Origin of the sequence: Micromonospora sp. DT15, from assembly GCF_049841475.1 — a bacterium.
Taxonomy (GTDB): domain Bacteria; phylum Actinomycetota; class Actinomycetes; order Mycobacteriales; family Micromonosporaceae; genus Micromonospora.
This window is the reverse complement of the sequence record NZ_JBNCKJ010000008.1, coordinates 1-113,260: the sequence shown is the minus strand read 5'-3', so window position 1 is coordinate 113,260 and position 113,260 is coordinate 1. Positions and strand designations below refer to the sequence as shown.

108 protein-coding genes, 1 tRNA gene, 1 pseudogene and 1 riboswitch (1 of these 111 cut by a window edge) are annotated in these 113,260 nt (G+C 71.1%); of the genes and pseudogenes, 56 read left to right on the top strand and 54 right to left on the bottom strand.

Translation table 11 applies throughout. The features are described from left to right. The 3 genes in view from purL to purS are tightly spaced (at most 46 nt apart) and all read right to left on the bottom strand, a layout consistent with a single transcriptional unit that may run on beyond the window. Positions 1-249, bottom strand: partial view of a phosphoribosylformylglycinamidine synthase subunit PurL gene (purL, locus tag ACLQ3F_RS18980; RefSeq protein ID WP_357257547.1) — the 5' portion only. Its footprint begins 2,421 nt before the window's first position; 249 of the gene's 2,670 nt are visible here — the first part of the coding sequence; its start codon is at positions 247-249; its stop codon lies off the left edge, out of view. A 46-nt stretch (positions 250-295) separates the two neighbouring features. Beyond that, positions 296-979: a phosphoribosylformylglycinamidine synthase subunit PurQ gene (gene purQ / locus ACLQ3F_RS18975; protein WP_357203691.1), complete on the bottom strand. Its 684-nt coding sequence runs from the start codon at positions 977-979 to the stop codon at positions 296-298. Beyond that, the gene (purS, locus tag ACLQ3F_RS18970; protein ID WP_350854676.1) at positions 976-1,239 is read right to left on the bottom strand and encodes a phosphoribosylformylglycinamidine synthase subunit PurS; all 264 of its coding nucleotides are present in this window, start codon (positions 1,237-1,239) and stop codon (positions 976-978) included. The genes purQ and purS overlap by 4 nt, the downstream gene beginning before the upstream one ends. 380 nt (positions 1,240-1,619) lie before the next feature. Here purS and ACLQ3F_RS18965 point away from each other — a divergent pair, with 380 nt between their 5' ends. Both ACLQ3F_RS18965 and ACLQ3F_RS18960 read left to right on the top strand, forming a co-directional pair. Next, entirely contained in the window at positions 1,620-2,303 is a 684-nt protein-coding gene (locus tag ACLQ3F_RS18965) for a S1 family peptidase (RefSeq protein WP_355004709.1), read from the top strand. Positions 2,304-2,327: 24 nt separating this feature from the next. Then, positions 2,328-2,891, top strand: coding sequence for a YbjQ family protein (locus ACLQ3F_RS18960; RefSeq protein WP_357203695.1), 564 nt, complete (start codon positions 2,328-2,330; stop codon positions 2,889-2,891). A gap of 134 nt (positions 2,892-3,025) precedes the next feature. On the opposite strand, the gene purB is transcribed toward ACLQ3F_RS18960, so the two are convergent. After that, complete coding sequence (purB, locus tag ACLQ3F_RS18955) at positions 3,026-4,450, bottom strand: adenylosuccinate lyase (RefSeq protein WP_425850469.1); 1,425 nt, start codon at positions 4,448-4,450, stop codon at positions 3,026-3,028. A 175-nt stretch (positions 4,451-4,625) separates the two neighbouring features. Between purB and ACLQ3F_RS18950 the strand changes: the two genes are divergently transcribed. From ACLQ3F_RS18950 to ACLQ3F_RS18940, 3 genes are all read left to right on the top strand, one after another. Then, positions 4,626-6,947 carry a right-handed parallel beta-helix repeat-containing protein gene (locus tag ACLQ3F_RS18950; protein WP_425850466.1) on the top strand — a complete coding sequence of 774 codons (2,322 nt, stop codon included), beginning with the start codon at positions 4,626-4,628 and terminating at the stop codon, positions 6,945-6,947. A gap of 269 nt (positions 6,948-7,216) precedes the next feature. Further along, on the top strand, positions 7,217-9,544 hold the full coding sequence (locus tag ACLQ3F_RS18945; protein ID WP_425850464.1) for a PKD domain-containing protein: 2,328 nt from the start codon (positions 7,217-7,219) through the stop codon (positions 9,542-9,544). A 177-nt stretch (positions 9,545-9,721) separates the two neighbouring features. Continuing rightward, on the top strand, positions 9,722-12,049 hold the full coding sequence (locus tag ACLQ3F_RS18940) for a right-handed parallel beta-helix repeat-containing protein (RefSeq protein ID WP_425850462.1): 2,328 nt from the start codon (positions 9,722-9,724) through the stop codon (positions 12,047-12,049). Positions 12,050-12,115: 66 nt separating this feature from the next. On the opposite strand, the gene ACLQ3F_RS18935 is transcribed toward ACLQ3F_RS18940, so the two are convergent. Beyond that, the gene (locus tag ACLQ3F_RS18935) at positions 12,116-13,408 is read right to left on the bottom strand and encodes an acetyl-CoA C-acetyltransferase (protein ID WP_425850460.1); all 1,293 of its coding nucleotides are present in this window, start codon (positions 13,406-13,408) and stop codon (positions 12,116-12,118) included. Positions 13,409-13,463: 55 nt separating this feature from the next. Here ACLQ3F_RS18935 and ACLQ3F_RS18930 point away from each other — a divergent pair, with 55 nt between their 5' ends. The 7 genes from ACLQ3F_RS18930 (at position 13,464) to ACLQ3F_RS18900 (ending at position 20,483) form a co-directional block, all read left to right on the top strand. Beyond that, a complete protein-coding gene (locus ACLQ3F_RS18930) occupies positions 13,464-14,819 on the top strand; it encodes a 3-oxoacyl-ACP reductase (protein WP_425850457.1) in 1,356 nt (451 codons plus the stop codon). Further along, positions 14,819-15,685 (top strand): MaoC/PaaZ C-terminal domain-containing protein, encoded by an 867-nt coding sequence (locus ACLQ3F_RS18925; RefSeq protein ID WP_425850456.1) that lies wholly within the window; start codon positions 14,819-14,821, stop codon positions 15,683-15,685. The genes ACLQ3F_RS18930 and ACLQ3F_RS18925 overlap by 1 nt, the downstream gene beginning before the upstream one ends. A gap of 159 nt (positions 15,686-15,844) precedes the next feature. After that, positions 15,845-16,597 (top strand): NUDIX hydrolase, encoded by a 753-nt coding sequence (locus ACLQ3F_RS18920; RefSeq protein ID WP_425850454.1) that lies wholly within the window; start codon positions 15,845-15,847, stop codon positions 16,595-16,597. Next, the gene (locus tag ACLQ3F_RS18915) at positions 16,594-17,562 is read left to right on the top strand and encodes a serine/threonine protein kinase (protein ID WP_425850452.1); all 969 of its coding nucleotides are present in this window, start codon (positions 16,594-16,596) and stop codon (positions 17,560-17,562) included. The genes ACLQ3F_RS18920 and ACLQ3F_RS18915 overlap by 4 nt, the downstream gene beginning before the upstream one ends. 9 nt (positions 17,563-17,571) lie before the next feature. Beyond that, complete coding sequence (locus ACLQ3F_RS18910; protein ID WP_425850450.1) at positions 17,572-18,531, top strand: hypothetical protein; 960 nt, start codon at positions 17,572-17,574, stop codon at positions 18,529-18,531. Next, entirely contained in the window at positions 18,528-19,790 is a 1,263-nt protein-coding gene (locus ACLQ3F_RS18905; protein ID WP_425850447.1) for an adenylosuccinate synthetase, read from the top strand. Before ACLQ3F_RS18910 ends, ACLQ3F_RS18905 begins: the two co-directional genes overlap by 4 nt. Before the next feature lie 72 nt (positions 19,791-19,862). Next, entirely contained in the window at positions 19,863-20,483 is a 621-nt protein-coding gene (locus ACLQ3F_RS18900) for a DedA family protein (RefSeq protein ID WP_425850445.1), read from the top strand. Between the two features lie 12 nt (positions 20,484-20,495). Here ACLQ3F_RS18900 and ACLQ3F_RS18895 read toward each other — a convergent pair whose 3' ends face one another. Further along, a complete protein-coding gene (locus ACLQ3F_RS18895) occupies positions 20,496-21,137 on the bottom strand; it encodes a response regulator transcription factor (RefSeq protein ID WP_355004696.1) in 642 nt (213 codons plus the stop codon). Then, positions 21,134-22,285 (bottom strand): sensor histidine kinase, encoded by a 1,152-nt coding sequence (locus ACLQ3F_RS18890; protein WP_425850442.1) that lies wholly within the window; start codon positions 22,283-22,285, stop codon positions 21,134-21,136. Before ACLQ3F_RS18890 ends, ACLQ3F_RS18895 begins: the two co-directional genes overlap by 4 nt. A 170-nt stretch (positions 22,286-22,455) precedes the next feature. Here ACLQ3F_RS18890 and ACLQ3F_RS18885 point away from each other — a divergent pair, with 170 nt between their 5' ends. Further along, positions 22,456-23,121, top strand: coding sequence for a DedA family protein (locus ACLQ3F_RS18885; RefSeq protein WP_425850439.1), 666 nt, complete (start codon positions 22,456-22,458; stop codon positions 23,119-23,121). Here ACLQ3F_RS18885 and ACLQ3F_RS18880 read toward each other — a convergent pair. Further along, on the bottom strand, positions 23,096-23,734 hold the full coding sequence (locus tag ACLQ3F_RS18880; RefSeq protein ID WP_355004694.1) for a TetR/AcrR family transcriptional regulator: 639 nt from the start codon (positions 23,732-23,734) through the stop codon (positions 23,096-23,098). The genes ACLQ3F_RS18885 and ACLQ3F_RS18880 overlap by 26 nt on opposite strands. A gap of 67 nt (positions 23,735-23,801) precedes the next feature. On the opposite strand from ACLQ3F_RS18880, the gene ACLQ3F_RS18875 reads away from it, so the two are divergent. The 3 genes from ACLQ3F_RS18875 (at position 23,802) to ACLQ3F_RS18865 (ending at position 27,226) form a co-directional block, all read left to right on the top strand. Continuing rightward, a complete protein-coding gene (locus tag ACLQ3F_RS18875) occupies positions 23,802-24,254 on the top strand; it encodes an SCP2 sterol-binding domain-containing protein (RefSeq protein WP_357198303.1) in 453 nt (150 codons plus the stop codon). Between the two features lies 1 nt (position 24,255). Then, positions 24,256-25,470: an acyl-CoA dehydrogenase family protein gene (locus ACLQ3F_RS18870; RefSeq protein ID WP_355004692.1), complete on the top strand. Its 1,215-nt coding sequence runs from the start codon at positions 24,256-24,258 to the stop codon at positions 25,468-25,470. A 193-nt stretch (positions 25,471-25,663) separates the two neighbouring features. Further along, positions 25,664-27,226 carry an AMP-binding protein gene (locus tag ACLQ3F_RS18865; RefSeq protein WP_425850435.1) on the top strand — a complete coding sequence of 521 codons (1,563 nt, stop codon included), beginning with the start codon at positions 25,664-25,666 and terminating at the stop codon, positions 27,224-27,226. Positions 27,227-27,278: 52 nt separating this feature from the next. Here ACLQ3F_RS18865 and purD read toward each other — a convergent pair whose 3' ends face one another. The 3 genes from purD to ACLQ3F_RS18850 form a co-directional block, all read right to left on the bottom strand. Then, on the bottom strand, positions 27,279-28,529 hold the full coding sequence (gene purD, locus ACLQ3F_RS18860; protein WP_425850433.1) for a phosphoribosylamine--glycine ligase: 1,251 nt from the start codon (positions 28,527-28,529) through the stop codon (positions 27,279-27,281). A gap of 83 nt (positions 28,530-28,612) precedes the next feature. Beyond that, a complete protein-coding gene (locus tag ACLQ3F_RS18855; protein WP_425850432.1) occupies positions 28,613-29,548 on the bottom strand; it encodes a type IV toxin-antitoxin system AbiEi family antitoxin domain-containing protein in 936 nt (311 codons plus the stop codon). Positions 29,549-29,714: 166 nt separating this feature from the next. Further along, the gene (locus ACLQ3F_RS18850; protein ID WP_355004689.1) at positions 29,715-31,004 is read right to left on the bottom strand and encodes an adenylosuccinate synthase; all 1,290 of its coding nucleotides are present in this window, start codon (positions 31,002-31,004) and stop codon (positions 29,715-29,717) included. A gap of 127 nt (positions 31,005-31,131) precedes the next feature. On the opposite strand from ACLQ3F_RS18850, the gene ACLQ3F_RS18845 reads away from it, so the two are divergent. After that, complete coding sequence (locus ACLQ3F_RS18845; protein ID WP_425850428.1) at positions 31,132-32,262, top strand: diacylglycerol kinase family protein; 1,131 nt, start codon at positions 31,132-31,134, stop codon at positions 32,260-32,262. An 89-nt stretch (positions 32,263-32,351) separates the two neighbouring features. Next, positions 32,352-34,676 carry a chromosome partitioning protein gene (locus ACLQ3F_RS18840; protein WP_425850426.1) on the top strand — a complete coding sequence of 775 codons (2,325 nt, stop codon included), beginning with the start codon at positions 32,352-32,354 and terminating at the stop codon, positions 34,674-34,676. A gap of 46 nt (positions 34,677-34,722) precedes the next feature. On the opposite strand, the gene ACLQ3F_RS18835 is transcribed toward ACLQ3F_RS18840, so the two are convergent. Continuing rightward, the gene (locus ACLQ3F_RS18835; RefSeq protein WP_355004687.1) at positions 34,723-35,151 is read right to left on the bottom strand and encodes a DUF3151 domain-containing protein; all 429 of its coding nucleotides are present in this window, start codon (positions 35,149-35,151) and stop codon (positions 34,723-34,725) included. A gap of 249 nt (positions 35,152-35,400) precedes the next feature. On the opposite strand from ACLQ3F_RS18835, the gene ACLQ3F_RS18830 reads away from it, so the two are divergent. Further along, a complete protein-coding gene (locus ACLQ3F_RS18830; protein ID WP_355004686.1) occupies positions 35,401-36,594 on the top strand; it encodes an LOG family protein in 1,194 nt (397 codons plus the stop codon). 59 nt (positions 36,595-36,653) lie between these two features. On the opposite strand, the gene fbaA is transcribed toward ACLQ3F_RS18830, so the two are convergent. Then, the gene (gene fbaA / locus ACLQ3F_RS18825) at positions 36,654-37,679 is read right to left on the bottom strand and encodes a class II fructose-bisphosphate aldolase (protein WP_355004685.1); all 1,026 of its coding nucleotides are present in this window, start codon (positions 37,677-37,679) and stop codon (positions 36,654-36,656) included. Between the two features lie 135 nt (positions 37,680-37,814). Next, a complete protein-coding gene (locus ACLQ3F_RS18820) occupies positions 37,815-38,198 on the bottom strand; it encodes a phage holin family protein (protein ID WP_030491363.1) in 384 nt (127 codons plus the stop codon). Between the two features lie 124 nt (positions 38,199-38,322). On the opposite strand from ACLQ3F_RS18820, the gene ACLQ3F_RS18815 reads away from it, so the two are divergent. Together ACLQ3F_RS18815 and ACLQ3F_RS18810 are read left to right on the top strand one after the other, a co-directional pair. Beyond that, a complete protein-coding gene (locus ACLQ3F_RS18815; RefSeq protein ID WP_425850422.1) occupies positions 38,323-38,535 on the top strand; it encodes a hypothetical protein in 213 nt (70 codons plus the stop codon). Between the two features lie 146 nt (positions 38,536-38,681). Continuing rightward, positions 38,682-40,250 carry an LPXTG cell wall anchor domain-containing protein gene (locus tag ACLQ3F_RS18810; protein WP_425850419.1) on the top strand — a complete coding sequence of 523 codons (1,569 nt, stop codon included), beginning with the start codon at positions 38,682-38,684 and terminating at the stop codon, positions 40,248-40,250. A 73-nt stretch (positions 40,251-40,323) separates the two neighbouring features. Here the strand turns inward: ACLQ3F_RS18810 and ACLQ3F_RS18805 are convergent, their stop codons facing one another. Continuing rightward, entirely contained in the window at positions 40,324-41,385 is a 1,062-nt protein-coding gene (locus tag ACLQ3F_RS18805) for an LCP family protein (RefSeq protein ID WP_425850416.1), read from the bottom strand. A gap of 2 nt (positions 41,386-41,387) precedes the next feature. Further along, positions 41,388-41,867 (bottom strand): SigE family RNA polymerase sigma factor, encoded by a 480-nt coding sequence (locus ACLQ3F_RS18800; protein WP_425850415.1) that lies wholly within the window; start codon positions 41,865-41,867, stop codon positions 41,388-41,390. Positions 41,868-42,047: 180 nt separating this feature from the next. Here ACLQ3F_RS18800 and ACLQ3F_RS18795 point away from each other — a divergent pair, with 180 nt between their 5' ends. Beyond that, on the top strand, positions 42,048-43,619 hold the full coding sequence (locus ACLQ3F_RS18795; protein WP_425850412.1) for an LPXTG cell wall anchor domain-containing protein: 1,572 nt from the start codon (positions 42,048-42,050) through the stop codon (positions 43,617-43,619). Between the two features lie 130 nt (positions 43,620-43,749). Then, positions 43,750-44,571, top strand: coding sequence for a DedA family protein (locus tag ACLQ3F_RS18790; RefSeq protein WP_355004680.1), 822 nt, complete (start codon positions 43,750-43,752; stop codon positions 44,569-44,571). A gap of 164 nt (positions 44,572-44,735) precedes the next feature. Here ACLQ3F_RS18790 and ACLQ3F_RS18785 read toward each other — a convergent pair whose 3' ends face one another. From ACLQ3F_RS18785 to ACLQ3F_RS18720, 14 genes are all read right to left on the bottom strand, one after another. Further along, positions 44,736-45,113 carry an ArsR/SmtB family transcription factor gene (locus ACLQ3F_RS18785; protein WP_030332125.1) on the bottom strand — a complete coding sequence of 126 codons (378 nt, stop codon included), beginning with the start codon at positions 45,111-45,113 and terminating at the stop codon, positions 44,736-44,738. Between the two features lie 57 nt (positions 45,114-45,170). Then, on the bottom strand, positions 45,171-45,710 hold the full coding sequence (gene pyrE / locus ACLQ3F_RS18780) for an orotate phosphoribosyltransferase (RefSeq protein WP_112586136.1): 540 nt from the start codon (positions 45,708-45,710) through the stop codon (positions 45,171-45,173). A gap of 169 nt (positions 45,711-45,879) precedes the next feature. Continuing rightward, positions 45,880-46,689 (bottom strand): SDR family NAD(P)-dependent oxidoreductase, encoded by an 810-nt coding sequence (locus ACLQ3F_RS18775; RefSeq protein ID WP_357198264.1) that lies wholly within the window; start codon positions 46,687-46,689, stop codon positions 45,880-45,882. 10 nt (positions 46,690-46,699) lie between these two features. Continuing rightward, complete coding sequence (locus tag ACLQ3F_RS18770) at positions 46,700-47,356, bottom strand: hypothetical protein (protein WP_425850411.1); 657 nt, start codon at positions 47,354-47,356, stop codon at positions 46,700-46,702. 72 nt (positions 47,357-47,428) lie between these two features. After that, the gene (locus tag ACLQ3F_RS18765; RefSeq protein WP_355004676.1) at positions 47,429-48,223 is read right to left on the bottom strand and encodes a hypothetical protein; all 795 of its coding nucleotides are present in this window, start codon (positions 48,221-48,223) and stop codon (positions 47,429-47,431) included. 100 nt (positions 48,224-48,323) lie between these two features. Next, a complete protein-coding gene (locus tag ACLQ3F_RS18760; RefSeq protein WP_425850408.1) occupies positions 48,324-48,905 on the bottom strand; it encodes a DUF4178 domain-containing protein in 582 nt (193 codons plus the stop codon). A gap of 82 nt (positions 48,906-48,987) precedes the next feature. Beyond that, the gene (locus ACLQ3F_RS18755; protein ID WP_425850406.1) at positions 48,988-49,842 is read right to left on the bottom strand and encodes a hypothetical protein; all 855 of its coding nucleotides are present in this window, start codon (positions 49,840-49,842) and stop codon (positions 48,988-48,990) included. A gap of 69 nt (positions 49,843-49,911) precedes the next feature. After that, complete coding sequence (locus ACLQ3F_RS18750) at positions 49,912-50,292, bottom strand: hypothetical protein (RefSeq protein ID WP_425850404.1); 381 nt, start codon at positions 50,290-50,292, stop codon at positions 49,912-49,914. A gap of 113 nt (positions 50,293-50,405) precedes the next feature. After that, positions 50,406-51,977 (bottom strand): polyamine aminopropyltransferase, encoded by a 1,572-nt coding sequence (locus ACLQ3F_RS18745; RefSeq protein WP_425850401.1) that lies wholly within the window; start codon positions 51,975-51,977, stop codon positions 50,406-50,408. Between the two features lie 32 nt (positions 51,978-52,009). Continuing rightward, positions 52,010-52,435, bottom strand: coding sequence for a DUF4247 domain-containing protein (locus ACLQ3F_RS18740; protein ID WP_357198246.1), 426 nt, complete (start codon positions 52,433-52,435; stop codon positions 52,010-52,012). Then, positions 52,432-52,944: a DUF2617 family protein gene (locus ACLQ3F_RS18735; protein WP_425850399.1), complete on the bottom strand. Its 513-nt coding sequence runs from the start codon at positions 52,942-52,944 to the stop codon at positions 52,432-52,434. The genes ACLQ3F_RS18740 and ACLQ3F_RS18735 overlap by 4 nt, the downstream gene beginning before the upstream one ends. Before the next feature lies 1 nt (position 52,945). Continuing rightward, entirely contained in the window at positions 52,946-53,572 is a 627-nt protein-coding gene (locus tag ACLQ3F_RS18730; RefSeq protein WP_425850397.1) for a DUF4178 domain-containing protein, read from the bottom strand. A 178-nt stretch (positions 53,573-53,750) separates the two neighbouring features. Beyond that, complete coding sequence (gene clpB, locus ACLQ3F_RS18725) at positions 53,751-56,342, bottom strand: ATP-dependent chaperone ClpB (protein ID WP_425850394.1); 2,592 nt, start codon at positions 56,340-56,342, stop codon at positions 53,751-53,753. A gap of 85 nt (positions 56,343-56,427) precedes the next feature. After that, complete coding sequence (locus tag ACLQ3F_RS18720) at positions 56,428-57,072, bottom strand: TetR/AcrR family transcriptional regulator (protein WP_425850392.1); 645 nt, start codon at positions 57,070-57,072, stop codon at positions 56,428-56,430. Positions 57,073-57,157: 85 nt separating this feature from the next. On the opposite strand from ACLQ3F_RS18720, the gene ACLQ3F_RS18715 reads away from it, so the two are divergent. From ACLQ3F_RS18715 to ACLQ3F_RS18705, 3 genes are all read left to right on the top strand, one after another. Beyond that, positions 57,158-58,294 carry an epoxide hydrolase family protein gene (locus ACLQ3F_RS18715; protein WP_425850391.1) on the top strand — a complete coding sequence of 379 codons (1,137 nt, stop codon included), beginning with the start codon at positions 57,158-57,160 and terminating at the stop codon, positions 58,292-58,294. A 174-nt stretch (positions 58,295-58,468) separates the two neighbouring features. Beyond that, complete coding sequence (locus tag ACLQ3F_RS18710) at positions 58,469-58,969, top strand: cation:proton antiporter regulatory subunit (protein WP_357208344.1); 501 nt, start codon at positions 58,469-58,471, stop codon at positions 58,967-58,969. Positions 58,970-58,974: 5 nt separating this feature from the next. Further along, entirely contained in the window at positions 58,975-60,189 is a 1,215-nt protein-coding gene (locus ACLQ3F_RS18705; RefSeq protein ID WP_425850389.1) for a cation:proton antiporter, read from the top strand. Here ACLQ3F_RS18705 and ACLQ3F_RS18700 read toward each other — a convergent pair. Then, entirely contained in the window at positions 60,178-60,636 is a 459-nt protein-coding gene (locus tag ACLQ3F_RS18700; protein WP_425850387.1) for a GNAT family N-acetyltransferase, read from the bottom strand. The genes ACLQ3F_RS18705 and ACLQ3F_RS18700 overlap by 12 nt on opposite strands. A gap of 172 nt (positions 60,637-60,808) precedes the next feature. Between ACLQ3F_RS18700 and ACLQ3F_RS18695 the strand changes: the two genes are divergently transcribed. After that, positions 60,809-61,240: a hypothetical protein gene (locus ACLQ3F_RS18695; protein ID WP_355004660.1), complete on the top strand. Its 432-nt coding sequence runs from the start codon at positions 60,809-60,811 to the stop codon at positions 61,238-61,240. 196 nt (positions 61,241-61,436) lie between these two features. Here the strand turns inward: ACLQ3F_RS18695 and ACLQ3F_RS18690 are convergent, their stop codons facing one another. From ACLQ3F_RS18690 to dnaK, 5 genes are all read right to left on the bottom strand, one after another. After that, a complete protein-coding gene (locus ACLQ3F_RS18690) occupies positions 61,437-61,631 on the bottom strand; it encodes a hypothetical protein (RefSeq protein ID WP_425850385.1) in 195 nt (64 codons plus the stop codon). A gap of 136 nt (positions 61,632-61,767) precedes the next feature. Beyond that, positions 61,768-62,208, bottom strand: coding sequence for a heat shock protein transcriptional repressor HspR (locus ACLQ3F_RS18685; RefSeq protein ID WP_030332087.1), 441 nt, complete (start codon positions 62,206-62,208; stop codon positions 61,768-61,770). A 30-nt stretch (positions 62,209-62,238) separates the two neighbouring features. After that, positions 62,239-63,423 carry a molecular chaperone DnaJ gene (dnaJ, locus tag ACLQ3F_RS18680; protein ID WP_357208537.1) on the bottom strand — a complete coding sequence of 395 codons (1,185 nt, stop codon included), beginning with the start codon at positions 63,421-63,423 and terminating at the stop codon, positions 62,239-62,241. Between the two features lie 85 nt (positions 63,424-63,508). Continuing rightward, complete coding sequence (grpE, locus tag ACLQ3F_RS18675) at positions 63,509-64,264, bottom strand: nucleotide exchange factor GrpE (RefSeq protein WP_355004657.1); 756 nt, start codon at positions 64,262-64,264, stop codon at positions 63,509-63,511. Between the two features lie 48 nt (positions 64,265-64,312). Next, the gene (gene dnaK / locus ACLQ3F_RS18670) at positions 64,313-66,181 is read right to left on the bottom strand and encodes a molecular chaperone DnaK (protein ID WP_425850382.1); all 1,869 of its coding nucleotides are present in this window, start codon (positions 66,179-66,181) and stop codon (positions 64,313-64,315) included. Between the two features lie 220 nt (positions 66,182-66,401). Between dnaK and ACLQ3F_RS18665 the strand changes: the two genes are divergently transcribed. From ACLQ3F_RS18665 to ACLQ3F_RS18655, 3 genes are read left to right on the top strand one after another with little or no spacing between them, the layout of a single operon-like run. Then, positions 66,402-68,222: an ABC transporter gene (locus ACLQ3F_RS18665; RefSeq protein WP_425850381.1), complete on the top strand. Its 1,821-nt coding sequence runs from the start codon at positions 66,402-66,404 to the stop codon at positions 68,220-68,222. Then, positions 68,219-69,904 (top strand): GTPase, encoded by a 1,686-nt coding sequence (locus ACLQ3F_RS18660; protein ID WP_425850380.1) that lies wholly within the window; start codon positions 68,219-68,221, stop codon positions 69,902-69,904. The genes ACLQ3F_RS18665 and ACLQ3F_RS18660 overlap by 4 nt, the downstream gene beginning before the upstream one ends. 57 nt (positions 69,905-69,961) lie before the next feature. After that, a complete protein-coding gene (locus tag ACLQ3F_RS18655) occupies positions 69,962-71,185 on the top strand; it encodes a hypothetical protein (protein WP_357204877.1) in 1,224 nt (407 codons plus the stop codon). Positions 71,186-71,329: 144 nt separating this feature from the next. On the opposite strand, the gene ACLQ3F_RS18650 is transcribed toward ACLQ3F_RS18655, so the two are convergent. Next, positions 71,330-71,953 (bottom strand): phosphatase PAP2 family protein, encoded by a 624-nt coding sequence (locus ACLQ3F_RS18650; RefSeq protein WP_425850377.1) that lies wholly within the window; start codon positions 71,951-71,953, stop codon positions 71,330-71,332. A 543-nt stretch (positions 71,954-72,496) separates the two neighbouring features. Between ACLQ3F_RS18650 and ACLQ3F_RS18645 the strand changes: the two genes are divergently transcribed. The 7 genes from ACLQ3F_RS18645 to ACLQ3F_RS18615 all read left to right on the top strand — a co-directional run bounded on the left by ACLQ3F_RS18645 (position 72,497) and on the right by ACLQ3F_RS18615 (position 82,474). After that, a complete protein-coding gene (locus ACLQ3F_RS18645) occupies positions 72,497-72,817 on the top strand; it encodes a hypothetical protein (protein WP_425850375.1) in 321 nt (106 codons plus the stop codon). A 643-nt stretch (positions 72,818-73,460) separates the two neighbouring features. Next, entirely contained in the window at positions 73,461-74,636 is a 1,176-nt protein-coding gene (pdhA, locus tag ACLQ3F_RS18640) for a pyruvate dehydrogenase (acetyl-transferring) E1 component subunit alpha (RefSeq protein WP_355004650.1), read from the top strand. Continuing rightward, a complete protein-coding gene (locus ACLQ3F_RS18635) occupies positions 74,636-75,625 on the top strand; it encodes an alpha-ketoacid dehydrogenase subunit beta (protein ID WP_355004649.1) in 990 nt (329 codons plus the stop codon). The genes pdhA and ACLQ3F_RS18635 overlap by 1 nt, the downstream gene beginning before the upstream one ends. Further along, on the top strand, positions 75,622-77,100 hold the full coding sequence (locus tag ACLQ3F_RS18630; RefSeq protein WP_425850372.1) for a dihydrolipoamide acetyltransferase family protein: 1,479 nt from the start codon (positions 75,622-75,624) through the stop codon (positions 77,098-77,100). Before ACLQ3F_RS18635 ends, ACLQ3F_RS18630 begins: the two co-directional genes overlap by 4 nt. A gap of 219 nt (positions 77,101-77,319) precedes the next feature. Further along, on the top strand, positions 77,320-77,460 hold the full coding sequence (locus tag ACLQ3F_RS18625) for a hypothetical protein (RefSeq protein ID WP_355004647.1): 141 nt from the start codon (positions 77,320-77,322) through the stop codon (positions 77,458-77,460). A 343-nt stretch (positions 77,461-77,803) separates the two neighbouring features. Beyond that, positions 77,804-80,524, top strand: coding sequence for an LppU/SCO3897 family protein (locus ACLQ3F_RS18620; RefSeq protein WP_425850369.1), 2,721 nt, complete (start codon positions 77,804-77,806; stop codon positions 80,522-80,524). 117 nt (positions 80,525-80,641) lie between these two features. Beyond that, entirely contained in the window at positions 80,642-82,474 is a 1,833-nt protein-coding gene (locus ACLQ3F_RS18615) for an NHL domain-containing thioredoxin family protein (protein ID WP_425850368.1), read from the top strand. Positions 82,475-82,508: 34 nt separating this feature from the next. On the opposite strand, the gene ACLQ3F_RS18610 is transcribed toward ACLQ3F_RS18615, so the two are convergent. The 3 genes from ACLQ3F_RS18610 to ACLQ3F_RS18600 are packed head-to-tail and all read right to left on the bottom strand — an operon-like array spanning position 82,509 to position 84,797. After that, positions 82,509-83,258: a LamB/YcsF family protein gene (locus ACLQ3F_RS18610; protein WP_425850366.1), complete on the bottom strand. Its 750-nt coding sequence runs from the start codon at positions 83,256-83,258 to the stop codon at positions 82,509-82,511. Beyond that, positions 83,242-84,204, bottom strand: a complete 963-nt coding sequence (locus ACLQ3F_RS18605) for a biotin-dependent carboxyltransferase family protein (RefSeq protein ID WP_425850732.1) — start codon at positions 84,202-84,204, stop codon at positions 83,242-83,244. The genes ACLQ3F_RS18610 and ACLQ3F_RS18605 overlap by 17 nt, the downstream gene beginning before the upstream one ends. Further along, on the bottom strand, positions 84,102-84,797 hold the full coding sequence (locus ACLQ3F_RS18600; RefSeq protein WP_425850731.1) for a 5-oxoprolinase subunit B family protein: 696 nt from the start codon (positions 84,795-84,797) through the stop codon (positions 84,102-84,104). The genes ACLQ3F_RS18605 and ACLQ3F_RS18600 overlap by 103 nt, the downstream gene beginning before the upstream one ends. Before the next feature lie 368 nt (positions 84,798-85,165). Between ACLQ3F_RS18600 and trhA the strand changes: the two genes are divergently transcribed. Beyond that, entirely contained in the window at positions 85,166-85,843 is a 678-nt protein-coding gene (gene trhA / locus ACLQ3F_RS18595; RefSeq protein WP_355004642.1) for a PAQR family membrane homeostasis protein TrhA, read from the top strand. Between the two features lie 493 nt (positions 85,844-86,336). Here trhA and ACLQ3F_RS18590 read toward each other — a convergent pair whose 3' ends face one another. Beyond that, positions 86,337-86,624, bottom strand: coding sequence for a DUF6458 family protein (locus ACLQ3F_RS18590; protein ID WP_350854835.1), 288 nt, complete (start codon positions 86,622-86,624; stop codon positions 86,337-86,339). A gap of 112 nt (positions 86,625-86,736) precedes the next feature. Here ACLQ3F_RS18590 and ACLQ3F_RS18585 point away from each other — a divergent pair. Next, positions 86,737-87,270 (top strand): annotated as a pseudogene (locus ACLQ3F_RS18585) (SixA phosphatase family protein); the annotation flags it as partial. Positions 87,271-87,325: 55 nt separating this feature from the next. Here ACLQ3F_RS18585 and ACLQ3F_RS18580 read toward each other — a convergent pair. The 4 genes from ACLQ3F_RS18580 to ACLQ3F_RS18565 form a co-directional block, all read right to left on the bottom strand. Further along, positions 87,326-87,595, bottom strand: a complete 270-nt coding sequence (locus ACLQ3F_RS18580; RefSeq protein ID WP_030487564.1) for a DUF6458 family protein — start codon at positions 87,593-87,595, stop codon at positions 87,326-87,328. Between the two features lie 194 nt (positions 87,596-87,789). Then, on the bottom strand, positions 87,790-89,646 hold the full coding sequence (locus ACLQ3F_RS18575; RefSeq protein ID WP_357200698.1) for an acyl-CoA dehydrogenase: 1,857 nt from the start codon (positions 89,644-89,646) through the stop codon (positions 87,790-87,792). A 129-nt stretch (positions 89,647-89,775) separates the two neighbouring features. Further along, entirely contained in the window at positions 89,776-90,900 is a 1,125-nt protein-coding gene (locus ACLQ3F_RS18570; protein WP_357200720.1) for a PP2C family protein-serine/threonine phosphatase, read from the bottom strand. A gap of 104 nt (positions 90,901-91,004) precedes the next feature. Then, on the bottom strand, positions 91,005-91,643 hold the full coding sequence (locus ACLQ3F_RS18565; protein ID WP_425850363.1) for a septal ring lytic transglycosylase RlpA family protein: 639 nt from the start codon (positions 91,641-91,643) through the stop codon (positions 91,005-91,007). A 187-nt stretch (positions 91,644-91,830) separates the two neighbouring features. On the opposite strand from ACLQ3F_RS18565, the gene ACLQ3F_RS18560 reads away from it, so the two are divergent. Genes ACLQ3F_RS18560 through ACLQ3F_RS18550 form a run of 3 tightly spaced genes read left to right on the top strand, consistent with a single transcriptional unit; the run spans position 91,831 to position 93,951 of the window. Further along, complete coding sequence (locus tag ACLQ3F_RS18560; RefSeq protein ID WP_425850360.1) at positions 91,831-92,382, top strand: phosphoribosyltransferase family protein; 552 nt, start codon at positions 91,831-91,833, stop codon at positions 92,380-92,382. 33 nt (positions 92,383-92,415) lie between these two features. Next, the gene (locus ACLQ3F_RS18555; RefSeq protein WP_425850358.1) at positions 92,416-93,462 is read left to right on the top strand and encodes a questin oxidase family protein; all 1,047 of its coding nucleotides are present in this window, start codon (positions 92,416-92,418) and stop codon (positions 93,460-93,462) included. A gap of 57 nt (positions 93,463-93,519) precedes the next feature. Continuing rightward, complete coding sequence (locus ACLQ3F_RS18550; protein ID WP_357222475.1) at positions 93,520-93,951, top strand: ASCH domain-containing protein; 432 nt, start codon at positions 93,520-93,522, stop codon at positions 93,949-93,951. Between the two features lie 64 nt (positions 93,952-94,015). Here the strand turns inward: ACLQ3F_RS18550 and ACLQ3F_RS18545 are convergent, their stop codons facing one another. Beyond that, positions 94,016-94,897 carry an LLM class flavin-dependent oxidoreductase gene (locus tag ACLQ3F_RS18545; protein ID WP_425850355.1) on the bottom strand — a complete coding sequence of 294 codons (882 nt, stop codon included), beginning with the start codon at positions 94,895-94,897 and terminating at the stop codon, positions 94,016-94,018. Positions 94,898-94,944: 47 nt separating this feature from the next. Here ACLQ3F_RS18545 and ACLQ3F_RS18540 point away from each other — a divergent pair, with 47 nt between their 5' ends. The 5 genes from ACLQ3F_RS18540 (at position 94,945) to ACLQ3F_RS18520 (ending at position 97,596) form a co-directional block, all read left to right on the top strand. Then, positions 94,945-95,439: a GNAT family N-acetyltransferase gene (locus ACLQ3F_RS18540; protein WP_425850353.1), complete on the top strand. Its 495-nt coding sequence runs from the start codon at positions 94,945-94,947 to the stop codon at positions 95,437-95,439. Between the two features lie 55 nt (positions 95,440-95,494). Further along, on the top strand, positions 95,495-95,683 hold the full coding sequence (locus ACLQ3F_RS18535; RefSeq protein ID WP_425850352.1) for a hypothetical protein: 189 nt from the start codon (positions 95,495-95,497) through the stop codon (positions 95,681-95,683). Positions 95,684-95,717: 34 nt separating this feature from the next. After that, entirely contained in the window at positions 95,718-96,137 is a 420-nt protein-coding gene (locus tag ACLQ3F_RS18530; protein ID WP_425850351.1) for a hypothetical protein, read from the top strand. 77 nt (positions 96,138-96,214) lie between these two features. Further along, positions 96,215-96,919: a dihydrofolate reductase family protein gene (locus ACLQ3F_RS18525; protein WP_357200669.1), complete on the top strand. Its 705-nt coding sequence runs from the start codon at positions 96,215-96,217 to the stop codon at positions 96,917-96,919. A gap of 32 nt (positions 96,920-96,951) precedes the next feature. Then, positions 96,952-97,596 carry a dihydrofolate reductase family protein gene (locus ACLQ3F_RS18520; protein ID WP_425850348.1) on the top strand — a complete coding sequence of 215 codons (645 nt, stop codon included), beginning with the start codon at positions 96,952-96,954 and terminating at the stop codon, positions 97,594-97,596. Positions 97,597-97,620: 24 nt separating this feature from the next. Here ACLQ3F_RS18520 and ACLQ3F_RS18515 read toward each other — a convergent pair whose 3' ends face one another. After that, positions 97,621-97,962 (bottom strand): VOC family protein, encoded by a 342-nt coding sequence (locus tag ACLQ3F_RS18515; RefSeq protein ID WP_357200665.1) that lies wholly within the window; start codon positions 97,960-97,962, stop codon positions 97,621-97,623. Positions 97,963-98,147: 185 nt separating this feature from the next. Here ACLQ3F_RS18515 and ACLQ3F_RS18510 point away from each other — a divergent pair, with 185 nt between their 5' ends. Together ACLQ3F_RS18510 and ACLQ3F_RS18505 are read left to right on the top strand one after the other, a co-directional pair. Beyond that, positions 98,148-98,903 (top strand): hypothetical protein, encoded by a 756-nt coding sequence (locus tag ACLQ3F_RS18510; protein WP_425850345.1) that lies wholly within the window; start codon positions 98,148-98,150, stop codon positions 98,901-98,903. Next, positions 98,900-99,247, top strand: a complete 348-nt coding sequence (locus ACLQ3F_RS18505; RefSeq protein WP_425850342.1) for a transcriptional regulator — start codon at positions 98,900-98,902, stop codon at positions 99,245-99,247. The genes ACLQ3F_RS18510 and ACLQ3F_RS18505 overlap by 4 nt, the downstream gene beginning before the upstream one ends. A gap of 36 nt (positions 99,248-99,283) precedes the next feature. Here the strand turns inward: ACLQ3F_RS18505 and ACLQ3F_RS18500 are convergent, their stop codons facing one another. Next, on the bottom strand, positions 99,284-99,853 hold the full coding sequence (locus ACLQ3F_RS18500; protein ID WP_425850339.1) for a TetR/AcrR family transcriptional regulator: 570 nt from the start codon (positions 99,851-99,853) through the stop codon (positions 99,284-99,286). 85 nt (positions 99,854-99,938) lie between these two features. Here ACLQ3F_RS18500 and ACLQ3F_RS18495 point away from each other — a divergent pair, with 85 nt between their 5' ends. The 5 genes from ACLQ3F_RS18495 to ACLQ3F_RS18475 all read left to right on the top strand — a co-directional run bounded on the left by ACLQ3F_RS18495 (position 99,939) and on the right by ACLQ3F_RS18475 (position 104,286). Then, positions 99,939-100,886 (top strand): ketopantoate reductase family protein, encoded by a 948-nt coding sequence (locus ACLQ3F_RS18495; protein WP_425850336.1) that lies wholly within the window; start codon positions 99,939-99,941, stop codon positions 100,884-100,886. A 194-nt stretch (positions 100,887-101,080) separates the two neighbouring features. After that, entirely contained in the window at positions 101,081-102,019 is a 939-nt protein-coding gene (locus ACLQ3F_RS18490; protein ID WP_357200717.1) for an LD-carboxypeptidase, read from the top strand. 195 nt (positions 102,020-102,214) lie between these two features. Then, complete coding sequence (locus tag ACLQ3F_RS18485; RefSeq protein WP_425850333.1) at positions 102,215-102,382, top strand: hypothetical protein; 168 nt, start codon at positions 102,215-102,217, stop codon at positions 102,380-102,382. 115 nt (positions 102,383-102,497) lie between these two features. Then, a complete protein-coding gene (locus tag ACLQ3F_RS18480) occupies positions 102,498-103,088 on the top strand; it encodes a 2'-5' RNA ligase family protein (RefSeq protein ID WP_425850727.1) in 591 nt (196 codons plus the stop codon). A 700-nt stretch (positions 103,089-103,788) separates the two neighbouring features. Next, positions 103,789-104,286 (top strand): N-acetyltransferase, encoded by a 498-nt coding sequence (locus tag ACLQ3F_RS18475; RefSeq protein WP_425850332.1) that lies wholly within the window; start codon positions 103,789-103,791, stop codon positions 104,284-104,286. 259 nt (positions 104,287-104,545) lie between these two features. Here ACLQ3F_RS18475 and ACLQ3F_RS18470 read toward each other — a convergent pair. Together ACLQ3F_RS18470 and ACLQ3F_RS18465 are read right to left on the bottom strand one after the other, a co-directional pair. Then, positions 104,546-104,619: transfer RNA gene (locus ACLQ3F_RS18470), tRNA-Gly, on the bottom strand. Between the two features lie 269 nt (positions 104,620-104,888). Then, positions 104,889-105,446, bottom strand: a complete 558-nt coding sequence (locus ACLQ3F_RS18465; protein WP_355004623.1) for a pyridoxamine 5'-phosphate oxidase family protein — start codon at positions 105,444-105,446, stop codon at positions 104,889-104,891. Between the two features lie 97 nt (positions 105,447-105,543). On the opposite strand from ACLQ3F_RS18465, the gene dcd reads away from it, so the two are divergent. Beyond that, the gene (dcd, locus tag ACLQ3F_RS18460; RefSeq protein WP_030332009.1) at positions 105,544-106,122 is read left to right on the top strand and encodes a dCTP deaminase; all 579 of its coding nucleotides are present in this window, start codon (positions 105,544-105,546) and stop codon (positions 106,120-106,122) included. A gap of 61 nt (positions 106,123-106,183) precedes the next feature. On the opposite strand, the gene ACLQ3F_RS18455 is transcribed toward dcd, so the two are convergent. Next, positions 106,184-107,224, bottom strand: coding sequence for an NlpC/P60 family protein (locus tag ACLQ3F_RS18455; RefSeq protein ID WP_425850330.1), 1,041 nt, complete (start codon positions 107,222-107,224; stop codon positions 106,184-106,186). 13 nt (positions 107,225-107,237) lie between these two features. After that, a riboswitch (cyclic di-AMP (ydaO/yuaA leader) is annotated at positions 107,238-107,373 on the bottom strand. A 235-nt stretch (positions 107,374-107,608) separates the two neighbouring features. Between ACLQ3F_RS18455 and ACLQ3F_RS18450 the strand changes: the two genes are divergently transcribed. Further along, positions 107,609-109,591: an N-acetylmuramoyl-L-alanine amidase gene (locus tag ACLQ3F_RS18450; protein ID WP_425850328.1), complete on the top strand. Its 1,983-nt coding sequence runs from the start codon at positions 107,609-107,611 to the stop codon at positions 109,589-109,591. 55 nt (positions 109,592-109,646) lie between these two features. Here ACLQ3F_RS18450 and ACLQ3F_RS18445 read toward each other — a convergent pair whose 3' ends face one another. From ACLQ3F_RS18445 to ACLQ3F_RS18435, 3 genes are all read right to left on the bottom strand, one after another. After that, complete coding sequence (locus ACLQ3F_RS18445) at positions 109,647-110,660, bottom strand: NlpC/P60 family protein (protein WP_357200642.1); 1,014 nt, start codon at positions 110,658-110,660, stop codon at positions 109,647-109,649. 167 nt (positions 110,661-110,827) lie between these two features. After that, positions 110,828-111,829 carry a hemolysin family protein gene (locus tag ACLQ3F_RS18440; protein WP_355004619.1) on the bottom strand — a complete coding sequence of 334 codons (1,002 nt, stop codon included), beginning with the start codon at positions 111,827-111,829 and terminating at the stop codon, positions 110,828-110,830. Continuing rightward, positions 111,822-113,144: a hemolysin family protein gene (locus tag ACLQ3F_RS18435; protein WP_425850326.1), complete on the bottom strand. Its 1,323-nt coding sequence runs from the start codon at positions 113,142-113,144 to the stop codon at positions 111,822-111,824. Before ACLQ3F_RS18435 ends, ACLQ3F_RS18440 begins: the two co-directional genes overlap by 8 nt. Between the last annotated feature and the right edge of the window lie 116 nt (positions 113,145-113,260).

Genomic DNA, 113,260 nt, shown 5'->3' with positions numbered 1-113,260 from the left:
GCGACCGAGGATCTGCCGGATCCGGTCGTACTCGTCGTCGCGCAGACCAAGCTCGGTGTACGGCTGAAGCTCGCCCGGGGTGCCACCGGCGCGCGGCACGGTGTCCACGCCCTCGGCCCAGACGGCGGCGGCCGGCTGGGCGGGAGCGGTCGCCGGTGCGGCCGGCTGCGCGGGGCTCGGCTCGGACGGCTGCGCCGGGGCGGAGTACGCCTCCGGCGTGTCCCGTACCGGATCCGGATGGGTGGTCATGACCTCTCCTCGCTGCGCTCGTGCCCGCCGAAGCCGCTCCTCGCACTCATGCCGGCGCCCCGACCAGGTGCTTGAGGACCGACGTGAAGAAGCCGAGGCCGTCCAGCGAAGGGCCGGTGAGCGCCTCCACCGCGTGCTCGGGGTGCGGCATGATGCCGACCACGTTGCCGGCGGCGTTGGTGATCGCGGCGATGTCGCGCTGGGACCCGTTGGGGTTGCCGCCGACGTAGCGGGCGACCACCCGACCTTCGGCTTCGAGCTGGTCCAGCGTCGCGGTGTCCGCGACGTAGCAGCCCTCGCCGTTCTTGACCGGGATGAGCACCTCCTGGCCGGGCTGGAACGCGTTGGTCCACGCCGTCCCGGCCGACTCGATGCGGAGGACCTGGTCCCGGTTGCGGAAGTGCAGGTGCTGGTTGCGGGTGAGCGCGCCGGGCAGCAGGTGCGCCTCGCAGAGGATCTGGAAGCCGTTGCAGATGCCGAGCACCGGCAGGCCACTCCGAGCGGCGTCCACGATCGTCTCCATCACCGGGGCGAACCGGGCGATGGCGCCGCACCGCAGGTAGTCGCCGTAGGAGAAGCCGCCGGGCAGGACGACCGCGTCGACACCGTGCAGCTCCGGATCGCCGTGCCAGAGCCGGACCGGCTCAGCGCCGGCGATCCGGACGGCCCGGGCCGCGTCCCCGTCGTCGAGCGAGCCGGGGAAGGTGACCACACCGACCCGGGCGGTCACGAGCGGGCGTCCGCGGTCTCGTCGGCCTCGACCACGCGGACGGTGAAGTCCTCGATGACCGGGTTGGCGAGCAGCTTGTCGGCAATCTCCCGGGCGCGGTCCAGGTCCGGTTCACCGGTGAACTCGATCTCGATGCGCCTGCCGATCCGAACCGAGGCGACGTCACCGACGCCGAGCCGGGGCAGCGCGTTTGCGACGGCCTGGCCCTGCGGATCAAGGATCTCGGGCTTGAGCATGACGTCGACGACGACGCGAGGCACTGGGCACTCCTGACTGTGTACGCAGTTGGGTGCCGACCCACAAATGGGCGAGCGCAGCCAGCGTACCTGGCAGATATCGCCGCGGACGCACCGGCCGGGTGCGGTTCAGGCAGTGATCGACATTACTGACGCTCAGGGTGACACGTCAGGCGCTACAGGTGGCCCCAGCAGGACATATACGGCGCGGCGGGTGGCCGAATCGTTACATTGGGCAACCTCGATGGTCTCCTTGATAACGCTCGATGACCTCCTTGATAACGATCGCGTCGCGCCCTACTCTACATCGACGTAGGTCGATCTGCCGGCGCCGGGAACCCCCGCCGTCCGGTGCCGCCCGCGCCCGGCGACCCCGGGCCCGCCCCGTCCAAGGAGTCCACCCGATGCGCATCCGCCCCCTGCTCGCCGTACTCAGCACCGCGCTGGTCGGCGCCCTCGGCGTCACGTCCGCCGCGTCCGCCGCCCCCGCCGGCCCGCAACCCATCATCGGCGGCGGCACCGTCTCGTCCGCCCCCTGGGCCGCCGCGGTGCTCAGCAACGGCTCGTTCACCTGCTCCGGCAGCGTCATCGCCGCGCAGTGGGTGCTCACCGCCCGGCACTGCATCAGCGGCACCATGTCGGTGCGCGTCGGAAGCGTGAACCGCACCTCCGGCGGGGTCACCCGCACGGTCAGCGCCACCTACACCCGCAACGACCTCGCGCTCATGCGGCTCTCCAGCACCGTCAGCACCTCCGCGGTCAGCCTGGCCAGCAGCAACCCGCCGATCAACTCGACGAACTCGATCTACGGCTGGGGCATGACCTGCTACAGCGGCTGCTCGGCGTCCACCCAGCTCAAGACCGCTACCGTCCGGGTGACCAGCAACGGCGCCACCGACGCGTACGGCGGCCAGGCGATCCGCAGCACCCGGATCAACGGCAACGCCTGGCGCGGTGACTCCGGCGGCCCGCAGTTCTACAACGGTCAGCAGGTCGGCGTCGCCTCCACCGCCGACGGGTCGAGCATCCAGAACTACGGCAGCGTTGCGTACAACCGGGCGTGGATCACCTCGGTGGCCGGTGTCTGACGGTTAGCGCCCCGCTCGGCGCGGATGGTCGGCCACGTGCCGGCCGTCCGCGCCGCGTCGTTTTGCAGCATCCGATCAGGTGAACAATGCACCCGATCGGGTCGGGCCACTCCTGACAGCATCGGAACCGTGCTGGTCGTGACGACAGAGCAACTGCCCGGCTACGAGATCCGCCAGATTCTCGGTGAGGTGGTGTCATCGATGGCCAGGACGCGCAACCCGTACCGCGAGGGTGTGAAGAACCTGCGCGGTGGCGCGTACGACCCGATGGCCCCGGACAACCTGACCCGGTGGCGCACCGACTCGGTGACCCGCCTCGGCGAGGAGGCCCTCCGAATCGGCGCGAACGCGGTGATCGGCATGCGGTTCGACAGCCGGGACTGCGGCGAGATGTGGATGGAGATCTGCGCGTACGGGACGGCAGTGGTCGCCGTACCCAAGATGCCCGAGGTCATGCCGGCCGACCAGCCGGCGGTCGCAGCGGAGACCGCCACCGACCCGGCCTTCGCCGAATCTCTCGGCGGCATCGCCGAACCCGCCAGCGCCCCCAACCTCCGCACCGCAGCAGAAACCCCAACCGGCGAGTAACCCAACCCACCCACCGACCAACCGGGCCCGGACCCTCGGCCTCGTTGATCATGAAGTTATTGCCACCCCAATCGGCGTGTCGTGGCAATAACTTCATGATCAACAGCCCCGGGAGGGCCAGGGGTGGGGTGGGGTTAGAGGATGGGGGGTGGGCTGTAGGTGGCGGCGTTCGGGTGGGCGGTCACCACAGCGGTGATGCGGCTCGTCACCGCTGCCACCTGGGCCTGGGCGGCGCCCACGAAGGCGTTGCGGTCGGCGACCAGGGTGTCGATGTCGGCTCGGGAGAGGCCGAGTCGGCCGTCGGCGGCCAACCTGTCGAACAGGTCGTTTTCCGGGGAGCCCTGCTCGCGCATGGCCAGCGCCACCGCTACCGAGTGCTCCTTGATCACCTCGTGGGCGACCTCCCGGCCGACGCCTCGCCGGACCGCCGCGACCAGGATCTTCGTGGTGGCCAGGAACGGCAGGAACCGCTCCAGCTCCCGGTTGATCACTGCCGGGTACGAGCCGAACTCGTCGAGCACTGTGAGGAACGTCTGAAACAGCCCGTCGGCGGCGAAGAACGCGTCCGGCAGCGCCACCCGGCGGACCACCGAGCAGGACACGTCCCCCTCGTTCCACTGGTCACCGGCCAGCTCGCCGACCATCGACAGGTAACCCCGGATGATCACGGCGAAGCCGTTCACCCGCTCCGAGGAACGGGTGTTCATCTTGTGCGGCATCGCGCTGGAACCGACCTGACCCGGCTTGAAGCCCTCGGTCGCCAGCTCCTGGCCGACCATCAACCGGATCGTGGTGGCCAACGACGACGGCGCGGCTGCCGTCTGGGCCAGCGCGGCCAGCACGTCGAAGTCGAGCGAGCGTGGATAGACCTGCCCGACGCTGTCCAGTACCCGGGAGAAGCCCAGGTGCTCGGCGACCCGCCGCTCCAACTCGGCCACCTTGTCGGCGTCACCGTCGAAGAGGTCGAGCTGGTCGGCGGCCGTGCCGACCGGTCCCTTGATCCCCCGCAGCGGGTAGCGGGCGATCAACTCCTCCAGCCGCTCGTACGCGATCAGCAGTTCCTCGGCCGCCGACGCGAAGCGCTTGCCCAACGTGGTGGCCTGCGCCGCCACGTTGTGCGACCGGCCTGTCATGACCAGCTCGGAGTGCTCGTGGGCCAGCCAGGCCAACCGGGCCAGGGTGGCCACCACCCGGTCACGGATCAGCTCCAGCGAGGCGCGCACCTGGAGCTGCTCGACGTTCTCGGTGAGGTCCCGGGAGGTCATCCCCTTGTGCACGTGCTCGTGCCCGGCGAGCGCGCTGAACTCCTCGATCCGGGCCTTCACGTCGTGCCGGGTGACCCGCTCCCGCTCGGCGATCGAGGCGAGGTCGACCTGGTCGAGCACCCGCTCGTACGCCTCGACAACGCCGTCCGGCACCGGCACTCCCAGGTCGCGCTGAGCGCGGAGAACGGCGAGCCAGAGCCGCCGCTCCATCCGGACCTTCTCCTCCGGGGACCAGAGGGCGACCAGTTCGGGCGAGGCGTACCGGTTGGCCAGCACGTTGGGGATCGTCGTCACGTGCCTCATTCTCTCCTACCCGGCGGCCCGTGCGGCCGGCAGGCCGGGGCGGGTGTCGGTGGGGCCGAGTGGCCGTTTTGTCGCCCGGGGCGGCACAGCTACCAGCCGGTATCGGATCATGGTCTCCATCTGATCTCCGGCGAAGCCGAATCTCTTTTCACGACAGAGGGCATGCATGCGTAGAAGAACCCTCGCCGGCCTCACCGCGATCGCGGTGACCAGCGGCACCCTCCTGGCCACCGGCGCACCCGCCCAGGCAGACGACCCTGTGATGCTTCTGCACGTCAGGCAGGCCGACCCGAACTGCTCCGACCAGGGGCCCGGCTCCGACGACACGCCGTTCTGCACGATCGGTGCCGCAGCCGCCGTGGTGACCGCCCCCGGGGAGGTCTGGGTCGACGGCGGCACCTACGCCGAGCGCGTCACCATCACCAGCTCTGGCACACCAGAGGCGGGAATCGCCTTCATTGCCCGGAACCCCCGCACACCGGTGACGCTCGTCGGGCCGAACGCCGGCCTGGCCATCGACGGCCAGCACGACATCTACATCCAGGATTTCAATGTCAGCGGGTCAGCCGATGTGCCGGCAATCGATCTGCGCAACGCCTCGAACATCATGATCGCGGGCGGCAACTTCACGATGGCGAACGTCGCGACCGCGCCCGCCATCCGACTCGCCAACGTGAGGGGGGCGGCGCTGGAACAACTCACCGCCAGCGGGACGGCGCTTGCCGGCGGCCTGACCATGGATGCGTCCACCAGCGAGGTGCTCGTCGAGGACTCACTGGTGTCGACCGACCCGAAACACGTCGCCGCCGATGACGGCGTGGGCATTCGAGTCGAGGGGCCACAAAACACGATCATCGACGGCGACGTTGCCGGCTTCTCCGGAGCTGCCATCTCGGTGGGCCCGGCCGCCGCCGGGACGGTGATCGCCAACAACCGGATCAAGGGCGGGATCGGGTACGGCATCCACAACCGCGGAGCCGTGGGCACTGCCATCGCCAACAACGAGATCCAGGACCGCTGCCTGGGCGGCATCCAGGTTGACGGTGCATCGTCGCAGGTCTCGGTGCAGAACAACGTGCTCCGCAACAACGCCGCCTTCAACCAGGGCTACTGCGACCCGCAGGCTCCCGAAGGCGCTGAGATCGCGGTCCGCGACGCCGCGCTGAGCGGCACAGTGATCGATTACAACAACACCTGGCACCAGTCCACGTCCGCGACCGGCTACTCGTGGAACGGAACCAGGATGGGTCTCACCCAGTTCCGCACCGTCTCCGGGCAGGCCGCACACGACCGGTACACCTCGGATGTCCGGGAGAATGTCGACTCGGCGAACTCGACGGCACCCGGCTACCAGGAGCTCGACACCGAGGGCAAGCCACGCCGGGACGACCCGGCCGTGCCGAACACCGGCGCCGGCCCGATCGCGTACGCCGACCGTGGCGCTGCCGAATCCATCAAACACCCGGTGTCCTCCTTCGACGCCACAGTGGACCTCGCCACGAGCACGGTTAGGGTGGATGCCTCGGCCTCGACGCCGGGCTTCGTCCCGATCCGTGATTACGAGTTCAGTTGGGGCGACGGAACCTCCGCCACCCGCCAGTCCAGTCCGATCGCCACGCACAAGTACGCCACGCCGGGCACCTACAACGTCACCGTCACCCCCTATGGGACCGACGGCCTGACCGGCAGCAGCACCGAGCAGGTCAGCGTGCTGCGGCGGACCGCTTCCGTGGGCCTGCTCGCGATGTCGAACCGTCGCTACGTGGGAACATCCTCGTCGGTTCTCCTGCCGAACCAGGCCGGGTTGACCGCCGCCGCGCAGTACGACCTGGGGGACGCCGGCAACGGCCAGGTGGCCCTCGTCGCGCGGTCCAACGGCCGCTACGTGACGCAGTCGGCCAACGAGTCTCTGAACGCCGCGGGCCAGGTGGTCGGCGCGCCGGAGAAGTTCACTGTCGTCCGCAACAGTGACGGCACCGTCAGCCTCAAGGCGAGCAACAACCTGTACGTCACCGCCGACGCCAGCGGCACCGTCTCGATGAGCGCCAGCCGGTCCACCATCAGCGTCTCGGAGAAGTTCGCCCAGGTGCCGGTCGCGGACGCGAACAGGTCGCTGAAGGCCAGCGTGAACGGCCGCTACGTGATAGCCGACGGTGCTGGTGTGAAGCCGCTGATCGCGAGCGCAGCGACCGTCGGCAGCTGGGAGCGGTTCGACATCGCCGACCTAGGTAGCGGTCAGATCGCCCTCTTCGCCCGCGCCAACAGCCGCTTCGTGTCCGCCGACGGAGCGGGCACCAAGCCGCTGATCGCCAACGGCCCGGCCGTCAGCACCTGGGAGAAGTTCGCAATGGTCCGCAACAGCGACGGCACGGTCAGCTTCAAGGCCGGCATCAACAGCAAGTACGTCAGCGCCGACGGCGCGGGCAGCAAGCCACTGATCGCCAACGGCCCGGCCATCAGCACCTGGGAGAAGTTCACCCTCGGCTGAGCCGAATCACCACCTCGACGCCCGCCAGGCCGCACGGTCTGGCGGGCGTCGTCGCGTACGAGTCAGCGCGGCTCGTCAGAGGGTGACGGAGGCGATCGGGCGGCCTTGCCAGCAACGGGCCGCCCGATGAAGAGATCACGAACTTCTTGTTGCATCTCACTGACGGGTGGCCGTTTTGTCACCCAGGTCAGCACCTCACTTGTCGATCATGCAAAATCGCCCTATCTGACTTCCGTCGTCGCCGGATCCTCCTTCTTTTCGAGGCCAGCATGCGCAAATCCCTCTTCGCCGGTCTCGCGACCGCCTTACTGACCAGCGGCACCCTGGTGGGCACCGCGCTGCCCGCCCAGGCGGCCGCTCCGACGACGCTCTACGTCCGGCAGAATCCCCCCGCCAACTGCTCGGACCAGTTCCCGGGCACCTTGGCGCAGCCGTTCTGCACCATCGGAGCCGCAGCAGCGATCGTCACCGGCGGGCAGACCGTCGACATCGGCGGCGGCAACTACCCGGAGCGCGTCACCATCGGCACGTCCGGCACGCCGGAGCAGCCGGTAACTTTCGTCACCACCTCCAGTTCCGCGGCCACCCTGGTCGGCGCGACGGCCGGCTTCGTGATCGACGGCCAGCACGATGTGGTGCTCCAGAACCTCCGCGTCGTCGGGTCGGGCGACGTGCCGGCCCTGGATGCGCGCAACTCCTCGGGCCTCACCATCCGGGGCGGCACCTATGGCCTGAACATGCCCGCGACCTCACCGGTGATCCGGTTCGCCGGCGTGACCAGCTCGAGCCTGTCGAAGATCACGGTCAGCGGGTTGACCGCCAGCGCCGGCATCACCATGGACTCCGCCAGCAGTGACGTGGCCATCCAGGACACGAGCGTGCAGGGCTATGCCAACTACAGCCTTGCCGACAACACGGTCGGCGTCCGGATCGACGGGCAGCGCAACTCGTACATCGGTGGCAGCGTCGACGGCTTCAGCAACGCGGCGATCGCGCTCGGACCCACCGCGGCCGGCACCGTGGTGGCCAACAACGTGATTTCCGGGGGCGCCGGCCACGGCGTGCACAACAACGGGGCCACCGGCACGGCCATCGCCAACAACACCATCAATAACCGCTGCCGCGACGGCATCCGCGTCGACGGAGCCTCGTCCGGCGTCTCCGTACAGAACAACGTGCTCGCTCTGAACGGTTACTTCGATCTGGCTTACTGCAACAGCAGTGTGCTGGACGGGGTCGAGATCGGCGTCTACGGCGGTGCCGTCGGAAAGACGGTGGTCGACTACAACAACGCGCACCACTACAACAACAACTCACCGGAGATCTACGCCTGGAACACCCGGATGTCGCTTGCCGCGTTCCGGGCCGCCTCCGGCCAGGCCGCACACGACCGCGAGACGGGGCAGGCCCGGGACAACATCGACTCGGCGAACTCGGCCGCCCCCGGTTACCCGACCCTCGCCCGCGGCGGCGCGCCGCGCGTCGACGATCCGGGCGTGCCGAACACCGGCGCCGGCCCGATAACGTACGCCGACCGTGGCACCACCGAAGCCGTCCGGAGCCCGGAGGTGCGGTTCGACGTCGCCATGAACATCCAGGCGCGCTCGGTGACTATGGACGCGTCCGCCTCCCTCCCCGGCTTCAGTCCGATCGCGTCCTACCAGTTCTCGTTCGGCGACGGCAGCACCGTCACCCAGACGAACCCGATCGCCTCGCACACCTACGCGAACCCGGGCTCTTACCGGATCGCCGTCACGGTCACTGGCACCGACGGTCGGTCGGGGACTTACGGCAGGCAGATCAGCATGCTGCGGCCGACCGGGACCGTCGGTCTGCGCGCCCTGTCCAACCGCCGCTACGTGAGTTACGAGAAGGGCTACGGGCTTCGACCGAACCAGGCCGAACCGAGCACGATCGCGCAGTTCGACCTGGCGGACGCCGGCAATGGCAGGGTCGCCCTCTTCTCCCGGGCGGTCGGTCGCTACGTCGCCGTCGCTGAGTCCGACCTCGCCACATTGACCGCGGACAGCGTGTTCGTGGACGTACACGAGTCGTTCAAGCTGGTGCGCAACGGCGACGGCACCGTCAGCCTCCAGACCCCCATCACCAGCCAGTACGTGACCGCGGACGTCAACAGCGCCGTTCCGCTGAGCGCCAGCAGGCCCTCCATCGGCACCTGGGAGAAGTTCCTCCTGGTCGTCGTACCGGACGCGAACCGGTCCCTGAAGGCGCAGGCCAACGGTCGCTTCGTCAGCGCCGACGGCGCGGGGGCCAAGCCGTTGATCGCGAGCGCGGCGACCGCCAGCACCTGGGAGCGGTTTGACGTGGTGGATCTCGGCAACGGGCAGGTCGGCCTCCTCGCCCGTGTCAACAACCACTTCGTGTCCGCCGACGGCGCTGGCGCCAAGCCGCTGATCGCGAACGCACCGACTGCCAGCACCTGGGAGCGGTTCACGATGGTCCGCAGCAGTGACGGCACCGTCAGCTTCAAGGCCGTTGTCAACAACAAGTACGTCAGCGCGGACGGCGCGGGCAGTAAGCCACTGATCGCCAGCGGCCCGGTCGTCAGCTCCTGGGAGAGGTTCACCCTCGGCTGAGCCGTACCGCACTGTCGACGCCCGCCAGACCCGAGGGTCCGGCGGGCGTCGCCGTGCACACACCGGCCGAGTGGCCGTTTTGTCACTGCGGTCAGCGCCTCAACCGACCGGTAATGCATGATCAGCTTTATCTGACTCCCGGCGATCGCCGGATCCTCCTCATCCCTGAGGCATAGCATGGGTAAATCCCTCCTTTCCGGTCTCGCGACCGTCGTGCTGACCGGTGGCGCCCTGGTGGGCACCACAGTGCCGGTCCAGGCGGACGCTCCGACGACGCTCTACGTTCGACAGAATCCCGTCGGCGGCTGCTCCGATCAGTTCCCGGGCACCTTGGCACAGCCGTTCTGCACCATCGGCGCGGCGGCCGCGGTGGTCACGGCCGGCCAGTCGGTGGACGTCGGCGGCGGCAACTACCGGGAGCGCGTCACGATCCCCACGTCCGGCACGCCTGAGCAGCCGGTCACCTTCTTCGCCAGTGACGTGGCAACTCTGATCGGCGCGACCGCCGGCTTCGTGATCGACGGCCAGCACGATGTCGTACTCAAGAATCTGCGCACCAAAGGGTCGACAAGCGTGCTGCCCGGCCTCGACCTGCGCAACTCCTCGCGGATCACCATCCAGGGCGGCAGCTTCACGATGGACACCTCCTCGACCGCGCCCGCGGTCCGGTTGGCCGGTGTCACCGGGTCGACGCTGAAGCAGATCACCGCCAGCGGGCCGACCCTGAGCGCCGGAATCATCATCGACGCCGCGAGCAGCGACGTGCTGGTCAAATCCGTAAACGTATTAAGCAGCGCCGGGTACCGGACACTCTCCGACGGCGTCGGCGTTCGGGTCGATGGGCCGAGAGTCAGCATCCTCGACAGCAAGGTCAGCGGTTTCACCGGCGCCGCAGTCGCCATCGGAGTGGGCGCGGTCGACACTGTGGTGGCCAACAACCAGATCGACGGTGGCCCCGGCCACGGGGTGCACAACAACGGTGGCACCGGCACGGCGATCACCAACAACACCATCAGGGACCGTTGCCAGGACGGCATCCGGGTCGACGGAGCTTCGTCCGGCGTTTCCGTGCAGAACAACGTGCTGATCACGAACGGCTTCTTCGACCAGAGCTACTGTGACGCGGCGTTCCTCGACGGTGTCGAGATCGGCGTCTACGGCGGGGCCATCGGGAAGACAATGGTCGACTACAACAACGCCCACCACTACTACGGCGACTCACCGCAGATTTACGCCTGGAACACCCGGATGAGCCTCGCCGGGTTCCGGGCCGCGTCCGGGCAGGCCGCACACGACCGGGAGACGGGACAACCACGAGACGACATCGACTCGGCGAACTCCGCGGCCCCCGGGTTCCCAGCACTTGACCGCACCGGCACTCCGCGCATGAACGACCCGGCAGTGGCGAACACCGGTGCCGGCCCGATCACCTACGCCGACCGTGGCGCGGTGGAGACCATCAGGCCGCCAGCAGCGTCGTTCGGCGTCAGCATGGATCTCGGAGCGGTCTCGGTGAAGCTGGACGCCTCCGCGTCGAAGCCGGGCTTCCATCCGATCAAGTCCTACCGGTTCGAGTTCGGTGACGGGTCCGGGGTCACCCAGAGCACGGCGGTGGCCTCGCACACGTACGCCAACCCGGGCACCTACAGCCTCAGCGTCGAGGTGACCGGGACCGACGGGCTGACGGACACCAGCACCCAGCGGGTCAGCGTCCTGCGACGGACCGCGACGGTGGGTCTCCTCGCCCTCGCCAACCGCCGCTACGTCGACGTGTACGGTACGCCGACCGGTCTCGTGCCGAGCAGGCCCGAGTTCGGCCTCGCCACGCAGTTCGACCTCACCGATGCAGGCGGTGGCCAGGTCGCACTCTTTTCTTACGTCACCGGGCGGTACGTCAGCCGGACCTACAGCGGCGGGCCGGACTGGCTGCACGCCATGAGCCAGGTTGTGGACGCTCCGGAGCGGTTCAGCCTGAACCGGAACAGCGACGGCAGCGTCAGCCTCAAGGCCGACAACGGCCTGTACGTCACCGCCGATCCCAGCGGTGCCGTGCCGCTGACCGCCAGCCGGCCGACGATCGGTGCCTGGGAGAAGTTCCACCAGGTCACGGCCACCGACGCCAATCGGACGTTGAAGGCGCGCGTCAACGGCCGCTACGTCAGCGCTGACGGCGCGGGCAGCAAGCCACTGATCGCCAATGGCCCGGCGGTCAGCCTCTGGGAGCGGTTCGACGTGGTGGATCTCGGCAACGGGCAGGTCACCCTCTTCGCCCACATCAACAGCCGCTTCGTCTCCGCGGACGGCGCCGGGACCAAGCCGCTGATCGCCTCCCGCCCGACCGTCGACCTGTGGGAGCGGTTCACGATGGTCCGCAGCAGTGACGGCACCGTCAGCTTCAAGGCCGTTGTCAACAACAAGTACGTCAGCGCGGACGGCGCGGGCAGCAAGCCACTGATCGCCAGCGGCCCGGTCGTCAGCTCCTGGGAGAGGTTCACCCTCGGCTGAGCCGTACCGCACTGTCGACGCCCGCCAGACCCGAGGGTCCGGCGGGCGTCGCCGTGCACGCTCCGTTCAGCGCTCCAGGATGGCGGTCACGCCCTGACCACCGGCGGCGCAGATGGAGATCAACCCACGCCCGCTGCCCCGCTCGGCCAGGAGCTTCGCCAGGGTCGCCACGATGCGCCCGCCGGTGGCGGCGAACGGATGCCCGGCGGCCAGCGACGAACCGTTGACGTTGAGCCGGTCGGTGTCGACAGCGCCGAGCGGCGCGTCCAGGCCGAGCCGGTCCTTGGCGAACTCCGGCGACTCCCAGGCGGCGAGGGTGGCCAGCACCTGCGACGCGAACGCCTCGTGGATCTCGTAGTAGTCGAAGTCCTGCAACGTCAGCCCGGCACGGGCCAGCATCCGGGGCACCGCGTACGCGGGTGCCATCAGCAACCCCTCGTCGCCGTGCACGAAGTCCACCGCCGCCGTCTCCGACCAGCTGAACCACGCGAGCACGGGCAGGTGGTGCGCCGCTGCCCACTCCTCGCTGGCCAGCAGCACGGTGGACGCGCCGTCGGTGAGGGGTGACGAGTTGCCGGCCGTCATGGTGGCGTGCTCGGCGTCCGGGCCACGGGTGCCGAAGACCGGCTTCAGCGAGGCGAGCTTCTCCAGGCTGCTGTCCGGGCGAAGGTTCGCATCCCGGGTGAGCCCCAGGTACGGCGTCATCAGGTCGTCGAAGAAACCCCTTTCGTACGCGGCCGCGAGGCGCTGGTGTGAGCGCAGCGCCAACTCGTCCTGGGAGCGCCGGTCGATCTGCCAGCGCACTGCGGTCCGGGCGGCGTGGTCGCCCATGGACAGCCCGGTACGCGGCTCGGCGTTGCGTGGGATCTCCGGCTTGAACGGCTGGGACGGGCGCAGCTTTGCCGCGATCTTGAGCCGTTCGCCCAGCGTACGGGCCGAGTTGAGCTTGAGCAGCGTGCGGCGCATCTCCTCGTTGACGGCGAGTGGGGCGTCGGAGGTGGTGTCGACACCGCCGGCGATGCCCACGTCGAGCTGACCGAGGGCGATCTTGTTGGCGACCAGGATGGTCGCCTCCAGGCCGGTGCCGCAGGCCTGCTGGATGTCGTACGCCGGGGTGTGGGGGTCGAGTCGGGAGCCGAGGACCACCTCGCGGGTGAGGTTGAAGTCGCGGGAGTGCTTGAGCACAGCCCCGGTGACCACCTCACCGATGCGCTGCCCGGCCAGCCCGTAGCGGGCGATCAGGCCGTCGAGCGCCGCGCCGAGCAGGTCCGCGTTCGACGCGTCCGCGTAGCGGGAATTGGAGCGGGCGAAGGGGATGCGGTTGCCCCCGATGACCGCGACCCGCCGGATGCTCTGCACGATCCGCCTCCTCGACATGTGTTGCTCGAACCCTACTCGCCAGTAGGCTACGCCCATGACCGACAGGTACGCGAGCTTCGTCCAATCGGCCGCCGGCCGCGCGCTGGTCAAGCGCCTCGGGCTGCCCGACCCGCCCCGACTGCGCCGGCACCACCCCGGCGACCCGCTGCTGGCCGGCCCGGCCCTGCTCGGCGCGGCCACCGGCGGCCGGCTCGCCGAGCCGGTTGCCAAGATGCTCACCAGCGCCGGGGTCGAGCTGGCCGACCCGGCCGCCGGCACCTCGCAGCGGTACGGAGCTCTGCTCTTCGACGCCACCGGGATCACCGACTCGACCGAGCTGCGTCAGCTCTACGACTTCTTCCACCCGCAGGCTCGGGCCGTGCTGCCCAGCGGCCGGGTGATCGTGCTGGGCACCCCGCCGCAGGAGTGCCCGACACCCCGCGAGGCGACCGCCCAGCGCGCCCTCGAAGGGCTGGTCCGCAGCATCGGCAAGGAGTTCGGCCGGGGCACCACCGCGCAACTCGTCCACGTCGCCCGCGACAGCGACGCCGCCGGCACGCGCACGAGCCTCGAATCGACTCTCCGGTTCCTGCTGTCCGGCCGGTCCGCGTACGTGTCGGGGCAGGTCATCCGGATCGGTGGCGGCGCGGCGAGCGTCCCGGCCGACTGGGACCGCCCGCTGGACGGGCAGGTCGTGCTGGTCACCGGCGCCGCACGGGGCATCGGTGCCGCGCTGGCGAAGGTGCTCGCCCGCGACGGCGCGAAGGTGGTGGCCCTGGACATCCCGGCCGCCGGTGACGCGCTCGCCGCCGTGGCGAACGACATCGGTGGCACCGCCGTCCAACTCGACCTGACCGCGCCGGACGCGCCGACCCGACTCGCGGAGCACCTGGCCGGCCGGCACGGCCGGGTCGACGTGGTGGTGCACAACGCCGGCATCACCCGGGACAAGACGCTGGGCCGGATGGACGCCGACCGGTGGGACCAGGTGATCGACGTCAACCTCTCCAGCCAGGAACGGATCAACGACGTACTGCTGGAGCGGGAGCTGATCCCTGCCGGCGGGCGGATCATCTCGGTCTCGTCGATCGCCGGGATCGCCGGCAACCGGGGGCAGACCAACTACGCCACCAGCAAGGCCGGCGTGATCGGGCTGGTCGACTCACTCGCGCCGGCCCTGCGGGAGCGCGGGATCAGCGTCAACGCGGTGGCCCCGGGCTTCATCGAGACCCGGCTGACCGCGCGCATCCCGCTGGTGGTCCGCGAGGCGGGACGGCGGATGAACAGCCTGGCCCAGGGCGGGTTGCCGGTGGACGTGGCCGAGACGATCGCCTGGCTGGCCTGGCCGGCCAGCGGCGCGGTCAGCGGAAACGTGGTCCGGGTCTGCGGCCAGAGCCTGCTGGGGGCGTGATGGGAGCGGGGCCGGAATCGGGCGGCCGCAGCCTGGTCGAGCTGCCCCGGATGCCGGCGGTCGGGGCGCTGCACCGACGGGCGTTGCTCGGCGCGCTACCGGGCCTCGGGGGTGGACGGCGCGGGCCCGACCTGCCGGCTGTCGAGTTGACAGTGGGCGGGGTGAGCGTCGACCGGGCACAGCTGGCCGACTACGACCGGGTCTGCGGGTTCCGGCTCACCGATCGGCTGCCCGCGACGTTTCCCCACGTCATGGGCTTTCCGCTGGCCCTACGCCTGATGACAGCGCCGGACTTCCCCCTCCCGCTGATCGGCCTGGTGCACGTCGGCAACCGGATCACCACGCACCGCCCGATCACCGCCGACGAGACCCTCGACTTCACCACGTACGCGCAGAACCTGCGCCCCCACGACCGGGGGCGGCAGGTGGACGTGGTGCTGGTCGGTTCCGTCGACGGGGCCGAGGTGTGGCGCGGCGTCTCGACGTACCTCGGTCGGGAGCGCGTGCCGGGCGGGCGCGAGCCCGGCGAGCGACCCGCCGCGCCGACGGCCACCGCCCGCTGGCGGGTGGAACCGCGCGTCGGCACGGAGTACGCGCGGGTCTCCGGCGACCACAACCCGATCCACACCTCCCGACTCGGTGCGCGGCTGTTCGGCTTCCGCCGGCCGATCGTGCACGGCATGTGGAGCAAGGCGCGCTGCCTGGCCGCGCTGGAGGCCCGGCTGCCGGACGCGTACACCGTCGAGGTCGCCTTCAAGCTGCCCGTGCCGCTGCCGAGCACTGTGAGCTTCGCGCTCCTGCCGGATGGCAGGTTCGCGCTGCACGACTCGCGGGGCCGACCCCACCTGACGGGCTTCGTGCGCTGAGCGCACCGCACCGCACCGTGCGCTGAGCGCACCGCACCGCACCGTGCGCTGAGCGCGCCGCACCGCGTCATGCGCTGAGTTGCCTCTGCGCTTGGCAGGCGCGCACTTCTGCGCTAAGTTGTTCTCAGAGCGAGATGTTCTCAAAGTGAGAGAGACGTGATGAACGAGCAGGACTTCCTGGCCGCGTACGACCCCCGGGCCTATCCGTCGGTCGCCGTGACCGTCGACGTGGTGGCGCTGACCATCCGCGACGGCGCACTGCACCTGCTGCTGATCCGGCGCGGCGAGGCACCCTTCGCCGGGCACTGGGCGCTGCCCGGGGGCTTCGTCCGCCCCGACGAGGACCTGACCACTGGCGCCGGACGGGAACTGGCCGAGGAGACCGGGCTCGGCGGCGAGGAGCTGCTCCGCGTACACCTGGAGCAGTTGGGCAGCTACGGCGCTCCCGACCGCGACCCGCGCATGCGGGTCGTCTCGATCGCCCACCTCGCGTTCGCCCCCGACCTGCCGGACCCGGCCGCCGGCAGCGACGCCGACGAGGCGATCTGGCTGCCGCTGACCGCGTTGACCAGCCGGCAGCTCGCCTTCGACCACGGCCGGATCATCGACGACGCGTTGGAACGGGCCCGCTCCAAGTTGGAGTACACCCCGCTCGCCACCCGCTTCCTCGCCGCCGAGTTCACGATCAGCGAACTGCGCGCCGTCTACGAGACGGTCTGGGGGCACCCGCTGCACGCCGGCAACTTCCACCGCAAGGTGCTCTCCGTGCCGGGCTTCGTGGAGAGCACCGGCGCCAGCACCGAGCGCGGTGGTGCCCGGGGCGGCCCGCGCGCCCGCCTCTACCGGGCCGGCGACGCCCGCCTGCTGCACCCGGCGCTGCTGCGCCCCGCCCGCGAGGAGACGGTGCGGTGAGGGCCACCGAGGCAATCCACCTGGTCGCGGCCGCCCGCACCGACGCGGACCTGTTCGGCGCCGACCAGCCGGCCCGCCGCTACCGCGAGCTGGTCGCGGCCCTGCACCCCGACCGCCTGCCGACAGACCCCGGGGTACGCGCCGAAGCCACCGACGCGTTCATCCACGTCACCACCCGGTGGCGGGCCCGGCAGACCACAGTCCTCGGCGACTACCGGCTCGGCGCGCCGGCCCACTCGGGTGACCTCGCCGACCTCTACGACGTCGGCGACGACCGGCTGCTGAAGCTCCCCCGACGGCCCACCGACAACGACCTGATGGCCCGCGAGGCGCACGCCCTGCGCACCATCGCCGAGCGCGGCGACCCGCGCTACCTGCCGTACGTGCCCCGGCTGGTCGACGAGTTCCGGCACCGCGACGCCAGCACCGGCGCGGAACGGCGGATCAACGTGCTCGCCACCGCACCCGGCCTGCACGACCTGGACGAGGTGCGGCGCGCGTACCCCGACGGGCTGGACGCCCGGGATGTGGCCTGGATGTGGCGGCGACTGCTGGTCGTGCTCGGCCTGGCCCACCGGGCGGGCGTGGTACACGGCGCGGTACTGCCCCGACACGTGCTGATCGAGCCGGACGCCCACGGCGTGGTGCTGATCGACTGGTGCTTCTCCGCGGCTGTCGGCAGCACCATCCCGGCGGTGGTCCCCGGCCACGGCTGGGACCCGGAGGAGGTCCTCAACAAGCAGCCGTGCGGGCCGGGCACCGACATCGCGATGGCCAGCCACTGCATGAGCTGGCTGATGGGCCCGCGCGCGCCCCGCGAGCTGCACACCTTCGCGCAGGGCTGCCGGCAACGGTCGCTGGGCGCCCGGCCCGACGACGCCTGGCGCCTGCTGCGCGAACTCGACCAGGTGCTGGACCGGCTCTACGGGCCACGCACCTTCCGGCCCTTCACCCTCACCCCCTAAGGAGCTGTCATGGGCAGTGGAATCTGGTCCACCGACGTGTACGACGCAGCCGACCGCTACCGCCGGTCCACCGGCAGGAGCGCCTTCTCCTACAGCGACAGCGGGGCGCGCACCGTGCACCCCGCGCTCGACCCCAGGGACGCGACCCGCGAGAGCCGCGACTCCGCCGAGCACCCCCGGTCGACCCCCGTCGCGGTGCTCTTCGACGTGACCGGCTCGATGCGCACGGTGCCGCGGGTCCTGCAGACCAAGCTGCCGCAACTGCTCGGGCTGCTGCAACGGCAGGGCTACGCCAGCGACCCGCAGATCATGTTCGGTGCCATCGGCGACGCCACCTGCGACCGGGTGCCGTTGCAGGTGGGCCAGTTCGAGTCGGACAACCGGATGGACGACGACCTCGGCCGGATCGTGCTGGAGGGCGGTGGCGGCGGACAGATGAGCGAGTCGTACGAGCTGGCCATGTACTTCATGGCCCGGCACACGGTCACCGACAACTGGGAGAAGCGCGGCCGGCGCGGCTACCTGTTCATCATCGGCGACGAGCTGGCGTACCAGCGGGTGAAGGCCCGGGAGGTGGCCGGCCTGATCGGGGACGACATCTCCGAGGACGTGCCGCTGCGGCAGGTCGTCGACGAGGTGACCCGCCGCTGGGACACCTACTACCTGCTCCCCACCGGCAGCCACTACTCCGGCAACGCCACGGTGCTCGACTTCTGGCGGGACCTGCTCGGGCAGAACGCCGTCGTGCTCGACGACCTCGACGCGGTCTGCGAGACCATCGCGCTCACCATCGGCCTCGGCGAGCAGGCCATCGACCTGGACGAGGGCCTGCGTGACCTGGACCGCGCCGGCTCCGGTGCCACCGGGACCGTGTCGAAGGCGCTGGCCCGCCTCGGTCGGGGACGGCGGGCCGAGGTGTCGACGCTGCCGACGTTCACCGACACGGCCAGCGGGGTGACCCGGCTGTGAACCACGTGGCGGTGGTCGACCTCGGCTACGGCGACGCCGGCAAGGGCACCGTTGTGGACTGGCTCTGCGCCACCCGTCCCGTGCACACGGTGGTCCGCTTCAACGGGGGCGCGCAGGCGGCACACAACGTCGTGCTGCGCGACGGGCGGCACCACACGTTCGCGCAGTTCGGCGCCGGCACCTTCCATCCCGGTGTGCGTACGCACCTGTCCCGGCACGTGGTGGTGGACCCGCTGGCGATGGCCGCCGAGGCCGACCACCTCGCCACTGTCGGGGTGCCCGACGCGCTCGACCGGCTGACCGTCGACGGGGACGCGCTGCTCGCCACCCCGTACCACCGGGCCGCCAACCGGGCCCGCGAGATCGCCCGGGGAGCCGACCGGCACGGCTCCTGCGGGCTGGGGGTGGGCGAGGCCGTCGCGTACGGTCTCGCCCACCCCGACGACGCGCCCCGGGTCGCCGACTGCCACCACCCGGCACTGCTGCGCCGCAGGCTGGCCATCCTGCGGGACCGGCTGACCGCCGAGCTGGGCCCGCTGGACGCGCCACCGATCGAGGACTGCCTGCCCGCGTACACGGGGTTCGCCGACCGGGTCGCCATCGTCGACGGCAGTTGGCTCGCCGAGGCGCTGCGCACCGGGACCTGCGTCTTCGAGGGCGCGCAGGGGGTGCTGCTCGACGAGTGGCACGGCTTCCACCCGTACACCACCTGGAGCACCACGACGTTCGCCAACGTCGACAGCCTGCTCGACGAGGCGGGCCGACCCGGCGAGGTGACCCGGATCGGGGTGCTTCGCGTCGTCACCACCCGGCACGGGCACGGCCCGCTGGTGACCGAGGACAGCAGCCTGCCGTTCGCCGACGCGCACAACGCCACGAACCCGTGGCAGGGCCGGTTCCGGTTCGGCCACTTCGACGCGGTCGCCCACCGGTACGCCCTCGCCGCGGCCGGCGGCGTCGACGGCCTGGCCCTGACCCACCTCGACCTGACCGGCCCCGACCTGCGGATCTGCCGCCGCTACGACACCACCGACCGGCTCACCCCGGGCCCGCCCGGTGACCTGGACCGGCAGGCCGCGCTCACCGCCCGCCTGCTGCGCTCCCGCCCGGTGTACGACGACCCACCGGCGGACTGGGCCGAGGCGGTACGCGCGGAGTTGGGCACACCGGTGGTGCTGACCTCGCACGGCCCCACCGCCGACGACAAGATCCCGTGCGGCCCACTGCTGGCCCCACCGGCCCTGGTCCGCGCCAACTGACAACTCGGGGCCGAAGGCCTGTGATCCGGCGACTCGCCCACCGGGCAGGTCGCGCCCGGCAAGCATGGGGGAATGGACGCCCTCCTCGACCTCCTCCGTGGGACGGTCACGTCGCCGTGGGTCTACCTGGTGATTCTCGGGCTCACCGCGGTCGACGCGTTCTTTCCCGCGGTGCCGGGCGAGGCGGCGGTGATCACCGCCGGGGTGCTCTCGGCGAGCGGCGGGCACCCCAGCCTGACCCTGGTGATCGCCAGCGCCGCCGTGGGCGCGTTGGTCGGCGACCACATCTCGTACGCCATCGGAAAGGGCGGAGGTGCCCGCCGGCTGGCCGGCCTGCCCGACGGCAGCCGCCGGCGGGCCAGCTCCGAGTGGGCCCGGCGGGCGGTGGACCGACGCGGCGGGATGATCCTGACCACCAGCCGGTACGTGCCGGGCGGGCGGACCGCCGTCACCCTCACCATGGGCGCGGTGGGCTATCCCCGCCGGTCATTCCTGCTGTACGACAGCATCGCGGCGATCACCTGGGCGCTGTACTGCGGGCTGCTCGGCTACTTCGGTGGGCTGGCCTTCGAACGTGACCCGGTGAAGGGCGTGCTGGTCGGGGTGGGGCTCTCGGTGGTGGTCACGTTCGGGCTGGAGGGGATCCGGTGGTTGCGCCGTCGCGCACACCGTCGCGCCGCCGCCCGACGCTGACGGGCGCACCCGTCACAGCAGGTCGGCGTCGTACACCAGGATGGCCAGCTGCACCCGGTTGCCCGCGTGGAGTTTCGCCAGCGCCCGGCTGACGTGTGCCTTGACGGTGGCCTCGCTCATCGTCAGCCGCCGGGCGATCTCCGCGTTGCCGTGCCCGCGCGCCACCTCCCGGACGATCGCCAGCTCCCGCTCGGTCAGCGGTGCGAGCCGCTCACGGGCCGCGTCCCGGCGGGCCGGACCACGCTCGGCGAACGAGCTGATCAGGCGCCGGGTCACCGTGGGGGCGAGCATCGCGTTCCCGGCGGCCACCGTACGAACGGCGGCGGCCAGCTCGCGGGGCGGGGTGTCCTTGAGCAGGAAGCCGACCGCGCCGGCACGTAGCGCGCGGTGCACGTACTCGTCGAGGTCGAAGGTGGTCAACATGATCACCTTTGGGCCGACGGCGACCACGTCGGGCGCCACGGTCAGCCCGTCGACGCCCGGCATCCGCACGTCGAGCAGCACCACGTCGGGGCGTAACCGCCGGGCCTGCTCCAGCGCGCCGGCGCCGTCCGCTGCCTCACCGACGACAGTGATGTCCTCCGCCGCCTCAAGGATCAGCCGCAGCCCGGCCCGGACCAACTGCTCGTCGTCGACCACCACGACCCGGATCACGCCGCACCCACCAGCGGGATCAGGGCCCGGACCAGGAAGCCGCCGTCCACGGGAGCTGCCTCCAACCGGCCGCCGAGCAGTTCCACCCGCTCGCGCAGCCCGAGCAGCCCCTGCCCGGCACCCGGCAACACCGACCCGCCCTCGGACGGGCCGTTACAGACCAGCACCTCCAGCCCGTCGGGCAGGTAGCGCAGGCAGACGGTCGTCTCGGCGTCGGCCGCGTGCTTGCGAACGTTGGTCAGCGCCTCACGGACCACCCGGTACGCGGTACGCCCCAGCGTCGCCGGAAGTGCAGTCGGCACGCCCTCGTCCTGCCGGGACACCCGCAGCCCGGCGGCACGGGACTCCCCGATCAACTCGTCCAACGTGTCGAGCCCCCGCTCCGGTGTCACGGCCGGGTCGGCCTGGCGCAGCACACCGAGCACCTCGCGCAGGTCGGTGAGCGCCTGCCGGCCGGTCGTCCGGATCAGCGCGGCGGCCTCGACGGTGGCCGGGTCCGCGGCGGTCACCTCCAGCGCCCCCGCGTGCACCACCATCAACGAGACCCGGTGTGCCACCACGTCGTGCATCTCCCGGGCGATCCGGGTCCGCTCCTCGGCACGGACCCGGTCGGCGCGGGCCTCCTGCTCGCGTTCCAGCCGCTCGGCCCGGTCCCGCAGAGCGGCGAGCGTGTCCTGACGGGCCCGCACCCAGAGACCGAAGATCAACGGAAGCCCCACCAGGCCGGCGGCGAGCAGCAGCACGTTGCCGGTGCTGGCGGTGGTGATCCGGCGTACGCCACCCACCGCCAGCCCGACCAGCACCCCGCCGGTCAGCACCCCCGCCGCACCGGCGAGGTAGCCGGCGAGTTGGCGACCTCGCAACCGCAGACCCGCCTGGTACGAGGCCAGCACCCCGGCCGCCGCCGCGGCGAGCACCAACCAGCCGACCGCCGCGGCCAGGAACAACGGCCAGCGGCGGGTCCGGACCGTGCCGGCGGCCCACGCCGAGCCCAGTGCGATCAGCAACACGACCACGCTCGGCAGCGGCGAGCGGACCCCGATGTCACCGGTCGCGCTGGCCCACACGGCCGCGGCGACCAGGACGGCGAGCAGCGGCGGGGCGTACCGATGGACGACCCGCCGGAGGGCGACGGCGCTGGAGGCCACGCAGCGAGCCTAGGGCCCAGCCGACGCATCCGGCCGCCCCGCAGCGCCGTACCCGGGTGAGGTGGGGGATGACCCCGATGCACAGTCCGGGCCGGCCGCTACCTAAGTAGTGCCGCCCACCTGACCACTGGCCGATGTCGGGATCCGCCGCCCCGACCAGCATCAGGATCATGAATCTGCTCGACCTGCTGCACGACACGATGTCCTCGCCCTGGGTGTACCTGGCGATCTTCGCGATCGCGGTGCTCGACGGCTTCTTCCCGGTGGTGCCGAGCGAGACGGCGGTGATCACCGCAGGGGTGTTCGCGGCCTCCGGGGCGCCGTACCTGCCGGCGGTGATCCTGGTGGCCGCAGCCGGGGCGCTGGTCGGGGACCACATCTCGTACGCCATCGGGCGGGGTGGCGGCACCCGGCTGCTCGACCGGCTGCCGCCCGACGGCCGACGCCGGGCCGCCATCGACCGGGCCCGTCGGGGGATCGCCACCCGGGGCGGCCTGATCCTCACCGTGGCCCGCTACATCCCGGGCGGCCGGACCGCTGTCACCCTCACCATGGGTGCGGTGCGCTATCCCCGGCGACGGTTCCTTGCCTTCGACGCGCTGGCCGCCAGCTCGTGGGGGCTCTACTCCGCGCTGGTCGGTTACGTCGGCGGGCTCGCCTTCGAGCAGGACCCGCTGCGTGGTCTCCTGCTCGGTCTGGGCCTCGCCCTGACGGTGACGGTGGTCGTCGAGGTGGTCCGTTGGCTCCGTAACCGCCGCCGTACGGCGCGGGCCGGCGAGCCGGGCACCGACGCCCTTCCCGCCGGGGCCGTCAGACGGCCGGCGGACGCCAGGTGACGCCGTGCAGCAGTTGGGCGGCGCCGAGCCAGGCGACGTTCATCATCCGGGTGGCCGTCTTCTCCGGGTCGGCGTCCGGGTGGTCCGCGAGCCAGTCGGCCAACGACTCGGTCGCGCCGACCAGGGCGTACGCGACGACCTCCAGGTCGATGGCGGCGATCTCGCGGCCCTCGGCGCGCAGCGCGTGGTCGAGCATTCCGGCGACCACCTCGACCAGCCGGGCCCGCATGGTGGCCAACTCGCCGGCGAACGGCTGTTCGCCCCGGGCCTGCCGGTAGAGCACCGCCCAGCCGTCCCGGTACGCGCCGACGAAGCCGAAGAAGGCCCTCAGCCCGCGCCAGAGCCGCTCGTCGGCCGGCAGGTCGGGGGCCGCCGCCCCGGCGATGGCCTGCATCATCCGGGTGCCTTCCCGGTGCAGGCAGGCGACGAAGAGCTCCTCCTTGGTGCCGAGGTACGCGTACACCATGGGTTTGGAGATGCCGGCGTCCTCGGCGATCTCGTCCATGCTGGCGGCGTGGAAGCCACGTCGGGAGAAGACCTTGACGGCCGCGTCGAGCATCTGCTGCTCGCGGACGGCGCGAGGCAGGCGCTTGAAGGCGGGGACGCTGGACACCTTGCGAGCATACCTACTCGTGCGTAGGGTTACGCGCGAGTAGCCAATCTTCCGGAAGGCGCACCTGATGACTGACTTCGACCCGGCCACCTTCGCCAACGTGGGCCCCAAGGAGTTCGCCCAGCTGGTCAAGTCCACCCCGGACGACAAGATCGCCCAGGTGATGTCCGGCGACATGCGCGACAAGGTCCTGGGCGAGGTGTTCGGCCGGATGCCGTCGCTGTTCCGCGCGGACCGGGCCGGCTCCACCAACGCGGTCATCCACTGGATCATCACCGGTCGCCCCGACGGCGGCAGCGACACCTACGAGGTGGTCATCGCCGACGGCACCTGCGTCGTGAACTCGACCCCGCAGCACGACCCGAAGCTCAGCCTCACCATGGGCCCGGTCGAGTTCCTGAAGATCGTCTCCGGTGGTGCCAACCCGGTGATGATGTTCATGACCGGCAAGTTGAAGGCGAAGGGCGACCTCGGCCTCGCCGCCAACATCGCCAACCTGTTCGACATCCCCAAGGCCTGACATGGCTGAGTTCTCGCTCGACCTGAACGAGGAACAGCGGGATCTACGCGACTGGGTGCACGGCTTCGCCGCCGAGGTCGTGCGCCCGGCCGCCGCCGAGTGGGACGAACGCGAGGACACCCCGTGGCCGGTGATCCAGGAAGCCGCCAAGGTCGGCCTCTACGGCTTCGAGTTCCTCGCCACCTGCTGGGCCGACCCGACTGGGCTCTCCCTTCCGATCGCCAGCGAGGAACTCTTCTGGGGTGACGCCGGCATCGGTATGAGCATCTTCGGCACCTCGCTCGCCGTCGCCGCCATCTACGGCGCCGGCACCCCGGACCAGATGGTCGAGTGGGTGCCGCAGTGCTTCGGCGACGTCGACTCGCCGACCGTCGCCGCCTTCTGCACCAGCGAGCCGGAAGCCGGCTCCGACGTCGGCGCGATGCGCACCCGGGCCGTCTACGACGAGGCCACCGACGAGTGGGTGCTCACCGGCCAGAAGGCGTACGCCACGAACGGCGGCATCGCCGGAGTGCACGTGGTCACCGCCTCCGTCGACCCCGCGCTCGGCTCCCGAGGTCAGGCGGCGTTCGTCGTACCGCCCGGCACCCCCGGCCTGGCCGCCACCCGCAAGCTGCGCAAACTCGGCCTCCGCGCGTCACACACCGCCGACGTCTTCCTCGACGGGGTACGCGTACCCGGCCGCTGCCTCCTCGGCGGACGAGACGCCCTGCTGCAACGCCTCGACCGTGCCCGCTCCGGTCAGCGGTCCACCGGGCAGGCAGCGATGCGCACGTTCGAGCTGTCCCGACCCACAGTCGGCGCCCAGGCGCTCGGCGTGGCCCGGGCCGCCTACGAATACTCCCTCGACTACGCGAAGGACCGCGTCCAGTTCGGGCGCCCGATCATCGAGAACCAGGCGGTCGCGTTCGCGTTGGCCGACATGCGGATGGAGATCGACGCCGCACGGCTGCTGGTCTGGCGGGCCTCGTGGATGGGCCGCAACAACCGCCCGTTCACAGCGGGCGAAGGATCGATGTCCAAGCTCAAGGCCGGCGAGGTGGCCGTGTCGGTCACCGAGAAGGCAGTGCAACTACTCGGCGGAGCCGGCTTCCTGCGTGACCACCCGGTCGAGCGCTGGTACCGGGACGCCAAGATCTACACCATCTTCGAGGGCACCTCGGAAATCCAACGACTGGTCATCTCCCGGGCGATCTCCGGGATGCAGATCCGCTGACCGCCGCCGGCCCAGCCCTTCCTCGAGGGGCGGGCCGACGGCGGCCCGGACTCCACGATCTGTGCCGTCTTTGTCACCCCACGCCGACGCGAACTGGGCCCTCAGCCGCGCCCAGTGCATGATCAAGGAAAGAAGCCCTGATGGAGGGGCGGGCCGACGCCCGTCCGCGCACCACCCCGAGGAGGTCTGCGGCATGGACCTGCCGTTCGTCGTCACCACGCTGACCCGTCGCGGGCTGCTCACCCCCGGCAGCCCGATCCGGGTCGCGTCGCAGCTCAACGCGTTGCGCACGTGGGGGTGGAGCCTGGCAGGCGAGCTACGCCAGGCAGCCGCCCGGGACCCGGGCCGGCCCGCCGTCATCGACGAGGACGGCGTCGAGCTGACCTACCACGACCTGCTCGACCGGGCCGAACGGATGGCCCGCTCGATGCGGGCCGGGCTCGGCGTACAGGCCGGCGACCGGATCGGCGTGCTCTGCCGCAACCACGGCGGACTGATCGAGACGATCGTCGCCGCCACCCTGCTCGGCGTCGACGCGGTACTGGTCAACACCGGGCTCAGCGCCGCCCAGCTGGGCACCGTCGCCGAGGAGCAGCGACTGCGGCTCCTCGTGCACGACGACGAGTTCGCCGATCGGGTCCTCGGCCTCCCCGCCGAGCTGCACCGGCTAGACGAACGCGCCCGCGAGGAACTCGTGGCCGGGGCACTGCCCGGTGACCTGCAACCACCCGAGCGCGACGGCCGGATCATCGTCCTCACCTCCGGCACCACCGGCACACCCAAGGGCGCCCGGCGGCCGACACCCAGCGGCTTCGGCCCACTGGTGTCCATCATCGACCGCATCCCCCTGCACGCCCGGAACCGGGTGATGATCGCCGCACCGATCTTCCACACCTGGGGATTCGCCGCCCTCCAGGTCTGCCTGGCACTACGGGCCACCATCGTGCTGCACCGCCGCTTCGACCCGTCCGCCACGCTCGCCGCCCTGACCACGCACCGCTGCGACGCGCTCTTCGCCGTACCGGTGATGGTGCAACGGCTGCTGGAGGTGCCCCCGCCGGACCCGCGCCCCCAGCTCACTGTCGTCGCAGTCAGCGGCTCCGCCCTGCCCGGCGGACTGGCCCCGAAGTTCATGGACGTCTACGGAGACGTCCTCTACAACCTCTACGGGTCCACCGAGGTCTCCTGGGCCTCCATCGCCGGCCCGCAGGACCTGCGTCAGGCACCCACCACCGCTGGTCGTCCCCCGCACGGCACCCGACTGGAACTGCTCGACGACGACGGCCAACCCGTACCGGACGGACGGGTCGGGCGGATCTTCGTCGGCAACGAGATGCTCTTCGAGGGCTACACCTCAGGTGCCAGCCGGGAAACCCACGACGGGCTGCTCGACACCGGCGACCTCGGCCGGCTCAACGCCGACGGGCTGCTCTTCGTCGACGGCCGGGCCGACGACATGATCGTCTCTGGCGGCGAGAACGTCTTCCCGTCCGAGGTGGAGGACCTGCTCGCGCAACTGCCACAGGTCCGCGAGGCGGCAGTGATCGGCGTGCCCGACCCCGAGTACGGCCAGCGCCTCTCCGCGTTCCTCGCCCTGCACCCCGGCGAGACCCTCGACCCCGAGGCGGTCCGCGAGTACGTCCGGCACTTCCTCGCCCGGTTCAGCGTCCCCCGGGACGTGATCCTCGTGAAGTACCTACCCCGCAACGCCACCGGCAAGGTGCTCACCCGAGAGCTGCGCCGCTACTACGGCTGACGGCGGCGCTGCCGACGGTTGCCCGGATGTCACTGCCGGGGGTTGCCCGAGTTCAGCCGGGAATCGTGATCCGATCCTCGATCGCGGCGGTGGCGATGTCGGTGCGGTGCTGCGACCCGGCCAGCTCCACGCCGTCCACCAGCGCGTACGCGGCGTCCCGCGCGGCTGCCAGATCGGCGCCGGTGGCCGTACCGCAGAGGACCCGGCCGCCGGCGGAGAGCAACGCGCCGTCGCTGGCCCGGCGGGCGGTGCCCGCGTGGATGATGCCCGGTCGGTCCGCGCCGGTGATCACGTCGCCGGTACGCGGCGCTGCCGGATAACCCGCCGAGGCGAGCACCACCGTCACGGCGCTGCCGTCCCGCCACCGCAGCGGCGGGTGCTCAGCCAACGAGCCGGTGGCCGCCGCGTGCAGCAGCCCGCCCAGCGGAGTCTCCAGCAGCGCGAGCACCACCTGGGTCTCCGGGTCGCCGAAGCGCGCATTGAACTCGATCACCCGAGGGCCGGCGGCGGTGATCGCGAGCCCCACGTACAGCAGGCCGGAGAACGGGGTGCCCCGGCGACGCATCTCCGCGAGCGTCGGGTGGACCACATCGCGCATCACGTCGTCGACCAGACCGGACGGCGCCCAGGCCAGCGGCGCGTACGCCCCCATGCCACCGGTGTTCGGCCCGGTGTCGCCGTCGCCGAGCCGCTTGAAGTCCTGTGCCGGCACCAACGGCAGCGCCGCCTCGCCGTCGGTGACCACGAAGAGGCTGACCTCCGGGCCGTCGAGGAACTCCTCGACCACGACACGTCCGCACTCGTTGGCGTGCGCCAACGCGGCGGCCCGGTCGTCGGTCACCACCACGCCCTTGCCGGCGGCCAGCCCGTCGTCCTTCACCACGTACGGCGCGCCGAACTCGTCAAGCGCCCGGGCGGTGCTCTCCTCGTCCGCGCAGACGTACGCGCGGGCGGTCGGCACGCCGGCAGCGGTCATCACGTCCTTGGCGAACGCCTTGGAGCCCTCCAGTTGCGCGGCCGCACCGGATGGACCGAACACGGCGATGCCCTTGGCGCGTACCGCATCGGCGACCCCGGCGACCAGTGGAGCCTCGGGCCCGACCACCACCAGGTCAGCCGCCACATCCACGGCCAACGCGGCCACCGCGGCCGGATCTGTGGCATTGACGGCCCGCAGCTCAGCCACGCTCGCGATCCCCGGATTACCCGGCGCCGCGACAACCGCAGAAACCTGCGAATCCGCCACCAACCCGAGCGCAAGCGCGTGCTCGCGCCCGCCACCACCCACCAAGAGAACCCGCACGCCCGAGATCCTACTGTCCCCCCTTACCCCACCGTTGATCATGAAGTTATTGCCCTCCGCCGCGGCGTGTCGTGGCAACAACTTCATGATCGACGGTGTCGGGCAGCGGCGATTGCCTGGCGGACCGTGTGGGGGATGTAGGTGGGGTGGAGGGTGTTCTGCCAGGTGAATCGGAGGACGGTCCAGCCGGCGTTGACGAGGCGGTTCTGGCGACGGCGGTCGGCGTAGGCGGCTTCCGGGGCACCGTGAGGGCCGCGACCGTCGGCCTCGGCGATGACGCGAGGGCCACGCCAGCCGAGATCCCCGATCCCCAACAGGTAGCCGTCCTCATCGCGTACCTCAAGTTGGAGTGCGTCCGGTGGCACTTTCCCGTCCACGCAGCGCAGCCGGGTCCGCGTCTCCAACGGGGACTGCGCACGCCCATCGACCTCGCTGAGGTAGCCACGCGCCACGACCGCACCGCGTCGTCCTCGAACGAGGCGCGGAATGGCGAGCAGATCATCGGTGGTTACGAGCCGACGATTCAGTGCCGAATCCAGCACACTCACCGCCGAAAGACGATCAACCCGAAGGCTCACGTCGGCAAGGGTCCGCAGCGGTTCCGTGGCGGTGATTCCGTTCACCCGGACAAGTTGGTCGGGCTGAATGACCAACTGATGGACCACCACCTCCGGGTGGGCAAGCCGGGCCGGCCTGGCGATCGGGCCTGGCACCGACAGGTCGATCACGTCGGTGGCCCGCAGACCGGCCAGCCCGTGCAGCTCCGCAGCCGTTGCGAGCACAGCGGCTGCGGCTGGCCCGAAGGAGGCCACCGCAGCTCTGATCCGCGCCGCTCGAGGAACGCCGTCGTACCGGTCAGCGTCCACCAGGTAGGCGCCACGCGCCACGACCCGCCAGCGTCCAGCCCGACAAAGCCGCTGCACCTCATGCGTCGTCAGGCCAGCCGCACGTGCCTGCCTGAGCGTTACAACTCCGTCCCGCACGGCCGCAACCTGCCGCACCACATCCAAGGCATCCACCCGGCCACCCTGGCCCAACCCGAAACCCGAAACATCCCCCTGTGGACAACCCCTCCACCCCTGTGGATAACCAGGCTCTCAGAACTGGTTGATCATGAAGTTATTGCCTCGACACGCCGACGGCGATGGCAATAACTTCATGATCAACACGAAGGTGAGGGTGGGGTTAGGGGAGGAGGGGGTGGAGGACTACGTTTTCTTCTCGGCCTGGGCCTACGCCTACGACGCTCACCCTCGTGTTGCAGAGTTCTTCGACCCTCGCGATGTAGCGGCGGGCGTTCTCCGGGAGGTCGTCGATGGTGCGTGCCTTGGTGATGTCCTCCCACCAGCCATCGAGTTCCTCGAAGACGGGCTTTGCGTGGTGGAAGTCCGTCTGGCTCATCGGCATGTCGTCGACCCGGACGCCATTGATCTCGTAGCCGACGCAGATCGGCACCTTGGGCAGGCCGGTGAGCACGTCCAGCTTGGTGATGACCAGGTCGGTGACGCCGTTGAGGCGGCAGGCGTACCGGGCGACGACCGCGTCGAACCAGCCGCACCGGCGCTCCCGCCCGGTGGTGGTGCCGTACTCAGCGCCGATCTTGCGCAGGTGGTCGCCGTTGGCGTCGAACAGCTCGGTCGGGAACGGCCCGGCACCCACCCGGGTGGTGTACGCCTTGCTCACCGCGATGACCTTGTTGATCGCGGTCGGCGGGATGCCCGCGCCCACGCAGGCGCCACCGGCGGTCGGGTTGGACGAGGTCACGAAGGGGTAGGTGCCGTGGTCCATGTCGAGCATGGTGGCCTGGGCGCCTTCCAGCAGCACCGTCTCGCCCCGGTCCAGGGCGTCCCAGAGCATCGCCCGGGTCTCCGCGATGTACGGCTTGAGCCGCTCCGCGTACGCCAGGTACTCCTCGACTGTCGCGTCGACGTCGATCGCCTTGCGGTTGTAGACCTTGAAGAGGATCTGGTTCTTCTCGCGCAGCGCGAGTTCCAGCTTCTTGCGCAGGATGCCCGGGTCGAGCAGGTCCTGGAGGCGGATACCGATCCGGGCGACCTTGTCGCCGTACGCCGGGCCGATGCCGCGGCCGGTGGTGCCGATCCGGGACGAGCCGAGGTAGCGCTCGATGACCCGGTCCAGCGCCCGGTGGTGCGGCATGATCAGGTGAGCGTCACCGGAGATCCGCAGGCGGGACACGTCGACGCCGCGCTCCGCCAGGCCGTCGATCTCGGCGAGCAGCACCTTCGGGTCGACCACCACACCGTTGCCGATGACGATCATCGCGTTCGGTGAGAGCGCGCCGGACGGCATCAGGTGCAGCGCGTACTTCTGGCCGTCCGGGGTGATCACCGTGTGCCCGGCGTTGTTGCCGCCGGAGTAGCGCACGACGTAGTCGACCCGCTCACCCAGCAGGTCGGTAACCTTGCCCTTGCCCTCGTCGCCCCACTGAGCGCCGATGAGCACGATCGCTGGCATCTTTTCCGCCTCCAGAAGGCTCGGGTGCCAGGTGGCGACCGCTCGGCGAGCCCGGGGTGTCAGGTTAACAAGTAGTGACGGCGTGGCCGGCAGGGGTCGCGTCGAGAGGCAGCAGGAGGCTCCTTCCGTGTACGACGTGGTGCTGCTCACCCTTGGTTCGGAGCGGGACGCTCCCGGGGGCTGCGGCAGCGGCGGGGCCTGCTGCGGCGGCGCGACCGGGGCCGACACCGGCCCGACGAGCCAGGCCGCCACCGGCAGCGGCCAGACCGACACCGGCCAGGTGAACGCCGACCAGGCCGCCACCGGCAGCGACCAGACCGACACCGGCCAGGTGAACGCCGACCAGGCCGACAGCGACCAGACCGACACCGGGCAGTGCGCGACGGAGCGGCCACGGGTGCCCGTACTGGCGTGCGCCGACGCGTTGAACGCCCGGGGCGCCCGGGTGGAGACGGTCACCGCCCGCTCCGACGCCGAGATCGACGCGGTGCTGGCCCGGTTCGACGGCCCAGCCCGCCCGGACGGCCTCACCTGGCCGGACGCGGACAGCAAGACCCGGCTGGTCATCGCCACGGCGAGCGACGGGCAGTTGCGCGCCGTGCTGCGCCGGCTGGTCAAGCGGTACGCCCCGGCGCCGAGCAAGCGCCCGGCGGACCTGCCCGGCAACCGGACCCTGCCCGACCTGCCGCCGGTGGCCGTACTCCCGCTCGACCCGGCCCGTGGCGGCACCCATCGGGACCTGGCCGCGCAGCTCGGGCTGCCCCGTGACCCGGCGGCGGTGGCCGCTGCGGTGCTGGACGGCACGCCGCGCCGGTTGGATCTGCTCCGCAACGACGGTGGCTCGGTGACCCTGGACGGCGCGCTCCTCGGCGCAGCCGACGACGCCGGCCGGCCGCTGCACTGGCGCGCCCGGGTGGAGGTCGACGACACCATCCTCACCGACGGTTCCGAACCGCTGCTGGCCTGCGCGGTGGGGAACGCCGGCGGGTACGCGACGCTCAACGACGTGACGCTGCTGACCGCACCGGACCCGGCCGACGGCCAGGTCGAGGTCGCGGTGGCCGTGCCGGTGGTCGTCCGCTCGGCGTGGGGGCGCAAGCGGGTACGCCTCGAAGTTCGGCGGGCCCGTGGGCGGGCGGTGTCGGTGCTGCCCAGGGAGGGCAGGGTGCCGTACCTCGACGATGGCGTCGAGAGCGAGCTGACCCGTAAGCGTTCCTGGTGGGTCGAGCCGGGCGCCTGGGCGGTCTGGTCGATCTGACCTCGGCCGCGACCGCCCGACCTGCCTGAGCCGATCGGCCCTGTTGGGCGATTGGGCCTATCCTCGCAGGAGGACTGGGGAGGGCCGTAATGGACGAGAACGCCGACCGGGCGCAGGTGCCCGGCCAGCAGCCGGTGCCGGAGCGGGACGTCGAACCACTCTGGCCGCCGGATCCGGGCGACCGGGGCGCGGTGCCGCCGTGGGCTGCTGTCGCCGAGCAGCGGGGTGGGCCGTCGCCGGTCACACATCCGGTCACGCCACCGGTGGCCGCGCCGCCGATCGGGCGACCGCCGGTTCCCGGCCAGCCCGGCGCTGCGGCCCAGTCGCCGCCCTCGCCGTCGGACTACCCGTCGCTCTCCGGCGCCGTACCGGCGCCTGGGGGGTGGGGGGCCAGCGGCCCGTCCGGTGTCGGGTCTGGTTGGGCGCCGGCGCAGCCGAGTTGGCCGCCGCCGGCGGACCCGGCCGCTGCGTCACCACCGGCCGCTCCGCCAGCGACCGCTGCCCGGCCGACGCCGCCGACAACCGGCTCCGGGGGCAACGGCGGGCCAGCCGGCCCCGGCGTCCCGGCTGCCGCCGCGACACCGAGCACCACCGCCGTGCCGGTCACCCCGGGCGGCGTCGACCTGAACCTGCCGTTCACCCTGGATCACCCGACCGCAGCCGACCGCCCCGCCGCATCGGCACCCGCCGACCGCTCCACCTCGGCCGCCGCCACCGAGTCGCCCATTCCGGCGGCCACCGCGTCCGCTGCCAGCCCGAACGCCACCGACAGCCCGCGTGCCGCCGACAGCCCGACGGCCGCCGGCCCCGCGCCGGCAGACCCCTCGGCCGCAGCCTTCGCGGCGGCCAGGTCGGCACCACAGCCTGGTGTGCCCATGCCCCAGGCTGGCGGGCCGGCACCACAGACTGCCGGGCCGACACCGCAGCCCGACGGGACCGCGCCGCAGGCTGGTGGGCCGGCGCCACAGCCCGGCCCGGCGCAACAGGCCGGCGGGGCCGGTGCGGACGGGTCCCCTGACGGGCCGGCGCGGCCGATTGCCGAGTCGCCGTGGGCGTACCCGCCGCAACGCCCGGCTGGAACAACCGCGCCCGCCCCGGACGAGGCCGGCGCGACACCTCCGGTTCCGCCTCCGCCTCCGGTCGTTCCGCACGCCGGTCCCACGCAGGCACACCCAGGGCAGCCGTTCATCCCCGGCCAGGTCGGCCCGGCGCAGATTCCGCCACCGCCCGACGTGACGCAGTTCAGCAACCCACCGCACGGCCTTGCCGCACCGCAGCACGCTCCTGGGCAGGCTGGGCCGGCGACCCCACCGCCCGGGCCGTTCCCACCCTCGCCGGGCTGGCACCCACCGCCCTGGCAGCAGGGCTCGCCTGGCGGCACGCCCGGGCAGCCGTACCAGGAGGCCGACGGGGTGACCCGTGTCCCGGCCCCCGCGTACCCGGACGCGACCGCGTACCCGGACGCGAGCTGGACACCGGACACCACAGCCGCACCGACCGCCGAGGATTTCGCCCGACGCCGCCAGGTTCGACCCGCCGATCCGGTGGCGACCATGGGTGTACGCGCGGTGGTCAACAAGATGGGCCTGCTCCGACTCTCTCCGGGGCGGCACGAGCAGGAGCTCAAGCGGGACATCGAGATGGTGCGCCGCAACTTCGGCGGTCTGCGGCAGGTGACCGTCGTCAACCCGAAGGGCGGCGCCGGTAAGACGGTGGCCATCCTGCTGCTCGCGATGACGTTCGGTCAGAAGCGCGGCGGCTACGTGCTGGCCTGGGACAACAACGAGACCCAGGGCACGCTCGGGATGCGCGCCCAACAGGACTTCCACTCCCGCACGGTGCGGGACATGCTGCGTGACCTCGGGCAGTTCCAGGGTGCGCACGGGCGGGTCGGGGACCTGTCGCAGTACGTCCGCTCGCAGGGCGAGGGGATGTTCGACGTCCTGGCCTCGGACGAGTCGGCCACCGGTGGCGAGATGCTGACGGCTGCCGCGTTCGCCGAGATCCGAGAGGTGGTCAGCCGGTTCTACAAGTTGATCTTCGTGGACACCGGGAACAACGTCCGGGCGCAGAACTGGCAGGCGTCGATGGACGCCACCGACCAGTTGGTGGTCACCATGTCGGCCCGTAACGACTCCGCCGAGACCGCCGCCCGGATGCTCGACCACCTGGAGCAGAGCGGCCGGCAACGGCTGGTGCGCCAGGCCGTGACGGTGGTGTCGATGCCACCGTCCCGCAAGGAGATCGACCTGCCGGCCATCCAGGAGCACTTCGCGGCCCGCACCCGGGCGGTGCTGCTGGCCCCGTACGAGCGGCTCATCGACAGCGGCGAGCCGATCCGGTACGGCGGGCTCTCCTCGGCCACCCGGGACGCCTGGCTGAAGATCGCCGCCGCGGTCGCCGAAGGGCTGTGACCCGCCGACGGCCGGCCCGGTCTCGGGCCGGCCGTCGGGGCAGGGGTCAGTTGCTCGCCAGCGCGTCCGCCGCTTCCGGGTCGCAGTCGCGCAGGAACTGGGCACAGCGGGCCGCCTCGTCGGCCTCGCCGATCTCGTCGGCGGCACGGGACAGCACGTAGAGGCAGCGGAGGAAGCCCTGGTTGGGCTCGTGTGACCACGGCACCGGGCCGTGCCCCTTCCAACCACTGCGGCGCAGCTGGTCGAGGCCCCGGTGGTAGCCGGTGCGGGCGTACGCGTACGCCGTCACCACCTGGCCCTGCGCGAACGCCCGCGCCGCGAGCTCCGCCCAGGCCGCGCTGTAGGTCGGGAAGCCGGCCGCCACGTTGGCGTACGCCTCATCGGTGCCGGCCTCGTCGGCGGCGGCCAGGGCGGCGTCGGCCTCGACGTTCGCGGGCAGGCGGGTGGCCGGTGGCTCTGGCAAAAGGTTCTGCATCGCCCCATTCAACCCGCTGGACAGGGCGACACGCGAGCGGGTCGGCCGACGTGTCCCGCTGAACGGCTGAGGAGTTGGTCACGCCTGCGGCCTATGCCGCTGCCTGGTGTTTTCCACTACAAATAATGGTCCGGAGCCTCCCCAGGAACCGGTAATGCAGGAGCCCGGTGGCCACGACCATCGGGCTCCTGTCGGTTCCATCCCCGGCCCGAGGTTTGGCCGGCCCCGGCGGAGGGGCAGGATGGCCCGGTGCCGACCCCACCTCCCGCGGACGTCATCGAGCCGCACCTGCATGCCGGCGAGATCCAGACCCGGGCCGAGTTCGATCAGCAGCTGGCCACCGGTGGGCTGGCCGGGCTGACCGTTCAGGGCCTGCGGCTCGACCTCGCGCCGGTGCCCGACCTGACCGGCGTCGACGTCGCCGGCACCCTCTTCGTCGGTTGCCTGTTCGCGTCCCGGGACGTGGGTGCCGACCTGGTCCGGCGGGGCGCGAACGTGGTGCCGCCGTTCTCCGGGTTGCCGTACCCGACCCAGCCGACGCACCTCTACACCCCGGACGACCTGGCCGCCGGGTTCGCCGAGGGCGGGTTCACCGGGATGTACGACACCCGGGTGTACGACCACTACCGGGCGCACGGCGGCGCGTTGCCGGACGTCAAGGAGGCGCTGGGTCAACGGCTGCACGATCACGGCGTGGACAACGCGCTGGCCGACGCCACCCGGGTCTGGCTGACCGCGTTCGGGCCGCAGTCGGTGGTGGGCATCATGGGCGGGCACGCGGTGCGGCGCGGCAGTCCCGCGTACCGGATGGCGGCCGTGCTGGGTTGGGAGCTGGCGCGGGCCGACCGGCTGGTGGTGACCGGCGGCGGCCCGGGTGTGATGGAGGCCGCGAACCTCGGCGCCTACCTCGCGGACCGGCCGGAGACCGATGTGACGGCCGCGATCGACCTGCTGGCCACCGCCCCCGACTTCACCGACCACCACCGGTACACGGCCACGGCGCTGACGGTCCGGCAGCGGTACGCGGGGGTGCCCCGGCAACGTGGCGACGAGCTGGGCTGGGCGCGTGCGGGTGGTCTGGCCATTCCGACCTGGCTGTACGGGCACGAGCCGGCGAACCTGTTCGCCGGGCGGATCGCGAAGTACTTCTCGAACGCGATCCGGGAGGACACCATCCTGCGCCTCGCCCGGGGCGGCATCGTCTTCGCGCCGGGGCGGGCGGGCACGGTGCAGGAGGTGTTCCAGGCGGCCACCAAGACCTACTACGGCACCGACGGCGCCAGCGGGGCGTACATCTTCCTGGACCGCGCCTACTGGACCGGGGAGTTGCCGGTGGAGGCGCTGTTGCGTCCGCTGCTGGCGGCGTCCCCGTTCGGTGACCTGTCGTCGACGATCCACCTCACCGACGACGTTCGCGAGGCCGTACGCCTGCTGACGACCTGACGGCCTGACGACGACGGCCGACTCCCAGTGCGGGGAGCCGGCCGTCGGGCGGGACGTCGTTACTTGGTCATCGTGGTGCCGGTCGAGCGCAGGTGCTCGCAGGCCTCGACGACCCGGGCGGCCAGACCGGCCTCGGCGGCCTTGCCCCAGGCGCGCGGGTCGTACTGCTTCTTGTTGCCGACCTCGCCGTCGATCTTCAGCACGCCGTCGTAGTTGCGGAGCATGTGGTCCACGACGGGGCGGGTGAAGGCGTACTGGGTGTCGGTGTCGATGTTCATCTTCACCACGCCGTAGTCCAGAGCCTCGCGGATCTCGCTCAGCAGGGAGCCCGAGCCGCCGTGGAAGACCAGGCTGAGCGGCTTGTCCTTGCCGTACTTGGCGCCGACGGCGTCCTGGATCTGCTTGAGGATCTCCGGACGCAACTTGACGTTGCCCGGCTTGTAGACGCCGTGCACGTTGCCGAAGGTCAGCGCCGCCATGTAGCGGCCCTTCTCGCCGAGGCCGAGCGCCTCGACCATGGCCAGGCCGTCATCGGTGGTGGTGTAGAGCTTGTCGTTGATGGCGTTCTCGACGCCGTCCTCCTCGCCACCGACGACACCGACCTCGATCTCAAGGACGATCTTGGCCTTGGCGGCCTCGTCGAGCAGCTGCGCGGCGATCTCGAGGTTCTCCGCGACCGGCACTGCCGAGCCGTCCCACATGTGCGACTGGTACAGCGGCTCCTCGCCGCGCTTCACCCGCTCCTGCGAGATGCCCATCAGCGGACGCACGAACCCGTCCAGCTTGTCCTTCGGGCAGTGGTCGGTGTGCAGGGCGATGTTCACCGAGTACTTCTTGGCGACCTCGTGCGCGTACGCGGCGAACGCCACCGCGCCGGTGACCATGTCCTTGATCGAGGGACCGGAGAGGTATTCGGCGCCACCGGTGGAGACCTGGATGATGCCGTCGCTCTCCGCGTCGGCGAAGCCCTTGAGCGCCGCGTTCAGCGTCTGGGAGGAGGTCACGTTGATCGCGGGGTACGCGAACCGGCCAGCCTTGGCGCGGTCCAGCATCTCCGCGTAAGCCTCGGGGGAAGCGATGGGCATGTGATGTGCTCCTTACTTACCACTCTCGGCCGTGCTGGCCGCTGTTCTTCATTTGTGCGCCGGACCGCGCTGTCCTCCGCCCGGAAGTATCCCGTAGGTGAGGTGCGCCGGAACAACCGACCCGGTGCTGGTCGTTCACCGGCGGTCCAGGTTGTCCGGCACGATGACGCTGATCAACCAGGTCACCACCGTCATCACGATGGCTCCCCAGAACGCCGGCCAGAATCCGTCCACCTGGAACGGCAGGTCGAGCCCGCGGGCGATCCGGTCGGTGAGCAGGAACAGCAACGCGTTGACCACCAGCGCGAACAGGCCCAGGGTCAGCAGGTAGAACACACAACCGACGACCCGGATCACCGGCTTGAGCACCGCGTTGATCACGCCGAAGATCAGAGCCACCACGATCAGGGTGAGGACGGTGTTGCCACCCGAGCGGCCATGCACGTCGACCCCGGGCACTATCAGCGTGGTAATCCACAACGCGACCGCAGTGATCGCCAGTCTGATGAGGAAGCCCACGGCACCATCCTGGCATCGGGTCGCGTCGCCGAGGGCCGATTCCGCCTACTCGGCTTCCGGGCGGCGCGCCGGCCCAGCCCGTACGGTGGGTGGGAACCGTGCCCCGAGACCCCCGGGAGGGACGATGGGTCAGCCCGACGAGGACTTCACCCCCGGTGACCACCTCGCGCCCGACGAACGCGACCCCGAGGCGGACCCGGCGGACGCGGTCGAGCAGGCAACTGTCGCCGGCCCGACCGACGTTGACAGTGAGCCGCACCGTGGCCTGGAGGTCGACGACTGGGACGCGATGGAGCAGGCCCGGGTGGTCACCGGGGACGAGGACGACTACCGCTGATTCCGCCGCGGGTCGGCTGCCCGTTGCGACAGGGGTGTTCAGCCGTTCGGGTCATTAGACAAATGTCGATCCGAAGGGGTTACCGGAGGGGTCCGGGCGTCCCTAGGTTGGACGAGCGCCACCTGTACCCCCACGGGAGGACCCCCATGTTCAAGCACTCGCTCCGCTGGCTGACCGGCCTCGGCGCCGCAGGCGCGTTGATCGCCGCCTCCGCCACCCCCGCCGTCGCTGCGGCCACAATCGAGCCCTACTTCCAGGACACGACCCTGGCCGTCGGCGCGACGCCGACCACCCGGGCCCTGTTCCTGTACGCCGACGAGCCGACGGTCCTCAAGGACGTCTCCGTGCGGTACGACTATCGCTCCCTGGCCTCCAAGATCACCGTGACCCCCGCCGAAGGCCAGAAGTGCACCGCGCCGGAGCCGGGCGTTCTCGTCTGCACGGAGCCCGCCGATGTCACCCTCTACGAGATGCCGCCGCTGGGCAGCGGGATCTACCGCAACGCGGCAAAGCAGGTTCGCATTGCCCTCACCGAGGGTGCGCAGCTCGGTGACTCTGGGGACGTCGCGGTCAGCTACGAGGCCGCCGGCGGCCGGCGCGGCAGCTACACCTCCCGCGTACGGGTCGGCGAGGGGGTCGACCTGGCCGGCGGGCCGTTCACCGACTTCTCCTCGAAGCCGGGTGGAAAGCTGACCGTGCCGCTGGTCGTGGCGAACGCCGGCGACAAGGCCGTCAGCGGATTCGTCGCGGTCTTCGATTTCAGCTACTCGATCCGCGCCAAGGACCGGTTCAGCAACTGCCGCTACGCCGACGACCACCTGGTCTCCTGCCAGTTCGACGAGGACATTCCGGTGGGCACCGGCCTGGCCACCACGCTGAACCTCGAACTCGCCACTGACACCTACGCGCCGACCAACCAGTCCGGCTACGCCCAATTCATGACCGTTGCCGACTTCGAGGACCTGACCCGGGTACGGGCGGCCGTCGGCGCCCGGACGGCCACCCCCGGCAGCGGTCCGAAACTGACTCTGACCGAGGCGCCCGGCAGGATGCGGCAGGCCGCCCAGACCGACGTCGGCCCCGGCAACGACTACACCGGGTGGACCATCAAGGCCACCGGCACGAACGGCACTGACCTCGCGGCGATCGGCGCCTCGCTCAAGGGGACGGCCGGCGCCGTCGTCACGGCCACCGTCGGCTTCCGGAACAACGGCCCGGCAACGCTCGACCGAACGAACGCGGACTACGAGGCCGCCACCCATACCGTCGTCGAGTTGCCATCGGGCACCACCGCCGTCGAGATCCCCGACACCTGTCAGTTGCGGCCGGGCACTCGCACGTACCAGTGCGCCTCGGAGATGCTGCTGGTGGCGGGGCAGGCCTACACCATGAAGTTCCGGTTACGCATTGACAAGGTCATCGCCAACGCCCGGGGTGCGGTGCGGGTCAACGCACCGTGCGAGTGCCCCCCCGGCGACAGTTTCGAGGACGACATCAAACCGGCCAACGACAAGGCGACCATAGTGGTCAACGCGGCCCAGAGCGGCGGTGGCCACGGTGATGATGACGGTGATGGCGGCGGTGGTGGCGGCGGTTCGCTGCCCATTACCGGCACCCCCACCACTGTGATCGCCGGCATCGGCGCCCTGCTGCTCGTCACCGGTGCGGGCTGCTACCTGCTCGCCCGACGCCACGGCGGCCGCTTCACCGCCTGACCCACCCCGACCCGACCGACGCCCCGCCGACCCGTACCGGGCTGGCGGGGCGTCGTCCTGACGTCCTCGTCCGTCAGCGGACGGGGTTGACCTGCTCCGGGTGCTGCGCCACCCACTGCGCCAACCGATCCTCGCGCAGCGCGGCGAGGAACGCCGGGCCCTGCTTCGGATCCAGCGGCAGCAGCGTACGGTCATCCACCGGCTGGCCCACCGGGAGACTGAGCCCCACCGGGTCGACGCTCTTCAGCTTGGGCAGCACGGCCACCAGCCTGGTCAGTGGCAGGCCGTCGTCGTCGACCGCCAGACCCGTGCCGGGGGCCGACAGCAGTGCGGTGAGCCGCACCGGACTGGTCAGCACGTCCTGGGCGACCGCCCGCCGGACCAGCCCGGCGACATAGCGCTGGGCGTTACGGTCCCGGTCCAACGCACCATCGGGCAGGTACCGCCGTTGCCGCAGCAGGTCCACGGAGGAAGCTCCGTCGAGCCGCTGACAGCCGGCCGGAAAGACCCGGCGGGTGTGCCAGGAACGAACCTCCTTCGGTAGGCAGACCTCCACCCCGTCGACAGCGTCGGTGATCCGGCGCAGCCCGGCGAAGGTCAGCACCGCGCCGGCGTCGACGCGTACCCCGGTCAGGTCGGCGACCACCCGGCGGGTCAGGTCGTAGCCGGCGTCCAGGTCGGGCCGGGGCTCGCCGGCACCGCTCCAGAACGCGCTGTTGAGCTTGTCGATCCCCCGACCGGGGATCGACACCTCCAGGTCGCGCGGCAACGAGATGAGGTACGGCCGGCTCCGGTCCGCAGGGATGTGCACCAGCAGGACGGAATCCGCCAACCGGTACGGCGGTTGCTCGCCGAAGCCGTCCACCCCGAGCAACAGGACGTTCAGCGCCCCGGACCGCGCGTCAGCCGGTTGCCCGGACATCAACGGATCCGCAACTGGTCGATCGGGGCGTAACTGCGGCACCCCGACTCCGAGCGCGGCGACCAGGGCCAGCGTGACGCCAGCGGCCTGGAACCGCTGCCGGCGGCGACGGCGGACAGCGGCGAGCCGGTCGATCGCGACCCGCAGCGGGCCGGTCGACGGGGTCAACGGTTCGTGCCGGGCGAACGCGGCACGCAGGTCATCCTCGATCATGTTCACGCCTTCACGTACTCGGCCCGGAGCGTGGCCAGGGCCCGGGAGATGGACGAGCGGACGGTCCCGACGGCACAGCCGAGAATGTCGGCGATCTCGACGTCGGGCAGGTCCTCGTAGTAGCGCAGCACCAGCGCGGCCCGCTGCCGACGCGGCAGCCGGGACAGCCAGGACCAGACCTGGTCCCGGTCCACGGCGGACTGGGCGTGATCGGTGGGCACCGGCACCGATGCGTCGGGCTCCCCGCGCAGCAGCACCCGGCGCACCCACGAGCCGCGCCGCCAGTCGACGTACTGGTTGGTGAGCATCCGGCGTACGTAACGCTCGGGCGAGTCCGCTCGGGCGACCCGACGCCAGTTGAGCTGGACCCGGACCATGGTCTCCTGGACCAGATCCTGGGCCTGGTGTGGTTCGCCGGTCAGCATCACCGCGTACCGCAGTAGCGGGGCCAGCCGCGTGTCCGCGAACTCCTCGTACGTCACTGCGCCTCCCGGGGGCTCCTGCCTCACTTGACGGAAGCGGACCGACCGAACATTGCGGTGACGCCGATCAACCTTTTGGTTCGTCTTGCTCGGCGGGCGGCTTTGAGGGCTGCAGTCAGCCTTAGCAATTCCTTAAGATCCGCAGGCTCCACCTGATCCCCCAACTGGAGGAACCCCCTCATGCTCACCCACTCCACCCGGCGTTGGCTCGCCGGACTGGGCGTAGCAGGCGCGTTCGTCGCCGCCTCCGCCAGCCCGGCCGTCGCCGCACCGGCAGCCCCCGCCGCAGCGGTAGACAATCTCGACCTGTACGCCAACAACGTGATCGTCGCGCCTGGAGGCACCGAGAAGTGGGTAACCCTCTTCTCGCTCACCACGGAGCGGCAGCCCGACGACTACACGATCAAGGTGGACCGGAGCAAGATCGACGGTTTCGCCAGCGTCGAGAGCAGCGGGGAGAACTGCACCGAGTCCGGTGCGATCCTGACCTGCGAGGTAGAGGACAAGGACGACGACGGCTCGTACCTGAACCTCGTCTCCCTCGTCGTCCGCGCGAAGGCCGGCGCCAAGCCCGATCAGAAGGGCGAGCTGAACTTCACTGTCACGTCGGACGGCAAGTCCGGATCCGTCTCCTACAGCTCGACTGTGGAGATCGGCGAGGGCGTCGATCTCACCACCAACGAGCTCCTGGAGCTCAAGGGCGCGCCCGGTGCCACGCTGAAGGCCCCGTTCCAGGTGACGAACCGGGGCGAGGCGTCCGCGAAGGACGCGGTCCTCTTCTTCGTCGGCGCGGACGGTCTTCAGCCGTCGAAGCGCTACGAGAACTGCGAGTACACCGAGGGCCCGCTGCACGACTGGGCATTCGCCTGCCGCTTCGACGCGACCATCGGCAAGAACGCCAGCTTCCGCCTCGACGACAGCTTCGGCTTCACGGTGCCCGCCGACAGCTGGGCGCCGAACAGCTTCGGCGGGTTCTCCATCTGGTTCACGCCTGCCGACTGGGACGAGTACAGGTCCGAGGCCGAACTCCCGGCCAAGATCGGGCCGAACGGGACCGAGGGTGAGCTGAAGCTCGAGCCGGTCATGAACATGCGCTCCGGGCAGACCGACGTCAACCCGTTGGACAACTCGACCTGGGTCGACCTTCAGGTGACCGGCGACCAGCGGGCCGATGTGGCAGCGCGCGGCGCGAAGGTGACCGGCGACGTCGGCGCCACCGTCCCGCTCACCGTCGGCTACGTCAACAACGGGCCGGCGGCCGTCAACTCGGGTGGCAGCGAGTCGCCCTGGATCGGCACCACAGTCACGCTGCCGAAGGGCGTCACCGCCGTCCGCGCTCCGGAGGACTGCTTCAGCTCCGAGGACGACGGGTGGGAGCCGGGCAAGCCCGGCGGGCGGGTCTACCAGTGCTTCATGCTCGGCTCGGTCAGGAAGGGCGAGAAGGTCGACTACGAGTTCCAGGTGCGGATCGACCAGGCCGGCGGCCAGACCGGTGAGGTCAAGCTGAGCACCGGGCAGGAAGACAAGCAGATCAAGGACCTGAACCCGGCCAACGACACCGCGCAGATCCTGGTGAACGGCGGCGGAGACGGCGGCCAGGGCGGCGGCGATGACGGTGACGGTGATGGCGGCTCGCTGCCGATCACCGGTCAGTCCACCGGGCTGATCGCCGGCCTCGGCGCGCTGCTGCTCGCCGCGGGCGTCGGCGGCTACCTGGTGGCCAAGCGCCGCCGGACCCGCTTCGTCGCCTGATCCACCCCGCACCACCGGTGCCCCGTCGACCACCACGGTCGGCGGGGCACCGTCGTTGGGCCCTACGGGCGCGGGCGGGTGGTGACGGGCCGGTCCGGCGCGGCCGGGGCCCCGGGCTTCGGTACCCTTTGTGGCCGTGGACACAGCTGAGAAGACCCGCGCTCTCGTGGAGAGCGTCGCCCTGAACCCGCTCGATCCCAAGGATCTGTTGCAGACCTTCGGGCTGATCGGCGTATGGGTGATCCTCTTCGCCGAGACCGGCCTGCTGGTGGGCTTCTTCTTTCCGGGTGACTCGCTGCTGTTCCTCGCCGGGGTGGCCTCGTCACCGGTGGCGGACGCGATCTTCGGTGACGGCACCCGCCTCTCCCTCGCCGGCCTGCTGATCGGTGGGCCGATCTGCGCGATCCTCGGCGCACAGCTGGGGCACTGGCTCGGCGCGCGGTACGGCCGGCCGATGTTCGAGCGGCCGAACTCCCGGCTCTTCAAGAAGGAGTACGTGGAGAAGGCCGAGTACTACTTCGAGAAGTTCGGCCCGGCGAAGGCCGTCGTGCTGGCGCGCTTCATTCCGATCGTCCGGACGTTCCTCAACCCGGTCGCGGGCGCGCTCGGCATGCCGGCCAAGAAGTTCCTGCTCTGGAACATCGTCGGCGCGGTGCTCTGGGTGGACGGCATCCTGCTGATCGGCTACCTGCTGGCCGAGCAGATCTACCAGGCCATCGGCGACAAGATCGACCACTACATCCTGCCGGTGGTGGCCCTGATCATTGTGATCTCGGTGCTGCCGATCTTCTTCGAGTTCCTGCGCGACCGGCGGGCTCGTAAGCGCGGCGAGGCGGTCGCTGTGGTCGCGGCGGCCAGTGCCGCGGGCGCTGTGGAGGCGGCCCGCGAGGCGTTCGACCATGACCAGCACCAGGACGGCCGTCACCGCCCGGAGCACGGTCAGGACCGTTGAGCGGTACGACGACGGCCGGCCCCCTGGTGAGGGGGTCGGCCGTCGGCATGTCGAACCCGGCCTCCGGTGGTGCGACCGGGGCCGAGCAGGTGTCAACCACCGGTGGCGCCACCCCTGGCTCGCCACCGGACGCCGCCCCGGCTCGGGACGGCATGGTGCCTACGTCAGCGGGCCTTCTTGGTGGCCCGCTTACGCGGCGGGGTCAGCAGGTCGGCGATCGTCGCGATCGCACTCGGGACCAGGCTGTAGTACGCCCAGACACCGCGCTTCTCCCGCTGCAACAAGCCAGCCTCGGTGAGGATGCGCAGGTGGTGACTGACCGTCGGCTGAGAGAGGCCGAGCGGCGCGGTCAGGTCACAGACGCACGCCTCGCCCTCGGGGGCCGACTGGATCAGGCTGAGCAGCCGCAACCGAGCAGGATCAGCAAGGGCCTTGAGGACCCCGGCGAGACGCTCGGCATCGGCACGTTCGATCGGCTCGCCGTTTAGCGGCGAGATCTGAGGCATAGTCATTTCGGCCAACGCAGTTCCCACGTATTCCATCCTTCCACCAGCAGCATCGATCCGCCTGCATATCAGCAGATCCGAATCGGCAGACTTTTACGCCACAAGGCCGAGGTCAGCCAACGTATAGGCCGCCCGGTACGGCAATCCGGCGGCTCGCACCGCGTCGCCGGCGCCTCGATCAACAATAACCACCACACCCACGACTTCCGCCCCGGCCTCGCGAAGAGCCTCGACAGCTGTCAAAACACTTCCGCCAGTCGTGGATGTGTCCTCCACCGCCAACACACGGCGGCCAGCCACCTCCGGTCCCTCGATCCGCCGCTGAAGACCGTGGGCCTTGCCCGCCTTGCGCACCACAAAGGCGTCCAGGGCCCGGCCGGTCGGAGCGGCGGCGTGCAGCATCGAGAGCGCGACTGGATCCGCGCCCAGGGTGAGGCCCCCAACGGCGTCGAACTCCCAGTCGGCGGTGAGGTCGAGCAACACCCGGCCGACCAGAGGAGCGGCCCGGTGATGGAGCGTGACGCGCCGCAGATCCACGTACCAGTCTGCCTCGCGCCCCGACGAGAGCACGACCCGGCCGTGGACCACAGCCAGGTCGGTAATGAATTTACGCAGGTCGTCGTGGTCCCCCATGGCGATAGAGGTTACTGCGCAACTCTGAACGCCGCGTGTGGGGTCCACCCTGATCAGCCCCGAGGGGAACCGATGAGTGGCGATGCTCGACTACGCTCAGCAACTGGCCCGACAGCGGCGCGCCAACGCCGTCCCACCACTCGCTCGGGGTCGGCGGGCCGGTCGAGGCTCAGCGCTCGTCGCGACCGATCCGGCCGCGGGTGTCCCGCGCGACCGCCTGGAGCAGCCGCCGCGGCGCGTGTCGCATACCTGCCACGACCACCTTGTACTTCCACGCCGGGATGCTGACCATCTTGCCTTTGCGCAGGTCACGCAAGGCTTCGTCCACCACATCCTCGGCCCGCAGCCACAGCCACTCCGGCGTCTTGGACATGTTGATGCCGGCCCGCTGATGGAATTCTGTGCGGGTGTAGCCGGGGCAGAGGGCCATCACCTGAACGCCGAACGGCAGCGCTGACTGGCCGACGGACTCACTGAAGTTGGTGACCCACGCCTTGCTGGCGGAGTATGTGGATCCGGGCATCGCCGTCCCGAACCCGGCGACCGAAGAGACATTTATCACTGCCCCATTTCGCCGTTCGGTCATCGGTCGGAGCGCCGCCAGGGTCAACCGCATGACCGCGTGCACGTTGAGTCGCAACAGTCGCGCCTCGTCCTCCGCCGTGGAGCGCAGGAACGGTTTGTTCAGGCTGATCCCCGCATTGTTGACCAGCAGGTGCACCGGGCTGCCGTCGGCGAGCCGCTGCTCCACGATGGCGCAGCCGTCGTCGGTGGACAGATCCGCGGAGATCGTCTCCACCTCGCGTCCGGACGTGGACCCCAGCTCGGTGGCCAGCTCAGTCAGCCGCGCCGCGTCGCGGGCAACGAGCACCAGGTGCCAGCCGTCGGCGGCAAGGCGTCGCGTGAACGCCGCGCCGATGCCGGCGGTGGCCCCGGTGATCAGGGCTCGGCGCTCGGCAGTCGTGGGGTCGAGCGTCACGGAGTGGTCCTCACCTGGGCGGGTACGGGGGCGTATGCGGCGCCGACGGGGGCTGGGGCGGGGCGGGCGGGAACATGGGCGGTGCGGTTGGCGCCGTCGAGCGGTGGCGGCCGAACCAGCTGTTCGCCGCCGGCAGCGCCAGCAGCGTAGCTACTACAAGGTAACCGAGCGCCTGTGCGACGGAAAGCCCGGCATTGAGCGGGATCCACCAGGACGGGTACGCGTCGCCGACCAGGCCCAGCAACTCGGCGAGGGACTGGTCGCCCGAGCCCATTCGCAGTGGCGCGGCCCGTTCGCCGACGACCACCACCACACTGCAACAGGCGGCGAGCAGACCGAGCCCGCTGACCACCCAGGTCGCCACCCGGACGCCGTTGCGACCGGCCAGCAGACCGAGGGCCAGGCCGGCGAGCAGCAGCGCGGACAGCACCGCCACCACCGCCGTCAGCACGGCCGACGCGCGGAGCAGAGCCACCACGCCGTCGATCTGCTCCGTGCTCGCCGAGGTGTCGCGGGCGGCGGAGCGGAACCCGTCGACCGTCCCGCCCAGCACCACCAGGGAGACCACCGCGTACGCGAGCGCGGCGACCGCCATCAACAACAGCACCGTCGCGGCCGACAGGGCGGCGGCGGGCCGGCGGGCCGGTGCCGATTCCGGGTACGACACGACGAATCCCTCCGGTAGGCGTCGGGTTGCAACCTACTCGGAGGGATCGTCGGCGTCGTGCTTATTGAGCCGTCAGTTGCTCGGCGGCGGGGTTGACCCGGGCCGATCCGTGGGCGGCGTGTCGTCCGGGCGGTCCGCGGCCGGTGGCGGCGGGTAGCTCGGCTCCCCACTCGACGGATAACCCGGCTCACCGGATGCCTGCGGGTAACCGGGCTGACCCGGCGCCTGCGGGTAACCAGGCTGACCCGGCGCCTGCGGGTGGCCCGGGTAGCTGGCGCCCGGGGTGGGCGGCTCCCAGCCCGCGGTGGGCTTGCGGAAGAACGGGTTCGCCTTCGGCAGCGCCAGCAGGACCAGCGCCGTGATCAGCGCGATCAGGCTGAGCACACCCAGCAGGAGGCTGACCGGGGTCACCCAGGAGGGCAGAGCCTCCTCAAGGCGGCGCTGGATCTCCTCCGGGCTCGGCGCGTCGCCGGTGGTCCCGCCACCGGTGTTGAAACCGCCGGCCGCGTTGCTGAGCAGACCACCGCCCACGCAGCAGACCATGATGCCGCCGACGATCCAGGTGGTGATCCGGGCGCCGTTGCGGCCCTGGTTGTTGAACAGGGCCAGCACACCCAGCACGACCGCGAGCAGCAGCAGGACGATGCTCCCGCCGATGCCGATGACGGCGAAGACGTCGGCCACCTGGTCACCGTCGGTGGCGCTGCCCGCGTACGCCTCGCGGAGCGCGTCCCGCGTCTTGCTGAAGGTGCTGAGCGTGATGATCAGACTGATTACCTGGAGCGCCAGGAACAGGAAGAGCAGGTAACTGGAAATCGACACAATGGATGGCCGCTGACGGGCCGGCGTGCTCTGGGAATCGACCACGATTCTCCTTCCCTAGATCGCGCCCACACCGTATCGACAACCGGCCAGTTCGGCATGCCGTGACAAGCCCGGCGCGTCCGCCCGGCCGGCTCGGCGGGCCTCAGGCCCGGGGCGGGCGGATCGTCAGGTCGGCGGGGTCGAGCAGGTCACCGCGGGCGACCCGCCAGCCCTCTTCGCCGTACGCCTCGAAGGACAGCCGCGCGGTGCCACCGGACTGGTAGTCGTGGTAGCGCATCGTCCCGGTCGACGGCAACTCGGTCTCTCCGGTCGCGGTGTAACGCGCCTGCCCGGTCTCGGCCCAGGTGTAGCGCCGCCTGCCGAGTTCGATGGTCGGGGCGCCCGGAGTGACGGTGGCGCCCGGCTCCGGGGTCCAGAAGACCAGCTCGAGTTCGGGGCCGTCCTCCACGGAGAGCCGGTGGCGGGTGCCGGAGTCGTCGTCGAGGAGGTGCTGCACCCAACTCCAGTCGCCCTCGACCAGGCGGATCGTGGCACTCACCGCGTACTCCCGGTCGCGGATCCGCACGCTGTCACCCGGAGCCAGCCGGCGGAGCGGGCCACCGTGCGGCGGCTCCGCCGGCTGGCCGGGAGGCCGGCCCGTCGGCCGTCGGCGGGCCCGCACGACGACCACGACCACCGCTAGTACGGCAACAGCCGCCACCAGGCACGTCACCAGCGCGTCCACGCGACCACCTCCCCAGGTACGTCGGCGCAGACGGTAACAACCGTCGGCACCCGGAAGACCCGTGCTGTGGCCGACAGCTCAGCTAACGATTGTGGTCGGGTGCGTCCTCCGGAGGCGGCACCGGCGGTCCCGTCGACCCTGGTGAGGTGCCCGGTGCTCCCGGCGTCAGGTGCGCGGCCGGGTCGGGGCAGATCAGGTAGCCGGGTGGGAGCGGCTGGTTCGGCGGCAGGAAGCCTGGCACGAGCGGAGCTGTCGGGTATCCGTAACCGGTCGGGGCGTAAGTGGGGACGGGCATCATCCAGGCCGGCCCGGGAAGCGCCTCGTTCGCGGTACGCGGCACGAACCAGCGGTTCGCCGGCGGCAGCGCCAGCAGCAGGGTCACGGCTGCGGAGAGGACCAGAACGGTGAGCACACCCAGCCCTGCCGCGGGGATGAGCAGGTCTTCCCAGGGATCGGTGCCGGCGTACAACGTGTCGTAGAACGTCGAGGTCTCCCACTCTTCGTCCCAGTCCGGTGGCGGCTCGTCGCCGATCTCCGGCATGGTCAGCAGCGGCACGAGAAACCCTCCGGAGCAGCACTGCCCGAAGCAGACCAGCAACTGCGCTCCACTGGCCACGAAGACCAGGATCCGCGCGACGTTGGCGCCCCGCCAGACCGGGACGGCGGTGGCCGCAAACCAGACCGCGAGCAACACCGCCGGCACGCCGAGGATCAGCGTCATCGCGACGTTGCCCTGCCGCTCGCCGGCCACCTCGTCCGGGTCGGCGTCCGGCACCAGTCGTACCGCGCGGTCGATCTGGCCATCGAAGCGCACCGCCTCGGCCACCGTCAGCGCGGTCAGGCCGAGCAGCACCAGCACCACGGCCAGTTGCAGCCAGAAGGCGATGGTCACGGTGGCCGGGCGGGGCGGACGCGGCGCGGTGACGGGCGGGCTCATGGCTCGCAACGTACGGTGCGTCGTCAGCAACCGGCAGAACCGATCGGGCAGCGCCGACCGGCGAATGGATCATGCTGCGGCGAGCCGCCGACTGGCGTAGGTGCCGAGGGTTTCCCGGTCCATCACGCAGCCGACGAAGGTGGTCAACTCGCTCGGATCGTCCCGCAGCGACGTCCACGTCGCTCGGGCCGTCTCCGGGTCGACCCGCTCCAGCAGCGTGGCCGCGTACGCCCGGCCGGCGGGTGTGCCGTCGACCAGCACCCGGTCGAGCTGGCGGCGTACCTCATCGGGGTGGTCGCTGAGGGCGGCCTCGACCCGGTGGTACGCCTCGGTCACCGGCAACAGGGTGCCCGCGATCCCCACCCCACCAAAGGCGAGCGTCTCAGCGGCCACCAACTCGTCGACGGCGGCGCCCAATTCGCGCTCCCAAGCCTTCCGCATTCCAAACATGCCTCCACCCTTTCCCCGTCCGGCCCCACTCCACCCCGTTGATCACGAGGTTTGCGCCATGAGCGGACACTCTCCTGAGAGAGCCGCCTTGTTCGGGCGCCAGGTGGTGCGGGTCAGTAGCCGCGCCACTCGGTGCGGGCGTAGTCGAGGACCCTCGGTTGGAGGAGGGTGCTGGGGGGCACGTCCAGGCGGGCGCGGTCGGCGGGAAAGGCCGCCGCCGCCCGCAGCACGCCCGGGTCGAGGAAACGCAGCCGGGGCGCGTCGGCCGGCAGTTCCAGCACCGGCGGGGCGGTTCCCGCCGTGGCGAGCAGGAAACCCCAGTCGCCGAAGGACGGCACATCGACGTGGTAAGGCACTGTGGCGAAGCCCGCTTCCCGCACCGACGCGTCGATGGACCAGTAGGAGCGGGGCGCGAAGTACGGCGAGCCGGACTGCACCACCAGCCGTCCCCGCTCGGCGAGCACCGACCTGATCAGCGCGTAGAACTCGACGGTGTAGAGCTTGGCCGTGGCCGTCTCGTCCGGATCGGGCAGGTCGGCGACCACCACGTCGAAGCGCTCGGCGGCGGTACGCAGCCAGCCGAACGCGTCAGTGTTCACCACCCGTACGCGGGGGTCGTCGAGCGAGCCGCCGTTGAGCGCCCGCAGCTGCGGCACGGTGCTGGCCAGCGCAACCACCGCCGGGTCGAGGTCGACAACTGTCACCCGGCGGACGTCCGGGTACCGCAGGATCTCCCGGACGGCGAGGCCGTCGCCGGCACCGAGAACCAGTACCTCGCCGCGTGGACCTCGCATCGCCGGATGCACCAGCGCCTCGTGGTAGCGGTACTCGTCCACCGAGCTGAACTGAAGATCACCGTTGAGGAACAGCCGGAGGTCGGTGTCGGCGTGACCGACCTCCCGCACCGACCTGGTCAGCACGATCTCCTGGTAACGGGAGCGTTCGGCGTACACGACGGGGTCCCGGTAGAGCTGCTGCCGGGCGGTCACCTCGAAGTCGGCGGCGGTCACCCAGGCGTACCCCAGGCAGAGCGCGACCACGACGGAGCCGGCGCCGAGGACGAGCCGGGCGCGGCGGCTCAGCTCCCTCCGGAACACAGTGCAGACCAGGGCGAGACCGGCCACCGCGTTCACCGCGCCGACCACCAGGGCACCCTTGAGCTGACCGAAGACGGGGATCAACAGGAACGGGAAGGCGAGCCCGCCGAGCAGCGCGCCGACGTAGTCGGCGGCGAACAGATCGGCCACCGCACTGCCGGCGGCCTGCTCGCGGATGCGCTGCAACATCACCATCAGCAGCGGAATCTCCGCGCCGATCAGCAGGCCCAGCACGAAGGCGGTGGCGACCAGCGCCGGGCCGTACAGGTCGAGCCAGGCGAAGGCGGCGTAGAGGCCGAGCACTGACAGGCCACCGAGCAGGGCCAGGGTCAGTTCGATCACCGCGAACGCTGCGGCGGCCCGGGGCTGCAGCGGCTTCGCGACCAGTGCGCCGACGCCCATCGCGAAGACCATCACGCCGAGCACGATCGACGCCTGCCCGACGGTGTCGCCGATCAGGTAGCTGCCGAGCGCGACAAGGGCCAGCTCGTAGACCAGGCCGCAGGCGGCGCAGACGAAGACCGCGACCAGCACCGCCGCGCGGGCCAGCCGCCAGTGCGGCCGGGCCTCGGTGACGAGGTTCTGCACGGAGGGCTCCAGGTGATGGGTCAGGCGTCGGGCTACTTGCCGGTGCCGGGGCCGCCGCCCCGAACGCTGTTACCGCGTCCCCAACCCCAGTACGACCCGACGGTCGAGTGGTAGCGGGGGTGAGCGGTGTCCATGTCTTCGAGCAGGATCACCGAGCCTGCCGCGATCGGCAGGATCACCACCGAGTCGTCGTCGTAGCGCAGGTAGACGCCGCTGCCGTCGGCGTACCGGTCGGACGGATTCCACGCGTCGGTCAGTTCCTTGGCCACAGCGGTCGGTGACTTGGACGAGGTGTACGCGATCGCTTCCCGGCCGATGTCCCGGCTGGCCGCTCGCGAATACCTGTCCTGCACGTAGGCGCGCGGGGAGAAGGTGCCGTTGACGAGGGCGAAGCCCGCGACCAGCGCGCCGACCACGGCCGCTGCCACGCCCACCACGAACCAGCGTCGGTACGTCATCGCAGTGCCACCACCGTCTCGGTCAGGACCAGCTCGTTGGTCTGGGGGTACGCGTGCCAGGTACGCCAGCCGACCGTCCCGTGCGGCAGGTCGGCGCGCACGGCCAGCGCGGTCACCGCGTCCGGGTCGCCGGGAAAGACTCCGACCAGGGCGTACGGGTCGTCGGCCAGGTCGGCGCGGAGCCTGGCGATCCGGGTGTGCAACTCACCGTCGGCGGGGCGCAGCACGGCGGCGGTGAAGCGGTAGCCGCCCGCTTCGTCGTGCAGGGCGTCGGGCAGGTGCGGCGGCCGGCCCGGCAGGCAGGCGACCGTCTCGGTGAGTTCGGCCGCATCGCCGGGTTCGGCCAGCACGACCTGGTGGGACGCACCGAGCAGGCGCAGCCGTAGCCGGACGTCCCCGGGCAGCGTGAGGTCGCGGACGTGCAGCGCAGGACGCTCCGGGCCGCCGAGTGCCAGGCTCAGGTCGGCGGCGCAGGTGTCGACGTACGGGGTGTGGAGGCTCACCAGCACCTCAGCTGGCCTCCGGCCCGGCCTGCGGGTAGACCATCACGTCGGCGCGGTGCAACTGCTCGCCCCGGGCGACCTCCCAGCCGGCCTGGCCGTACGCCTCGAAGGAGAGCCGTTCGCCGCCCTGGGCCCGGTAGTCGTGGTATCGAAGGGTGCCACTGGGGTCGAGGCCAGTGCTGCCGGTGGCCGTGAAGCGGGCCTGACCGGACTCCTCCAGGGCGTAGCGGCGGCCGGCGAAGTCGAGGGCGGACGCACCCGGGGTGATCGTGGCGGCCGGCTCGACGGTCCAGAGCACCAGCTCCAGGTCGGGGTCCTCCTCCACGGAGAGCCAGCGCTTGTCACCCTCGGCGGTGTCCAGCAGGTGCTCGGCCCAGCTCCAGCCGCCCTCATTCAGATGCACCGAGCCCCGGACCGCGTACGACACCCGGCGGATCTCGACGATGTCGCCGGGCTTGAGCCTGCGCGGGTCGCCGCGGAGGGCGTCGCTGTCGGTGTCCCGGAACGGGTCCGCGGGTGCCGCCGGCCGGGCGGCCTTACGGCCCTTGCGCACCGCCACCACCGCAACCACGACCCCGGCGACTCCGATCAGACACCCCAACGTCGTCACCAGGTACGCCACGGGTCCGTTCATGCCGACCACCTCCCCAAGTGCGTCGGCGGGAACGGTAACAACCCCGCGCACCTGGAGAAACTCATCATTGTCTGGTGATCTGGCAGCTACGGAGCGTCCTGGTGGGGTGCCGTCCGGGGGCGGAGAACGGGTCGGGCCGACCCCGCCTGCGAGGCGGGATCGGCCCGGGTGCGACGGATCAGGCGGCGGTGACGGTCAACCCTTCCTTCGCGTCGGCCAGGTCGACCTTGACGGTGTCGCCGTCTCGGATCGTCCCGGAGAGCAGGGCTTTGGCGAGTTGGTCTCCGATCGCGGTCTGGACCAGACGACGGAGGGGCCGCGCACCGTAGATCGGGTCGTAGCCGTGCTCGGCCAGCCAGTCCCGGGCGGCATCGGTGATCTCCAGACCCAGCCGGCGATCGGCCAACCGCCGCCGCATCCGCTGCAACTGGATGTCGACGATGGAGCGCAGGTCGTCCCCCCGCAGCGAGGCGAAGACCACCATGTCGTCCAGCCGGTTGAGGAACTCCGGCTTGAAGTGCGACCGGACCACGGCCAGCACGCCCTCGCGGCGCTGCTCGTCGGCGAGCGTCAGGTCGCTGATCACCGACGACCCGAGGTTGGACGTGAGGATCAGGATCGCGTTACGGAAGTCCACGGTGCGGCCCTGGCCGTCGGTGAGCCGGCCGTCGTCGAGCACCTGGAGCAGCACGTCGAAGACGTCCGGGTGAGCCTTCTCCACCTCGTCCAGCAGCACCACGGAGTACGGGCGTCGGCGCACCGCCTCGGTGAGCTGACCGCCCTCGTTGTAACCGACGTAGCCGGGTGGGGCACCGACCAGGCGGGCTACCGAATGCTTCTCGCCGTACTCGCTCATGTCGATGCGGACCATGGCCCGCTCGTCGTCGAAGAGGAACTCGGCGAGGGCCTTGGCCAGCTCGGTCTTGCCGACGCCGGTGGGGCCGAGGAAGAGGAAGCTGCCGGTCGGGCGGTCCGGGTCGGCGATACCGGCCCGGGCACGGCGTACCGCGTCGGAGACAGCGCCGACCGCCTCGGTCTGGCCGACCACCCGGCCGCCCAGCGACTCCTCCATCCGCAGCAGCTTGGCCGTCTCACCCTCCAGCAGGCGGCCGGCGGGGATGCCGGTCCAGGAGGCGACCACGGCGGCGATGTCGTCCGCGCCGACCTCCTCCTTCAGCATCGCGCCGTCGGCCTGGAGTTGCGCCAGCTCCTCCGCGGCCTGCTTCAGCTCGACCTTCAGGGCGGGAATCCGGCCGTAGCGCAGCTCGGCGGCGCGTTCCAGCTCGCCGTCGCGCTCGGCCCGCTCGGCCTCACCGCCGAGGCGTTCCAGCTCCTCCTTCGCCGTGGAGAGCTTGGTGATGTGGCTCTTCTCCGTCTGCCAGCGCTCGGAGAGCACTGTGAGCTGCTCGCGCTTGTCGGCCAACTCCTTGCGGAGCCGCTCCAACCGCTCGGCCGAGGCGGCGTCCGGCTCCTTGGCCAGGGCCATCTCCTCGATCTCCAACCGGCGGACGGCCCGCTCGATCTCGTCCACCTCGACCGGACGCGAGTCGATCTCCATCCGGAGCCGGGACGCGGACTCGTCGACCAGGTCGATCGCCTTGTCCGGCAGGAACCGGTCGGTGATGTAACGGTCGGACAGCGTCGCGGCGGCCACCAGCGCGGCGTCGGTGATCCGTACGCCGTGGTGCACCTCGTAGCGCTCCTTGAGCCCACGCAGGATGCCGATGGTGTCCTCGATGGTCGGCTCACCGACCAGCACCGGCTGGAAACGGCGCTCCAGCGCCGGGTCCTTCTCGATGTGCTCGCGGTACTCGTCGAGTGTGGTGGCGCCCACCATCCGCAGCTCACCACGGGCCAGCATCGGCTTGAGCATGTTTCCGGCGTCCATCGAGCCCTCGCCCTTGCCGGCGCCGACGACAGTGTGCAGTTCGTCGAGGAACGTGATGACCTGCCCGTTGGAGTTCTTGATCTCCTCCAGGACGGACTTCAGTCGCTCCTCGAACTGGCCGCGGTACTGCGCGCCGGCGACCATCGCGCCGAGGTCCAGCGAGATCAGCTTCTTGTCGCGGAGTGATTCGGGCACGTCGCCGGTGACGATCCGCTGGGCCAGGCCCTCGACGATCGCGGTCTTGCCGACGCCGGGCTCGCCGATCAGCACCGGGTTGTTCTTGGTACGCCGGGACAGCACCTGGATGACCCGACGGATCTCGGAGTCCCGGCCGATGACCGGGTCGATCTTGCCGTCGCGGGCGCTGGCGGTGAGGTCGACGCCGTACTTGGTCAGGGCCTGGTAGGTCTGCTCCGGGTCGGCGGTGGTGACCCGACGGTCCCCACCGCGCACGGTCGGGAAGGCGGCTACCAGAGCCTCCTCGGTGGCGCCGACGGTCTTCAGCGCGCCGGACACCGCCCCGCCCACCCGGGCCAGGCCGGCGAGCAGGTGCTCGGTGGACGTGTACTCGTCGCCCAGCGGCCGGGCGATCTGCTCGGCGGCGCCGATGGCGTTGACGAACTCCCGAGCCAACGTCGGCTCGGCGATGCTGGAGCCGCGGGCGGCCGGCAGGTTGTCGACCGCGCGCTGGGCGGCCTGGCGCAGCTCGGTCGGGTCGGCCCCGACGGCGCGCAGCAGACCGGTGGCGGTTGAGCCGTCGGTGTCCAGGAGTGACAGGAGCAGGTGCCAGGGCTCCACCGTGGCGTGGCCACGCTGGTTGGCCAGTGCCACAGCGCCCGTGATGGTTTCGCGGCTCTTGGTGGTGAGTCTTTCGGTGTTCATGGGCTCCCCCGGATCGGCGTTGTCCACTGGGTTGGACACAACCAGAGTTGAGCGTATTCCGCTCAACCTTAGCGCGTGACGCCCATCACTCCCGGCGTCGCCACCGCCAGTCGAACTCCCCGGCCGCCGGGGCCGGGCCGGGCAGCAGACCCTCGTCCGGCACCGACGACAGGCCCGCCACGAGGACCGCGAGCTGGCGACGGCGCAGCTGGCGGGTCCGTTCCGGATCGGGTACGCGGACCGCGGCGCACGCCTCCAACAACAACCCGAGATCGTGGACGACCGCGTCGGGGCGCAGCCGCCCGCTCGCGTGGGCCCGGTCGACCAGGGCGGCGGCCAACTCACCGGCGCGCACCGCGTCCCGGCCCATCTCCTCGGTCGGGGTGAAGGTGCCGGCCAGGTGAACGGTGAGCGAGTGCACGTCGGCGTCGACCACCCGGGCCAGGAAACCGGTGAACGCGGCCCAGTCGTCCGACTCAGCGAGGGCGGCCTCGGCCTCCGTGACGTACCGGCGCAGCCCGTCGTGGCAGAGCTGGCGCAGCAGGTCCTCCTTACCCGCGTACCGCCGGTAGAGGGCGCTGATGCCGACGCCGGCGCGCTCGGCGACGGCGGCGATCGGGGCCTTCGGGTCGTCGAGGAAGACGGCGCGGGCGGCTTCGAGGATGACCTCGTCGTTGCGGGCGGCCTGGGCGCGGCGACCGCCGAGGGTCTTGCCGGACGTCGGTGACATGCGTTCAGACTAACAGTGGAACGGACCGTTCCGCTCTGCTATGGTGATTGCAGAACGAAACATTCCGTTCCGAAGGAGTTCCGGCATGAGTGACACCGCTGTCCACCCGTTCCGCGCCGAGATCCCGCAAACCGCCCTCGACGACCTGGCCGCCCGGCTGGACCGCACCCTCTGGCCCGTCGAACTGCCCGGCGCGGGTGACTCGTACGGGATGAGCAACGACCGGGTGCGGGCCCTCGTCGACAGGTGGCGGGGCGGGTTCGACTGGCGCGCCGTCGAGGCCCGCCTGAACGCCCACCCGCAGTTCGTCACCGAGATCGACGGCGAGCGGATCCACTTCCTGCACGTCCGGTCGTCCCGGCCCGACGCCACCGCGCTGGTGCTCACCCACGGCTGGCCCGGCTCGGTGCTGGAATACCTCGACGTGATCGCCCCGCTCACCGAGCCCACCGACCCGGACGCGCCGGCCTTCCACGTGGTCGTCCCGTCGCTGCCCGGCTTCGGCTTCTCCGGCCCAACCCGCAACGCCGGCTGGAACCGGTTCCGCATCGCCCGCGCCTGGGCCGAGCTGATGAACCGCCTGGGGTACGACAGCTACGGCGCGGTCGGCAACGATGCCGGTTCGATGATCGCGCCAGAGCTGGGCCGGATCGATCCGGAGCGGGTGCTCGGCGTACACGTCACCCAGCTCTTCTCGTTCCCCTCCGGCGACCCGGCCGAGTTCGCCGGGCTCTCCGAGGCGGACCAGGCGGCGCTCGGGCACCTCCAGTGGTTCTACGAGAACAAGTTCTCCTTCAACCAGGTGCACAGTCAGCAGCCGCAGACCCTTGCGTTCGGGCTGGCCGACTCACCGGTGGGGCTGCTCGCCTGGAACGCCCAACTCTTCGACGAGGGCCTGGATGCCGACTTCATCCTGGCCAACGTGGCGCTCTACTGGTTCACCGGCACCGCCGCCTCGGCGATGCGGCTCTACTGGGAGGACGCGCACGCCGGCGAGCCGCCGACCGAGCCGACCACCGTCCCGACCGCGCTGGCCATGTTCCCCGGGGACTTCCAGTCCATCCGCCGCTTCGCCGAGCGGGACCACTCGAACATCGTCCGGTGGACGGCGTACGACACCGACATCGAGGGCCGGGGCGACGTCGGCGGTCACTACGCGGCCCACCAGGCCCCCGAGGTGCTGGTCACCGACATCCGCGAGTTCTTCGCCAGCCTCCGCTGACCGCCAGCGCTTGATCGACTCGGGTTCCTTGATGTCGCGGTGTCCCGGTGGTCCAGACACCCCGACTTCCGGGAAGCCGAGTCGATCACGGCCGATGAGCTGCGTAGGGCCTGGTCTGACGACCGGTGGCCGTCCAAGATCTGCGGATTGTTCATCAAGCGGTAGCCTTGGCTGGTGCGAGTACGTGTCGAGCAGACCGCCCTACCCGGGATCGGGGTACGTCACGATCTGGTGACGGAGTCCGGACGCCGCCTGGGCGTCGTCTCCCATCGCAATGGCCGCCGCGATCTCGTTTTCTACGATCCCGACGATCCCGATGCCTGCCAGGCGGACATTCCGCTCACCGACGACGAGGCTGAGGCCCTGGCCGACATCCTCGGCGCGTCGCTGATGCTCGGTCAGCTCTCCGGGCTCCGCGAGCAGGCCGCCGGTCTGCTCACCGAGCAGATCGCCATCACGGCCGGCTCTCCGTACGTCAACCGGAAGCTCGGCGACACCAAGGCGCGTACCCGCACCAGCGCCTCCATCGTGGCGGTGCTGCGCGAAGGCGAAGTAATCGTCTCGCCACTCCCCTCCTTCCGCTTCGCAGCCGGCGACGTGGTGGTCGTCGTCGGGACCCGCAGAGGTCTCGACGGTGTGTCCGCCATCCTCGCCGACAGTGACCCGGACGGCTGAGGCGGATGCACGATTTCACCACGCTGCTCATCGAAGTCGGTGCGCTGCTGTTGCTGCTTGGCCTCCTCGGCCGGCTGAGCCGGCGCTTCGGCCTCTCGCCCATTCCCCTCTACCTGCTCGCCGGGCTCGCGTTCGGGCACGGCGGGCTACTTCCGCTCGCCGCCAGCGAGGAGTTCTTCGCGGTCGGCGCCGAGATCGGCGTCATCCTGCTGCTGGTGATGCTCGGCCTGGAGTACTCGGCCAACGAACTGGTCGGCAACCTCCGCTCGGCAGCCCCGGCCGGGCTGATCGACGGCGTGTTCAACGCCCTGCCCGGCGCGGCCTTCGCCCTGCTGCTCGGCTGGGACTGGGTCGCCGCCCTGGTGCTCGGCGGCATCACCTGGGTCTCCTCCTCCGGGGTGATCGCCAAGGTCCTCGCCGACCTGGGCCGGCTCGGTAACCGGGAAACCCCGGTGATCCTCTCGGTGCTGGTCATCGAGGACCTGGCGATGGCGCTCTACCTGCCACTCGTCACCGCCGTACTGGCCGGCACCGGCCTGCTCGGCGGCGGGATCGCGCTCACCGTCGCGGTGGGCACCGTGCTGATCGTGCTGGTGGTCGCCATCCGGTACGGCCACCTGATCTCGTCCGCCCTGTCGGCGAAGGACCCCGAGGCGCTGCTGCTCGGCGTACTCGGTCTGACGTTGCTGATCGCTGGCATCGCCGCGTCGCTCCAGGTGTCGGCGGCGGTCGGCGCGTTCCTCGTCGGCATCGCGCTCTCCGGCCCGGTGGCGCACCACGCCACCGAGTTGCTCTCGCCCCTGCGGGACCTGTTCGCCGCTGTGTTCTTCGTCTTCTTCGGCCTGACCACCGACCCGCAGGACATCCCGCCGGTGCTGCTGCCGGCCCTCGCGCTGGCCGTGATCACCATGGCGACGAAGACGGCCACCGGTTACCTCGCCGCCCGTCGGGTCGGCATCGCCGAACCCGGTCGATGGCGGACCGGTCTGGCACTCGTACCCCGAGGTGAGTTCTCCATCGTCATCGCCGGTCTCGCGGTGGCCGCCGGGAGCGTCGAGCCGCGGTTGGCAGCGCTGGCCGCGACGTACGTCCTGATCACCGTGGTGACCGGGCCGATCCTGGCCCGGCTGCCGGACTTCCCGTGGTTCAAGCGGTGGCTGCGCAACCGCGCGGCGGCGCAGCGGCGGGGGCAGGCCCCGGTCATCGACTCACCGCATTGAGGTCCACCTGAACGCCGCAGCCGCATGGGTCGCACCCTCGCGGAGGTAGAAGCGGTGCGCCTCGGTCCGGGCGAGGCCGGACTCCAGGAAGACGTAGTCGGCACCGTGTTCGTGCGCCCATGCCCTGGCCGCCGTCAGGAGGCTGGAGCCGACACCCCGGGAGCGCCACTCGGGGTGCACAGCGAGGTCCTCGATCGAAGCCCGACGGCCGAAGCGCACCGAGAGGATGTCCACGTAGACGCTGGCCACACCGACCACCTGACCTTCACCCGATCGCGCCGCGAAGAGTGCGACGTCTTCGTGGGCGAGCAATTGCGCGGTCCGCTCGACGGCACGATCCCGGTCCCAATCCCCGGGACGGCCACCGGGAGGGGCAAAAAGCCACTCCAGCCCCGTGACGAACTCGGCCTCGGCGCCTCGCTGTAACTGTCGTACGTGGATGGTCATGGGGACATCATCGGCTGCGTCATCGATGCAACCGACCCGCCCATGCCAACGGTTGCGGAATTGCTCCTCGCGGGTACTACCGCAGCACCCGACGGCGGGTTACCGTTTCGCCCCAGCAGCCAGGGTCCGCAGGCAGCGTTGCCAAACGCGGGCGAGAGCGGAAGGTCAGCCGGTGAGCGTGCAGGAGTCGACGTTCCACGGCTTTGCCAACCCCGTCGATCCGACTCCGGCGGAGTTGCGAGCTTGGGCGTACAAGCCCGATTCAGTGCCGTTGGCGTCGATGCCACCGGACTGGGACCTGCTGGTCTCCGGCGACCGGCTGGTGTTGACACTCTTCGAGTTAGCGATGGATTCAACCTGCCCGGCACGGCGGTTCGCGCTGCACTGCCTCTACATCTACGCGGCCGACGGCATCCGGACGAACTTCCGCGCGCATCCCAAGCGCCGCTTCCGCAAGCTCGTCGAACAGGCCGAGCGTGACGGCGACGAGCTGATGAAGGTCTGGGCGCACAACGGCCGGGTGCTGTTGGCCAGACCGGACCTCTTCGTCTATCGGGACTGGTGCGAGGGCGGCCTGGTCCGCGAGAACCGCCGCCTCGGCTGAACTGACGGATTCACTCCGTTCGTTTCGCCGATCTTGCACTTTCTGTTCCGACCTATTGCACGAAGCTAGACATTCCGTCATCCCAAACTGCAAGATCGCGGAATTGCGCGCGGTGCGCGGGCGCGTGGGGCGCGGGGCGGGGCGTGCGAACGGGCCGGGACCCCCCGTGGGTCCCGGCCCGTACGTTGGTTACCGGTCAGTCCTGCTTGCGTTCCGGTTCGGCTTGGCTCGGTTCGGCGGCGTGGTCCCCGTTTTCGGCGAACCGGCCCGCAATGATCCGGTCCCGGTAGGTCCCCTCGGTCACCTTGTCGAACTTCTTGCGGACGGTTTCGGCCAGGTTCTCCAACCGGTCCTCGGTCTGCTGGGCCACCTTCTTCGCCTGTTCCGCCATCGCTCCCCCTCGCCATGCCGGTAGGTCCAGATTAAGCCGATTGGACCCTTATCGACAGGCTAACCGAAGCGGCCCGGACCGCGCCGGGAATCCGGCGCGGTCCGGGCCGAGAAGACAGATCCGGGTGAGCGGCAGCTCAGCGATCGGGCGTACGGCGGGGGCGCCAAACCACCAGGGCGGTGGACGTACGGTTCGTCGGCACCAGATCCCGGCCCGGGAAGCGGGCCAGCGACTCCAACTCCGCCACCCGGCGGTACGCGGCGTCCAGCTCAGCCTCCAGCCGGGCCACCCGCTGCTGCGCCTGCTCCAGCAGCCGCTCCAGCCCGATGATCCGCTTGACGCCGGCCAGGTTGATCCCGTCGTCCTGACTGAGCCGCTGCACCTCGCGCAACAGCACGACATCGCGGACGCTGTAGCGACGCCCGCCACCAGCGGCTCGGCCGGGCTGCACGAGCCCCAGTCGGTCGTACTGGCGCAGGGTCTGCGGATGCATCCCCGCCATCCGAGCCGCCACCGAGATCATCAACACCTTGGCCTCGTAGGCAGGGTCGCCCGAACCGAGGAACTCGCCCGACATCCCGCTCACCTCCGCGTCCGTTCCACCGGACTAACTGACTCGACGCACCCGCGCGTCGAGATGTTCCCGGGCCGCCGGCGGGGTCTGCTCGGCGAACGACTCCAGCGCCGTGCGCGCCTCGTCGGACAACCGGGCCGGCACCACCACGTCCAGTGTGACCAGCAGGTCACCGGCCTGCCCGTCGCGGCGGACCACACCCTTGCCCCGGGCCCGCAGCACCCGACCGCTCGGCGTCCCCGGCGGCACCCGCAGGGTCACCGCCCCGTCGAGCGTGGGCACCCGCAGGTCCGTGCCGAGCACGGCCTCCGCGAAGGTGACCGGCACGGTCAGCGTCAGGTCGTCCCCGGTACGCCCGAACAGCTCGTCCGGCCGAACCTTGACCTGTACGAAGAGGTCACCCGCCGGGCCACCGCGCTCGCCCGGCTCACCGCGCCCGGCCAGCCGGATGCGTTGACCGTCGGCCACACCGGCGGGGAAGCGCACGTTCATGGTGCGGGTCTTTGTGACACCGCCGCTGCCGTGGCACTCCGGGCACTTCTCCTCGACCACCGTGCCGACGCCCTGGCAGTTGCGGCACGGCTCGGAGAAGCTGAACGACCCCTGGTCGCGGGTGGTCACGCCGGCACCATGACAGACCGGGCAGGTACGCGGCTGGGTGCCGGGTTTCGCCCCGTTGCCGTGGCAGGTGTCGCAGACTCCCGGCGCGCGCAACGTCAGGGGCAGCGTCACCCCGCGCACGGCGTCGCCGAAGTCCAGCGCCACCTCGGTCTCCACGTTCCGACCACGGGCCGGACCGCGTGGCGCGGCCTGCCCACCGGCCTGACCTCCGCTGAAGATCGAGCTGAACAGGTCCTGGAAGCCGGCGCCACCGAAGCGACGATCGCCGCCGCCGGCGCCGCCACCGAACATGTCGGAGACGTCGAACGGCATGCCGCCCGGCTGACCGCCACCCCTGGCGTTGCGCCGGAACGCGCCCGAGCCGAAGAGGGAACGCATCTCGTCGTACTCGCGACGGCGGCCGCTGTCCGACAGCACGTTGTACGCCTCGGACGCGGCCTTGAATCGCTCCTCGGCCTTCGGGTCGCCCGGGTTGTGGTCCGGGTGCGACTCCCGGGCCACCTTGCGGTACGCCTTCTTGATGTCATCCGCGGAGGCGGCCTTGTCCACGCCGAGCACGGCGTAGAAGTCCTTCTCGATCCAGTCCTTCGAACTCACCGGTCCACCTCCTTCCGACCCTGGTGGCCCGGCCGTCCCACCCACCGCTGGGCGGTGGGTGGGACGGCCTGCTCACTGTCTGGCACTATTCCGGATCCGCGACCGCGACCAGCGCGGGGCGCAGCAGCCGCTCACCGAGCTGGTAGCCGCGTCGCATGACCTGTACGCAGGTCGGCTCGCTGACGTCGGCCGACGTCTGGTGCGCGACCGCCTCGTGCCGGGTCGGATCGAACGGGTCGCCCTGCTCGCCGAAGGCGTTCAGACCGAACTTGCCCAGCGCGGTGGTGAGCTGTTCCGCCACCGTGCCGAACGGCCCGACCAGGTCGCCGTGTTCCCGGGCCCGGTCCAGGTCGTCCAGGATCGGCAGCAGCGCGGCCAGCACCGAGCCGGTCGCCTGCTCCTGCACGAGGCTGCGGTCCCGGTCGACCCGCTTGCGGTAGTTGGCGTACTCCGCCGACACCCGCTGGAGATCCCTGGTCCGCTCGTCCAGCTCGGCCCGTAGTGCCTCCAGCTCGGCGCCGAGCGAGGTGCCCGCGCGGCCACCGTCCACCGGCTGCGCCGGGGCGTCCACCACCGCCGGACCGGACGGCTCCGGCCCGTCGGTGGAGTTGACCTCGACCTCGATCTCATCGACCACGACCTCGGCGTCCTCGACCAGACCCTCGGCCGGCACACCGGTCTCCGCGTCAGCGGCGGTCCCCTCCGGCTCGGCGGTGTCGACGAGCTTACGGTTGTTGCGGATGACGACCCGCTCCCCGTCGCCGGTCGGCTCCGTGGTCGCGGAGCCACCCGGCGTCGACCCGGTGTCGCCCGGGTCGGCGGCTCGTGGCTTCTGCGTCATGCGGCTACCTCATCCCCTTCGCGGTGGAAACGTGTCGGAGGCCGACGGTCACTTCTTGCCGTCCTCGTCCACGATTTCCGCGTCGACCACGTCGTCGGCACCGCCGGCCTGCGGGCCGGTCGCACCGGTCGCGCCGGTCGCACCCGGGCCGGGCTCGCCACCCGGCTGCTGACCCTGCTCGGCCTGCTGCGAGTAGAGCAGCGAACCGGCCTGCTGGGAGACCTGAGCCAGCTTCTCGTGCGCCGACTTGATCTTCTCGATGTCCTGACCGCCGAGGGCGCCACGCAGCTCGCCGAGCGCCTCGTTGAGCTGCTCGCGGTTCTCAGCGGGCAGCTTGTCGCCGCTCTCGGCGAGGAACTTCTCGGTCTGCCACTGGAGCGCCTCGGCCACGTTGCGGGTCTCGGCGTCGTCGCGACGACGCTTGTCCTCCTCCGCGTGCTCCTCGGCGTCCCGGCGCATCCGCTCGATGTCGTCCTTCGGCAGCGAGGAGCCGCCGGTGATCGTCATCTTCTGTTCCTTGCCGGTGCCCAGGTCCTTGGCGTGCACGTTGACGATGCCGTTGGCGTCGATGTCGAACGCGACCTCGATCTGCGGCACGCCGCGCGGCGCCGGCGGGAGGCCGGTCAGCTCGAAGGTGCCGAGCTTCTTGTTGTACGCCGCGATCTCACGCTCACCCTGGAACACCTGGATCAGCACCGACGGCTGGTTGTCGTCGGCCGTGGTGAAGACCTCGGAACGCTTGGTCGGGATGGTGGTGTTGCGCTCGATCAGCTTGGTGAAGATGCCGCCCTTGGTCTCGATGCCCAGGCTCAGCGGGGTCACGTCGAGCAGCAGGACGTCCTTGACCTCACCCTTGAGCACGCCGGCCTGGAGGGCGGCGCCGACGGCGACCACCTCGTCCGGGTTGACGCCCTTGTTGGGGTCACGGCCGGTGAGCTGCTTGACCAGGTCGGTCACGGCGGGCATCCGGGTCGAACCACCGACCAGGATGACGTGCTCGACGTCGGAGATCTTGATCCCGGCGTCCTTCACGGCCTGCTCGAACGGGCCCTTGCAGCGGTCCAGCAGGTCCTGCGTCATCCGCTGGAACTCGGCACGGCTCAGCGTCACGTCGAGGTGCAGCGGGCCGGCCGCGCCGGCGGTGATGTACGGCAGGTTGATGTTGGTGGTGGTGGCGGCGGACAGCTCGATCTTGGCCTTCTCGGCTGCCTCGCGGAGCCGCTGGAGGGCCATCTTGTCCTGCGAGAGGTCGATGCCGTGCTCACCACGGAACGTCTTGACCAGGTGGTCGATGATCCGCTGGTCCCAGTCGTCGCCACCGAGCTGGTTGTCACCGCTCGTCGACTTAACCTCGACGACGCCCTCGGCCAGCTCCAGCAGCGACACGTCGAAGGTGCCGCCTCCGAGGTCGAAGACCAGGACGGTCTGCTCCTTGGAGCCCTTGTCCAGCCCGTACGCCAGGGCGGCGGCCGTCGGCTCGTTGACGATCCGCAGCACGTTGAAGCCGGCGATCTCACCGGCCTCCTTCGTCGCCTGGCGCTGGCTGTCGTTGAAGTAGGCCGGAACGGTGATCACCGCGTCGGTGATCTGCTCGCCCAGGTACGCCTCGGCGTCCCGCTTGAGCTTCATCAGCGTCCGGGCCGAGATCTCCTGCGGGGTGTACTTCTTGCCGTCGATGTCGACGGACCAGTTCGTGCCGACCTCGCGCTTGACCGACCGGATCGTCCGGTCCGGGTTGGTCACCGCTTGGCGCTTGGCGACCTCACCGACGAGCACCTCGCCGTTACGGGCGAACGCGACGATCGAAGGAGTCGTCCGCGAACCCTCAGCGTTGGCGATGACGGTGGGCTCACCGCCCTCGAGAACGCTGACGCAGGAGTTCGTCGTGCCGAGGTCGATACCGACCGCACGTGCCATCTTCGCTTCCTCGCTTCGTAAGGTTGTGCAGGTGACGGGCATCGCCCGTGGGCTGCTGGCGAGCACCGCCCGCAGCGGGCCCCACCACAAGTTGAGTGAACTTGACTCAATAGTGCCACGCGTTGGCCAATCGTCAAGGTGACTTGAGTCAACCCGACGCAACCCAGCCGTTATTACCGTCCGGTTGTCTTCCCTTGCATCGGTCGGGCACGCTTTAGCGGTGACGACGCACGGCGATCCCGCCACCCGTTCCGGTGCGCCCGCCGTCGCAGCCCGCACCGACCCGCCGGCCGCCGCGGAGGAGCTCCCCGCCACCACCGGGGACGACAGCCTCCCCAGCGCGCTGTCGGGCCTCCGGGAGGCGATCGGCGCGACCCGCTATCCCCTCGCGCTGCCCTCCGCCGGCCCCGCCCGGCACACCGCCACCGCACTCACCGACCAACTCGACGACTACCTGCTGCCTCGGCTCGCCCGGCTGGACGCCCCACTGCTCGTGGTGGTCGGCGGCTCCACCGGCGCGGGCAAGTCGACCCTGGTCAACAGCCTGGTCAAGGCCCGGGTCAGCGCCGCCGGCGTGCTCCGGCCGACCACCCGCTCCCCGGTGCTGGTCTGCAACCCGTCCGACGCGGCCTGGTTTCGGCAGGGAGAGCTCCTGCCCGGTCTGACCCGCACCACCGAGCCGAGCGACGATCCGCGCGCCCTGCACCTCGTCACCGCCCCGGCCCTGCCCGCCGGGCTGGCCTTCCTCGACGCGCCCGACATCGACTCGGTCGTCGACGCCAACCGGGCACTCGCCACCCAACTGCTGGCCGCCGCCGACCTGTGGCTCTTCGTCACCACCGCCGCCCGGTACGCGGACGCGGTGCCGTGGGAGCTGCTGCGCAGCGCCCGGGCGCGCGGCGCCGTGATCGCCATGGTGCTGGACCGGGTGCCCGCCGAGGCCACCGACGAGATCGCCGCGCACCTGACCGAGATGCTCGCCGAGCAGGACCTCGGCCGGGCGCCGCTGTTCGTGCTGCCCGAGACCTGGGTCGACGGTCAGGGGCTGCTCCCCGAGGGAGTCACCGCCCCCCTTGCCGACTGGTTCGCCCGGTTGGCCGCCGACGCGGACGCCCGGGCGGCGGTGGTCCGCCAGACCCTCGACGGGGCGCTGGCCGCACTCCACCCCTCGGTGGAGGATCTGGCCGACGCCGCCGACGAGCAGCTCGCCGCCGCCGACGGGCTGGACGAACGGGTCCGGGCCGCGTACCGGGGTGCCGAGCGCACCGTCGAGCAGGGGCTCCAGGACGGCCGGCTGCTCCGGGGTGAGGTGCTCGCCCGCTGGCAGGAGTTCGTCGGCACCGGCGAGCTGTTCCGCACGCTGGAGGCACGGATCGGCCGCCTCCGGGACCGGGTAGTCGCCGCCGTCACCGGTCGGCCGGCACCCGCCGCCGAGCTGCGCAACGCCATCGAGTCCCAACTGGTGACGCTGCTGCGCGGGGTGGCCTCGGAGGCTGCCGAGTCCGCGTACACCGGGTGGAAGGCACACCCGGCCGGCGCCGGGCTGCTCGACCCGGCGCTCGCCCACCCGAGCGACGACCTACCCGAACGCGCCGAGCGCATGGTCCGGGACTGGCAGCGCGGAGTGCTGGAACTGGTCCGGGTCGAGGGCGGTGACAAGCGGTTCGTGGCCCGCACCGCCGCGTACGCGGTGAATGCCACCGGTCTGGCCGTGATGATCGCCGTCTTCGCCTCCACCGCGTTCATCCCGACCGGGCTGGAACTGGCCACCGGTGCCGGCACCACTGTCGCCGCGCAGGCCGTCCTCCAGGCGATCTTCGGCGACCAGGCGGTGCGTACCCTCGCCGCCAAGGCCCGCACCGACCTGCTGGGCCGGGTGCGGACGCTGCTCGACGCGGAGGCCGACCGTTTTCTGAGCCGCACCGCCGACGCCCGCCCCGCCGCGGACGCCGGCGACGGGCTGCGCCGGGCCGCCGGCCGGGTCGAGCTGGCCCGGCACCGCAGCGGCCTGTCCGCCGCCGACGAGGAGGGCTCCCGGTGAGCAACATCGCCGGCCGGGTACGCGAGGTGTTCCGCGGGGACCCGCGGGTCGACGCCGACGCGCTGATCGCCCGCCTGGACGCGGTACGCCGGTTCCTGACCGCCGTGGACGGTCTGCTGCCGGACGCCGACCTGGTGCCCGCGCACACCCTTGTCGAGCGGGCCGGCACCCGGCTCGCGCTGTCCCGGGACCACACGGTGGTCGCCCTTGCCGGTGCCACGGGCAGCGGCAAGTCCAGCCTCTTCAACGCGTTGGCCCAACTGGAACTCTCGCCGGTCGGGGTGCGCCGGCCGACCACCGGCGTCACCCACGCCTGCGTGTGGGGGCCGCTGGAGGGCGCCAACCATCTGCTCGACTGGATCGGCGTACTGCCCCGACACCGCTTCGTCCGGGAGAGCGCCCTGGACGCGGACGACGAGACGGCCCTGCACGGGCTGATCCTGCTCGACCTGCCCGACTTCGACTCGGTGCAGCGATCGCACCGGCTCGAGGTGGACCGACTCCTGGGCCTTGTCGACCAGGTGGTCTGGGTCGTCGACCCACAGAAGTACGCCGACCGGGTCATCCACGACAGCTACCTGCGCGAGTTCCACAGGCACCGCGAGGTCACCCTGGTCGTGCTCAACCAGGCCGACCGGCTGCCCCCGGCCGAGGTGCCCCGGGTCCTGGAGGACCTGCGTCGGCTGCTCGACACGGACGGGCTGACCGGGGTGCCCCTGCTTGCCACCACCGCCATTGATCCGGCCGGAATGGTCGGGCTGCGCAACGCGCTGGAGCGCACGGTCGCCGAGCGGCAGGCCGCGTTGCGCCGGCTCGCGGGTGACGTCGACACGGTCGTCGCCGGCCTGGACGAGCTGGTCGGTTCGGCCCGGCCGGCGGGCGGGCCGGACGACACCTCCGTCAACGGGCTGAACCGGGCTCTGGCCGGGGCCGCCGGGGTGCCGGCGGTGACCGAGGCCGTGGAGCGGGCGTACCGGCACCGGGCCGGCGCGGCCACCGGCTGGCCCGTGGTCCGGGGCTGGCGGCGGTTGCGGCCCGACCCGCTGCGTCGGCTGCACCTGCCCGGCCCGGCCGGTGACCAGGCCGACCCGGCGGAGAGCCTGGTGGCGGCCACCTCGGTACCGGACCCGACGGCCGCCCAGCGTTCGGCGCTCGGCCTCGCCATCCGCGCGGTGGCCGACCGGGCCGCCACCGACCTGCCCGCGGCCTGGCCCGGCGCGGTGACCTCCGCCGCCCGGTCCCGCCTCGGCGACCTGCCGGACGCCCTGGATCGCACGATCGCCGGCACCGACCTCGGCCTCGACCGCCGCCCGCTGTGGTGGCGGCTCGTCGGCGGTGTGCAGTGGTTGGTCACGCTCGCCGCCGTGGTCGGGCTGGGCTGGTTGGTGCTCGGCTACGCGCTGCGGGCGCTCGGCCTGCCCGCGCTGGACAACCCGATGGTCGGCCAGGTGCCGCTGCCGACCGTCCTGCTGCTCGGCGGCCTGCTGGCCGGGCTGCTGGTGGCGGCGCTGACCCGGCCGGTGGTGCGCCTGGCCGCCCGGCGCGCCCGGGCCCGCGCCGACCAGCGGCTGACGGCGCGGGTCGCCCAGGTGGGCGACGAGTACGTACTGACACCGGTACGGACCGTGCTCGGCTCGTACGCCCAGGCACGCGACGCGCTGCGGGACGCCGCACGCCGCTGACGCTCCGCACGGCTCGCTACCGCTCTGCGTACGCCCCGGGCGGCGTAGGGTCGGAGCATGGCCACGCCTCAGACCCCCTACGACGCGGTGCTGCACGCCGCACGCGACGTGACCAAGCTGGAGTCCGCCCTCGACGCCGAGATGCTCGGCAGCGCCCTGCTGGGCAGTGTCTACGCCATCGCGGAGACCGACCGCGACGCCGCCGTACGGGAGTTCGTCACCGGCTTCCTCGCCGCCACCGCCCGCCGCAGGGTCGCGGCGGCGACCACCATCCGGCAGGTCTTCGCCACCCTCGTTCCGACCGCCGAGGGCGCCGATCGGGTGCGCCCGGGCAGCCAGGCGCCCACCTGGACGGCCCAGCTCGGCCGGGTGCACCTCACCGGCACCTGGGCGTACGGCGACGTGTACGGGGACCAGACCTCCTACCTCGCGACCTTCGCCTACGACGACGAGTCCGGCGGTTCGGAGCACGCGCTGGTGGCCCTGGTGGACCACAACATCGGGATCACCAAGGACATCTTCGTGGGCGGGCCGGCCGAACGGATCCTGGACCAGGTCCGGCAGATGTGCGCCGACGACGAGCTGACCTGGTTCCGTACCGAGGATCCAGCCCGGTTCCGGGGCGAGGTGGCTCGCCATCTCGCGGTTACCGACGACCTGGGCGAGTTGCCCGGCGAAGGGTCGCTCGCCACCGACCGGGCGTTGGTCGGGGCCCGGCTGGCGATGCTGCCCACCGCTGCCGACCCGACCGGTCCGGCGGAGGTCGAGCCGCTCTCCGCGGCCGAACGCACCGACCTGGTCCGGCGGTTCCTCGCCGCGCCGGAGGCCGCCCGCTTCGGGCTGGACGCCGTCGACGGCCCGGAGTTGGCCTCGCTGCACTTCTGCCTGAGCCTGCTGCTGGACCACTCGGCGAGCTTCCCGGACGCCGATCCGATGCGCTGGAGTCCGGCGGTGTCCGGGCTCTTCCTGCTGGACTGGGTGCACCGCCGGGCCGTGCTCGACATGGACGACGCGGCGATGCTCCCCCGGGTGCTGCGGGCCTGGGCGCGGTACGCGTCGCGCCAGCGCGGGCTGCCCGAGGCGGCGACGACGCGCACCGACGAGGCGATCGAGGAGATGGTGCCGGAGTTCGCCCGCCTCTACTCGACCGGTGAGCGGCGCAGTGCGGCCACCGCCGCGGTGGCGCAGCTGATGGCCGACGGGGTGGACCCGGACGACCCGGCCGCGCTGGACGCGTGGATCGAGGCGAACCGCCACCGCCTCGCCGACGACGGCGCCTGACGGCGTCCGAGGGTGGGCGGCTCCGCGCCGCCCGCCCTCGGCCCGGCCGGCATCGCCCTCCCGGGCCCGGCCAGCCAGCCCGCCGTGGGTCGAGCCAGCGCAGCGGGTCCTGGGCCCGGCCAGCGCCGCAGGTTCCGGGTCGGGCTAGCGCAGCGAACCGAAGATCACCGCGGCGATCAGGGCGCCGAGCGCACCTCCGGCCAGCACCTGTGCCAGCGTGTGGTCCTTCAGCCGTACCCGGGACCAGCCGACCACCGCCAGCAGCGGTGCGGCGACGACCAGCCGGGTCCCGAAGGTCAGCATCAGGATGACCAGCGTCCCGGCGGCCACCGCCGAGTGGATCGACATCTTCCACCAGTGGCTTACCGACACGGCGACGACGAGGCCGACGAGGCCGGACACCGCCAGCGCCAGCAGCGGGCGGGGCGCGCCGAGCACGGCGAGCAGGGCGAGCCCTGCCGCGACCGAACCGAGGCCGACCAGCAGCGGTGCCCGGCGCTGCTCCCGGCGGCCGACGTGGTGGTCGGTGAGCCGGCCCCGGCGTACCCCGCCGACGATGTAGGCGAACGGAATGCCGGTGACGAAGAGAGTGGCGAGCAGACCCCAGACGAGGCCCTGGCCGGGGCGGCTGGCGCTGCGCCAGCTCACCGTGATGATCAGCAGCGACACGAGTACCGCCGGGGCGGTCACCTCGGTGACCAGCCGGGCGATCCGCAGCCCGGGGCCGGGCCGGGTGACGACCGGGCGGGGTTCCGCACCGCCGCCCACGCCACCCCCTCCGGTACGCGCCTACCGCCGAGCGCCGCCGTCGCCGGACGGGTCGCGCCTGATCGTCACCGTACCGTCGGCGAGACCGCAGGGTATGTCGGTCCGGCCAGTGGCGCCGGGCTGACGCTGGGCGTCGGGGCGACGACCGACGGCGACGGGATCACTGGGCCGGGTCGGCGGGTCGGTACCGCGGGCGGCGTGGGTGTGGGGGCCGGGACGGACCGGGTGCTGGTCGGCACGGCGGTCGCTGTCGCGTCGTCGGTCGGCGTGGGTGTCGGGTCCACCGTCAGGGTCGGGGTCGGATCGGGATCGGCCGAGCTGGAAGGGCCCGGCGAGTCGGTGGGGTCCGGGTCCGCCGAGTCGGTCGGGTCTGGCGGATCGGTCGGCTCCGGGTCCGGCGAGTCGGTCGGGTCCGGTGGATCGGTCGGGTCCGGTGGATCGGTCGGGTCCGGTGGATCGGTCGGGTCTGGCGGATCGGTCGGGTCCGGGTGGGTCGGCGGTGGCGGAGCGACGGGCGGGGGTACCGGCGGCGAGGTGCTCCGCGTGGGTCTCGGTGCCACCGGCGGGGCGGTCGTCCACCGGGCGGGCCCGGGATCGGCAGCGGCAGGCCCTCCCCGTGCATGCGACGGCGCGGCCGGCAGCCAGCCGCTGGTCGGGCCGACGCTGGGTGTGCCGAGCGGGGGAAGCGCCGGTTGGCTGGTCATCGGCATGGGGATCACCACCGGCCCGACGGACGGGGTCGGCATGAACGGGGTGCTGCTGTCCGGTAGGGCGCTGCTGCCCGGGGTGGCCGAGCCCGCGCTGATCGCGGCGAGGATGGGCATCGACGCCGTGCCGGCCAGCAGCGCGACGGTGAGCAGGTAACCGCGGGAGGTGCCACCGGCGCCGGGGGCCCGGTGGACACCGACCACCCGGCGATAGCCGCCAGCCGACCGGTGCCGACCAAGCGCTGGTGTGCCGGGACCGTCACCTGGCTCGTACACCGCACACCCCTAGTCGTCGGCCGTTGGAGGACATGGATGGACGCCGCCGTAGGGTAAAACCCGACAAATGACCCGATAGGCGCGATCCTGGGGGAATCAGCCTGACGCAGTCACAGTGGGTAAGCCAACCTCCACTGCGTGTCGACACGCAGTGCTGCCCGAACGGTGACGAATCGTGCCGCAACGCATGGGAAACGCCGGCCGGCATGATGGCGACAAACGGCGTCAAAGCATGGGCAGTCGGATTGCGGAGGCAGGCGTACTGTGGGCGCGCTCACCTGCTCTGCGAATATGGAGCACGACGGCAACGCAGCCGTGACCTCCGCGCACCCTCGCGGCAGGCGCGGTTGAGCGCCGGCGCTCCCGATCCGGGTTCGGCCAGACCCCGGATCACGCCGTGCGGCAACCCCCACCGGGGCTAGGCGCGGCCGCCAGGAACCGGCCCGGCAGCAGCCGGGCAGGCGCACGAGTTGCGCGGCCGGGTGACCCCCCGGTGCCGACGCAGACACGACAGGGAGACACCGATGGCAAAGGGCGACCCCGGGGGCACCACCCGCAGCAGGCGGGCTGCACCCCGCTCCAGGAAGGGCGCGGCCGGCGACCCCGCGCTGGTGCAGCTACTCACCCCCGAAGGCGAGCGGATCGACAGCGCCATCGGGCCGGACGGCACCGAGTACCGCGTCGACTTCACCGACGAGGAATACCGCGGTCTCTACCGCGACCTGGTGCTGGTCCGGAAGCTGGACGCCGAGGCGACCGCTCTCCAGCGTCAGGGCGAGCTGGGCCTGTGGGCCAGCCTGCTCGGCCAGGAAGCCGCCCAGGTCGGCTCCGGGCGGGCGCTGCGCACCCAGGACATGGCCTTCCCGACCTACCGGGAGCACGGCGTCCTCTACTGCCGGGGCATCGACCCGATCATGCCGCTCGGCCTGTTCCGCGGCGTCGACCAGGGCGGCTGGGACCCGAACGAGTTCAAGTTCAACATGTACACGATCGTCATCGGGGCGCAGACCCTGCACGCGACCGGCTACGCGATGGGCATCACCATCGACGGCAAGACCGGCACCGACGACGGCGAGGCGGCGATCGCCTACTTCGGTGACGGCGCCACCAGCCAGGGCGACGTGAACGAGGCATTCGTCTGGGCCAGCGTGTTCAACGCGCCGCTGGTCTTCTTCTGCCAGAACAACCAGTACGCCATCTCCGAGCCGCTGGAGCGGCAGACCCGCGTGCCCCTCTACCAGCGTGCCGCCGGCTTCGGCTTCCCCGGCGTACGGGTGGACGGCAACGACGTGCTCGCCACGTACGCGGTCACCCGCACCGCGCTGGACAACGCCCGCCTCGGGCAGGGCCCGAGCCTGATCGAGGCGTACACCTACCGGATGGGCGCGCACACCACCTCCGACGACCCGACCCGCTACCGCATCGCCAGCGAGGTCGAGGCGTGGCAGGCCAAGGACCCGATCGCCCGGGTCAAGGCCTTCCTGGAGAAGCAGCAGATCGCCGACGCGGGCTTCTTCGCCGAGGTCGACGAGCAGGCGCGCCGCGAGTCGGTGCACCTGCGTGAGCGGGTGCTCGAGATGCCGAACCCGGAACCGGTGACGATGTTCGACAACGTCTACCCCAACGGGTCTCCGCTGCTCGACGAGCAGCGCGCGAAGTTCAGCCGCTACATGGAGTCGTTCGAGGGGAGCGCCCACTGATGGCCACGGAGACGCTCACCATCGGAAAGGCCCTCAACACCGGTCTGCGCCGCGCCCTGGAGAACGACCCCAAGGTCATCATCATGGGCGAGGACGTCGGCAAGCTCGGCGGCGTCTTCCGGATCACCGACGGTCTGCAGAAGGACTTCGGCGACCAGCGGGTGATCGACACCCCGTTGGCCGAGTCCGGCATCATCGGCACCGCTGTCGGTCTGGCCATCCGCGGCTACCGGCCCGTCTGCGAGATCCAGTTCGACGGCTTCGTCTACCCCGCGTACGACCAGATCGTGTCGCAGGTGGCGAAGATGCACTACCGCTCGGGCGGCAAGCTCAGCATCCCCATGGTGATCCGGATCCCGTTCGGCGGCGGCATCGGCGCGGTCGAGCACCACTCCGAGTCGCCGGAGGCGTACTTCGCGCACACCGCCGGCCTGAAGGTGGTGACCTGCTCCAACCCGCAGGACGCGTACGTGATGATCCAGCAGGCCATCGCCTCGGACGACCCGATCGTCTTCCTGGAGCCCAAGCGGCGCTACTGGGAGAAGGGCCAGGTCGACCTGGACGCGCCTCTGTCCGACGCGTACCCCCTGCACTCGGCCCGGGTCGTGCGGCCCGGCACCGACGTCACCGTGCTGGCCTACGGTCCGATGGTGCGGACCTGCCTGGAGGCGGCGACCGCCGCCGCCGAGGACGGCCGGGAGCTGGAGGTCATCGACCTGCGCTCGCTCTCGCCGCTGGATCTGACCGCGGCGTACGAGTCGGTGAAGCGCACCGGCCGTGTGGTCGTGGTGCACGAGGCGCCGTCCAACATCGGCCTTGGCGCCGAGTTGGCCGCCCGGATCACCGAGGAGTGCTTCTACTCCCTGGAGTCGCCAGTGCTGCGGGTGACCGGCTTCGACACCCCCTACCCGGCCGCCCGGGTGGAGGAGGAGTACCTGCCCGACCTCGATCGGGTGCTCGACGCCGTCGACCGCACCTTCGGCTGGTGAGCGACATGTCCCGGATCAAGACGTTCAACCTGCCCGACCTGGGCGAGGGGCTGACCGAGGGCGAGATCCTGGCCTGGCTGGTCAAGGTCGGCGACACCATCGAGCTGAACCAGCCGATCGTCGAGGTGGAGACGGCGAAGGCGGCCGTGGAGATCCCGGCGAAGTGGGCCGGCCAGGTCCAGGCGATCCACCACCCGGAGGGCACCACGGTCGAGGTCGGTACGCCGATCATCGCGATCGACACCGACCCGGGTGCCGGGCCGCTGGAGGCGCTGTCGACCACTGCCACGCCCAGCGGTGACCTGCCCACCCCGTCGGCGGCCTCGCTGGCGGCGGTGGAGGTGGCACCGGCCGAGGGCATGATCGAACCCGGTCTGATCGGCGGTGCGGCCCCGGGCGGGCGGACGGCGGTGCTGGTCGGTTACGGGCCGCGTACGACCGCCGCGAAGCGCCGCCCCCGCAAGGGCGCGGTCCCGGCGCCCGCCGCCCCCGCGGGGGTCGATCATGGAGTTGTGGTGGGTCACAAACCGGCCCCGACTCCCACGATTCCGGCACCACAAGTCCATGATCGACGCGGTGGGGCGAGCGGGGGAGCCGTGCTGGCCAAGCCGCCGGTGCGCAAGCTCGCCAAGGATCTCGGGGTCGACCTCGGCACGTTGACCGGGTCGGGGCCGCTCGGCTCGATCACCCGGGAGGACGTGCAGCAGGCGGCGAGCGGTGCGAGCGTCGTCGTTGCCGAGCCGATCGCGGCGACGACGGCGCCCAGCTTCGGCGCGGACCGGGAGCAGCGCATCCCGGTCAAGGGCGTCCGCAAGCTGACCGCCGAGAACATGTCCCGCTCGGCGTTCACCGCCCCGCACGTGACGGAGTTCCTGACCGTCGACGTGACCCGGGCGATGAAGGCACTGGACCGGCTGCGCGGCCGGCGGGAGTGGCGCGACGTACGGGTCTCGCCGCTGCTGCTGGTGGCGAAGGCGGTGCTGCTGGCGGTGCAACGGCACCCGATGGTCAACTCGACCTGGGCGGGCGACGAGATCGTGGTCAAGGAGTACGTCAACCTCGGCATCGCGGCGGCCACCGAGCGCGGTCTGATCGTGCCCAACGTCAAGGACGCCGGCCGCCTCTCGCTGCGGGAGTTGGCGGACGCGCTGACCGACCTGGTGCAGACGGCGAAGTCCGGCCGCACCTCGCCGGCGGCCATGTCCGGCGGCACCCTGACCATCACCAACGTCGGCGTGTTCGGGGTGGACACCGGCACACCGATCCTGCCGCCGGGTGAGTCCGCGATCCTGGCCTTCGGCGCGGTGCGGGAGATGCCCTGGGTGCACAAGGGCAAGGTCAAGGTTCGCCAGGTCACCACGCTGGGGCTGAGCTTCGACCACCGGATCATCGACGGTGAGCTGGGCTCGAAGTTCCTGCGGGACGTCGGCGACTTCCTCACGGATCCGGAGGCGGCGCTGCTCGCCTGGACCTGATCGTTTCAGAACGCCAGCCACGGCCGGTGTGCCACGGGTTAACGCCCGGCACACCGGCCGTGTCCGTTGAGCGAAGGAACCGTCGGCCAACTGGCCTGTTGACCTTTGATTGTTAGGCAGGTGTCTCAGCTCACCTAATAATCGATGGAATTTCGCCGGCTCCTGCTGTTGAATAGATGCATCAGGGGCTGACAACCGAATAGCTAGGGGGACCCACCAATGAGCAGCATGATCGAGCGAATCCGCAACCACCGCGACGCGACCCGCCGCGCCCGTGCCATCGAGCACGCGCTGCGCTCGGCGAACTCGCCGGCGGTTCGCGAGGAAATCCTCGTCATCGCCCAGCGTCACATGAGCTGACGCTCCACTACATTCCTCACCTCCTCCAGATCGATGGCCCACCCGGCCCACCGGGTGGGCCATCGGCGTTTTCCAGACACCACCACCGGGATTCCGCCCTGCCGCAGCGCCCGGTACGGTGGGCTTCGGTCGCCGCCCGCCGACCCGGCAGAGGCCGAGCCGTCAGGAACTGCTCGACATCAACCGGCCACGGTGAGTGACGAGCAGTGCTCCTTGGACGGTTCGTGCCACCACCCGATACCGTGCGGGGAGCCGGCACAGCGGTACGCCGGTGACGCCGGCAGCCACGCCGAGGAGACCGATCGGCACCGGCGAGCCGACATGTGATGGAGGAGGCGCACCCATGACGTCCGAGGGCCCGCACCGACCCGGCCAGGAGCCGGACGAGGTGTCACCGGGCGCCGGCGGACCGGCGCCGTACGGCGACCGCCCGGCGCAGCCGGACAACGGCCAGAACGCCGCCGGCCCCGACCTGGGCTGGGCACCCCCGCCCCCGACGCGACCGAACCCGTCGGCGCCGGCATGGGCGACCCAGCCTGAGCAGCCGCCGGCCCCCGCCTGGGGTGCCGCCGCGCAGCCCAACGACCCGGCGCAGCCCGCCTGGGCCGCCGGTGGTGGCGCGAGCGAGCCGCCGCAGCAGCAGCCCGGCGCATGGTCCGGCAACGACGGCGCGCCGACCCCGGCACAGCCCGAACCCTGGGCCGCGCAGCAGCAGGGTTGGACGCCCGCCGAGCAGAGCGCACCCGCACCGACCTGGACCCCGAACGCCCCCGCTGAGCAGCCGGACTGGGTGCAGGCCCAGCCAGCCGCACGGGGCGCCGCGCAGGTTCCCCCGGCCACCGCCGCCTGGCCCGCCCAGGAGGACCCGGCCAGCGGCTGGGGCGGCGCGGCGCAGGCCAACCCGCCCGCAGCCGACTGGCGGGCGACCGAATCCCCGCAATCCGACGCACCGCAGGCCGCCGGCTGGTCCGGCGGCGCCCAGCAGGAGCAGGCCACCGGCAATGGCGGCTGGCCCGCCGCCGGCCCCGCCCGCGACGACCAGCCGGTGTGGACGCCGGCGGAGCAGTCGCCACCGGCCTGGGGCCAGCCCGCCGAAGCGACCGAGCAGCCCGCCCCCGGCTGGGGTCAGGCCGCCCAGCCGAGCCAGGCCCGTGGCGCCGCCCAGGTCCCGGCCCCGACGACGAACTGGCCCGCGCAGGACGATCCGGCCAACTCCGGCGGGTGGGCCGCGCAGCAGCAGGCGCAGGCGCAGCCCGCGTCGTGGAACGGCGGCAACGACGCGCGGCAGGACCAGCCCGCGCAGCCGGCCGCCTGGGCCGAGGCCGAGGGCCGTCCACAGCAGCCCGACTGGGTGCTCTCCCAACCGGAGCAGCCGACCGAGCGGCCGGAGCAGACAGGGTGGACCCCGGCGGAGCCGAGCAACCTCCCCGCCCGTGCCAGCGCCAGCGTGCCCACCAGCGGCGGCGCGCCCAACTGGGCCGCCGGCCCGGACAACGCCGCCCAGGGCAACTCCGGCGGCGTGCCGGAGGCCGAGCCGTGGGCCCCCGGTGAGGTGTGGGGTCGCGCGGAGGCCGAAGCTTCCGCCCAGTCCCGTGGAGGCTGGGAGGCTGACCGCGGCGACGAGGCACCGGCCTACCAGCCCGGGCCCGCGCCGGGCATCTCGCCGGCGAACGCGGTGCCGCTTCCCCCGCAGGAGCAGCGCGTCCCGGGTGCCAGCCTGGCTGCCGTCCCGCCGTCCGACTACGCACCCCAGGCCCAGTTCGCTCCGATCCCCGAGCAGCCCGCCTACGCCGAGCGGGAGACCCCGGACGCTGCCGCGCAGTACGGTGGCCGCCCCGAGGACGTCTCCGCGAGCGGCGCGGTGGTACCCGCCCCGCGCACCTCGCCCGAGTCCGGAGCGGGCCGCGCGGTCGTACCGGTGTCGGACGCCGAGTCGGCAGCCGGCGCGGCGGCCCGGGCCACGGCGAGCGCCTCGGTGCCGCTGGCGAGCCGGGTCATGCCTCCGACCGACCAGGCCATCCGACCGACCGGCACGGCCAACCCGCAACCCCGGGTGTACGGCCGTCCGGCACGACCGGAGCCGGAGGCCGAGCCGGAGCCGGAGGCGTTCCAGGGCGACCCGGGCGCCGACCGTCAGGGTGCTCCGGAGTGGCAGAACGACGCGCCACGACAGGCGACGCCCGACTGGCAGCACGAGGAGCAGCGGCAGATCGCTCCCGACTGGCAGAACGACGCGCAGCGGCAGCAGCCCGCACCCGACTGGCAGAACGACGCGCAGCGTCAGGCTGGGCCCGGCTGGGGCGGCGAGCCGTCGGCCGATCCGCGCTTCGACGACCGGCAGCCCGCACCGAACGCGTTCAACGAGGCGCCGCCGGCGTTCCCGCCCGGTGTGCCGTCCTTCGTCGACGCCCCGGGCAACAACAGGCCGGTGAACGGCACCCGCCCGCACTCCGGTGCCGAGGCGCCGGCGGACCAGTTTGGCGGCCCCGGGGCGCCTGCCGCCGGCACCCCGAACGGAACGGCGACCTTCGGTGCGCCGAACTTCGGCGGCCCGGGCTCCGGCGCGCCGGGCTACGGCGGGCCGGCGACCGAGTCGGTGCCGGGCGGCGGTTTCCCGCCGTCGTTCCCGCCACCGCCGCAGCCCGCGTCGTCCTGGGGCCAGGAGGCCGGCCAGTCGGACCAGGGCCGGTTCGACGCGTTCAAGCCGGACGCCGTCGACGAGCCGAAGGTGGAGCCCCCGACGCCGAAGGTCCGCAACGGCCGGGTGCTGGCCGCGGTGCTGATCGCCGCGATGCTCATCCTGGCGGTGCCGCTCGGCCTGCTGCTTCTGCTCGGCAAGGTCGGTGGGAACGACACACCGGCCTTCGACCCGGCGGTTGGCACCTGCGTGAAGCAGTCCGGGCAGGCCGGCGCCTCGGCGGCGGACTGCGGCGAGGCGGGCGCGTTCACGATCGTCTCGAAGGTGGACGCCAAGGAAAAGTGCACCGACACGACGCAGCCCCACGTGGTGTTGCCGGGTGAGGGTGCCAACCGGGTGCTCTGCCTGAAGCCGGCCGCGAAGTAGCCGCACCGACGGCGGGGTCACGGGCAACCGTGACCCCGCCGTCGTCGTACCCGCAGGTGGTACCGAATCTCGCCCCCTCCGGCCGGGCGCGGGCCGGTGGTCAGGCACGATGGGTGCATGAGCGCACGAGTACGGGCTCCCGAACTGCGCGGTCGGGGCTGGCTGAACACCGGTGGACGCGACCTCAAGCTCGCCGACCTTCGCGGCAAGATCGTAATCGCGGATTTTTGGACGTTCTGCTGTATCAACTGCCTGCACGTGCTCGATGAGCTGCGCCCGCTGGAGGAGAAGTACGGCGACGTGCTCGTCGTCATCGGCGTGCACTCGCCGAAGTTCGAGCACGAGAAGGACGCCGACGCGCTCGCCGCCGCAGTGGAGCGGTACGGGGTGCACCACCCCGTACTCGACGATCCCGAGATGGACATGTGGCAGCAGTACGCGGCCCGGGCCTGGCCGACCCTGTCGGTGATCGACCCCGAGGGTTACGTGGTGGCCACCATGGCCGGCGAGGGGCACGCCGAGGGGCTGGCCCGACTGATCGACGAGTTGATCACCACCCACGAGGCCAAGGGCACCCTGCACCGGGGGAACGGCCCGTACGTCCCGCCGCCGGCACCGGAGACGGCGCTGCGCTTCCCGGGTAAGGCGGTGCTGCTGCCCAACGGCAACCTGCTGGTCTCGGACTCGGCCCGACATTCTTTGGTCGAGGTCGACCCGGACGGCGAGACGCCGGTGCGTCGGATCGGCTCGGGCGAGCGCGGCCGGGTGGACGGCCCGGCTGCGGCGGCGACGTTCTCCGAGCCGCAGGGCGTGTGCGTGCTGCCCACGCACGTCGCTGAGGTGGCCGGCTACGACCTGGTGGTGGCCGACACCGTCAACCACCTGCTGCGCGGCGTACGGCTGGAGTCCGGCGAGGTGGTCACCGTTGCCGGCAGTGGGCGGCAGTGGCGCGCTGAGGTCGACGACCACGCCCACGACGCGTTCGCCGTCGACCTCTCGTCGCCGTGGGACCTGGCCTGGTACGACGACAAGCTGATCATTGCGATGGCCGGCATCCACCAGCTCTGGTGGTTCGACCCGATCAAGCGGACCGCCGGCATGTACGCCGGCACCACAGTGGAGGCGTTGCGCGACGGCCCGCTGGCCGAGGCGTGGATGGCCCAGCCGTCGGGGCTCTCCACCTCCGCCGACGGCACCCGGCTCTGGGTGGCCGACAGCGAGACCAGCTCGATCCGGTACGTCGAGAACGGTGTGCTGGGCACCGCCGTCGGGCAGGGCCTGTTCGACTTCGGGCACGTGGACGGCCCGGCGGAGTCGGCGCTGCTCCAGCACCCGCTGGGCGTGTGCGCGCTGCCGGACGGCTCGGTGCTGATCGCGGACACGTACAACGGTGCGGTGCGCCGCTTCGACCCGGCCAGCAACCAGGTCTCCACCGTCGCCGACGGGTTGGCGGAGCCGAGCGACCTGGTGCTCACCCCGTCCGGTGAGGTGCTGGTGGTGGAGTCCGCCGCACACCGGTTGACCCGGCTCGCCCCCGGTGCCCTGTCGGCGGCGGGTGCCAGCACTGTGGACGGGCCACGGCACCGCACCGAGCGCAAGCCGACCGACGTCGCCGCCGGCGAGGTCACCCTGGACATCGTCTTCACCCCGGCGCCGGGGCAGAAGCTGGACGAGACGTACGGGCCGTCGACCCGGCTGGTGGTCTCCGCGTCCCCGCCGGAACTGCTGGTGGACGGTGCCGGCACGGGCACCGAGCTGTCCCGCCGGCTGGTGCTCAACGGTGAGGTCACCGCGGGGGTGCTCCAGGTGACAGCGCAGGCGGCGACCTGTGACGCGGACGTCGAGCACGCGGCGTGCCACCTGACCCGGCAGGACTGGGGCGTACCGGTCCGGGTGGTCGACGGGGCCGTGACCCGGCTGCCGCTGGTGCTTCGCGGCCTCGACGCCTGACGCGATTCGGAGGGGCCCAGCTGGGCCCCTCCGGTCAGGCGAACGGGGCCAGTGTGATGTCGGCGTCGATCAGGCTGGCGCGGACGAGCTCGGCGGCGGAGACCGCGCCCGGGGTGTCGCCGTGCACACAGATCGAGTCGACCGAGCAGGGGATGACAGTGCCGTCGACAGCCACCACGCTGCGTTCGGTGGCCATCCGCGCCGCCCGTTCGGCGATCTGCTCGGGGTCGGTGATCACCGCGCCGGGCGTGCCGCGCGGCACCAGCGCCCCGTTGGGCAGGTAGGCGCGGTCGGCGAACGCCTCGGCAACCACCGGCAGGCCGGCGCCCACGGCGAGTTGGGCGAGCGTCGAGCCGGGAAGGCAGAGTACGGGCAGCTCCTGGTCGTAACCGCTGACGGCGGCGACCACCGCCGCCGCCTGGGACTCGTCGGTGCTGGCCGCGTGGTAGAGCGCACCGTGCGGCTTCAGGTAGCGGACCCGGGTGCGGAACAACCGGCAGAACGCGTCCAGCGCCCCCAACTGGTAGGTCACCTCGTCGCGCAGCTCGGCGAAGTCGTACGCGATGTGCCGCCGGCCGAAGCCGGCCAGGTCCCGGTAGCCGACCTGCGCGCCCACCGCGACCCCGCGTCGCGCAGCGCCCTCGCAGACCCGCCGCATCGTCGACGGGTCGCCGCCGTGAAAGCCGCAGGCGACGTTGGCGGAGGTCACGAGGCTCAGCAGCGCCTCGTCGTCACCGAGTCGCCAGATGCCGAATCCCTCGCCCAGGTCAGCGTTGAGGTCCATGGAATCTGACGGTAGTACCTGGCCGGGCCTGCGCGAGCGGGGTCACGTCGGTGACCACCCCGATGACGGGGTATCCACCGGTGGTCGGATGGTCCGCGAGGAAGATCAGGGGTTGTCCGTCCGCCGGCACCTGCACCGCCCCGAGCACGATGCCCTCGCTGGGGAGTTCGCCGGCCACCGCGCGGGGCAGCGCCGCGCCGGCGAGCCGCGCACCGACCCGGTTGCTCACCGGGCTGACGGTGTACGCGCTGCCGAAGAGCCGGTCGAACGCGGTCGGCGTGAACCAGTCCTCGCGAGGACCGGGACCCAGCGTCAGGTGCAGCTCTCCAGGCGGCGTGGGGCACACGGTCAGGTCCACCGGTGCCGGGGTGCCGACCGGATCACCGAGCGGCAGCAGGTCACCGTCCCGTAGCCGAGGCGGGCCGAGCCCGGAGAGGGTGTCGGTGGACCGGCTACCGAGCACCGGTGACACGTCGATGCCGCCCGCCACAGCCAGCCAACTCCGTACGCCCCGCCGGGCGGGACCGATCCGCAGCACCGTCCCGGCCGGCACGCTGAGCGGGCGTCCCGTGTCACCGGGCCGGACACCCGCCTGGACGGGAACCTCGGTGCCGGTGACCGCCACCGTGGCAGCCCGGGTCAACCGCACTGTGCAGCCGGTCAGGGTGATCTCCAGGCCGGCCGCGTGCTCCGGATTGCCGACCAGCCGGTTGGCCAACCGCAGGGCACCCGGGTCGAGGGCGCCGGACCGGGGTACGCCCAGGTGCGCCCAGCCGGGCCGGCCCAGGTCCTGCACAGTGGTGAGCGCACCGGCGCGGATCACCTCGATGGCGGCCGGGACCCTCACGCCGCCACCATCCGCACCGTGGTGCCCGGACCGAGTCGGGCCGGCGGGTCCGCAGCCACGTCGAACAGCACCAGGTCGGTCCGACCGACCAGCAGCCAGCCGCCCGGGGAAGCGCCCGGGTAGATGCCGGCGTACGGGCCCGCCAACGCGACCGAGCCGGCCGGCACCCGGGGACGGGGCGTGGCCAGCCGGGGCAGCGCCAACTCGGCGGGCAGCCCGGTCAGGTAGGGGAATCCGGGGGCGAATCCGCAGAAAGCGACCCGGAACCGCGTACTGGTCAGTTTGTGCCGCACTGCCGGCACGTCCACGCCCCAGTGTTCCGCCACCGCCGCCAGGTCCGGCCCGTCGAAGGTGACCGGCACGAACACGTCAGCCGCCTCGTCGGCCCCGTCTTCGGCTGTGGCGTCACGGAGTTCGGCTGCGCCTCGGGCCCGGGCGTCGTTGTCCGCTCCGGCACCAGGTTCGATGTCGGCGGCGGCGAGGGCTTTGGCGTAGGCGGCGCGGGCGTCGGCTTCGTCGGCGCGGGCGTGGGCGGCGGCTTCGCGGGCGCGGGCGGCGCGGGCATCGGCGTCGGCGGCGTGGGCGGCGTGGGCGTGGGCGGCGTGGGCGTGGGCGGCGTGGGCTTGGGCGGCGTGGGCTTGGGCGGCGACTTTGGGATTGGCCCTGGGTTTGGCTTGGTGTGGGCGGGTGATCGCGGCGGTGACGGCGGGTGCCCAACGGGTCAGCTGCTCGGTCGTGGTGGCCGGGTCGGGCAGGCCGTCGAGTAGCACGGTCCGGGCCGCCGGCACGATCTCCACGGCGATCAGGTCGCCCCGCTCCCGACGCCGCCACAGCTCGGCCCGCCACGCCTCGACAAGGGCGGCCTCCGGGATGTCGGCCACAGCTTCGGGGGTGTCGGCGGGGGCGGCGCAGTCGAGTAGTAGGGCGTGCGCCCCGACCTGTCGGATCCGCATCCGCTCATCCTCGCCGATGCCGTGCCGATCCGGTGTTCACGTTGACGGTGCCGGGTGTCACCAACGCCACTACTTACAAGTAACCTACGGTGCCGTAACCTGACTGGGTGACCACCTCCGCCCCGCTTCGCCTGAAGCCGGTCGACATCGGTAAGCCCCGGATGCGCGGCTGGCTGCACACGTACGCCTTCTTCGTCGCCCTGGTCTGCGGCATCGTGCTCTGCTCGATCGCCGCCACCCGGCCCGGGTGGGCACCCCTGGTGAGCTGCCTCATCTACAGCCTGACGGTCTGCGGGCTCTTCGGCACGAGCGCGCTGTACCACCGCCGCGTGTGGTCGGAGCGCGGCTACCAGGTGATGCGCCGGATGGACCACTCGATGATCTTCGTGTTCATCGCCGGCACGTACACACCGCTCTGCGCGATGCTGCTCGCGCCCCGGCCAGCCACCGTGATGCTGGCCCTGGTCTGGGGTGGCGCGCTGGCCGGCGTTGCGGTCAAGGTGGTCTGGCCGCACGCGCCACGCTGGGTGTCCGCGCCGCTCTACCTGGCGCTGGGCTGGGTGGCGGTGGCAATGCTCCCGGAGATCCTGCACGGGGGCGGCGTCGCGGCGCTGGTGCTGCTGATCGTCGGCGGCGCGATCTACAGCGTCGGCGCGGTCTTCTACGCGTTGCGCCGGCCCAACCCGTGGCCGACCGTCTTCGGCCACCACGAGTTCTTCCACGCCTGCACCCTGCTGGCGGCGCTGTGTCACCACATCGCGATCTACTTCGCGCTGTTCGCCTGACCCAACCGCCAGGACCCAGGGGCACGGCCCGAAACGGCCGAGACGCGGGTGGTCCAGGCCGCACATCCCGGCCCGAACCCCGCCCGGCCCCGAACCCCGCCCGGCCTCCTGGTCCCGGCAACGCTGCTCGGCCGCAACGCATGGCGACTGCCGCCGCCATGATCGTGCTCGATCAAGGATGTAGTGGCCTCGCTCGCATTCGAAGGCACTACATCCTGGATCGAGCACGATCTTCGCCCGATCACCGCCTCCGGGATCAGGCCCGCACCTCAAGATCCGCACATCTTCAGGGAAACTGCTGTCTCGACACGCCCTCAGGCAGCAGCTTCCCCGAAAGTGTGCGGATCTTGGCCGGGTAGCGGGGTGCTGGCGGTCCCGTCGCGCACACGCGAGCCGGGGCGCACACGCGAGCCGGGGCACACACGCGAGCCGGGGCACACACGCGAGCCGGGGCCCCGCGACGCTGCGGGACCCCGGAGTGTGTGGGCGAGGATCAGACCGGTCGGCCCGGCCGACGCACCTCGCGGTACTCCTGCACGACCTGGTTGTCCTGGACCGGCACGACCCGGTCGGCCACGACGCGCTCCTCGCGAACCGGCGCGGCCACTACCGGGCGGCGGCGGCTGTTCCAGAAGTAGAGGGTGGCGAGCAGGCCGGCGACGCCGGCGAGCATCAGCACCCAGCCGACCACGGCCAGGTCCAGCCAACCCAGGTCGGCCTCCACTGCGAACGCGAAGATCGCGCCCAACGCGATCAAGAAGATGCTGCCACCAATGCCCATGTCTCGCTCCTCGGCTCTAACCTGGCGTACGTCGCGCCGCGGCCGTCGGTAGGGGTGCGGCATCCATCGACTTACCCAGGCACGGAGATCGCCAATCGGGCAAGCTGGGGGCATGACGGACGCCGACCCCGACACACGGACACTGGTGTTGCTGCGGCATGCGAAGGCCGAGCAGGGCAACGACGCGGCGGACGACGCGGAGCGGCCGTTGAGCGCACGCGGGAACGCCGACGCGGCTGCGGCTGGGGCCTGGTTGGCGCACCAGGGGCTGCTGCCCGACGTGGTGATCTGCTCGACGGCCCGACGCACCCGCCAGACCTGGCACGGGGTGGCGATGGGGATGACCGGTTCACCGCCGGAGGGTGGCCCGACCGGTCCTCGCCCGACCGTCCGTTATGAGCCGGGTGCGTACGACGCGCACCCGGAGGAGTTGTTGTCGCTGGTCCGCACTGTGGACCCGGCGGCCCGCACAGCCTTGCTCATTGCCCACAATCCGGGCATCTCGCTGCTATCCGCGCTCCTCGACCCCGAGGGAGTTACCGACGAGGGTCTGCGCACCGCCGAGCTGGCGGTGCACCGCTGCCCGTTGGGCTGGGCGGAGTTGAGCAGGGCGGGAGCGCCGCTCACGGCTCGGCACACCGCACGCGACGGAGCCACCCGCCGATCCGACGGGTGGCTCAGGGGTACGCGTTGTGCCGGGATCAGGACGGCGGCGCGGTTGGTGGCGGCGGGTCCGGCGGTGGCGGCATCATCGCCGTCGGATGAGACAGCCGGTTCTCCTCCACGATGAGGGTTCGAGCCCGCTTGCGCCGGTCCTGCCAGAACCAGACAGTGGTCAGCAGTACGGCCAGCCCGGCCAGGATGAACACCCAGCCGACCGCGCGTACGTCGATCCACCAGACGTTGGCTCTCAGCGCGAAGGTCAGGATCGCGCCGATCGCGATGAGAAAAATGCCGCTTCCTACACCCATGTGCGCTGCACTCCCCCGTGCGGTGGCTCTGGGCGTTCCCTTTCGAGGTCACGCGACGGTTACCCGCCACGGCAGCGGCATACCCGACCGGGCGCGGTCAATGCGTGCCCACCGTCGGGTCGAAACGGCGGCGGCCGACGGGGCAACATGCCCCGCCGGCCGTCGGTGCCGAGTGGTGCGACCCGGCACAGGACCTAGAAGGCCTCCTCCGGGAGGTCCATGATGTCGAGGTCGGCACCCTCGATGATCCGCCGGTCGGCGCCGATGCGGGGCAGCACCTCACGGGCGAAGAAACGGGCAGCGGCCACCTTGCCGGTGTAGAACGCCTTGTCGCTGGCGGAGACCTCGCCGGTCAGCGCCTTCAGCGCCACCTCGGCCTGCCGCTGCAGCAGCCAGCCGACCACCAGGTCACCGATCGCCAGCAGGAAGCGCCGGCTGCTCAGCCCGACCTTGTAGAGGGCGCGGGTCTCGCCGCCCTGCGCCTCGCCCAGCCAGCCGGTCATCACACCGAGGATGTTCTGCACCTCGCCGAGCGCCTTGCCGAGCGCCTGCCGCTCCTCCTTGAGCTGGCCGTTGCCCGCCTCGGTGGAGATGAACTCCTGGATCTCGCCGGCGACCGCCATGAGGGCCTTGCCGTTGTCCCGAACGATCTTGCGGAAGATCAGGTCCAAGCTCTGGATGGCGGTGGTGCCCTCGTACAGGGTGTCGATCTTGGCGTCCCGGACGTACTGCTCCAGCGGGTAGTCCTGGAGGAAACCGGAGCCGCCGAAGGTCTGCAGGGACTCGTGCCCGAGCATCTCGTACGCCCGCTCCGAACCGACGCCCTTGACCAGCGGCAGCAGCAGGTCGTTCACCCGCTTGGCCAGCTTGGTGGCCTTCTCGTCGCCGGCCGCCTCGGCGATGGCGACCTTGTCCTGCCAGGTGGCGGTGTAGAGAACCAGGGCACGCAGGCCCTCGGCGTACGACTTCTGCAGCAGCAGCGAGCGGCGCACGTCCGGGTGGTGGGTGATGGTGACCCGCGGCGCGGTCTTGTCCGCCTGCTGGACCAGGTCGGCGCCCTGCACCCGGTTCTTCGCGTACTCCAGGGCGTTCAGGTAGCCGGTGGAGAGGGTGGCGATGGCCTTGGTGCCGACCAGCATCCGGGCGTACTCGATGATCATGAACATCTGGCGGATGCCGTCGTGCTTGTCGCCCAGCAGCCAGCCCTTGGCCGGTACGCCGTGCTCGCCGAAGGTCAGCTCGCAGGTGTTGGAGACCTTCAGGCCCATCTTGTGCTCGACGTTGGTGGTGTAGACGCCGTTGCGCTCGCCCAGCTCGCCGGTGGTCTCGTCGAAGTGGAACTTCGGCACGACGAAGAGCGACAGGCCCTTGGTGCCGGGGCCACCGACGCCTTCCACACCCACCGGGCGGGCCAGCACGTAGTGCACGATGTTGTCGCTGAGGTCGTGCTCACCCGAGGTGATGAAGCGCTTCACGCCCTCGATGTGCCAGGAGCCGTCCGGCTGCTGGATGGCACGGGCGCGGCCGGCGCCGACATCCGAGCCGGCGTCCGGCTCGGTGAGCACCATGGTGGAGCCCCACTGCTTGTCGATGAAGAGCTTGGCCCACCGCTTCTGCTGCTCGTTGCCCTCGACCTCCAGCACGTGCGCGAAGGACGGGCCGGAGGCGTACATCCAGATCGGGGCGTTCGAGCCGAGCACCAGCTCGGCGAGGGCCCACCAGAGGGCGCGGGGGGCGTTGGTGCCGCCCAGGTGCGGCGGCAGGTCCAGGCGCCAGAACTCGGAGTCCATGAATGCCTGGTAGGACTTCTTGAACGACTCCGGGAGCGGCGCGGTGTGCGTGGCCGGGTCGAACACCGGCGGGTTGCGGTCGCTGTCCGTGTAGCTGGCGGCCAGGTCCTCGCGAGCGAGGCGATCAAGCTCGGAGAGGAAACTGCGGGCGGTGTCGGCGTCGAGTTCGGAGTACGGTTCCTGGCCGAACGCCTGGTCCGCCCCGAAGACCTCGAACAGGTTGAACTCAAGGTCCCGCAGGTTGCTCTTGTAGTGGGTCATGCTCGCTGGCCCCGCTTCCGGACAGGTGTTACCGATCAGTAACCCCGACTGTATTACTCGCGGGTAGGCAGCGACAAGCGGATCACCCAAGTGACGGCCATTACACACCTGCGGGCGCGGTCGGCCGGGTCAGCTCTCGGCGGCGCCGACCTCCCAGCTCGGGACGGCGACGGCCGCGCCGGCGCGGGCACCCACGTACTCCATCAGAACCAGCGCGATGTCGTCGTCGAGCCGACCGTGCACCCACTCGACCAGGGCGGTCTCCAGCGATGCCAGCCCGTCGGCGACCGTGCCATGGCCGAGCAGTCGCCAGGCCCGGTCGGCGGTCGGGAAGAACTCACCGTCCCGCCGCGCCTCGCCGAGACCGTCGGTGAACAGCAGCAGCCGGTCCCCGGGTTCCAGGCGTTCGACCCGGGGGCGGACCACCGGCATGAACCCGAGCGGAGGCGCCGGGGCCGGCGGTTCCAGCGGGATCACCGCACCTCGACGTAGCAGCAGCGGTGGCGGATGCCCGCAGTTGACGATCGTGAGAGTGCCGCCACGCTCCTCGACCAGTGCCGCCGTGACGAAGTCCTCGTCGCCGACGTTGCGGGCGACCGCGCGGTCCAGGTCGGCGACGACGGCCCGCAGGTCGGCCCGCTCGTACGCCACGTGCCGGTAGGAACCGAGGACGATGCTGGCCAGCCGGACCGCGTCCAGACCCTTGCCCCGCACGTCACCGATGATCATGCGGACGCCGTAGGGCGTGTCGATCGCCTCGTACAGGTCGCCGCCGATCTCGGCCGTCGCGGTGGAGGAGATGTAGCGTCCCGCGACCGACAGCGTGCCGACCTGCGGCCCGAGCGGGCGCAACACCGCCTGCTGGGCCACCGAGGCGAGCTTGGTCAGCTCCACGATCCGCTCGGCCTGCCGCTGGCGAACCCAGGCCACCGCCACTGCCATTCCGGTGACGAGAGCGACCGCGACAACGTTGACCGAGGTGGCCAACGAAACCTTCGGCGCGACCAGCGCGAAGCCGGCGCCGATCAGTGTCGCCGCGACGCCCACCCCCAGGACCACCAGCCAGGATGCCAGGGCAGCGGCGAGAACCGGCGCGGCCGCCAGGAGCGCGACGTAGTGCACCTTACGGCCGTCCGCCGCCTCCACCGCCGAGACGATCGCGAGCAGAACGAGGGCCGCGCCGAGGCCGGCGCGGGATCCGGGGCTCAGCGGGCGACGGCCCGACTGGAGGAGTCGCGTGGGTACGAGGGACAGTTTGCCTGATCCACGTGAACCGGTGAATGAACCTGACCCGTCGTCTGAGGAGGTTCTGTCCGGCCGGCCCAGTAAGCCGACCGAATCGGCGTCACCGCTCCCGCTCAGCCGAGCACCTCGTAGCGGACGGTGAGCGCGCCCACGTCGACCGAGGCGATGCTGGCGAAGGCGGCCCGGGAGAGGTCCAGGCAGCGGCCGTCGATGAACGGGCCACGGTCGTTGATCCGCACCGTCACCGACTTGCCGTTGGCCGGGTTGGTCACCCGGACCTTGGTGTTGAACGGCAGCGTCTTGTGCGCGGCGGTCAGCGCGTCCGGGTTGAACGACTCGCCGTTGGCGGTGAGCTGCCCGTCGGAGTAGAACGAGGCGCCGCACGAACCGCTCTCCAGCACCTTCGCCGCGGCCGTGGTCTTCTTGACGGTCGGCTTCGGCTTCGGCTTCGGCGACGTGGTGCGTTCCCTGCCCCGGGAGGCGGCCTGCTGCGACCGGCTCGCCGACGGGCTGGCGGTCACGCTGGGCGAGGCGCTGACGCTCGGGGTGGCGGCCGGGGAGCTGGGGGTGAGGCTGCTCGCGGCGGTGGTCGGGGTGAGGTCGAGAGCCACCTGCCCGGACTGGTCGGGCCCGGAGACCAACTGCACGGCACCTACCGTGCCGCCGACGGCGAGGGCGACGCCGACCGCCGCGGTGGCCACGATGCCCGCCGGGGAGGAGAAGATGCGGGTGCGAGAGTGCTTGCCTGCCACCGGCCCGGTCCTTTCGTCGTCTGAACAAACCGGATCGGACCGTAACGAGAGAAGCACTTCCGAAGTCAACGTGATCATGGTGGTATGCCCGTATTTGCACAGGTACGTGTAGCCGATCATCCGACCCGGGGTGGGCCGGGTGGCCCGGGTGCCGTCGCGCCCGCCGCCCGTGCCGCAGGATGAGCGGATGCCCGCCGATCTGACCGAACGCCTGGCCGCCCTGTTCCAGTGGATCGACCCCGGCCCGGGCACCAGTCACCTGGTCAGCGACATCTCCGGTTGGTGGCGGGACCCAGCGGTGCTGGCCGAGCTGGGGCCTGCCCTGGTGGCGCCGTACCGGGCCGCCCGTCCAACGGTGGTCCTCGCGCCGGCCGTCACCGGGCTGCTGCTCGGGCCGTTGGCCGCCACCGCCCTCGGGGTCGGCTTCGTGGCCGCACACAAGCCCGGTGACGGACGCCTGCCGGCCGGGCCACTCACCTGGGCACAGAGCCCACCGGACTACCGGGGCCGACGGGTGGACCTCGCCGTACGGGACCGGCACCTCGGCCCCGGCGACCGGGTGCTGGTGGTGGACGACTGGGTGCGTACCGGCGCGCAGCTGCACGCCCTCTACGACATCTGCGCAGCCCGGGGCGCCGAGGTGCTCGGCACCGCCGTGGTGGCCGTGGACTGCCCGCCCGAGATCGCGGCCGACCTACGGATCACCGGCCTGATCGACGCCGCCGATCTGCCGGGTTGACCTCAAGCAAGGTTGAAGAACGACGATCGGTAGATGAGCGAGGGAACACTGGACGAGGCGTACGAACGACTGCACCGCACCGGCCCGGAGTTCGAGGGCTGGCTGTCCAACCACGGGCCGATGGCCGTCGAGGCGCTGGTCCGGCACGGGCACGAGCAACGGGTGCACCGCTGGCTCGACGACTACCTCGGGCGACTCGATGAGCTGCCCCGAGGGCTGCACCCGATCGACGACTGGCGGGACGCGCTCGGCGACCCGAAGCGCGCCGGTGACTGGCTGGCCCACTTTGACCGGCAGCTGCGCGAACACCAGTGGCGCGACGTGCTCGGCACCTGGTGGCCCCGGCTGCTGCCGGGCATCGCCGCCGGCGCCACCCACGGCGTGATCCGGGTCGGGCACGCCGTACGCGCGCTCGGAGCGGACGAGGAGAACCCACGGCGGCTCACCGAGTTGGGCCAGGCCCTCGGCTACTGGGCGGCACGCTGGCAGCCGATCCCCGGCACCGACCGGCTGTTCACCGGCGATCCCGACGAGCCGGGTATCGACGACATCGACGTGGCGGGCGCGCTGGCCGGGCTGCCCCGGATCGAGGACCAGACCGGAGGGGTCCGGGACCGGCTGGGCCGGCTGCCGGCCGTACCCCGGTGGGAGCCTGCGCTCGCGGCGCTGCGCCCCGCGCGGAGCCCGGCCGAGGCGCAGCGGGGGCTCACCGCGCTGGTGCACCGGGCCGGCCTGGACTACCTGCGTTTCGGACACACCAACCCGGTCATGCTGGTGCACGCGGTCACCGCGCCGACCGCCGTGCTGCGTACCCTGCCGGCACTTGACCGGGCTCTGTGGGCGCCGAGCTTCGCCGCGGCCTGGGCCGCGACGGCGGCCATGACCTCCGTGTACGCCCCGGCCAACGGCATCGCACCACCGACCGTCACCCCCGCGACGCCGTCGGAGGTCTTCGCCCGCGCGGCCCGCCACGGCGACGAGCACGTGGTCAAGCTCGCCGACGCGATCCTCGACGCGTACGCGACCAGTGCCGACGAGCGGCTCCTCACCGCACCCGGCTACGCCGGCCAACTGATCTGAGCGGGGCGACGGGTATTGCGGCGTCGACCGGGGGCGCCCTGGCCTAGCCTCGGCAGGATGTGGCCTCGGATCGGTGAACTGCGCGCCCTCGCCCTCGGCACCCCCGGCGAGTTGCGGTCGACCCTCAACACCCTGGTGCTGGCCGGTGTGAAGACCGCGACGGCCGGCCGACTCGCCGAGTACGCGGAAGAAGGCGAGGAGTTGGAGCACGTCGGCGAACGCCTGGCCCTGGTCGACGACGACAACGCACTGGCCGGCGTCGTGGAGATCACCGAAGTCGAGGTGGTCCGCTTCGCCGACGTGCCCTGGGACTTCGCCCACGCCGAGGGCGAGGGTGACCGCTCGATCGAGGAGTGGCGGGCCGGGCACTCGACCTACTGGGCGCGGCTCGGCACGCCGGTCGACGGCGACACCCCGATCGTCTGCCTGCGCTTCCGCCTGGTTTCCGGCGGCGAGGGCGGTGTGGCCAGCGGTGACCTCGGCACCTGACGTCTCTTCCCCAGCTGGGTCGGCGCGGCGGCTGCCAGTTAGGCAGACGTCTCGGCCTGGCGGGTCAGTCGCGTAGTTGTGGCAGCAGCCGCGTCGCCACGTCCACCAGGACGGCCTCGTCACCGGCGTACCAACTGCTGGCGCGTGGCCAGTGCGTCACCACGTCGGTGAAGCCCAGCTCGGCGGCGCGGCCGACCTGGTCGGCGAAGAACTGTGCGCTGCTGAGCGAGAAGACCGGCGCGGCATCCAACGAGAGGTAGCGATCCAGGCTGGCCGGGTCACGGCCGGCCTCGTCCAGGGTCCGGTCCATCCGCGCGGACAGCGCCGACACACTGGCCCACCAACCCGCCAGGTCGTTGTCGTCACCGGTGCCGGTGGTCACCCACCCCTGCCCGAAGCGGGCCACCAACCGCATCGACCGTGGCCCGTTGGCTGCCATTACGAACGGCACCCGAGGCTGCTGCACGCAGCCGGGGTTGTTGCGGGCATCCACAGCGGCGAACCAGTCCCCACGCCAGGTGGTGCCGTCCTCGGTCAGGATCAGGTCCAGCAACTCGGTGAACTCGGCGAACCGGTCGACCCGCTGACGAGGCGGCAGCGTCTCACCACCCAGCACCGCCGAGTCGAAGCCGATGCCACCCGCTCCCAGACCGAGCAGCAGGCGACCGGCGGAAACGTCGTCCACAGTGGTGATCTGCCTGGCGAACGCGGCCGGGTGCCGGAAGTTCGGCGACGCCACGAGAGTGCCCAGTCGAATCCGCGAGGTAACCGTGGCAGCGGCGGTCAGCGTGGCCATCGAGTCGAACCACGGGCCGTCGACCAGGTCACGCCAACCCAGGTGGTCGTACGTCCAGGCGTGGTCGAAGCCCCACTCGTCGACCTGCCGCCAGCGACGCTGCGACTCCGCCCACCGCTGGTCCGGAAGGATCACGATGCCAATCCGCATGATCGCCACCCTAGTCGGGCCGGCCACCCGCGCCCTAGCATCACGCCATGCAGGGGATCGGGGCAGCCGTTCGAACGGCGAGCCTTTCTGACGTGCCGGCGCTGGTCGAGTTGCGCATGGCGAACGCCGAAGCGCACCTGGCGCTCGACCCTGACACCTACCGCCTGCCGCAGCGCGAGGCGGTCATCGAGCACTTCACCGCCGTCCTCAGCGACGCGACCGCCCGGAACGCGCTTCTTGTCGCGGAACAGGGCGGGCAGGTGGTCGGGATGGTCGAGGTGCTGCGCCTGCCCGAACCGCCCGCACACCAGATCCTTCGCCCGGAGCCTTCGGCGCAGATCCATACTGTGGTGCTCGACGAGGCCCGGGGCCGTGGGGTCGGCTCCGCGCTGCTCGACGCGGCGGGCCGGTGGGCGGTCGAGCACGGGCTTTCCTACCTGTCGGCGGGTATCCACCACCGCAACGCGAGCGCCGTGCGCTTCTACCGCCGCCACGGCTACGAACCGTCCGGCACCTCGTGGGGCAGGCGGGCAGTCGGTTAGGCCGGCGTCCGGGGCACCATCGTCGCCCGACCTTGGTTACCGTTCCGTTGTGGACATGCGGGCACGACGGACCGACACGGTACGGGCGTTCGGCACCCTGTCACTGGTGGCGGGTTTTGTGATCTCGCTATTCAGCATGCCGTCCGGGGGCGCAGGGCTCAAACCGCAGATCCTGGCCGCGTTCCTCATCCTGACCGGTATCGGTCTGCGGATCGAAGCGGCGATCGCCAACCGGCAGTTCTAGGTCCACCGTCGCGGCCAGCCCGTACCCTCCGGTGGTGCCCGCCGAAGCAACTGCCGCCCGCGTACCCCCGGCTCGCCGGTTCCGCATGATCCGCACGGTGGCGTTGCTGGCCGGGGTGGTCGTTCCGTCCCTCATCCTCCGCGAGTTGGTCGAGTCCCGGTTCGGCCGCGGGCCGCTGGCCGACCTCAGCGCGGTCGCGGTGCCGATGGCGGCGACCGCGTGGCTCGCGCCGTACGCCTCCTATCGGCGACGCGACGCCCTGCTCTGGCTGGTCGGCCCGGGCATCTACGTCTTCGCTGTGATCGCCTGGCGGGTGGCCCTCGCGCCCTACCGGGACTGGAGCCCCCGCCCGGAGGAAAAGGCCCGGATGCGCTGGTCACGCGACCCGGAACACGCCGGGGAGTGGTACCTGACCGAGCCGGCGAGTGGCACAGGTCACACTTCTTCCCGGTAGGGACACCGCGTTCGGCTCCGACCCCTCGGGGAGCGGCACCCAGGCGGGGTGTCGCCCGAGGAGAGGACCAGAACGCGATGACGAAGGTGACAGCACAACTGTCGGTGTCGGTGGACGGCTTCTACGCCGGGCCGCAGTTCGACGGGAACGGCAACTGGATGGACTCGGAGGAGAGCGCCAAATTCTTCCGGGTCACCCGGTGGGCGACCGAGGCGGCGGCCTGGCGCGAACGGCAGGGCTTCGCCGGCGGGGAGCAGGACACCAACTCCGAGGTGATCGCCGAGTCGTTCGGCGCGGCCGGCGCGTACGTGATGGGGCGCCGGATGGCCGACGGAGGTGAGATCCCCTGGGGTGAGGAGCCGCCGTTTCGCGCACCGGTCTTCGTCGTCACCCACCGCCCTCGCCAGCGGCTGCTGCGGGGAGGCGGCACCAGCTTCACCTACGTCACCGACGGCGTGGTCAGCGCCGTCGAGCAAGCGCGCGCTGTGGCCGGCGGCAAGGACGTCGCGGTGGCCGGGGGCGGCAGCCTGGTGCGGCAGGTGCTCAAGGCCGGCCTGCTCGACGAGTTGGAGCTGCACGTCGTACCTGTCGTGCTCGGCACCGGCCTGCGCCTCTTCGACGCGGACCTCGACCTGGGCGACCGGGAGGGGGTCGAGCTGACGCCGACCCGCGTCCTTGCCACCCCACAGGTGACCCACATCCGGTACGCGGTGCGAGGTCGCGCCCCGCTCGTGCTCGACGACCGGGGCAGCGGAGGCGGCCCGACGGTGACCGCGAACTGAACCCCGGCTGCTCGAAGGAAGGAGGAGAAACCATGCCGCAACTGTTGCGGGTGCAGTGCTTTAACGTCTCGCGCGACGGGTTCGGGACCGGGGAGGGGCAGAGCCTGGAAAGGCCCTTCGGTCACGCGGACCCCACCCCGCTGTTCTCCTGGCGTTCCGCCACCGCCAGCTTCGTGTATCGCACCGAGCCGGGTGGCAGCCGCGGCCTGGACGACTACCTGACCCGCGACGCCGAGTGCAACATCGGCGCGGAGATCATGGGTCGCAACAAGTTCGGCCCCCAGCGTGGCCCCTGGGAGAACCTTGACTGGCAGGGCTGGTGGGGGGACAACCCGCCGTTCCACACGCCGGTCTTCGTGCTCACCCACCACGTGCGCCCGTCGTTCAGCCTGTCCGACACCACGTTCCACTTCCGCGATGTCAGCCCGGCCGACGCACTGGCCGAGGCGAAGCAGGCGGCCAACGGTCGGGACGTACGCCTCGGTGGTGGGGTCGCCACCATCCGTGAATTCCTCGAGGCCGATCTGGTCGACACGATGCACATCGCCGTCGCGCCCGTCGATCTCGACCGGGGCGAGCGGCTGTGGGACAGCCCCGACGAACTGCTCGACCGCTTCCACCTCGAGTCGGTGCCCAGCCCCAGCGGAGTCACCCACCTCCTGTTCTGGAGACGATGACCGCGCCCTTCCCGGCGCTGTCGTCTACAGCCGCGCCAGCACCAGCAGGCGGTTGCCGTCGGGGTCGGTGACCCGCGCAGAACGCTCACCCCAGGGCTGGTCAACCGGCTCCTCGGTGACCGTCGCCCCACCCGTGCTCAGCGCGCCCACTGCCGCGTCGCAGTCGTCGGCGTAGACGCACAGCTCCCAGCGGTGTGAGTCGGCCGGCCCGCCAGCCTCCGGGTTGGCGGCCAGGCCGAGCTCGCTGCTGCCCAGTCGGAGGGCGACGAACTCCGGTGCGCCCTCGTCCGGGAACCGGTAGGTCAGCTCGAAGCCGACCACGTCCCGGTAGAACGCGATCAGTCGTGGCAGGTCAGGTGTCGTCACGATCGGAAACGCTTCGGTGAACACGGACCACCTCCAAGCCGGACCCTAGCCGGTGCCGCGTCCAGCAGGAACTACCACTGTCGATCCCGATAGAAGTCATCACCTCGCTCGAACTCTTGCGCAGAATGATTTGCAGTGCAAACCTATTGCTAGTGCAGCATCTGTGGAGCGGCCAGGAGGTCACCGTGTCGGACCGATCGAGCACAGCGCCGAACAGCGGCAACACACCCACGGAGCTGCTGGCGTCGGTGGCCGCCCTTCAGCGACGCACCCGGGCAGCCCGCAACGCCTACTGGCTGCCGCTACTGCTGTTCGGTCTCCTGACGGCGGTCGCAGCACCCCTCTACGTCGAATCGGTCGAACCGTCCGCCCTGCGTGTCGGTGAGGACAACCCCGCACTGACCGGCCTCGGTGGGGACTTTCTCGAACGCTCGGCAGCCCTCGGCTGGTACTGGCTGGCGGCGCTCATCGGCGGCTACCTGCTCAGCCTCTGGTGGTATCGGTGGCATGGTGTGCGGGTGGGCGTCCAGACACCGGCTCGGCCGTACGTCATCGCCGGCATCGTGGGCACCATGGTCGGGCTCGTGCTGCCGATCGTGCTGCGGCACCTGTTGCTCAACACGACGACGGTGATCTCGAACGGAACCAGCTGGCTGACCGTACCGCTGCTGGGCATCTCCAACCGCGGCATGATCCCGCACCTGGTCATCGCTCTGGGACTACTGATCCTGGCTCGACTGGAACGCAGCCGTGGCCTGACGGTCGTGGCCGCGCTCTACGTCGCGGCGATCGCCCTCGTGAACATCTACTTCCAGGCCGCCAACTTCCAGCCGGGGGATCTGAACCGCTACAGCTTCCTGCTGGCCGCCCTGCTGCCCGCACCGATCCTGCTCGTCGGCGGTGGCGTCGCCCTCCTCAACACGATCAGGAAGTCCGCGTGACCAGCAACGCAGAGGCCGCCGGCAACGGCGGGCATCCGACGAACGGGCTCAGCGACACCGTCCACCAACGCAACCGGCTCGGCATCCTCACCATCGCGGCAGAGGCCGAGCGGGTGGAGGTCGCCTACCTGCGCGACGCCCTCGAACTCACCGCCGGCAACCTCTCCCGCCACCTCGCCGTGCTGGAGGAGGCCGACCTGATCCAGATCGAACGGGGCTACCACGGACGGCGACCCAAGACCTGGATCAGGATCACCGAGCAGGGGCAGGCCGCGCTGGCGGCCGAGATCAGCGCACTGCGGGAACTCCTGCGACGCCATCAGGAGTTCCGGGCCTCCAGCTGAGCGCAGTGGCTGGACTGCCACAGGAGCCAGGTCTGCTCACGGCGCCGAGCGGCGGAGGCCGGCGAGAACGAGGGTGATGACGCTGTCCGCGTCGGTTCGGTAGGTCGGGTGGTCGTAGGCCGCACAGATGCCGTGGAGGGTCATCATGACGGCGCCGGCTCCCACGTCGTCGCGGACGGTGCCGGTCCTGACGGCTGCGGCCAGGAGGTCGTCGATCACCTGGCCCAGGGCTTGGGCACCCTCTGCCAGCGCGCCCGATTGGGTGGCCATGAGCGTGGCGAGTGTGCGGGCGAGGCCCTCGTGGCGGTGCAGGTGGTCCACGAAGCCACGCAGAAAGGATTCCAGCGCCTCGTCGGCGGGGAGGGTGGCCTGCAGCTCGCGGGCGCGGTCGCACATCGCGGTGAGCTCTTCGCGGTAGACCGCCTCGGCCAGGGCTTCCCGGGTGGGGAAGTGGCGGTAGAGCGTGCCGGTGCCCACGCCAGCGAGTTTGGCGAAGTCGTCGAAGCGCAGATTGAAGCAGCCGCTGGCGAAGAGCTCGCGGGCCTTCGCGATCAGGGCGTCCCGGTTGCGGCGGGCGTCGGCGCGCAGTGGCTTGGCATCGGTCACGTGGGGCTCCATGTTGACAAGTGGAGACTGTCTCCATATTTTGAGAACCGGAGACGGTCTCCGATTATAGGGTACGAGGTGCCGCGTGAAGATCTTGATGTTCGGCCGGGGCGTCATCGGCGCGACGTACGGGTGGGCCCTGGAACGGGCCGGGCACCACGTCGAGTTCTATGTCCGGCCGGGGCGGGCGGCAGCGTACGGCGATGCGATTGATCTCGACCTGCTCGACGCCCGGCGACGGCCGTGGGGGAAGCGCGTCGCCGAGAGGTGGCCGGTGCGCTACCGCGAGTCACTGGAGCCGGACCATGACTTCGATCTGATCGTGCTGAGCGTGCAGCACTACGGCTTCGCGGAGGCCGCAGCCTTCCTGGGACCGCGCGTGGGCAACGCCACTGTGCTCGTCTTCAACAACCTCTGGGTCGAGCCGATGACCGCCACCGAACACCTTCCCGCTGATCAGGTGGCCTGGGGCTTCCCCGGGGCCGGCGGCGGCTTCGGCGACGACGGCGTGCTGCGTGGGGCCCTGCTGCCCGTGGTCTTCTTCGGCACTCTCGACCGGCCGCCGACCGAGCGCGAGCGGGCCGTGCGCCAGGTGTTTCGCGAGGCGGGGTTCAGGCTCCAGGAGAGCTCCGACTTCCGCGGCTGGCTGTCGATCCACTTCGTTCAGAACGCGGGCCTGCACACGCAGAGCCTGAAGCAGGGCTCGTTGTCCAAGCTGACGCCCGGCAACGCACGCGAAGCGATCCTCGCCACCCGCGAACTCCTGCGGCTCGTCGAGGCTCGCGGCGTTGATCTGCGGCGGCACCGCAGCGAGCTACTTCCTTTCACCGCGCCCGTCTGGCTGGCAGCACCGGTGATGGCCTGGCTTTTCAGGCACTTCCCGCCGATGCGCCTGGTCATGGAAGCCCATGCCAACCCCGAGGAGCTGCGCGCGGTCTGCCGCGACACCCTGGCGGAGGCGCGCAGGCTGGGCGTGGAGGTGCCCCGACTGGAGGCGGCCGAGCCCTACTTCGCTGCCGAGAGAACGGCCTAGGCATCCACGCGCTGGTGCTGAAACGCCTCAGGCATGCGCCGAAATGAGTCGCGTACGGACCGGCACACCTGTTGGATCTGGACATGGAGCATGAGCTTGTTCGTCCCCGAAAGGCGCGCCCCGGGGACCACCTCGCGGTCCTCTCACCATCCTTCGCCGCCGCCGGCGCCTATCCGGTGATCCACGAGCAGGCCATGCGACGGCTTGCCGACCTGACCGGCCTCGTACCTGTCGAATACCCCACCACCCGCCAGGTGGGTGCGACCGCGGCAGCGCGTGCGGCGGACATCAACGCCGCCTTCGCGGACCCCCAGGTACGCGGCATTCTCGCCGTCATCGGCGGCGAGGATCAGATCACCGTCATCCCCCACCTGGACGCCGACCTGGCCCGCGCCGACCCGAAGCCGTTCCTCGGCACCAGCGACAACACCAACCTGCACCACTGGCTCTGGGGACTGGGCATCGCCAGCTTCTACGGCGGATCCTCGCAGGTGCACCTCGGCCCCGGGCCTGCCGTCGACGACGTGCACGTCAGGTCGCTGCGAGCGGCGTTGCTGACCGGGGAACGGCTGGAGGTCACCGACCCGGGTGAGTCCGAGGACATCGGCGTCGACTGGGCAGATCCGCAGGCGTTGAAGTCGTTCGGAGAGCGCGAACCGACGGAGCCATGGAGCTGGCACGGGCCGGCCCGAGCGGTCACCGGCCGCACCTGGGGTGGCTGCCTGGAAGTCATCCAGTGGATCCTGACGGCGGGACGCTTCCCGTTCCCCCCGGAGGTCCTGCACGGCGGGGTGCTGATCATCGAGACGTCGGAGGAGCTTCTCCCCGCCCCTGAGGTCGGCTGGATCGTCCGATCACTTGGTGAACGCGGTCTCCTCAGCGCCGTCGACGCGGTCCTGGTCGCCCGTCCGCCGGTCTCCGACCACACCCGTCGACCCCCGGCCGCAGATCGGGCGCGACTTCGCGAGCAGCAGCGCGACACGGTCGTCGACGTGGTGACCCGCTACAACCCCGAGGCGGTCGTCTGCGTCGGCGTGCCGTTCGGCCACACCAAGCCACAATGGATTCTTCCGCACGGCGGTCAGGTCACCGTCGATGGCGTGGAACGCCGGATCTTCGCCGACTACCGGTAGAGGCCGTTCAGAAGCGTCCCGTCGCGCGAACACGCTTGCGGATCCCCTCGGCGGTCGGGATCGTGCTCGGATGCAGACCGGCTCGTCATCTCGACCAGCCATCCGACGGCTGACTGGCGACACTTTGGCGGCTCCTACTACGACGACTCCTGGGTCGATCTGCCGCACGGGCCGGGTGCCCTCCACTTCCAGCGGATGACGCTGGAAACATTCCTCGGCGAACTCCTGGACGCCGGCTTCCTCCTGGAGAAGCTCATCGAGCCACGGCCGCGCGTCGAACTCCGCGAGGTCAACGAGGACGCCTACGCCCGCCTCACCGAGCGGCCGTCCTTCCTCGCTGCCCGAATGCGGTCCCGAGACTGAGAACGGGCGCTCACCACCACGGCTCCTGCTGCCGCCCGACCTCTGGTGAGTGCGGACCGCCTGGCGGGTGGTGAATCCAGTGGACCGGCACCGACCGTAGCGGAAAGCTGTGGGGATGGAACCGATACAGACGGCGATCATCGTGCCGATACCCGAGGCCGAGAAGGCGGTGGGCCCCTTCCGGGCATCGCTCGACCGGGCCGCTGGGTGGGGGGTGCCAGCCCACGTGACCGTCCTCTACCCGTTCCTGCCTCCGCAGCAGATCGATGAGCAGGTCTTGGCCGTACTGCGCGAGACCATTGCCGGGATCCCGCGGTTCGACGTCGCACTGACGGACGTCGGCTGGTTCGGTGACACGGTCGTCTGGCTTGCTCCGCAGCCAGCTCGCCCGTTCCTGGAGCTCACTTCGGCGGTGTGGCAGCAGTTTCCCGAGGCGCCCCCGTATGCCGGGGCGCACAGCGATGTGGTGCCGCACCTGACCATCGGTCACGACGCCGCCAAGGCCACGCTGAGCCACGCCGCGGAAACCGTCTCCACTTACCTACCGATCAACGCGGCCATCGACAGAGTCCGGCTGATCGCCGGAACGCCGGACATCAGCCCTTGGCGCACCGTCTGCGAGTTCCCGCTTGGCACCACGCCACCTGCGCCTGCTGGTACGGAGGTCACAGCGTCCTGGCCAGGGCCTCGATCGGGGAGCGGGTGACGGGCGACCGTCACTCAACCAGGCATCGGTACGGGGTCCTCGCCCATCAGTGGTGCAACTTGCAAAAGACCCACGTCAGCTAACTGTGTGACCGACGTACTGACGTGAGCCAGCAGAAGGCGCGCGGGGACAGGGCGGTACATCAGTTGGCGCCGCTCCTGACGTGCAACCACCGGGCCGAGGAGGGCGCAGGGTTGATGAGGCGAACGAACAGGCGGAAGATGCGGACGGGCCGACGCAGGCCAACCACGCTAGGTGAGTGGGCAGCGTTAACCAGCAGCATCGCTGCGCTCGTCGTTGCCGTCTCTGGCCTTCTCGCGGCTCTGCAGTAGCGGAGGCACCGCAAGCGCAAGAAAGCGATCGGAACGGATGAAGGCCCAGGTCGGGAACATGTCCTGACCTGGGCCTTCATGGTGGAGCGGGTGACGGGAATCGAACCCGCACTGTCAGCTTGGGAATCGGATTGATCACGCCGGTGAGCAGTCGCGCCGCCTGGCTATCGAGCACGGAGGGGACCGGTCGCTGTCGTGCGAGGAGCCGCTGTTGACCCCTGCTGACCGCTCCATCGGGCACGGGTCGGGCACGGCGGGCGTAGACAAGGGCTGGACTTGTAGGCGGTCTTGTCGAAGCCCGGCGGTCGTCCGCCGTGGCCCGCGCCGCCTGGATCATCCCGCGCCGACTGGTTGTAGCCTCGGCCGTTATGAGTTGGCTGCCTGACGACTTCGTCCACCCCGTCTACGTGCCCGTGCCCAACACCGCGCTTCACCTGCGGCCGATCCGGGAGGCGGACACCGCGATCGACTACCCCGCCGTGATGGGCTCCCGAGAACGCTTGTGGGAGATCTTCGGCCCGGCCTGGGCTTGGCCCAAGGAGACAATGACCTATGAAGAGGACCGCATCGACTTGCTGCGGCACGAGAAGGAGATAGCCGCGCACCAGTCGTTCAACTACGCGCTGCTGGACGAGGAGGAGACGGTCATCTTTGGCTGCGTCTACATCGACCCGCCCGAGCGCACCGGCTCAGACGGAGAGGTCTCCTGGTGGGTGGTGGACGACCTCGTCGGCGGCGAGGTGGAGCGCGCGCTCGACGCGCTGGTGCCGCAGTGGATCGCCGCCGACTGGCCCTTCCGGCAGCCCCGTTATCTGGGCCGCGACATTACCTGGCAGGACTGGCTCGCGCTGCCGCGCGCCTCGTGACACCGCGCGGCTGCCATCCCGTCTGCCATCGACCCGCCCTCCTGGGAGCGGGCCGCCGCCCGGCCCGCCACGTCAAGCGGACCTTGACGGCCCGTGCGGACGCTGGCGGGTCGGGCGGTGGTCTGCTCGGCTTGCCCGGGTCGATGGCAGGCGGGATGGCCTACCGGGATCGGGCACGTAACGGGCACGCCAAGCCGAAGAAGTGACCGGAACGAATGAGGCCCAGGTCGGGAACATGTCCTGACCTGGGCCTTGATCGTGGAGCGGGTGACGGGAATCGAACCCGCACTGTCAGCTTGGGAAGCTGATGTTCTGCCATTGAACTACACCCGCAAGCGGCACCACTGTACCCGAGTCATCGAGCCCATGCACCCAGGCACCCCCGGTGACCGCAGGTGTCCGCGGACCGTGCCGCCCGGGTCGGCCGGGTTGATCCACTCGGCTTCCTGGAAGTCGGGGCATCCGCAGCGCCGGGATACCGCGGTTTCGCCGAAGTCGAGTGGATCATGCGGGAGTGGCGGCTCGCCGGGTGTGGCGGGCGTACGCATCGGTGCCGGCTCCGTCACCACGGAGCCGGCACCGATGATCTTCCGGTGGTGTGGTCAGGCGGCCGTGCACTGCACGTCACGGCTGAGGAGGGTCGGGCGCGTCTGCGGGACGGCGAGGGGCGCTGCCACCGCCGACTGGGCGTTTGGGTCGAGCCAGACCCGAACGGCCGGCCGGCTCGGCCCGAGACCCGGAATGCCCGCGATGTGCTGCTCGCGGCGGGTGAGCATGGCCACGTCGACGGTGAACTCGAAGAGCCGCCAGTCGACCTGCGGCTCGGCCCGGGCGCTCTGCGCCAGCTGCGCCACCCGGATCGGATCGGTCACCGGGCGGGCGTGACCCGCCACGTACGCCTCGTCGTCGCTCTCCTCCGCAGGGAACGAGTGCAGCGCGTAACGGCCGTCACGTTCGAGGTCGCGGCGCTTGGGCGAGTCGATGATGAAGCAGAACAGCCCCTCGGCGGTGATGACCGGGGAGACCGGATGGACGCGGGGCCCGCCGTCGGCACGGACCGTGGCCAGATAGCCGAAGCCCGGCCCGTACTGCTGAAGGAGAACGCGGATCCCGTCGGCGAGTCGGGGCTCGTCGGCGGCGAATTCGGACCAGGAAGCCATGTGGGCATTCTATCGAACAAATGTACGAGTAGCGACCTCGACGCGCTGGTCCGGCACCGAATCCGGCCACTTCCGGCAACGCGGCTATGGTGGTCCGATGCTGCTCTCCGACCGTGACCTGGTCTCCGAGATCAAGGCCGGCACGCTGGGCTTGGAGCCGTTCGAGCCCACCCTGGTCCAACCCTCCAGCATCGACGTCCGACTCGACCGGCTGTTCCGGGTCTTCAACAACCACCTCTACACCCACATCGATCCGGCCATGCAGCAGGACGACCTGACCTCGGCGGTCGAGGTCCCCGACGGCGAGCCGTTCGTGCTGCACCCGGGGGAGTTCGTGCTCGCCTCGACGCTGGAGGTCATCTCGCTGGGTGACCAGCTCGCCGGCCGACTGGAGGGCAAGAGCTCCCTGGGCCGGCTCGGGCTGCTCACGCACTCCACCGCCGGTTTCATCGACCCGGGCTTCTCCGGCCACGTGACGCTGGAACTCTCGAACGTGGCGAACCTGCCGATCACCCTCTGGCCGGGCATGAAGATCGGGCAGCTCTGCATCTTCCGGCTCTCCTCGCCAGCCGAGCACCCGTACGGCTCGGTGGTCTACGGCTCGCGCTACCAGGGCCAGCGGGGGCCGACACCCAGCCGCGCCTGGCAGCACTGGCGCACCTGGCCCACCCGCTAGGACCAGAACGACGAGGGCCCGCCGCGAGGAGATCGCGACGGGCCCCTTCGGTCACACTGGGTCAGCCTGGACGGCCATAGCTGTGGATCGGGCCGTCGTCGACCTTCTTCATCTTGACCGGTTGACCGGCCTGCGAGGCGTGCACCACCCAGCCACCGCCGACGTACATGCCGACGTGGTGGATGTCGCTGTAGTAGAAGACCAGGTCGCCGGGGCGCAGGTCACCCTTGCTGACGTTCTTGGTGACCCGGCTCTGCGCGGCGGCGTTGTGCGGCAGCGACACGCCGGCCTTCGCCCAGGCGGCCAGCATGAGCCCGGAGCAGTCGTACGAGTTCGGACCCTCGGCACCCCAGACGTAGGGCTTGCCGATCTGCGCGCAGGCGAACTTGACCGCGGTGCCCGCGGCACCGCCGGGGTAGCTACCCGGGCAGGGCGCCGGGCGCAGCGGACCGCCGCCGCCGCTGCCGTACACCTTCAGGCGCAGCTTCTGCAGGCGTTCGATCTCGTCGTTGATCTGCTTCTTCTTCGCCGCCAGCTGGGCTTCCGTGCGGGTCAGCTGGGCCACCATCTCGTCCAGTGGCGCCTTCTGCGCGGCCAGTTGGTCGCGCAGGTCGGCCACCTGGCGGACGTCCTTCTGCTGGTCGTGCGCGAAGCGGTCGAGCATTTCGAGCTGGCCGACCACCTCGCTGGGCGACCGGCTGCCCAGCATCGCGTTGACGGTCGAGACGTTCTCACCCATGTAGGCGCGTACGGCAAGGGCGCTGACCTTGTCCATCGCGGCGTCGACCTGGCGCTCGAGCGGAGTGATCCGGGCGGCCAGCGCGTCTGCCTGCTTGCGCTTCGCGGCGAGGTCGATGCGGGTGGCGTTGTGCCGTTCGATGACCGGTTCGAGCTTGTTCCAGTCGGCGTCGATCTGGCGCTCGATCTCGGCGACGGAGGGGTCGGCGTGGGCCGGCGTGGCACTACCGGTCAGAACGACGGCGACGCCGGCCAGCGCGGCGAGTGCGGTGGTGAAGCGGGACCAGCGTGGGCGCGGCACTATCGACGCCGGGCCGGCTGATGCCGACCGCTCGGACGACGGCCGCGGGGCATGGAGTGCCACCGGGGTTCCGTACTCCTTCTTCCTGACCGCCTACCGGGTTAGCTGACGGGTTCGGGCGGGAAGTCGGCGCCCTACCGCAGTGGCTGCGGATTCACCCCGAGGGACCTGGGTCCCCGGTTCGCTCGGAAACGACTCGGCGGTGTCGGTCCGTTACCGCCCGGGGTGGGCGGAGCTGCTGTCGGGCCGACAAATGACCAGAGTAGAGACGCCCGTTACCGATCCGCAACCCGTGCGGCCGTGACACTCCGTACGGATTGGACGAGGTCACTGACCGTGTGTGAAGAATTCTTTCCGTGCACTTCGATAGATGGAAAGGTATTGACGCGATCTCCCGGACGGCGCGATGGTGACCTGACCTCACTCCGCGAGAATCTAGGGGGTTCGATGCACCATCCAACCCTGTCGACAGGCTGGCGCGCGCTGCTCGCCGCCACCCTGGTCGCCGCCGCGACCACGGTGCCACTCTCCGTCGGCCCGGCCGCCGCCGCGCCCACCACCGACCGCCAACAGCAGTACGCCGACGCGGCCACCGAGTACGGCGTACCGGCCGTCGTGCTGCTCGGCGTCTCCTACCTGGAGTCCCGTTGGGACACCAACGCCGGCACACCGAGCACCAGTGGCGGCTACGGCCCGATGCACCTCACCGACGTGCGGCACGTGGCCGCCCTACCCGGACGCGGTCACCACAACGCCGGCGCCGAGGACCCACGCGGTGACGGCTCCCGGCCGGCCCGGGTGCCCGCGCCCCGACCGGTCGAGGCACCCGCCCCGTCCACCGCCGCGTTGCAGACCGTCGACGCCGCCGCCGCGCTGACCGGTGCCGCCCCCGAGGCACTGCGTACCGACGCGGGCCTCAACATCCGGGGTGGGGCCGCGCTGCTGAGCGCGTACCAGAGGGATCTGGGCGCGACGGTCGGCGCGGACACCGACCCGGCGGCCTGGTACGGCGCGGTGGCCCGCTACTCGGGCGCGGACAGCGCCGACGCCGCGGCGGCCTTCGCCGACGAGGTCTTCACCACCATCGGCGCGGGCGAAGCCCGGGTGACCGACGACGGCCAGCGGATCACCCTGCCGGCCCGCACGGTACGGCCCGAACGTTCCTGGCTGGACCGGCTGGGCCTGCGCCGGCTGGCCCGCCCGGACGGGGTGGAATGCCCCCGCACCATCTCCTGCGAATGGATCCCGGCGCCCTACCAGGCGTTCGGCGAGGGGGACTACGGCAACCACGACCTCTCCGACCGGCCCGCGCGGCAGAAGATCGAGTACATCGTCATCCACGACACCGAGGCGAGTTGGGCCACCACCCTGCAACTTGTCCAGGACCCAACCTACGTGAGCTGGCACTACTCGCTGCGCTCGGTCGACGGGCACATCGCCCAGCACGTCAAGACGAAGGACGTCGGCTGGCACGCCGGCAACTGGTACGTCAACGCGAAGTCGATCGGGTTGGAACACGAGGGCTTCGCGGCGCAGGGCACCTGGTACACCGAGGCGATGTACCGGACCTCGGCGAAGCTGGTCCGGCACCTGGCGCTGCGGCTGGGCATCCCACTGGACCGCCAACACATCATCGGCCACGACAACGTGCCCGGCACCATCCCCTCGACAGTGCGGGGAATGCACTGGGATCCGGGCCCCTACTGGGACTGGACGCACTACTTCGACCTGCTGCACGCCCCTCGACTGGACACCGGCACCCCGGCCACCGGGCTGGTCCGGATCGACCCGGACTACACCACCAACCAGCCGGCGTTCACCGACTGCGTCACGGTGGGCGTGCCCTGCGCTCCGCGCGGTTCCTCGTCGGTGGTGCTGCGCAGCGCGCCGTCCGCTGACGCGCCGCTGGTCAACGACATCGCGCTCCGCCCGGACGGCAGCCCGAACACGATGGCGGTGTCGGACCACGGGGCCCGGGCGTCCGCCGGGCAGACGTACGCGCTGGCCGGCCGGCAGGGCGACTGGACGGCGATCTGGTACCTCGGGCAGCGGGCCTGGTTCCACAACCCGGCGTCCGCGCCGACCGCCAGTTGGACCGTCGGAGTCGTGGCGACGCCGAAGCCCGGAAGAGCCACCGTTCCGGTCTACGGACGGGCGTACCCGGAGCAGTCCGCGTACCCGGACGGGGTGCCCTACCAGGCGATCACGCCGCTCCAGTACACGCTGGCCGCCGGGCAGCGGTACTCCGTCGGCGCGGTGCTGGCCGGCGAGTACTACCGGGCCAGCACGTTCGACGGCTCCTCACCCGGCGACTGGACGGTCATTCGCGGCAAGAACCGGTACGCGCAGATCCAGTTCGGCCACCGGATCATGTACGTCGACCTCGCCGACGTGCAGCTGTTGCCCTCCCCGGTGGGGGCACCCCGCTGAGAACCACGACGGCCCCCGGTCGGTGACCGGGGGCCGTCGTGTCGCGCGAGGTGGATCAGCCAGGTCTGCGGAACCCGGCGACGGGCATGGTGGTGATGCTGGACACCTGCACCGGCTTGCCGGCGCGTGGCGCGTGCACCATCTGGTTGTTACCCAGATACAGCCCGACATGACTCAGGCCGGAGAAGAAGAACACCAGGTCACCGGGGCGGGCGTCGGCGCGCGAGATGGCCTTGCCCTCGTTCCACTGGTCACCGGTGTGGTGCGTCAGGTAGATCCCGGCCGCCTTGTAGGCGTACTGGGTCAGCCCCGAGCAGTCGAACGAGTTCGGCCCGGTGGCACCCCAGACGTACGGCTTGCCGACCTTGCCGCAGGCGGTCTTGATCGCGGTGCGGGCCGCCGCACTGAACACGCCGTTGATGGTCGGGCAGGCCGCCGTCTTGACGGTGGTCTTGGGCATCGACGCCTCGAGCTGCTTGATCTCGGCGTCGATCTGCTTCTTCTTGGCCGCCAGATCATTCTGCTGCTTGGTCTGGGTGACGATCAGCGCGTCCAGCTTCTGCTTCTCACCGTCGTACTTGGCCCGCACGGCCAGCACGCCCTCGACCTCCTTGCGCTCCTGCGAAGCGAGCCGGTCGAGGATGGTGAGCTGCTCGGTGAGCGTGTCCGGCTTGGCGCTGACCAGCAGCGCACCGATGTCGTGTGACGGACCGGAGATGTAGTAGCGGGAGGCGAGGTCGCCGACCCGGTTGAGCGCCAGCTCGCTCTGCAGCGCCAGCGGCTCGATCTTCTTCTGCAGGTTCGCCGACTTCTGCCGGTTGACCTTCAGCTGCGCCCGGACCTTGTTGTACTGCTCGATGGTGGGCTCCAACTGCTCCCACTTCTTGTCGATCTGCGCCTCGATCTCGTCGACCGTGGGCGCGGCATGTGCCGGCGCGGTCAGCAGACCGGCGCCGACCGCCGCCGCGGCGACCAGGATCAGCACCCGGTGCGCGACGCGACGCAGGCCACCAGAGCGAGCAGACGCAAACAGGTCGTGACGATGAGGGGGCATGGTTGCCACCGGCACCGACTCCTTTGCAACCGACCGCCGGGCGCCTCGCGTGAGGAAAGGGCCGAGGCAGACGACCCACAGCGGTCGGTGCCTCACATTAGGGAAGCTCGCGGCGGTAATCAAGGCGAGGGCGGTAACCATCACTGTCGTGCAACCGCTTGCACACCAAGGGTATTCGTCCATCACCCAACGATTGCGGTCAATACGTCGTCAAGAGTGACCACACCGATCGGCCGTCGGCCGTCGCTGACCAGCACCATGTGCCGCCGTTCGCGACGCATGGACAGCAGCAGGTCGGCCAGCGTACGGTCCGGCGGCACCACCGCCAGCGGCCGGTAGACGTCGGCCGGCACCGGAGACCGGCGGCCCTGCCCGGCGTACCCGAGCACGTCCTTGACGTGCACGAAGCCGAGCACCCGACGGGTCGACCGCTGCACCACCGGGAACCGGGACCGGCCGGTCCGGGTCGCCAGCACCTCCAGTGAGGCCGGCGAGACGTCCTCGGCCACCGTCACCACCGTCGACCACGGTTGCAGCGCGTCCGCCGCCGTCCGGGCGTGCAGGGCCAGCGCGCCGGTGATCCGCGCGTGCTGCTCCGCGTCGAGCAGCCCCTCGGTCCGCGCCTGCGAGACCAACCCGGCCAACTCCTCGGCGGTGAACACCGTCTTCACCGACTCGGACGCCTCGATCCGCCAGAACCCGAGCACCCTCCGGGCCGCCCATTTCATCGCGAGCAACAACGGTTTGGTGGCCACACAGAATGCCAGCATCGCCGGCCCGAGCCAGAGCGCGGAGACCTCCGGACCGGCCAGCGTGATGTTCTTCGGCACCATTTCACCGACGACCGTGTGCAGAAAGACCACCACGCCCAGCGCCAGCACGAAAGCCACCGGGTGCACCGCCCGCTCCGGCAGGCCCGCCGCGTGGAACGGCGGCTCCAGCAGGTGCGCGAGCGCCGGTTCGGCGATCGCGCCCAGACCCAACGAGCAGACAGTGATGCCGAGCTGCGCGCCAGCGATCATCAGCGGAATCTGGTTCATCGCCGACAACGCCCAGCGGGCGCGTTTCGACCCGGCGGCCAGCGGCTCGATCACCGTCCGACGGGACGCGATGAGCGCGAACTCGCTGCCCACGAAGAACCCGTTGCCGAGCAGCAACAGCACTGTCACCAGCAGCTCAGTCATCGTCGTCCGGGTCCGCCGGGCGCAACACCCGGACCTGCTCGATCCGGTGCCGCTCGACCTCGACCACTGTGAACTCCCAGCCGGCCGCCTCGACCGTCTCGCCGGCGAGCGGGATGTGCCCGAGCTGGGCCATCAGGAACCCGGCCAGGGTCTCGTACGGCCCCTCGGGTAACCGGAAGCCGGTCTGCTCGGCCAACTCGTCGGAGCGGAGCACACCGTCGACCAGCACTGTGCGCTCACCGCCCGGCACGGTCAACTCGTCCGATCCGTTGTCGTCCACGCTCGCCGGGTCGAACTCGTCGGCGATCTCCCCGACCAACTCCTCGACGAGGTCCTCGACTGTCACCACGCCGTCCGTGCCGCCGTACTCGTCGACCACGATGGCCAGGTCGGCCCCGGCCGCCTTCAACGCCGCCAGGACACCGTCCAGGTTCAGGCTCTCCGGCACGTACACCGGCTCGCGGGCCACCGAACCGACCCGGGTCGACGCGCGGTCGGCCAGCGGCACGCCCAGCGCGTCGGGCACCGCGGCCACACCGGTCACCAGGTCCAGGGTCTCCTCGTACACCGGAAACCGGGTCCGCCCGGTCCGCCGTGACTCCTCCAGAAGCTCCGCCACGGTGGCCGTGGCGCGCAGCGCGACCACGTCCACTCTGGGGGTCATCGCCTCCGCTGCCCGCTTGTCACCGAAGCGGATGGTGCGACGCAGCAGCATCGCGGTGTCCGTGGGCAGCGCGCCGGCCCGCGCCGAGATGCCCGCCAGCAGGCCCAGTTCCTCCGGCGAGCGGGCGCTGGCCAACTCCTCCTGCGGCTCCACGCCGAACGCCCGGACCAGTCGGTTCGCCGAGCCGTTCAACCCCCGGATCACCCAGCCGAACGTCCGGGAGAAGGTGTGCATCGGACCGGCAGTGGCCAACGCCGCCGGCATGGGTCGGGCCAGCGCCGCGTTCTTCGGCACCAACTCGCCGAAGAGCATGGAGATGAGCGTGGCCAGGGCCAGCGCGAGGAACGGGGTGAGCCGCTCCGTGTTGTCCCCGGCCAGCGGGCGCAACAGCGGGGTAAAGAGCCGAGCCAGGGCCGGCTCGGCCAGGTAGCCGGTGAGCAGCGCGGTGATGGTGATGCCGAGCTGCGCCCCGGAGAGCTGGAAGGAGAGTTCGCGCAGCGCTGTGCGTACCGTCAGGGCGGCCTGGTCGCCCGCGGCGGCCCGCCGGTCGATCTCCGCCCGGTCGACAGTGACCAGGGCGAACTCGGCCGCGACGAAGAACGCGTTGCCCGCGGTCAGGGCTGCGAAGCCGACCAGGGGCAACAGCGTCATCAAGAGTAGGCCGTCGATGTCGCCTCACCTCGGCGAGATTCTTGCACGGCGGCGGGGGGGGGCCCGGGGGCGCCCCCCCCCCAAAAAAAAAAAAACACCAACCGCAGAAAAGCCCC

What these genes read in the sequence shown, in the direction of transcription:
- ACLQ3F_RS18965 (WP_355004709.1), top strand. Translation starts at nt 1,620, where the DNA reads ATGCGCATCCGCCCCCTGCTCGCCGTACTCAGCACCGCGCTGGTCGGC.
- ACLQ3F_RS18960 (WP_357203695.1), top strand. Translation starts at nt 2,328, where the DNA reads ATGGTCGGCCACGTGCCGGCCGTCCGCGCCGCGTCGTTTTGCAGCATC.
- ACLQ3F_RS18950 (WP_425850466.1), top strand. Translation starts at nt 4,626, where the DNA reads ATGCGTAGAAGAACCCTCGCCGGCCTCACCGCGATCGCGGTGACCAGC.
- ACLQ3F_RS18945 (WP_425850464.1), top strand. Translation starts at nt 7,217, where the DNA reads ATGCGCAAATCCCTCTTCGCCGGTCTCGCGACCGCCTTACTGACCAGC.
- ACLQ3F_RS18940 (WP_425850462.1), top strand. Translation starts at nt 9,722, where the DNA reads ATGGGTAAATCCCTCCTTTCCGGTCTCGCGACCGTCGTGCTGACCGGT.
- ACLQ3F_RS18930 (WP_425850457.1), top strand. Translation starts at nt 13,464, where the DNA reads ATGACCGACAGGTACGCGAGCTTCGTCCAATCGGCCGCCGGCCGCGCG.
- ACLQ3F_RS18925 (WP_425850456.1), top strand. Translation starts at nt 14,819, where the DNA reads ATGGGAGCGGGGCCGGAATCGGGCGGCCGCAGCCTGGTCGAGCTGCCC.
- ACLQ3F_RS18920 (WP_425850454.1), top strand. Translation starts at nt 15,845, where the DNA reads ATGAACGAGCAGGACTTCCTGGCCGCGTACGACCCCCGGGCCTATCCG.
- ACLQ3F_RS18910 (WP_425850450.1), top strand. Translation starts at nt 17,572, where the DNA reads ATGGGCAGTGGAATCTGGTCCACCGACGTGTACGACGCAGCCGACCGC.
- ACLQ3F_RS18900 (WP_425850445.1), top strand. Translation starts at nt 19,863, where the DNA reads ATGGACGCCCTCCTCGACCTCCTCCGTGGGACGGTCACGTCGCCGTGG.
- ACLQ3F_RS18885 (WP_425850439.1), top strand. Translation starts at nt 22,456, where the DNA reads ATGAATCTGCTCGACCTGCTGCACGACACGATGTCCTCGCCCTGGGTG.
- ACLQ3F_RS18875 (WP_357198303.1), top strand. Translation starts at nt 23,802, where the DNA reads ATGACTGACTTCGACCCGGCCACCTTCGCCAACGTGGGCCCCAAGGAG.
- ACLQ3F_RS18870 (WP_355004692.1), top strand. Translation starts at nt 24,256, where the DNA reads ATGGCTGAGTTCTCGCTCGACCTGAACGAGGAACAGCGGGATCTACGC.
- ACLQ3F_RS18865 (WP_425850435.1), top strand. Translation starts at nt 25,664, where the DNA reads ATGGACCTGCCGTTCGTCGTCACCACGCTGACCCGTCGCGGGCTGCTC.
- ACLQ3F_RS18850 (WP_355004689.1), bottom strand. Translation starts at nt 31,004, where the DNA reads ATGCCAGCGATCGTGCTCATCGGCGCTCAGTGGGGCGACGAGGGCAAG.
- ACLQ3F_RS18840 (WP_425850426.1), top strand. Translation starts at nt 32,352, where the DNA reads ATGGACGAGAACGCCGACCGGGCGCAGGTGCCCGGCCAGCAGCCGGTG.
- ACLQ3F_RS18835 (WP_355004687.1), bottom strand. Translation starts at nt 35,151, where the DNA reads ATGCAGAACCTTTTGCCAGAGCCACCGGCCACCCGCCTGCCCGCGAAC.
- fbaA (WP_355004685.1), bottom strand. Translation starts at nt 37,679, where the DNA reads ATGCCCATCGCTTCCCCCGAGGCTTACGCGGAGATGCTGGACCGCGCC.
- ACLQ3F_RS18815 (WP_425850422.1), top strand. Translation starts at nt 38,323, where the DNA reads ATGGGTCAGCCCGACGAGGACTTCACCCCCGGTGACCACCTCGCGCCC.
- ACLQ3F_RS18810 (WP_425850419.1), top strand. Translation starts at nt 38,682, where the DNA reads ATGTTCAAGCACTCGCTCCGCTGGCTGACCGGCCTCGGCGCCGCAGGC.
- ACLQ3F_RS18805 (WP_425850416.1), bottom strand. Translation starts at nt 41,385, where the DNA reads ATGATCGAGGATGACCTGCGTGCCGCGTTCGCCCGGCACGAACCGTTG.
- ACLQ3F_RS18795 (WP_425850412.1), top strand. Translation starts at nt 42,048, where the DNA reads ATGCTCACCCACTCCACCCGGCGTTGGCTCGCCGGACTGGGCGTAGCA.
- ACLQ3F_RS18785 (WP_030332125.1), bottom strand. Translation starts at nt 45,113, where the DNA reads ATGGAATACGTGGGAACTGCGTTGGCCGAAATGACTATGCCTCAGATC.
- pyrE (WP_112586136.1), bottom strand. Translation starts at nt 45,710, where the DNA reads ATGGGGGACCACGACGACCTGCGTAAATTCATTACCGACCTGGCTGTG.
- ACLQ3F_RS18755 (WP_425850406.1), bottom strand. Translation starts at nt 49,842, where the DNA reads ATGAGCCCGCCCGTCACCGCGCCGCGTCCGCCCCGCCCGGCCACCGTG.
- ACLQ3F_RS18750 (WP_425850404.1), bottom strand. Translation starts at nt 50,292, where the DNA reads ATGTTTGGAATGCGGAAGGCTTGGGAGCGCGAATTGGGCGCCGCCGTC.
- ACLQ3F_RS18740 (WP_357198246.1), bottom strand. Translation starts at nt 52,435, where the DNA reads ATGACGTACCGACGCTGGTTCGTGGTGGGCGTGGCAGCGGCCGTGGTC.
- ACLQ3F_RS18730 (WP_425850397.1), bottom strand. Translation starts at nt 53,572, where the DNA reads ATGAACGGACCCGTGGCGTACCTGGTGACGACGTTGGGGTGTCTGATC.
- clpB (WP_425850394.1), bottom strand. Translation starts at nt 56,342, where the DNA reads ATGAACACCGAAAGACTCACCACCAAGAGCCGCGAAACCATCACGGGC.
- ACLQ3F_RS18720 (WP_425850392.1), bottom strand. Translation starts at nt 57,072, where the DNA reads ATGTCACCGACGTCCGGCAAGACCCTCGGCGGTCGCCGCGCCCAGGCC.
- ACLQ3F_RS18715 (WP_425850391.1), top strand. Translation starts at nt 57,158, where the DNA reads ATGAGTGACACCGCTGTCCACCCGTTCCGCGCCGAGATCCCGCAAACC.
- ACLQ3F_RS18705 (WP_425850389.1), top strand. Translation starts at nt 58,975, where the DNA reads ATGCACGATTTCACCACGCTGCTCATCGAAGTCGGTGCGCTGCTGTTG.
- ACLQ3F_RS18700 (WP_425850387.1), bottom strand. Translation starts at nt 60,636, where the DNA reads ATGACCATCCACGTACGACAGTTACAGCGAGGCGCCGAGGCCGAGTTC.
- ACLQ3F_RS18690 (WP_425850385.1), bottom strand. Translation starts at nt 61,631, where the DNA reads ATGGCGGAACAGGCGAAGAAGGTGGCCCAGCAGACCGAGGACCGGTTG.
- ACLQ3F_RS18685 (WP_030332087.1), bottom strand. Translation starts at nt 62,208, where the DNA reads ATGTCGGGCGAGTTCCTCGGTTCGGGCGACCCTGCCTACGAGGCCAAG.
- grpE (WP_355004657.1), bottom strand. Translation starts at nt 64,264, where the DNA reads ATGACGCAGAAGCCACGAGCCGCCGACCCGGGCGACACCGGGTCGACG.
- dnaK (WP_425850382.1), bottom strand. Translation starts at nt 66,181, where the DNA reads ATGGCACGTGCGGTCGGTATCGACCTCGGCACGACGAACTCCTGCGTC.
- ACLQ3F_RS18655 (WP_357204877.1), top strand. Translation starts at nt 69,962, where the DNA reads ATGGCCACGCCTCAGACCCCCTACGACGCGGTGCTGCACGCCGCACGC.
- pdhA (WP_355004650.1), top strand. Translation starts at nt 73,461, where the DNA reads ATGGCAAAGGGCGACCCCGGGGGCACCACCCGCAGCAGGCGGGCTGCA.
- ACLQ3F_RS18635 (WP_355004649.1), top strand. Translation starts at nt 74,636, where the DNA reads ATGGCCACGGAGACGCTCACCATCGGAAAGGCCCTCAACACCGGTCTG.
- ACLQ3F_RS18625 (WP_355004647.1), top strand. Translation starts at nt 77,320, where the DNA reads ATGAGCAGCATGATCGAGCGAATCCGCAACCACCGCGACGCGACCCGC.
- ACLQ3F_RS18620 (WP_425850369.1), top strand. Translation starts at nt 77,804, where the DNA reads ATGACGTCCGAGGGCCCGCACCGACCCGGCCAGGAGCCGGACGAGGTG.
- ACLQ3F_RS18615 (WP_425850368.1), top strand. Translation starts at nt 80,642, where the DNA reads ATGAGCGCACGAGTACGGGCTCCCGAACTGCGCGGTCGGGGCTGGCTG.
- ACLQ3F_RS18610 (WP_425850366.1), bottom strand. Translation starts at nt 83,258, where the DNA reads ATGGACCTCAACGCTGACCTGGGCGAGGGATTCGGCATCTGGCGACTC.
- ACLQ3F_RS18590 (WP_350854835.1), bottom strand. Translation starts at nt 86,624, where the DNA reads ATGGGCATTGGTGGCAGCATCTTCTTGATCGCGTTGGGCGCGATCTTC.
- ACLQ3F_RS18580 (WP_030487564.1), bottom strand. Translation starts at nt 87,595, where the DNA reads ATGGGTGTAGGAAGCGGCATTTTTCTCATCGCGATCGGCGCGATCCTG.
- ACLQ3F_RS18575 (WP_357200698.1), bottom strand. Translation starts at nt 89,646, where the DNA reads ATGACCCACTACAAGAGCAACCTGCGGGACCTTGAGTTCAACCTGTTC.
- ACLQ3F_RS18560 (WP_425850360.1), top strand. Translation starts at nt 91,831, where the DNA reads ATGCCCGCCGATCTGACCGAACGCCTGGCCGCCCTGTTCCAGTGGATC.
- ACLQ3F_RS18555 (WP_425850358.1), top strand. Translation starts at nt 92,416, where the DNA reads ATGAGCGAGGGAACACTGGACGAGGCGTACGAACGACTGCACCGCACC.
- ACLQ3F_RS18550 (WP_357222475.1), top strand. Translation starts at nt 93,520, where the DNA reads ATGTGGCCTCGGATCGGTGAACTGCGCGCCCTCGCCCTCGGCACCCCC.
- ACLQ3F_RS18545 (WP_425850355.1), bottom strand. Translation starts at nt 94,897, where the DNA reads ATGCGGATTGGCATCGTGATCCTTCCGGACCAGCGGTGGGCGGAGTCG.
- ACLQ3F_RS18540 (WP_425850353.1), top strand. Translation starts at nt 94,945, where the DNA reads ATGCAGGGGATCGGGGCAGCCGTTCGAACGGCGAGCCTTTCTGACGTG.
- ACLQ3F_RS18535 (WP_425850352.1), top strand. Translation starts at nt 95,495, where the DNA reads ATGCGGGCACGACGGACCGACACGGTACGGGCGTTCGGCACCCTGTCA.
- ACLQ3F_RS18525 (WP_357200669.1), top strand. Translation starts at nt 96,215, where the DNA reads ATGACGAAGGTGACAGCACAACTGTCGGTGTCGGTGGACGGCTTCTAC.
- ACLQ3F_RS18520 (WP_425850348.1), top strand. Translation starts at nt 96,952, where the DNA reads ATGCCGCAACTGTTGCGGGTGCAGTGCTTTAACGTCTCGCGCGACGGG.
- ACLQ3F_RS18490 (WP_357200717.1), top strand. Translation starts at nt 101,081, where the DNA reads ATGCGACGGCTTGCCGACCTGACCGGCCTCGTACCTGTCGAATACCCC.
- ACLQ3F_RS18485 (WP_425850333.1), top strand. Translation starts at nt 102,215, where the DNA reads ATGACGCTGGAAACATTCCTCGGCGAACTCCTGGACGCCGGCTTCCTC.
- ACLQ3F_RS18480 (WP_425850727.1), top strand. Translation starts at nt 102,498, where the DNA reads ATGGAACCGATACAGACGGCGATCATCGTGCCGATACCCGAGGCCGAG.
- ACLQ3F_RS18475 (WP_425850332.1), top strand. Translation starts at nt 103,789, where the DNA reads ATGAGTTGGCTGCCTGACGACTTCGTCCACCCCGTCTACGTGCCCGTG.
- ACLQ3F_RS18465 (WP_355004623.1), bottom strand. Translation starts at nt 105,446, where the DNA reads ATGGCTTCCTGGTCCGAATTCGCCGCCGACGAGCCCCGACTCGCCGAC.
- dcd (WP_030332009.1), top strand. Translation starts at nt 105,544, where the DNA reads ATGCTGCTCTCCGACCGTGACCTGGTCTCCGAGATCAAGGCCGGCACG.
- ACLQ3F_RS18450 (WP_425850328.1), top strand. Translation starts at nt 107,609, where the DNA reads ATGCACCATCCAACCCTGTCGACAGGCTGGCGCGCGCTGCTCGCCGCC.
- ACLQ3F_RS18440 (WP_355004619.1), bottom strand. Translation starts at nt 111,829, where the DNA reads ATGACTGAGCTGCTGGTGACAGTGCTGTTGCTGCTCGGCAACGGGTTC.
- ACLQ3F_RS18435 (WP_425850326.1), bottom strand. Translation starts at nt 113,144, where the DNA reads ATGACGCTGTTGCCCCTGGTCGGCTTCGCAGCCCTGACCGCGGGCAAC.